We start from the raw sequence: 94,358 nt of genomic DNA on the forward strand, positions 1-94,358 counted from the left end.
CGTAATCCCCCTACCTGCAATTCCTCCCACAGTAGCTCTCTTATTTTACTCAATCGCTGTTGCTGTAATAACCGCCGCGATGATAGTTCCTCCTGTTGCTGGGGCGTCAAATATTCAATTTGCCAAGGAGCCAGCCATCCTAATTGGTGTCTATGTAGCTGTTGTATCAATTCGGGCCGTAGTAACTGACTCACTACCTTCGATGATTTTAGATGGGGTATCTGTTGGGGATTCAATTGATTGATTTGCCAAGGGGTCAACCATTCCTGTTGTTGTGGGGTAAAGTAACCGATTGAATGTTCGAGTTGTCGTAATCGTTGACTCATTACGTTCCCAAACTGTCGTAATTCCTGTATCTGCTGTATTGATGTCCCTAGTAGCTGGTTTTCTCCGCTGGACTGCGATGACGACGCCTGCGGGGGTTTTCCCGCCGCAACAGGAAACAACGCAGCATACATACAACCCCCTAGAAAAAATAACGAAAAGGATAAATAGTTCTTTCTCGTAGCTTTTTTACAAAGTACCATTTACATCAAAATCCTCCCTAGCATAAGTAATTTAAATAAATTTTAATTCATTTATGAATCAGGAACGGACAAGACCGGCCTCACACGTAATTGTTAGAATTAAGAAATTGGGAATTAGGGAAATTAAAATAAAAAAATAAATTTTACCTACCTTATTTTATGATTATACAACAAATTCTATTATATAATTAAATAATTGAATTAAATATAAAATAGTATAAAAAACAATTCCTATCCAAAATTCATATCTATATGTATATTAATCAATATATTTAATTTTAAATTTTTTTAATGTACATTAGGGGAGTAAAATTTGAACCAATACCCTAACCGCTACATATATATTGAACATAGGATGTTGATATCGATGACCCATCATACACACTCTACCCCACCCGATCCCCTTTGGGAAGGGAAATTTGGATCTTGAACGCACATCGAATCTGTGAGAATTCAGTTCTGGGAATCGAAGTATCCCGTGATAGGGTTCTGTGTTTACCATTTACCTAGATTGAAATTACTTCCTATTGTATTCCGAGATATTCTAGGGAGAGTATAGTAGTGGTGCTACCGCGAAAAAGGTATCAAACTTGTTAGAATATTTTTATATATTAAATGATGTTTTCGGTAAATGTTTATATTGTTAATGATTATAAAAATAGTTTGTTTGAGTATTTCCGGCGTAGGTGCTTAGGGGTGGAAAGGTACCCCCTTCCTGGGGAATTGCACCTGAAGATTTAATACGATCGGTTATTTTTTGTTGAACCACCGAAATCACCGTGGGATCATAGGAACCGGTTCCTATCTCGCCCCTTTTGCGCACACCAAAGAAACCGACATGAAGTCGAATTTTATTTTTTATTTAAATATTATATATATTAAATTCTATGTAGTTATGGGTTGTCTTATCCTCCTTTCCCTGATCTTCTTTTGAAGATAATGAACGACCTGGGTTCAATGATAAGCAGATCCATTAGTGTACATACGTTATTTTTATAGGTAAACGTTCCCATCAACAGCAAGCCCACCTCCAGCGGCGAAGACGGCAAGATTCGGTGGGGGCAGGTTCGTGGTGACAACATGTTGTCCAGGTATCTAAATAGCACAACATTGCTGTTAGCACAAGGAAGGATACCAGACTGATATTGGCGATGATGAGTCCCCACAAATTCAGGTGGGGTTAGGACGTCTAAGCTATGGATTCCCAAGGTATCGATGTAAGGGCCTAGTAAAAAGAAAGTTCTTGCAACGTACAAAACCTGTTCGAATTATGTAGACAACACGGTTTGAAGGTATCAGCTGGATAAAATAAGCGAACAGCTAAAACACCGGACTCCATCACAAATCCACTGCGAAAAAAGGATTTTTACCGATTACAAACAAAGGGATACAATAATTTGATGGAAAACGTTCCTAAGAGGAACACGATTCAACAATTCTAAAGCAGGCAATGAGGATAGAAAAACATAAAAAACGTCATACAGTCAGGAATTCATGCCCATTGTTTCACATAGGACGACTATATGCTTTAGTAGGGTTATTCGGAAAGGGAATAACACAAAAAATCCCTGGATAGACGTTTTTACCAGTAGGTTCCCTGGGGGACGTTCATCCAACATAGGCCAAAAGTGGTTCGTATGCACCATAAAAAAGCAAAGGAAAGGGGGAGACATCCCCGGACATGCCTTGTGAAGAGAGCAGGGGAAAAAAATAAGTGATCAACAAGTCATGGATATTGTAATCCCCACACTTGGAGGAAAATAAGTTTGATGACTACAGTGATCGAAAACTCGCATGCAAACTGAGAAAAAGGGAGGGCATTATGGTCCACCACAGAAAGATGTATCGTCTCCGTAGGCAGGGAAGGACTTCTCCGCGCTATCGGGGAAGGGGGCATCATTCCCTCTCGCCTTCCCCCAGGGCCTACGAACAGAAAATAACAACCCAACTCTGGAAGATGGACATCCAGCATGAGCTTCATGAATTCATGGGAGCGAGAGGAATCCATCAAGAACAAATACACCTGTTCGATCACCCAACCACAATGCATACATCGAATCCTATCATAAATACTACAAAAGTACATTTTTTTAATATTTTTGTTATTTAAAATAATTATACATGAAATATGTTGTATTCATAGGACATTATAATAGGGAATATTGTCATGGAAGTTGGGGAAACCTAACACCCCCCAAGCACAGGAGAATTTATGAAACGAGTCCCAGCTGAAGACCTAAACAGGATTATGGAAGTGGTCTGAATCATGTAGATGGTAAAGATGGAGGAATGCACAGATAGGAAAAACAGGGGCGAAACAACCCTTTGAACGTCCCCCGGTATTCCCAAAATAGATTTCCCCATTGGTATGATTGTAGCCGCCAACACTCTGCGGGGTGGGGAGAGATTATGGCACCGGTTGATGAATTGGGATACAGGGGGAAAGGGATCGTCACGGGCCTAAGAAAACGAACCGATTATGAAACATGAACGTGGTGGGGATTACTATACAAAAAATGGAGATGGATCCTGCTCTGTACCCCCACAGGACAGATTTTGAAATGGTGAACCAAAAACCGGAGGTTGAACCGCTCGCAATGGAAGAACATACGGAAAATGTAAATGGACCGGGCAATATGCTACCAAATCTCTGAAGAGGGGGGCAAGAATTATGAACACCACGGATGAGGTCTATTCAATGGCGAAACATACAGAACAAATCGGGACACCCGGAGTACTAAAAAAAAGAGGACACCGTACGGCTGTGGAGGATGGTTGTTCTTCTATAAAAAATTATGTCCGGACCCATTATTTCCGTACCGCCAAGATGAAAATACGTGGTAAGATAAGGGTGACACGGGCCATGATGGTAAAGGGGTTAGCTTATCATTGATCCTAGGTCGTCCGTTATCCTCCAAAAAAGATCAGGGAGAGAAGGAAGGAAGTACCAATAACTGAAACTACATAAAATTTAAGTAAAAAATAAAATCCGACTTTGTGTCGACTCGTTTGGCATACGCAAAAGGAGCGAAATAGAAACCAATCGCCATTACCCCCTATGATTTTGGGGGTTCAACAGAAAATAACTGTCAGCACTAAATTTTCATATTTACTCTTACAGAGGGTTGTGATTTTTGACTACAAATTACCATAATAAGATTACTTTTTAATTTTATTAATATTATTATTAATTTTATTTTATTTACCATAGAATAATCATAATATTATTTACTTAAAAATAAAAGTTTCCCCAAAATGGATTTATTCAGTAAATATTTATGCTATGACTGTGGAATAGCAAAGATAAAAACCAGGATGGGTATGCATGGATGATCACCCAGTATGATTCCATTTCGTACCCTTTACCCAACACCCTAACAACCGACAAAATGGATGGAAGGCTAGGCCACCTTCACAACAGTAACGATAATTGTGATGACACCAATGGAACTAACACCGTAGTTGATAGCGCAAAGTTCATTAACCCCAGGACCAGAATTTACAATAAAGGAATTGGAAACTGCCGCCACATCCGTTGTCGCAGAATAAAAAACGCTCTGCGGAATTGGATTGTCATCCAATCGGAAAGCGAAGGACATGAGTTGACCCTCAGGGGAAGTTGCGTTGATATACGCCGTCACCAAATATTGTTGGCTAGGGGCTAGGAGAATGCAAGGGGAAGATAGGGAGACAGCAGTACCGTTGGTAATGTTTGCTACCTCAATGGGGATGGTACAATTTACCGGTACGATGATACCGGGCCTATCAGCTGACAATCGAAAGGTTCCATTATTGGCCGTTTCCAGGGGGCCCGGGGGTCCTGTAGGGCCAGGGGGCCCCATGCATCCCATGCATCCCATTGGCCCTTTCCTCCCCGTTGCCCCTGTCGTCCCCGTCGTCCCTGTCACACCCGTCGCCCCCGTCGTTCCCATCACCCCTGTCGCCCCCGTGGCACCAGTCGTTCCCATGAGACCTGTTACACCCATCGTCCCCGTCACACCTGTCGCCCCCGTCGTTCCCATCACCCCTGTCGCCCCCGTGGCACCAGTCGTTCCCATGAGACCTGTCACACCTGTCACACCTGTCACACCTGTCACACCTGTCACACCTGTCACACCCGTCGTCCCCGTCACACCTGTCACACCTGTCACACCTGTCACACCTGTCACACCTGTCACACCTGTCACACCTGTCACACCTGTCACACCTGTTGCACCTGTTGCACCTGTCACACCTGTTGCACCTGTTATACCTGTTGCACCTGTCGTCCCTGTCACACCCGTCGTCCCCGTCACACCTGTCACACCTGTCACACCTGTCACACCCGTCGTCCCCGTCACACCTGTCACACCTGTCACACCTGTCACACCTGTCACACCTGTCACACCTGTCACACCTGTCACACCTGTCACACCTGTCACACCTGTCACACCTGTCACACCTGTCACACCTGTCACACCTGTCACACCTGTCACACCTGTCACACCTGTCACACCTGTCACACCTGTTGCACCTGTTGATCCCGTAGGACCAGACGAGCAACAGCAAAGACCCGTTGCACCTGTTGCGCCTGTTGCACCTGTTGGTCCCCTAGAACCAGGAGAGCAACAACAGGGACCCGTTGCACCTGTTGCGCCTGTTGCACCTGTTGGTCCCCTAGAACCAGGAGAGCAACAACAGGGACCCGTTGCACCTGTTGCACCCGTGCCGCGGCAAATTTTTACAACAGGATAAGTAATACTGACAGTTTTACTGGCACGGGCGCAGCAATAACCTACCATGCATTTAGGTTTGGATGCTGGAGAACAATTACGCCGTTGTTTAGGTTTACAATTCGGTTTATATCTTTTCGCTCTCATCGTAAACTGCTATCCCCCTGTCCCTTAGCACCCAATTCGTTCACAATCTCAATACCTCCCCAGGTATGGTAACGGGCCAACAACATTGTAATTGGGGTATATATCACAATGTTATACACATCATCTATATTCAAATGTTATATGAATGGTGCCACTACCGGGGGAAATAACCTATGGATCCATAAACCAAATTGCTTAGTAGGCTTTTACACAAAATGAAGGAGAACAGCAAAAAATTGAATATAAAAATCATATTCATATATGGTGATACTACAAAATAGTATAAAACTTATCAGGATATTTTGCTATAATTAGAGAAAATGAACCCCATCTATGATCACACGAATAGGTGATATCCCACTTTCCGCTGTAAAATTCAAGAGTGGATAGTTTGTAGTCCCTAAAAATCCTCTATTTGCGCCTTTTCGATTAAAAATTGTTTTTATATTGTTAATAAATATATAGAAATTTATTGTTAAATCAGATTGTAAATAGCACAAAGGGCGTTATAGGGGTGTTTTTTCACGGATCGCGGTTAGATATATCTTCAGGATAATTTTATTTTAATCAGGGGGTTCCCTATGGAGGAATCCATAGGTCAGCAAAACGTCCCCCCTACACGAAACGGGAATCTCAGTAGAAACTAAATCTCTCCCCCCTCCCTGTTTTTGGTCTCCGTTTTTGCCTTTAGTCCCTTGATCTTTTGTTTTGATTCCCTTGTGTTTTTGTTCCTTTCCCCCTTCCTCCCCCCCAACTCATCGCTGTTGTTTGTGTTGGCCCGGCTCATTGTGTAATGGTACCTGGCTTCCCCATCGTGGGGTCTCCAGAATGGAGCCGCTGCATGGCTTTCCTTTATCCCCCCCTCCCTGTGGGGAGGAGGTTCTATTACTGTCGTTGCCCTTATGTAGCCCTATGCGATCCTATAGTCCTTCTCACTTTTACATACGCAATTCCGATTGCCCTTAGGAAACAGTCGATCCTTTACTCAAAAACTCTGTTCCGTGATCCTTTCTGGATCCTCCATGATATGCATGATGATCAATGGGGTTAGGTGAGATAGAAAAGGGAAATACAAGACAAGAGTGGGAAAATGTATAGAGGACAACCGCTTGGTTTTTTGAAATGAAAAGCTTAATATAGGAAAGGTTGGTTTTATGATTCCAATTGACTTGGATATAGACAGAATGGAAAAAAGGATGGAAGAACGTATACAACATTATGAACAGAAGGGATTATAGCTACAGGAATCCATCCCCCATGTAGTGGAAGAGATCGAGGGAGATTCCGAATGGGCTCCTGGTTCCATGGGAAGGTCTTATACTTTTATAGCCAATTATCAGTTTAAAAAACAAATTTTAGGTGGCCGGGAGAAACACCAAAGGGGTCCCGATTTCCCAAAAGTAGCCCGAAATGGTTATAAAAAACGTAAAAAACGCACCAGCAAAGGAATTGTGGTTTACTATGACCCCCAGCCAAGAAAAGGGCATTTCCGATCTGCGGTTACTAAACCCTACAAAAAATGTACAAAGTCGTGTACAGATATTCTTTCCTCCTTACGTAAGGCTGATATGTCCATAAAAAAATATCCAAATTGTCGAACGATATTCTGTGATCAAAAATCCCATACTCCACTGTGTCAAGATTACTTATGGGACATCTAAAGGAAGGGAATAGGGGATTCAATAAGGAACCCGTAAGAAACTCGCATGAAATTAGGACCGTAAAGGCGGATGCCTACTACAAACCCGTTCACAGATTCGGGATAGCAGCTGTCTATATCATAAAAGCAAGTAGGAAAAATACATCAGGGATAAAAACAGATGGGGTTTTATCAAGTTTGGTAAATCTCCCCGAAACAGCTGAAACTTGGCATGAGGCCCTCTAAAATGTTTACGACCGTGGTTTACGGATGGGTCCTGATACCCTTTTTATTGCTGATGGTCATAAGGGAATTAGAAAGGCGCTGAGCCAGGTATATCCCAAAGCAGGTTTTCAAGGGTGTCAGTTCCACAAAATGGTGAATCTTTACCAGACCTTCAGAAAGGATAGACAGAGAAAAAAGAGAGTAAAGTGGAAACCCATACGAGGCCGGATTTATCAAGACGTTTTTCATGTTCTTGACAAAAAAGAGGCTCTTCACGGCTTGATACGCTCTAGTGATGATTATCAATCCAATTTGCCGAAGCTCGTTGAAGGTCTATGAGCTTCCTTTGATGATGTAACAACGTATCCTGATTACGACCTAGCGGATGCTGTTCAGAATCGTACAGCGGGTTCCTTAGAAAGAAATCACAGAGAGGCTAGACGTTATACGAATGGAGTGAGCTGTTATCCTACCCTTGATTCATTCCAAAGGGTGATTGATTCCGTGTATCAAAATTTCAACCCAGAGCAGGCAAAAAAACTCAGTGGGGTGGACAGTCACTCTGTGTCCGCGTGGGGGAATTCGCTATCCCTGCCACGTATCTCCTATCTTCACACTAAAAAAAGAATATTCTTACATTTATTTTCAGGGAAACCAAACTACCCTGAGTATGGGTATGACTTTCATTTTTTTACATGATTGCCATTTACAGTAATTTTTTATGTTTTATTATAATTTTTAAATTATTTTGTAATTTTAACTCTTATTATGTATGTCATATAGTTATAATTCACTACGATGATATGATTTCCGGACGATGGGAAACCCAAGAAAATCAACCAGGGGGAAGATTACAACCAAAAAAGCGGTATCACTCACGAATATTACCTTTTTCCCTGTAATATTGGTTGCTCCATTTTGTCCCTCTGTTTTGCTGTTGAATAAAGACTTATCCGTGGTGCGCAGGGTCCCTTCTCTTCCTTCAGGGGTTTGGCAGCACATTGCTTAGCAAATGTACACCCCCCCACAGGACCCCTTCATTGAAGTAGGCCACCACTCTTACCCTTGCTATTTTTTTCGGTAAGATCACAATCTTTTAATTTTTTTCATGAAATTTTTATAATTAGAAACGTATTGATTGCATATCCTGACACTTGCCCTCTATTGTGAATGCATTATGTATTTTATAGTTAATGGTTAAATTTATTTATTTTTACAGGAGAGGATATCCTCTATGGGATCCCCCACAAGAACAGAGAACTCATTATCCTCATTTTGCTAATATATTCGTAAAAAAGTATTTTTTTCATAAACAGAAACATGCGTTGAGCTGGGTATGAGGGAACCTCCTAATATCCAATGGAATTGGGTTGATTGAATATCAGGGAAGGGTTCCGGAATGGACCCAGTACAGCGTCTATACTCAATGTAGTAGTAGAAACAATTATGCATACTACAGTAAGTACCATATTATTAGATCCTCACAGTTAATCCTATATTTTAATTTATTTTTAAATTCAATAATTTAAAGAAATAATTAAATATGTAAAATTTACACTATTTTTTCATAATAAAATAAAAAATAAATTAATGCAGTATTATCTGCGGAAGCATTCGTTGATGATTTATAAAGCCTTACGTTTTCCCCTGCCCCGTTTGCAAAGATTCCGATTACATCGTACAAACACGAAATTTTTAGCGTAATATAGACTTAATCGCACAATTTTTTCTCCCCCATAAAACCGTTATCAATCCTATGAAGGTAATAGTTACTGAAACCCACTATAAGAAACTTCTTGTCCCTCTCCGCGGGATTACCCCCCACAGGAACATTTGGTTTCGGGTGAGAGGGTTTTTCAACAACAGATTTAAATACAAATCCGATGGTTCTCATACTCCTGTATCCTGATTCCATTTCCTTCAAACCAATCAGTTCCACTTCATTTATTTTAGAAGGGGGGCGTGGTAAATTAGGGTCCATCTTCTCATTCGTTTTGGTTACCACGGGTGGTCCCCCCTAAGCCCTCCTGGTCTCGTAACCATTAAGGTCCGAAGACCCCCCTTTATAAGGAATCGTTTTTCAAGCCCTCAAGATAAGGAATGCACAGTAAAATCAAGAGTAGCACGGGCAATGAAGGCAAAAAAATAGATTACAATAAAAATTTTTAATTTAAATAAAATATCAAAATATATTTTATATTGTTTTCATTAATACCACCCATGCATTGTTTGCAAAATACATGTACATCAGCACCATTTATGCAAAAGAATCACATCCCTCACGAGTTTGAAGATAAAAAGATGAGTTGAATATTAAAAATAAAATATAAAATATTACACCTCAAACAACAACCCCAAAATAGTGGAAAACTAAGATATTTTTACAACGGTGATAATGGCCGAGACAATGCCAATGGGACTAGAACCATTATTGATAGCGCAAAGTCTATTGACCCCAGAACCAGAATTTACGATAAAGGAATTAGAAATCGCCGCTACGCCCATCATTGTAGAAAAAATACTCTGGGGTAGTGAATTACCATCCAGTTGAAAAGCAAATGACAAAAAAGGAGACTCGAGAGAAACCGCGTTCATATGCGCCTCCACCAAATATTGCTGGGAGGGGGCCAAAAGAATACAGGGTGGAGATAGGGAAATAGCAGTTCCATTAACGATATCTGTCGTATTGATGGGAATGGTACGATTTACAAAAATAACATCACCGGAACAGCGAGAACACAACCGGAAAGTCCCGCTGTCGGTCGTTTGCAGGGATTCCACAGATTCCATGGTAGAACCCGTGGTTCCCAGAATGGATTGCCCTGAAGGTTCTGTTGGCCCCACAAATCCCGTAACACCAAGCGCCCCACACATATGTGATGTTTCTGGTTCTCGTATTCTCCGTTTTCTTTTGTCATTGACCTTCACAATAGGAAAAAATATATTAAATATATTATTCCCTCCATAACCCCTACGTCGACGTCGTTTGAATTCGTAATTCAATTTATACCTCCCAATTTTAATTAAAAATATTTTTTTATATCGATAATCTATTATACCAAATAATAAATAATGGAATTACCCCAAAAATATTCTGATGACAACCGAATATATAAATTAAATCGTCCAATATTATTAAAAAAATATTCAGTTGAATTTGTCTTTAAACCCGATCTGGTGGTCCCTATACACAGTCCCCGTACTACTAATTATACCCATAGACCCTGTGTTATCTGCTGCACCCGATACATCCATTGCATTCGTTGGTCTCGTTATACCACAAACAAAAGAAAGATCCACAATTATTTCTTGTGGGCAGAGGCACGAGCGCAAAGGAAATGTTATATATTCAATATAAAAACCTTAAATTTTATTTTTTATGTCACAAATGACTATATATAGAATTTATGATTCACTTATATTTATATTCAAATATCCTACCAAGGGTGTCGGATCCAAAGTATGGATGTACATACTGATCATCCAGGTACAACGATCCTAGCTTTCGTGCTTTAAATAAATTATTATATACTATTTACTAATAAATAAATGTGATAATGCTAAGTGCAGTGGACAGGGTTCACAATTGTTTCCTGGGGATGAGACGGCATCCCGTTGTAGGTGTGAATTCCTAGACAAAGCTCTCAAGAAGGATTCCCATCATCCCCGGTATTTCCTTCATAGATTCTTATGTACAATATTTTATTTTATTAAAAAATAAAATATATATTTGGATCCTGACCCTATCCCCTTCTTTTCTATATATTTACTAACTATTGATCCTACCTTGATTTGTAAAAAATAATAATAAATTACTGTCATTTTTTTCTTATCCTTATGTTATATCATTCTATACTTACACTACTCCACCAACTCCCATTTTGCGAGAAAAAAGATGAATATATAGGGCAAAAAAACGATCAGGGGAACGACGGGAAATGCCACAAAATCATCAGGAATGGCTATAGAAAGCGTATCTTAGATACCCACGGAAGCCCTCTACTACTACCTTCTTGATTCCACAGTTACAGAATACCAATTCCCAGTTTGTTCTGGAAGATCCCTGCTTCCGTTAGGACCTCCTTCTATTGAAAGAACTCGTTTCCTTACAAACAAACGATGTATCATTGGGGACTTCGGCAAAGCAAACGAAGTGGGAATACCCGGCCTTAGGGGGATTCCCACTTCCTAATCATCTTATGTTCCAATAGGATATATTGCCTGGACTCATGAATCTTCGCCTCCTACACAGAACCCACCATTCAGACAAATACCACCTATCTGGGGATTCGTAGCGGCAAAGGAAAAAAGTATCCATTTACATAGTTGATAGAACAAGGATAGCGTGCGTAGCGCCTGGGAGATTCTTTATGTTGAACACGGTACCCTATAATGTTGGGCATCTGGAATCAGGTTTCCAAAAATTTTCGCTCATAGGATCTACCATCGGTGTCCCTGATCGTCATCAACACCCATCCTTGTTCCGAAAACCATAAAAAATAATATGAAAAATCCTATGCAGGATCACCCTTCATCCAATCTCACCCAGAAAATTGAAAAAGGGGCCAGATAACAGCTCTTTTCTATCCTCATCGTCACCAACAACAGCGAAAAAAGGGGGGATCGGGGGACATCATGAATCATGGAGATTGGAAAGAGAGCAGAAATAATATTGAATCATATGCAATATGAAAATTTTCCATATTTTTTTATATTTGTTACTTGGGAATCTAGTGTTGAACACCGAGATGAAAATAAGAATATCTTTTCTTTACAATACACATATTATTTATATTTAAAATTAATGAGGAAAGGATGAAAAACAAGGCTGTTGGTTATAAAAAAACACTCCGATGATGAGCGATCTAGAAAAAGAAAGGACTATAACACCCCATCCGATGGAACTTAGGAAGCTCAACAAGAATGAGCCGTTCGATAATGCATCGAATGGGACCATTCACAGCAAAACCAAGGGATAGCGACAACACATCAGGGGGGAAGTCACAGGGGACAACCTACCTACGATATCGGGGCAGCAATGCGGTGTAACAAGACGTTGGGGGTGGGGGGGAAGGAACCCCCCCACCATCCGTGATCTTATACGAAACCTGAGGGGGGGGGGTCCGTACATGGGGGGGGACAAAGACCGTACCCCCTATCAAGCGTACTAAAAACCAAAGTATAACTTGGGAGGAACCGTGCACGGAGTAGAACCAACCCATAGTAGCCTTATGAAACCCCTTATGATGGGGAGGGCCTCGGGGCAGGGGAGCTGACTCTCATCCTGACGGAGGGCAGTAAAACGACAACTTTAGTAGAAAATCCACTTGAGGGGATTACTGGAACCCCAATTCCCATGATCGGAATAGGGACCTAAACGATCGTGGAAACTGGAATGGGGTGAGAAGGGCCAACACAACAGAGAAGGATTTCCCAGGGAACCAACACCAAATCGAGCCATTATCCCTAATGGAATTAACAATCGATCTTAACTAAGGGCTATGCATGAAATTCATGGTATCATAGCCGTCGGGGGAATGGACCCAATTACCTCAAATATAAATTTAATAACATTCCACCTAGACTGAACAGCCTCTGCATTCCTCAGATCCCCCTCTGCTTGTGCAACTTCCCAATCGAGTCGGATCTTCCGATTTTCCATATCCTCCCGTATCCTATTGTCCTCCCTGTCTCCCTGTACGGTCTTCCCCAACCATTCGATTTCCCCATCCCTTATTTTCTTTATATCTCTTCTCAATATTTCGATAATTTCCATTCTAGAATCTATACCCTGATCAATATACTTTATATATTCTGTAATTTTACCATTATCATCTAGCATTCTAATCCTCGCTTCCCCTATGCTAATTTCCTGATCAATATCGGGTCTCTCTATCAACTCCGATGAGGAGGGGGGAGAATTACCTATGATCATCTCACTTGCACTACCCAATTCCCCGTCTGCTCGCGGGGCATCCCCTGAAACAGGGGTACTATCTACTTCCCTCTCCTGATACACACCATCCCCCTGCGCTATTACCCCCTCTCTTACCCTATCTCCATTAACCTCCCCCTTATATTGACCAAGCATCCCAAGCCTCGTCCTTAGGGCTTCTATTTCCTGATTTATGTAGAATCTTTTCCCTAGGAAATCCTTTTCCCTATTCAGATCCCTAATCTCGAATTCCCTTGCCAATATTTCCCTCTCCTTAGCCTCGATTTCCCTATCCATATCGGCCTTTCCCGTACCCCCCAAACCCTGTGTCACTTTAGTTGCTTCCGTCTTCTCCCCAATGGACTCCCTTTCCCTATTCAGCATCCCAATCCTTGCTTTCTCTGCTTGTATTTCCAGTTTGATTCCCGGGTACCTCCCGACCTCATTGCTCACCAACTCATACAACTGGTATAGAATGAACCCGGCCCCTACAAATCCCAACCCGGCTCCGATAACTCCCCTCTTTTCCCTCCTAGAACTATCACTATCAATAAGAGGAATCCCCTCCCGGGTCGACACCATACTTTGGTTCGTGTCCCGATCTATACGAACACGATTCCCTGGAGATCCATGTCCCACATCGGCCGTATTATCAACAGATCCCTGCCCTTGCTTCTCCCCACCGGAATGGGAATCATACCTATCCAACTGTTCCGGCCATGCCGCTGTTTGTAGTGTCCCTTGTTGGATCCGTCCAGGTTCCCCCATATCCGAATTCCCCACCATCTCCGTCCCCAATGCCTCCCCCTGAAAGGGAATAGCCAACAGAAAAATCACACAAAACGAGCCCCCAAACCATCTAGAACCTCTATTCATATCCAATAAACCTCCCTTATTCCACCCCGCACATGCAGAATGGATCGTATGCGGAATTCAATTCATAATGATAAAATTTTATTTGAAGGAAACCAACCTAAAAAACAATCTTCAACCTACCACCCCCCTATCAATAATGATGACAGTTGTATATTATTGTAACTTTTCATTTTAATATCAACTACCACAGTTGAAACAAGCCCCCACCAATATCATTAGTGTTGTAATATTAAAAAAGTTGTAATTATTTATACCTAAACCCCTCCTATTCTTTCTACCCCTTTTACTTCAGATTGCTTTCAAAATACGATACTACTTCCAGGAACTGGACAATTCTAAGCTCCTTGAACCACTCATGAATCACCCCCGGAGGTGACTTTCCAATTACCGACATTATTTCACATAAGATATAAAAAAACAAGATCTACGAGGCGTTACGGTTTCGTTGATCGATGAGTATCCCCCAGAAGGGAAAAGGAAACCAGAATAAAAAAAACACCAGAGAAACCCGAAAATCGGACCGTTGTGAAATCCCCAGTGTCAACGGTATCCCGATCCGAAAAAGAAGGAAGTTACGTAACCGCCAAATACAGCATCACTTCCCCAAAATAGGTAGTCCTTAGGGTTCCTTGTACTTCGTACTGCCTGTACAACGCCCCCGGGAGCGTTTTCTGATCCATGATACTGTGTCATAGTAGATATAAAAAATCCATGAAAAATTACATTTTTTATGGATTTATTTTAATATTTTAACATTGTAAAATTACACTAAGATAACTACCCTACTACCCTTTTTCAACACAATCAAAGGAAAGTAAATATATATAAAAAATAAAATATTAATAAATGGTATTAAAAACACGATCGTTTTACAATCCGGGTCTACGCTGTTCATAGCGGATAGATGAACGACGACTCTTTAGCATGGATTTTTGGGACCGTGCAATTTCTTATGGGGAATGCTCCATCTATAAATCTAGTCTCACCTTTTGATAAAACAATTGGTAACATAATAACATTTCATTATGACACCGTTTCTGTTTTGTATCTTCGGATGGATATACCTTATATTTATAAAGTTTACTTCATTTTTTACCTCAGAATAGACCAGACATGAGAAAATGAGAGGGGAACACGCCAGGTATGGATGGATTTGGGATAGCCATTGTCGAACAGGGCGGGCATCTCAGCCAACCCCTTACCGTCCTCATCAGAATGAATCAGCCCCCCTTGCTCTACCTCTATTACAAGGTTTCATCGTTACTACTATGGCCTAATTCCACTGCGCGCACGGAAACCCCAGTTATCCTTTCATCACTAATTTATTGTAAATTCAGAAAAATAATGGGATAGATAGGATGCTACCACTGCAGGGTTTAGGGGAAATGTTCCCCCAAAAATTGAAAACAAGGAGGCATCAACAAGAAAGAGAGAAACCCCCTAAAATATGCTGCAACAAGACAGACAGCTCCCTAGGGATATACCGTCTGCCCTGTATTTCTTTCATTCATCAGCAGGAGACCTATCCAACGGGCAAAGCCTTCTTTTCCAAAAGAGGGAATTGATCCCATAGATCCCCCCAGGCAATTTCTCCCCTCTCCCCCGTACGACGAATCTTATATTCTATTTTTCCATCCTTTGCCCCGGAACCAATGACAATTTGTAAAGGCATACCCAATAAATCTGCATCATTGAATTTCACACCCGCCCGTTCCCAACGATCATCCAATAGGGCCGAAATACCCCGTTCACGCAAACCCGCATAAATGGTCTCCCCGAGATCAGCCTGTATTTCCTGCCTGGAATTGACAACAACTATATGAATACGATATGGAGCTATGGGGGGCGGCCAACATATACCCTTCTCATCGTGATGCTGCTCCACCACAGCCGCCAGGAGACGGGATACACCAATGCCGTAACACCCCATCCAAAAGGGGCGTTTTTTACCTTCCACATCCAAAAATGTAGCCTGCATCGGCTCACTATAACGTGTCTCTAACTGAAAAATATGTCCAATCTCGATCCCACGTTCCAACTGTAGGGGATTCCCACACTGTGGACAGGCATCCCCCTCCTCTACCATCCTCAAATCCGCAACCTCATACCGACCAGCGGGAAGATCACGCCCTACATAAACAAAACAAAAGTGCACCCCCTCCACATTAGCACCCACGATCCAGCTGGGGAAAGCTAATAGTTCCTGATCAATGACGATGGATATATTCTCCGGTAATCCCACAGGACCAATCGAACCGGGAGATACACCTACCAGGCTCTGAAGGGTAGCTTTATCTACCATCTCACATGTATTGGATTGACAATGTTTCTGCAATTTCAAAGGATTCAACGAACGATCCCCACGCAAAACAGCAAGAACAGGCTTATCATCTGCCATAAACAATAAACTTTTCACCAAACGACAGGTTGGCATTTTCAACCACCGAGAAAGATCTTCAATCGTCTGGCAACCTGGTGTAGGAAAACTATCCCTGGGAGGGAGAGGAGAAGGAGATCTATCTCCCTCCCCTTCCTCAGGAACAATCGGCTTTACGGATGCCTGTTCTATGTTGGCAGCGTAGGCGCACTGAGAACAGATCACCATGCTATCCTCCCCTGCCGTGGAAGGCACCAAAAATTCATGTGTTTGATTGCCCCCAATAGAACCTGCATCGGCCTCTACCACCCGAACATCGAGACAACAGCGCGAGAACATACGTTGATAGGCAGATAATACATCATTATAGGTCACCAGGAGAGAATCAGCATCTGCGTGAAAAGAGTAGGCATCCTTCATCCAAAATTCACGACCACGAAGAAGGCCTGAACGGGGTCGCGCTTCATCACGAAATTTGGTTTGCAACTGGTACAACAACAAGGGCAACCTCTTATAGGAAGAGACAGCATCCCTCACTAAACTGGTGATGATTTCCTCATGGGTAGGACCAAGAACAAAAGGGCGATGATGACGATCTGTATAACGCATCAATTCCGGACCATAAGCCTCGTAACGACCCGTCTCTTGCCACAGAGAAGCGGGATGTAACACCGGTAGACCGAGTTCCTGACCACCGATCTCGTCCATTTCCTCCCTGATCACCTCAGAAATAGACCGCAAAACCCTCTGTGCCAAGGGTAGATAAGCATAAATTCCCGCCGCAATTTGACGAATGTACCCAGCCTGTAACAGGAGGCGATGACTGGCCATACTGGCGTCGCCCACAGTGCGCAGGGTGGGTACAAAAGATTGGCGCATACGCATTTTTTACTAAGACCTTCCTCTCATTATACCCCCAGAAAATTCTCCCTCTCTACCTCGTCTCTAGAATACCTGCCCTCGTTAGAAAAATCCATAGGGGTCCTGCATAGGGTCGATCCCTACCGAGATCAAACGGGAAACGAAATACCCCCTTATGTATATAGGCCCTGACCCTGGATGGATACGGCGGCCCAACATCCCAATCCCAAATCCCCCAAAACCCCAGAAATATCTGACCCCAGGATCCTCCCCTACCATGATAAAACACAATGGATCACGGAAAAAAAAGCCCACCATCCCCCCACAACCATTGGACGAGATTGTAACCACTCACTGCCCTGTACACTTGGAATTGTCGAGAAAACCAAACTTGGACAAAGGCCAGAGTTGCAAGTCCACACGACCCTCTACATTTTCTATGGGTATGGGCCCTAAGTGGCGACTATCCTCACTATTGTCACGATGATCACCCATAACGAATATGTGATTCGGGGGAACCTCCGTCCCTACACGTTCAGCATAACGGTAAGGATCAGGGGGGGTAACAAAATTCTCTATACGACGCTTTCCGTTCACATAAACATTACTACTTTCATCAACAACCACCTTATTATTTTCAGTAGCAATTACTCTCTTTATAAAATAACGGTCGTCATTGAAAATGGATACGATGCGATGAAAAAAATTCAGTTTCATCCTATCCTGTTTGGTGAGTTTTCCTTCTTTTCCAGGTGGACGAAATACCACTACGTCACAATGCTCAGGGGAACCTAATCTGTAGGCCATATGATTGACAACTACCTGTTCACTACCATCCCCCCTGGGAAAGGTGGGCTGCATGGACTCACCTGTAACCGAAGACACCGAAAACACAAAAGTACGAATTAAAATATGGAATAGGATAACAAAAAAGAGCATCACTACTACAGAAAGAACAAACGATCCTCGATGGTTCCCTTTCATTCCATCCCCCCTACCATACTTACCCCCTTACTCTGCACAACCCTAAAACATTTCGTGCCAGGTAAAGCTTGGAACATTCGCCTGCCCATACGCATGCAACGGTGGGAATGACTGGGATAGGGAATTAGAAAATCACCTAGTACGTGCAAGAATAATCCGGAGAAACCAGAGAACACAAACGAAAACTCAAGAATAATCCGGAAAAACCAGAGAACCCAAACGAAGACTAAGGAAGAATCAAACGCACACGTCCCTAGAACACACCCTCCTACGTCTGCAAAGGGAATCATCCGGGGATGGTGATCCCACTATCGTGGCATCGTCCACAATCTATGAACAACGATACACAAGGTGCCCATATATCAATTGCACTATTCCGAATTTATATCCTGTATGGATAAAATAATACATAGAAATTATAAAAATATAATAATACAATGAAAACCACAGACACAGTCCTACCGTGCCCCTAAACATTACAATCACGTCCTCGAACCCACGCTGACATCCCCCACTGAATTCATCCTATTGAATGAGTAACATATATATTTACAAGTAAAATAATAACCCTATAATGTAATCAACAATCAAAAACAAACAAGACATACAACGGACGACAAATTTACAACCAAAATATAGACAATACCGGGGAGGTATGCTCGCCATGAAAAACAAAAATATCACAGGATACATGTATAAAACCATAGCCAGTCTTGCCCTCGCCGGGGTGTCAATCTTCATTCCCTCCTCGACACCTGAATCGCATGCCTCCTGTCCTGGTATGATGATGATGCCTCTGGGACAAGGCATCAATTCCGTAACAACGGGATCATGCCCCGGATCTCTCGGATCCCCCGGATCTCTCGGATCCCCCGGATCTCCCGGATCTCCCGGATCCCCCGGATCTCCCGGATCTCCCGGATCCCCCGGACCCCCCGGATCCCCCGGATCATACCCTGGAGGAAACTACCAAGACTATTCAAATAACATAAGCATACAAAAGATCTTACAAATTTTGCAGCGGTACCTCCCAACTATGATGCAACAGTAACAAAAATTAATACCACAATGGGTCCCCGTACACCATTAGGACGGGGACCCACCCCAAAAATGATACACCTACAATGGGACCTACGGAGGCTACTGGAGGACAAGAAATCAAATGATGATCCAACAGTGATCCCCCCTATTCAACCCGGTATGTTCAATAAAATGCCCAGCGCAAATCATATCCCCCTTCGCCGTTTTTCTGAAGCTAATAAAAACGACGACTCCGGTATCAGCTCAAACAAAAATTTTCCCCTCATCACACCAACCCCCACGGAAAGAGATCTCCCCCGCCTAACCATCGAGCACCTATATCCATTGTATCGGGGGCCTATTCAATTTTACAGGGGGAGTACAAAATATGACTCCCTATGATGTAATGCCTAACCATACATACAATATCAATTTTATTATAAAATAATATTTTAATTTAACTCATGAACTGATTTACGAGGTGTATAATATCACCAATGGACACATAAACAAAAAACAAAATCATAAGGAAGAAACCCAAAGCCGCAAGAACCATCTCAACCCTGGGGGTGTTTGGTTTCCTCCGTATAGCCTCGATCAATAGAAGAAATATCCTCCCCCCATCCAGTACGGGAATAAACGGAATGAGATTGAAAAAGGCCAAAACAAAACTCAGGTTCGCCAAAATATAGAGAAAAGCGTTCAGGCTCTTCGTACTATCAACCAACATTTTTATAACCAAAAGGGGTCCTCCACCCTTACGTTCAGGACCATACAAGGGAATACCCTTCGTGAAAATTCCAACGATACTATCCCACGTACTCTCGGCCATCCAAGCAGCATGCGCAAAACTGATCCGGGGTATATCCAACCATCTAATGGTTTGCGGCCGAAAATCATACGTAACCCCAATTTCCGACATCATCCCCGAGAAGGAAGAAATTTTCCTGCCCTCTTGCAATGGTTTAGGAATGAGCTCTACATCACGTCTCTGATCATCAGCACCCCTGACCGTCAGAATCATGGGCTCATTTTTTCCCAGAGCCTTTACATAGGCATTTTGGGAAAAACGTCTCCCCATAACCTCAAAATTGCTTACCTTCTCCAGGGCATCACCCGGCTGAATCCCTGCCCTCATCGCCGGACTGCTGTCCAATACATCATCAAAAAACAACCGATCCTTGTCTGATACACCCGTATAGAAAAAAAGCAAAGGAATCGCAAGCAAAATATTGAACAGGGGACCTGCAAAAGAGACCAGAACCCTCTTGCCCCTGCCCTTTGCATCATATCGGAGGTGGGGGGGCACGACACGTACCAACGTTTTATCAGATCCTGAGCCGGAATATACCCCCGCCCCGACGAGAACGGGAAAGGACCTGGGGGATGAAGTCCCCTTCTCCTGAACATCCAAAGAAATCGTCATGGAATCCTTAAAATCAACAGCTCGTACCATCCCTTCATACCACGTAAAGGACCCCTTACCTAATTCCCTTTTTTCCGTTTCCCCTGGATCATAGAGATAAAGGGTGTCTACCCTACCCTCATCATCAACCCGTATGTATATCCTACTGCCTACAGAAATAGAGGGCTGTGTATCCTCCGCCTCCATCGAACCCAACATGCGGACAAAACCACCAAGGGGGATAGCACGGAAACTCCAAATTGTACCACTCTTACGATTACGCCTAGACCAAACCCGCGGACCAAAACCGACTGCAAACTCATACACGAAAACACCACAACGACGAGCAAATAAATAGTGCCCCATTTCATGTATGAACACAAGAAAGGACAAACCCACGAGGGCCAGAAATAAACCCCATACAACACCCACGGTGTTCAAAAACCACTCCATCATCTTCTCCCCTTGACTCTTCCATAATCCTCCTACGATTGTACCATAAACACACAACCCAGATTCCCCGATGGACTAAATCCACCAACGAATCAATCACAACAGGGAGATACAAAACATTGCATGCCTCGGATGCAAAAATGACCCCCCAATTCATACCCTCCTTATAAATTATTTTATATTTATAATATTTTTATAAGGTAAACATCACAAGGTTGACCCTTATGAACAAGAGGCAGGGGAACCACATTACACTACATAAAATATGTGCCACAACTCTTTAAATCCATCCTGAATGAAATGGAAGACAACAACGACCCCCGCAATCATACGCTACTCCATCCCCATAAGTTGTTACACCTAGCACCTTGCCCGTAAGGTTTGCAGAGCCTGCTTGGCATCCGCCACTATCTTTTCCTCATCCATTACCTGAAACACACCATTTTCCAGCAAACAACGTCCCGCTACATAAACGGAATGCACATCAGATCGGCCAGCGGAATATACAAGCTGGGTCACGGGATCTTCCCCTGGGGCGTGGCATACACCCTCCAGATTCCAGGCCACTACATCAGCCTGCTTGCCTACCTCCAATGTACCTATTCTGTCCGACAAGCCCAAGGCATAGGCCCCATACTCCGTACCCATTCGTAACGCCTGCCCAGCCGATAAGGCCATGGGATCTTCATAAACCCCCTTATGAAGTAAACAAGCCATTTGTACCTCGGACAACATATCCAGGCTGTTGTTGCTAGCAGAACTATCCGTTCCCAAAGCAGGACACAAACCCGAACGTAGCATAGGCACTACAGGGGCAATTCCGCTACCCAACTTCAAATTACTGCGAGGATTATGCACTACATGGGCTCTACCCTCTGCGAGTTGTTCAATTTCTTCTTCACCAACGTGGACAACATGGGCCAAAATGCAAGGACGCTGCAAAATACCTATCTCCTGCAGATGGGTTACCGGATGCAGCTGATATCTTTCCTTGTGCTCCTCCACCTCACGTCGTGTCTCCGCAATATGAATATGTATGGGAAGATCCAACCGTTGGGACAATTCAGCAGCCTGCCGCAACTGATCGGGCCGGCAAGTATAAGGGGCATGTGGGGCTATTGCCGTTGTGATACGTCCCTGACCCTTACCATACCAATACCTACAAAACTGTTCTGACTCACGAAGCTTCTCCAGAAAATCCTCCTCACTACAGTCACCCATAAAGCTACTGCATAAACAAGCACGAAAACCTGTCTCCTCCACAACACCGGCCACCTCATGCATGTGGAAGTACATGTCCAAACAACAGGTTGTCCCCGTCCGTATCATCTCAGCAATAGCCAACCGGGTACCGACCGCAATTACAGCCCCATCCATCTGATCCTCCAGGGGGAATATCTTCTCGTGCAGCCACCTGGCCAGGGGCAAATCCTCCGCATAACCACGAAGGAGAGAGAGTCCCATGTGAGTATGGGCATTGATAAACCCTGGCATCAGAAAGCAATCCCTGAGATCAACAATCCTATCATAGGTAGCCGCCCGTTCAGGATCATCAGGTCCCACGTAGATAATCTCTTTCCCACAAATTCCTACAGCGGCCGATTTCAACACCTGCGGAATTTCCTCACCTGATGCTTTCCCCTTTGTCCATACTGAACCCGCCCGCAACCACTGACGCATAAACTAGGACCCCCTGACTCATAACGTATAGTTTCCACGGTCCCATGGTAGGACAATCCAAACATCATAATTTCCACAATCATTGCATAGGACAAACCCCTGAGGTTACCAACCGTGCAATCCCAACCCTACCTCATTCGCGCAAACGATGCCGCGCCGAAAAAGGAAAAATATTGCACCTCCGAATTGTCACGTACAGGAAAACAAAACCAATCCATATCATCAATAGGGTAGCCACATTGGCCGCAGCACCATGGGAACCTTGCACCGATGTCATTGTAACACGTTCCCCCTGGGGTTGGAAAACTTCCCCCAAAACCTGGAGCCAACGCCTTAATCCCGAAATCGTTTGCTGGGGGGTATGATATTGCTGGAGATAAATAAGCAGGGAATCAAGTTCACCAACCATCTCCTCTGTACGGTCCAGAAAGATTGCAGGACGAATGATTCGATACGCCTGTTGGAGATGGAGGAGTAAACCCTGGCCCTCCTTGGGAGATGCTCCTCCAGAAAGGAGTCTCCACCATTGCAGAGCAGGTACCCGTAAGGAGTCATAATTCCGTTGCCACAAGGGTTGGTGCCGACGGGCAAGTGCATCACACGCTAGCAAGAGTTGATGTGCTATGACCTGTACACGCATGGGATCAACCGCCGCCCGATTGAGCTCTGTTTCCAAAGAAAGCAACAAACTCGACAAAATATGAATGCCGTGCAAACGTAAACGCCTTCCTAGATGAAGGGAATTTGCAAACTGTTCCGTCAAATGTACCAATTGTACGCGTGCTTCTCCATAGGAAGCCCTATCCACCTCCCGGTGAACCCGTAGGGCCATATCGGCCAGGACCCCCGCCTCCTCTTCCTCCCCGACACAGATGGCCGAAACCGCAAAACTAAACCCAATGGAAAGGATACCTATTGTTACCCACGTCCTGACAACTGCCATTCTCGTTTCCCCTCCATCCGGTACAACCTATGGTGGATCCATACTATTCATGCTTGTGTAAAACTATAGAATAACCATGCTCCCCCTTCCCCTTTGCTAGTATAAATTAATTTTTTACACAGTTAAAATAATTTAAAAATAAAAACCCTCCGGAAAACCGAAGGGTTTTTATTTAAAACAATTCTATAATAGAGGTATTTATAGAGAACAATTTCACAGTCGATAAACCTGAATTGATAGCGCATAGGCTCCCCTGCGTTTCACCTGTACGGACAAAGAAACTGCTGGAGAGATGTTGTGTATCCGTATCCGAAAGGGAAACAGATGAGGTTACAACACTGCCCGGTACTGTCTCACCATTCAACTGGTAAGAGAAAACGGATTGAGGACCACTAACCACTATATGACTACTAACAAAATAATGGTGATTAGGGGCCAATTTTACACACGGTGAGGAAAGGTCAATACCCGTTCCACCAAGGGAAAGGCTGACATCCCTACCGCTGGAGGAAACAACGGTATCCATCATCATGAAAGAACCCCTAGACAATAGAACCCCTGCCGCAGACACCCCACTGAATTGAGCATGATTTGCCATAACCGCTGTCGCCGAGGGCCCTGTTGGACCTATTGGACCAGTGGGTCCCGTTGGACCAGTGGGTCCCGTCGGACCTGTTGGCCCCGTTGGACCGGTTGGTCCCGTTGGACCGGTTGGTCCCGTTGGACCGGTTGGTCCCGTTGGACCGGTTGGTCCCGTTGGTCCCGTGGGTCCTGTGGGTCCCGTGGGTCCTGTGGGTCCCGTGGGTCCTGTGGGTCCCGTGGGTCCTGTGGGTCCCGTGGGTCCTGTGGGTCCCGTTGGACCGGTTGGTCCCGTGGGTCCTGTGGGTCCCGTTTCACCAGTGGGTCCCGTTGGACCGGTTGGTCCCGTGGGTCCTGTGGGTCCCGTTGGACCGGTTGGTCCCGTTTCACCAGTGGGTCCCGTTGGACCGGTTGGTCCCGTTTCACCAGTGGGTCCCGTTGGACCGGTTGGTCCCGTGGGTCCTGTGGGTCCCGTTGGACCGGTTGGTCCCGTTTCACCAGTGGGTCCCGTTGGACCGGTTGGTCCCGTAGGTCCCGTTGGACCGGTTGGTCCCGTTTCACCAGTGGGTCCCGTTGGGCCTGTTGGTCCCGTTTCACCAGTAGGTCCCGTGGGTCCTGTAGCCCCTGGATCACCCGTAGGGCCCGTTGGACCGGTTGGGCCCGTTGAACCGGTTGGTCCTGTTGGACCGGTTGGTCCCGTTGGACCGGTTGGTCCCGTTGGACCTATTGGACCGGTTGGGCCCGTGCAACATGGACCTGTCGGACCGGTTGGGCCCTGTAAACCCGTTGGACCTATTGGACCGGTTGGGCCTGTGCAGCATGGACCTGTCGGACCGGTTGGGCCCCGTAAACCCATTGGACCTATTGGACCTATTGGACCTATTGGACCTATTGGACCGGTTGGGCCCGTGCAGCATGGACCTGTCGGACCGGTTGGTCCCTGTGAACCCGTTGGACCTATTGGACCGGTTGGGCCCGTGCAGCATGGACCTGTCGGACCGGTTGGTCCCTGTGAACCCGTTGGACCTATTGGACCGGTTGGGCCCGTGCAGCATGGACCTGTCGGACCGGTTGGTCCCTGTGAACCCGTTGGTCCCGTAATACCTAGACAACAGGGACCCGTTGGGCCAGTAGGTCCTGTAACCCCTGGACAACACGGACCTGTGGGCCCTGTAATACCCAGGCAGCAGGGACCTGTGGGTCCCGTGGGCCCTGTAACACAACAGACCGGGGGAGGAGGAGGGGGACAACACCAACATTGGCAGTGGCGACGAGGCTGACCACACCTCTTGCACGAATGATCCGAACCATCATTGTCATTGTTGTAATAATCATAATAGTAATTATAATAATTATCATAATAATCTTTCATTTTATCATTACTATCCGCTCTTCGTTTCATGAAATATCTGCGTTCCTCTCCTGAATATTTTTATAATAAATATTCTGTTTTTCTAATTAAATAGTAATTTATATAAGGATCGAATTATATAAGGATCGAAATAAGACAACAAGAATTCTGTATTCTGAACTACAATATGCAAAATTCCGCTAGCATGGGATGGAGACATATGCCTAAAATTACATGTAGTAATTTATAGTACTGATGCCAAAACAGGACCACCACCACTACTGATTCATATCTCATTATAAATTATTCTATTTTTAAAAAATGTTTAATGGATGTTGGAAAATAAAAAATGATGTGGCTAGGACGATGACTATTTCTGTCACCATGATTTGCACTCATACCCCTTATCAAATGAAAAGGGTACCCTCCCCTTGGAAAGCATTATGAATGATCTTTTTACGCAGAAAAACCATTATGTAGGGGAACATACACACCCTATTCCCCCCTCGTACCATAACCCAATCTTTATCTACAAAAAAACAAAAACGGCCCCGGCACATCTGTACCGGGGCCATCCTATTCCTTACCCCCAAGCAACCTTGAGGAAGAACCACAAAATCAGGGCCGTCATAACAAAAAACTTCACCAAAATACCCGCTAAAAAACCAGTGATAGTACCAGCGGCAACTTTGGCGGCACCCGCCCAATCTTGATCACCTAGCCAACGCTCTACCATCATCACAGCCAAAAAAGGACCCACCAAAAGTGCCAAGGGATTGTAAATAGCAAACATAGAAGACAAAATCAATCCCCCCACAGAGGCCCAGACAGCATAACCGGAACCGCCGCGTTTATGAACGGTCCAACTACTCATTACCCAGTCCACAACAAATGTCAACAAAACGATGACAATCGAAAGAATCCAAAAAGAAATGCCCAAGGACACCTTACCAATGAAAAGAGAATAGGCCAAGAAACCCACCAGTAAAAACGGCATGGAGGGCAGAAGAGGGACGATCAAACCAATATAGGCTAGTAAAAAATTGAGAATGACAAGGGACCACCCCAAAAAATCCAACACCTTATTCATTCCCCCCTTCACAGGATGCGAAAAGTTGCCTCCATCAACGCGTGCTTCACATGCGCATAGGTAAGACCCCCCTGCAAATAAAGTACATAAGGAAAACGAAGGGGCGCATCCGCGGAAAGTTCCAAACTGGAGCCCTGCACAAAGGTTCCACCTGCCATAATAATCTCATCATCATACCCAGGCATAGGAGAGGCCTCAGGGATCACGTGCGAATCGATGGGGGAGAAGGCCTGAATACCTCGACAGAAGTTTAACAAACGATCCTTGGTCCCCAAATGAAGCTTCTGCACCAAATCAAAGCGAGGGGCATCCCAAACCGGATCCACAGCATATCCTAGGTCCGATAGCAGGGAGGCAGCCAACACCGCACCCTTCAGTGCCTCTCCAACTGCATGCGGAGCCAGAAAGAGACCCTGGTAACAATCCCGTAACCAACCATAAGTGGCCCCAATTTCTGTACCCAGGCCCGGGGCCATCAAACGCCCCGCCACCTGATTCACCAGCTTCCGACTCCCCACCACATAGCCCCCACCCTTTGCTAGCCCACCGCCGGGGTTTTTAATCAGCGAACCCGCCATCAAATCAGCACCACCGGAATGCGTAGGCTCACGGGACTCCACGAACTCCCCATAACAATTGTCGACGAAAAATACACAATCGGGAAGTTGGGTACGAAGCTCGGCAATGGCACTACGCAACACCCTCACCGATAGGGCAGACCTCGTAGAATCGTAGCCACAGGAACGCTGCAGGGCAATCAACCGTGTGCGGGGACTGGCCCGATTCAAAATACCCGATACATCGATTCCTCCATCAGGCAACAGGGGAACGAAATGGCAATCGATACCCTGTTGGATCAACGACCCGTCCGAACCCCCACACAAAACAGGGCGCAACGTATCATAGGGAACACCCGTTCCATAAATCATTTCCTGGCCTGGACGCAACACAGCAAACAAACAAGCCGCTATCGCGTGTGTACCCGACACAAAATGCGGTCGTACCAATCCAGCCTCCGCTCCCATTAAATCTGCCATCAGGGCATCGAACGCACGTCTACCCCCATCCCCATAACCGTACCCCATAGAACCTACCATATGAAGATCGGTAATCCTATGGCGACGGAAACAGAACAAAACCCTCGCCTGATGGCGCTCCGCACGGCGGGAAATAGCATGACACACGGGAGCCAAACGGGCTTCACACCGAGCCAACGACGCACGCAACCGGGCCCTTTTCTCCGCCTGTCGACGCCCACACATTCCTAAACTATCAACCAATGAAAACGCACACCCTCACCTCTCCTTTTTGCCCTCGAGCTGAACAGGACACGATGGCACAAAGGTAGAAATGGCGTGCTTATATACCATTTGCTGTTTCTGCTGTCCTCTATCCTGTTGTCTCTGTTGACCCTTGTCCGTGACGACAATCAAAATCGTAAAATTATCGAAACTTTCTACCAAACCATGCAATTGAACACCATTTACCAAATAGATAGTTACAGGAATGGATTCTTTTCGAATATGATTGAGAAAAGCATCCTGAACATTGATAGATAACTTCACATATGCACCTCCTGATTCCTTCCAACCTCTCTCTCACGGGACCAATTCCCGTATCGCTTCTCTGAACCTACCCCAAACGATCCATCCACAATCATTCACAACCCCCTGGCCGTCCGTCGCTTACTATTACCCACTGTCTTCTATTGTACGTTCTCCCCAGCAAGGATTCAACGTCATTTCCAAACAAACCACCAACAGACACCCTAGGGGGGGACGAATTCCCCCGCAAAACCATTTGTCATCCAAACCACCGGGCCTCACTATACCCCAACACCTTTTCCACGGTCCCCTCACCCAATGGATTGACACTAAGCCAATCAGACCAACGACGCCACCAAGTTCTCTGCTTTTTCACAAAACGTTGTGTTGTTTGCAGAACAGACCCCATGGTATGGGAAAAGGTATGCCTTCCATCGAGATATAACAACCACTCCCGGTAGCCAATGGCCTGCATAGCGGGCCATTCAACAGAGGCACCCTGCGCCCGTAACCAACGCATCTCCGCCAGCCACCCCTTATGGATCATGGATTGTAAACGGTCCTGTAAACGAACCCTCAAAATCTCCATAGGTACATCCAGCTTCACCCCCGCCACGCAATACGCAGGTTTTTCCCTCTGACCTATCCCCTGCTCCGAATACAGTGCCAACTCCAGCGCCCTTATGACACGACGTACATTGTGGGGATGAATCCCTGCCGCCCTCTCGCTGTGCCGTCGTTGCAATACTCTGTGCAACGCCAGAGTACCCCACCGTTCTACATATCTCATACAAGCAGAACGAAAGAGGGGCTGAGGGGGAACCTGGGGGATACGATATCCCTCTAACAAACTCATTATGTACAGGCCTGTCCCACCCGCCACAATGGGCATCCGGCCCCGTTTATGAATGGAAGCAATAGCCCTACACGCTAAACGTTGATAATGAAAAAGGGGAAAAACATCCCAAGGATCACATAAATCCAACATATGATGAGAAATACCCTGTTGTTCTGCTAATGTGGGCTTGGCCGTACCTACCTGCAACCCCCGATACACCTGAAACGCATCGGCAGAAACAACTTCTCCATTCAAACGCTGGGCTAGGGATACCGCAAGGGCCGTTTTCCCCACACCAGTTGGACCCACAATGACTAGAACCCTCATACACCTACACATTCTTCCGTTGGTAAAACCCCATAAAAATGATAACCTGCCTTCTTAACAAGGGAAAAACCAAAATCATAAAAGGGAAAGGAGGCATCCGCCTTCAAAATCACCGCACGACGAGCCACCCGCTGGGCCATACCCACCATCTCCTTTTCCAGGGGGGAACAATTGGCGAAGGAACGCAGGGCCTGAATAGAGGGGGACCGCGATCCCGGGTGTAGAAACATCGGATCCAGGTACACAATATCAAAACAACGTTCAGGGAGACGCCTCAGATCCCGCCGGTGATCACGCCAATGGATCACAACATTGCGCATGGCCTGCATCAACGCCCTATCGGGGGATACATACGTTTGCAAACCATGTTTTGCCAACAAAAAAATGGATAGTTGGCTCTCCCAACCCTCCACCCTTCCCGACGATCCTCCCCACTGAGTAATATAGGAAGCCACCGTAGCATCTGCCCCCAACCCCATGGTTGCATCCAATAGCGCATCCCCCGGTCGCATCCGCAAATAACGGAAAAAAGGATCCGAGAGACCCTTACGCAGTTGTCGAACCCGTAGACGGGAGCTGCCAGGATGAAACGAAAGGGAAGAGCCACCCTTGTGAACAAGACGCCAGGTATCCTTTCCCAAAACCAGCACCTCGCTCTCTTCATGGGCAGACAACAACCTCATCAGGGATGGGAAACACTGCCGGGAAACATAGACAACCCCATATTGCTGAGCAATTCTCATAGCCTCCCCCTGACAAAACGACATACACTGCAGGGATGTTGTTACTAACATCTCCCCTCACCGTCCCCTCCGAAACAATTGAGCCAGTTCATCGCTGGCCATGCGCACCACCACGGGACGACCATGGGGACAGGTAGCGGGTTGTTGGCAATTCATCCACTGCTGCAATAATGACTCCATCTCAGCGGTGCTAAGCCGATGTTGGGCCTTGATGGAAGCCCGACAGGACCAACGACTTGCCAACTCCGCCAACCAGCGGGTTGGCTTCGATTTACCCAAACGGGCCACCTCAGTCAGCCAATCGGGGAGGATAGCGGTTGCTTCTTGAACGGACCATACGGCAGGATAGGAACGGATCAAAAAGGTCGACTCGCCAAAGAAATCTACCTCTATACCAATCTCTGCCAGGGAGGGTAGTAGAGACTCTAGGGCATAGGCCTCGTCGCGTGGCAATTCCACAGATATGGGGAGGAGGAGAACCTGGGACGACCCCTGATCCGCCCCTTGTAAGGAAGTACACAAGCGCTCATAATGGACGCGTTCGTGAGCAGCATGCTGATCGATGAGATACATACCATCCTCTGCCTCAGCCACAATGTAAGTCGCATGAATTTGGCCTACTGGTTGCAAACGAGGCCACTTCGTAGCGGGGATAGAGGACAACGACCCTGGGGATATTCCCATCCCCCCGATATTTTCCGTCCCATCGGGGATCGATAAATTCTGCTGTGCAGGACGGGATTCCCCTCCTGCAGAATGGGTTTCCCAATCCCTGCGGCGATAGGGAATCGTCTGTACCCCATGTTCCTTTCCAGCCCGTCTCCCATCTGCCCTTGTGGACGGTGATATCCCCGGTTTAGAACGGGAACACAAAGCATGAGCCCTTGTCTCCACAGGAATCCCACCCCCATCAGGAACCCCATCCCCGTCACGCACTACCGGCGATGTGGACGGCGTCACCGCGGGCTCCGGTGCAGGTACCAATGCGACCGGGGGGATCAATAATCCTCCTGCCTCCCTCCACGTCCGCCTTACTAATTGTGTAACCGATTCACCCAGCTCCGTTTCACAACGCAAACGAACGACTTGCTTGGCAGGGTGGACATTGGCATCCACCCGCTGCGGATCCAACCGAACATGAAGAACCGCTACGGGATAACGACCACGCTGTAAAAGGGTTTCATATCCCCTCAGGAGAGCTTGGGATAGTGCATCCGAACGTACACACCGTCCATTGATCACCCAAACGATACCACGACGATCGGAACGCGTATGGGTAGGTCGTACTACAAGACCCTCAATGGACCACTCTGGAGTACTCACCGCCGTGGGTAGAGCCGCCTGCGCCACCTTACCGCCAAAAACGGCATGGAGAGCGTGCCGGAGCTCCCCATCCCCCGGCGCATCCAGTAGGAAACGTTTGTTCTGCATCAATGTAATTTTCACCTTGGGATTGGCCAAAACGAGTCTCTGCACGGTATGGATCACATGGCTTGTTTCCGTCGATGTCGCGCCCAAATGATGGAGACGGGCTGGTGCGTTATAAAACAAATGCGCAACACGTATTCGGGTGCCCTGTGGCCAAGCCACTTTCCCCGTAGCATCAACATTTCCATCCCGAATCGTATAACTACGACCTGCGTTCTCCCCCTCCTGACAAGTTACCAAGTCAACCTGGGAAACAGAAGCAATACTGGCCAGGGCCTCCCCCCGAAAACCGAGGGCCATATGGTTTTGCAAATCCCGATCACTACGGATTTTGCTCGTTGCATGACGCACGAATGCAAGTCCCACATCCCCATCATCAAGACCTTCCCCATCGTCCTGCACGGTAAGGGAACCAACCCCTCCCTCCTCCATTTGGACAGAAACCACACCAGCACCCGCATCCAGGGAATTCTCTATCAACTCTTTTACCATGGATGCAGGTCGCTCTATGATTTCCCCTGCGGCGATACGCACCGCTACTTCCGGCGATAAAACCTGGATCTTTCCCACGGTTCCCCGATCCCCCCCCGGATTTTTTATGAAGGCAAAGCAAAAGCATACCCCATCACACAACCCGCGCAATGGAAATTGATATGCAACACTCACCTGTCGTTGTGTTGATCCATGGGTCATTGATCCATGGAAAATCTGGTTATGTACCGCTTTGCACCGTAGGATCCAAAAGGCAGGAATTTCATGGTCCCTAGAACCCCGCCCCTAACTTTACATCCCTCCGGAATGAACAATTGCCTTATCTTGTTTATCAATAAATACAAAATTATAATTGAATAGATATAATAAATCCTGCGAAACAGGGTCAGGAACGATCCGGGACATTCTCATTTTTTAAAGGAGGGGATCCCCCTCCAGTGGGCATCCGAAAAATAGGAAGACGCCTCTCCTGTAGGAAATTATGATTTTTGGCAGAAACAACGGACTCTCGCCACTAGTTTCTTTTCCTTGTCCCTCTATCTTTACTTCCTTGTCTTAGGCTCCTTTCCCAAAGACCCCTAAATACCCTATTGCGAATGTGATATCCTAACACCCCTTTCGTTGCCGGATGATCATGGATAAATTCAGAAGAGCACTGGGTACAGCATACCCTATCGGGAGCACAAATTTCCAAAGATGTCAGTTCCGTAGGATGATGAAATCCCCCAGCGGGTTTCCTAGAAAAGATAAACCGAAAAAAAGGAATGAAGTGAAAACCCATCCAAAATCCATATCATCAGGACACTCTTCACGTCCTTGACGCAAGGTAAGCCCTTTCCTTAATGGTTTGATACGTTTTTAGTGATAGGGCCCCATCGATCCAATCTACCCAAAACCCTTGGAAACCCATCGGCTCCCTCCGGCAACACATACGCAACATATCCCGATGGTAACCTGGCGAATACGGTCTAGAATCATGCCATGGATCCCTTGAAAAAAATTGCGGAAACGTCAAATGAACTGCAATCCGAATCATGGATCCGACCCAAGAGATATTCCAACAACCGTAACCAGAGCTTCCATGCAAGGCGGGCAAAGGAAATCAGTAGAGCAGACAACCCCTTTGTGTCCGCAAAAAGATCACAAGGATCTGCTACTCCCGCCCCCCCTGCATCTCCAATCTTCAGACTAAAAAACACCCCTACTATATATATTTTCTATTTTTTTCAAAAACTACATAACCTTCAGGGTGAGACCTATAGATTACAGCTTTCGATGCTGATGCAAAAACACACTCCCCACAATCCGTTCTGCTTGACCCTATTATTTCACAATATTAATTCATGGTTTGAATCGATAGTTTGGAAAGTAAAAAAATGACGAAAGATGACATGACTGGTTAGGATGGTGACTGCCGCCATTCCATGATCCGCGCCCGCGCTATATTCTAAGACAGCTATCCCTTCATAAAATATCTTTATTTTTTATGTATTCTTGTTCTATTTTTTAAAATTTTACCCGCAACTAGCAATTACAATCTATTATACGACGATACAACCTCTGGGGGATGTAGAGAAACCCCCCATAAAACAAACTGTGAACGAGATGATCGTCGAGAAGACGATAGGACCGTTGAACTCCAATGCAGGGCAAGTTCAATACTTCGAACAAACTCCCACGAAAACGCGCATGATCGTCTTCCCTTCTACGCACACCATCCCTCGGATAGTTCTAAATCCGTGTGCCACAGCAACAGATACCCCTACATTCATTCCAGTTCCCTGGAGCCCCATTTCAAGACAAACCTATACCCTCTGAGGGTAGGATTTTGCTATCCTGAGGTCCGGTCCAGCGTAACAAAGCATGGAATTCAAAAGTAAAGTGGCAACAACCCCAGCCGGCATCAGACACATACCACCATTATTTTCCCTATTCCCCCATATAATAATATAAAAAATATGCAATCACATAAATTTTATCATGACCACCTCTAGAACAACCAGAAAGAGCCAAACAACCACATTTAGAGCAAACAACAACGAAACTCAAGACCACTTACTTTATGTTGGTATGGGGGAACCCTGTGGAACCGTAATCCGATGGGAATCACAACCCCAATTCCTGTAGAAAGTCAAACTCCAGGTACCCCCCGATAAAAACCCTCTCGCTCGGCTTCCGTCCTATGCCCCGGATGAAGAACACACCCTAATAGCCAGACAATCGTCACGCATGCGATGGTAACGTATGTATGTATATTTTGTCAACAGTACAGGACCAGAAGATAGTGTAGAATAATAACACCATTTTAAAACATGATAATGACAATGATGTGGAGGGGAGTAGATCTCCATCCAATCCATCCTTACCATTCAAAATTAGGAAAAATACACCCAATGAATATCCCAAACCCAAAGTTCAACCAAAGACTGTTCACCCATGTCATTACAATTATTGGGCAATACCCCGCTCCCCTCGTCCGTATGCCCTCCTGGAAATACATAAATCCTATATTTCTCAATGAATGATTTATTCAGATTATTATGTAATAAATTTACAATATCTGCGTCTCATTGGTTGAAAAATAATGGAAAATCCATCTGTCATTGTTATATAATGTTACTTATTTAAGAATGAAAACATCACAAGGAGGATAGATGACAGATGACCCCCCAGCATTGCGGCACAACATCTAACCATCGCGAAGTAGAAGAGGCAGAAAAGAAAGCAATTTCCCTGCAGAATCGTTTGTTATCCATGATAGGCTCGGACAACCTTTCTGATATGGAATTGGCTTACATCATCTTTGGCCTGTTTTTCACTGAATATGCACCCTCATATATGGAGAGATACGGTAATTACCATAATACAATAGGGAGACCATGCACGCATATACTCATTTCATTGATCATAGATATGATTAAGGAGTTTTTGAAGTGTAGCGATCGCATACTGATAGATCAACTTCCGCGTGAGGGTCCTCTCTTTGAGGCGTTAGATGGTAAAAAAGGTAGACCTCTTATGGGTGAAAGAACACTATATGAAGGCCGAAATCGTCTCGGCGCATACGAAGAAACCACGGGCTGCAAGGTCAGGGATCAATTCTACTTTGACTTCACCCAGTTTCTGATGGAGATAGTTAGCATGTACCCCAGTCTTCATCGAATGGATGCATCTCTCATTGAGAGCTGCATCAGAAAACTGAGCCGCAACACATTGGCTCTCCTGGTTATCAAGATTGCGGTTCGTCAGATGGCCAAACTTTCCCTCCCCATTCCACCTGAATGGGAAATCTTCCTGCAACCCAATTGCGGAATGGCGGATATCAACGGAACCCAGGCCTTTTCTTGCGAATCCCTTCTCTTTCTTCCCATGGATGACCCGACGGACAAGGTCAAACAAAGGACAACGCTACTGGAGATTTGTCTAGCCCTTGAATGCTTTGGAAATAAGTATGAGAGGTTTCAATCCACCCCAGCCTACATACTGTTGCAAAGGATGGTAGGAGAACAAACGGAAGAAATTGAGCAGGGGGGTCAGAAGAGATTCACGGTACGTTCCGAGTGGCTACCTGGCAGTTTACAAGACCCCCTTGATCCAGATGCCCAGGACCGTATCAAGGGTAAGCAATTGTGTAGGGAATACGTCTGTAGCCTTGTCAGAGCCTGTGATGAGAAAAAAGAACACGATCAACCATATAAACATAATTTCTAGGTAAGATATAACTGTCATGGAATAAGGAAAAATTACAGTAAGAAGGAAGAGTAAGTTGGTTCAAGGGTAAAGGGAATGAGGGGAGGTTTGCATTCCCAATTTGGTGTTTGGAGGGCCCTAAAGGGGCTCTTTCTTTGTCCTTCCTGTGTCGTTGGATGACCGGTTCCAAGAGCTGTTTGTTATTTATTATTTTATCTAAAATATAATAAATATAAATTGACTCTAACTATCCCAGATATCCATTATATTATTTTCTATCATAGTTCATCCTTCATTCGGATACCCATAATTTCCCATCAGACTCCTAGGACTCTTTTCAAGTTCATACTGGCCGCCCCTTTTTCCCCGTCCTAAATTTGCCACCCCTTTGATTAAGCCCGCCCCTGAGGTCATCCCACGTCGGGTAGAGCTCTGGCTGGTATCTCAGACAACCCTAGCGTTATGCGACTCTTTTATTTGCCCTATCTTGACCTATTCCCCGCTCCTGGACGGGTTACGGAACCCCACGTCGCCTGATTCCAGCTTGCGATGATCTCCTCTGATTCTATTAGGCTCCCTGGTACAATTGACCCTGATCGGTACAATAGGGGTACTTTCCCGTGGGGGTAAACATGAAAACAATTCGAAAAAAATGCTCGTTGGAATTCAAACAAAAGGCGGGTGAACAAGTCAAGAATGGACAACATATTGCCCAGATATCTAGGCAGTGTGACGTTGCTGTCAGTACAATCAGGAGGTGGGTAAAAGAGGACAGAGAGGGCGTGCTGTCTGTTTCATTTCCTCCATCCAGGAGCCGATATCCGATGGATTTACTATCCCCTCGATCTCTACAGGGAGAAATTGATGATTTGAAAAGGCTTCTAGGCAATAGAAAATTGAAAATTAGTCGATTGAGGGAAAAGACGGGGGGAAATGAAAAAAAACGCTACACCATGGAGCTAAAGAAGAAAATAGTGAAAAAAGCTCTACATAACGGTACTGTGTATGAAGTTGATCGTAACTATGGGCTCATCCCCAGAACGGGGACGGTCAGATCTTTCTGTACGGAACCTCCATACGTCAAAAAACCCGCTCCAGTAAGGAGAAGGGTTTTATTTGTTTAAAAATGTTAATTGGGAATCCAACCCGAACCCTTGTATCTATCTTTCTCTATACCTTTCAGGCCTCATTGGGTATGATTTAATATATATTCATAAATGCATTTATATTGTTATTTTTATTTGATAATTATGAATATGATACAAGGATTGCCCCTATCGTGTCAGATTCAGATGATGATGATCCCCATAATGTGTACTTGTGAGGCCTGTAAAATCTTGTTGGGGGTTCCCAAAGGCCTGGTAACACTTGCACACTTGCATTGCAGTGTTAGGGATTCCGTCCCTTCCATTAGACCCAGGGGATTGGGAAGTTCCACTGGCACCCATATCATACCCCGGTGGTGTGTATCAGACCTTGTGGAACCTAGGGAGAGACCAGCGGGAAGTCGCTAACAGCTGCGGTATTCGGATCAGGACTGGGCCTAAATTGTACAGACCCTTGCGCAGGGAATCCGAAACCCAGGGAGGCAGTGGCACCTGTTTTCGGAGATCCTTGTATACTCATGGGACCTTGATAAACCGGGGGACCAACAGGGGTACCCACAGTGACGCCCCCAGAATCTAATCGAACCTACATTCAGGAATTCCGTATATCACCTACGGGATCCCCTAGATTCTTCCCCCGAGGGGATCAGGAATGTGGGCTAAGAGGACACCGGGGAATCTGGTACGGTGGTAAGCCGGATACCACCAGGACGTATCAAACCATTGTAGCCATTTTCTATAACAAAAGCTGATTATGCCGTATCCATAATAGACCATTGCAACATTCAATAGTTTGTTTTGCCAACGAGGCAAGGATGTTCCCCAATTCTTGGCAATCTCCTTTCCATCCCTTTATACATATCTCCATAAGACTCCGACAGTTTTTCTCGACACGCCCTATTCTAAACTCAAAACATTTTTCCTTATCAGAAATTTCTTCATCAAGGATTAGATCCCCTTCCTTGAATGGGAAAATAAGGGGGGATTTTTCCATCCTCAGTCCAGCTATGTGGGCTGCTCTCTCTTGTTCCTCTGTGCTGCGAAATCCACCTTTCCAATCAGCCCAGCGGCTTATGAGCCTATTCATACTCTCAATCCTATTAGTATTCAATAAAACCCTAATAATTTCTGGATTACTAAAAAACTTGACAACATTCGTATGTGATTCTATATTTACACATAAGTATTCTATAGCGTCTTTCATTTCACCACCGTAGGTGGACTCGAGGGCGGACTTGAGAAGCCCAAATCTTTCCCAAACCTCTTCCTTGGTGGTGCCTTTTAAGACCCAGTAAGCTGCCTTCAAAAACACCGATCCCAATGGTCCTTTCAAACATTTCGGGATCTTTTTTCCTAGGTTACGAGTGAGGTGGACACCGCAGTAATGCAGCTCGGCTTGCGGAAATATCTTATCTCGTAAACCGGCGAACGACCGATGACGGTCGCTCAACATTAACTCCACATTCTTTGTAGAGAAACCCCGCTTCACCAGTTCCCCAACAAGCAGGGCATAATTGTCGGTAGATTCACTGTCCACGCTCTTACAACCCAAATATACCAGCTTGATGCCCTCGTCATCTATGAAGATCCCGAGGGCTGTAAGTACGGGTTTTCCCCGTTTACGCTTCTTTTTCCTCTTACCCTTATGGGTGATGATGTCAGTGTGATCATAGGAGGCATCCAACATGATGCCAAAACATTTGTAACCGCTCAAATCCTGGTTACCAAAAGAATCTAGCCTGTTATAAAGAGGTTGGATATGGGATTTTAGAGTGGATGGTGAGATCTCGATACCCCTTGCCTCATACAAGAGTTCGGATATACTCTGAAATGATATGCCTCTTATCCAAGAACCTTCCACTAATTTGAGATCACGATATCCCAAAATACCCGAATCGCCAATCATTTGAGTGGTAACGGCCTCACGCAATTGAGGAATGCGTATTTTCAACCCGTTTCGTTCACGAAGGGTGAACCCATTACGAGAGTTTCCAGGCATCATTTCATGGTTATACCATTGCTCAAAGCACAAACCTAGCTCTATAGCGTGCTTTAAACCGTTTGTACAAAACTCCTCTTCAATATCATCCACCCTATGATTCGCTAGTGGGGTTCTGATGAACGTAGAGAGAAACATCCTTGTTGATTGTTTGGGATATGTAGTAATAAACTGGTGCATTCGAACAGCCATGTCGTTATCCCCTAAACAAATTTTAGCGGCTTTTGCCAGGTGGGAAGCTATCTCACGTTCCTCCTTAGACACTGTTATGTCGTCTGATCCGTAGATTGCATCTGTAGATAATATCCTTAAGAGCTTTTGGTCTCTCTTCCATAGTACCGCTGCTCTCTCCCCCTCTTAGCGTTGTTTTCCTCCTTTTGTTCTTTCAATGACTCATTGTTGGGCTTTGGACACCATTTTTCAGCAATAGGGTCCTCCCCCTCTTTCGACTGTTGCTGTTCAAAACCCTGTTTACGATCATTGGGCCGGGAGGGGGGTGCTCCCTCACGTTCGAATTCCTCTGACAACGCGCAGAGGGATTCTCTTACTTTCCTAACCCTATCCCTTTGTTCAACAGGAGTAAGCGGGGAATTCTCTATTTCTCTTGCCTCTTCAACAATATATTTCAATTGCGTTGGATCCCCGCTGGCTATGAAGTCCCCATAGCTGTACTGCAGAGGTGAAACATGAAAAAGGGGCTGGCTTGACGGGTTGTCTTTTCGGGAAATTGTGGTACAATGACGTGGAGTGCTCATTTCTTCCTCCCCTTTCGAAAGTATGTTTAGACTTTGGTGGGTTTGAATATCTTAGACAATAGGGTGTGAAGTATTTGGGCACTCTTTTGTGTGCGATTTCTTGCGAACCATGTTTTTTCCCATTCCCTTTACCATCATTTCGGTAATAACAGCGAACATTTGCTACAATATACACTGTAAGATTATATTTTGCAAGACGTATTTCTATATGAATTTGGCCTCACGGATAATTGCAAAGATCTACCTTGACAAGGGTTGAATATTATGGTTTTCGTAATTCGATGTTATTTATACAAAAAAATTCTGAACTTTTACAACAAACAAACAATATCATCGTTTAATATAGATATAAAATTACTATAAACAGGTCCTGAATAGATAGATACAGGATTCGGGTTGGATTCCCAATTAACATTTTTAAACAAATAAAACCCTGCTCCTTGCTGGAGCAGGGTTTTTGACGTACAGAGGTTCCGTACAGAAAGATCTGACCGTCCCCCCCAGAACCGTCCGAAGTTGGGTGAAGCAGTATTAAGATGAAAGGGGATCTTTGGGAAAAGACAGGGGATAAGGAGAAAAGGGAACATTCCTGGGTATACCTTAGGTGGAAAGAGAAGAAAGATAAGTGATAAAAGGGTCATGGATATTGTGTCATCACAAATAACAGAAAATAAATTTGATACCCATGGTTATCGAAAACTAGCATCATACAAAATAAGGGGAAGAAATGATATTATTGTTAATCATAATAAAACGTACCGTCTCTGCAGAGAGTCAGGACTTCTCCATCGTCGAGGAAAGAAGCGTTGCTCCCCCCTACCCACTAATAGGGCCTATGAACGGGAAGTAACGGCCTCCAATCGGCTCTGGGAAATGGATATTCAGCATAAACGGCTTGCGGACCTGCGGACCACACTTTGGTAACCTGCTACCTACTAGCCGGTTACGAAGCGCCAAGCAACCTTCATCTCCTGAACGACTTCTTGACACACAACCCCCCGATGGATTAGATAGTCTTCTTCCCACCCCACTTTCTCACGATGTAATCAGGTATATCAGCAAAGGATTTGAATCCGAAAATGCCTCTAGAATCAACCTGTTTCATCATTTCTCTCTTATACTCTGTATCCTCTCCAAAATCAGCAAACCCCCGGTATGCGTTGTTGAAAATACTTATGGGTCCATCCATAAGTACACCAAAAAGAGTCCCACCAGGATCCTTGTTTATACCCTTCTTCAATTTCTCCCATGCCCCCTCTTCAAAAGGGTTGCTTAACCATCTTACAATGGCATTGTTCGAATTACCGCTATGTTCCGGTTCTGATTCCTTCCCCCCGTTGATATCACCACTATTTAAACTGAACAACATGCTAAAACTATTATTATGAGTCGGGAACCATACCTCTGCTACTCCCTTATCCCCAACTGGGCTCAGCCTAACCCTTCTAACTTCATAATCCTTCCCCGGCCCTTCCTCCTTTAGCCTAGGATCCTTTTCAACAATGGCATTCCTAATCTGATCTGTAACCTCCCTATGGGACCGTATCCACTCCCCTGTTTTAGTTACCGGGTATTCTCCCTCATACTTTGTATCCCAATCTTGATTTTGTACCCTGGGGGGAGGAGATGGTCCACTTGCACCCGATGATATGGAAACAAGAAATAACGGGAAAATAAAAAATATTAATGTTATTTTTCTGAAAATTATAGTATTCATTCTTATATACTATCCCTTCAAAAGCATAATCTACGTATACTATTACTATATCACATGATTCTAACCCCTGCCATAACGAGGTCGATGATTTATCGTTATCAAATGAAGAATCAGAAAAAGTTCTCATGATAAAGATCATTCCGAAAACTGAATACGATTCTGAAAACTAAATATTAAATATAATCTAATGACGAAAAATATTTTAATATAATTAAGAATGTTATTATAATTAGGATACAACAGGCCTGTGCTATCATTACACAAAATTACCATCATATAAAAAAGGAATTACGATATGAATTCTAGGAGTGAAAAAATAACTCCAATATTATTCATAGTTTCCCTATTTATGACCCCTATACAATGCAACCATGGATGATTCTTAATTTTACAGTCATCAGATAGGTGCCCTCTAGCAAGCATCTTATTCGTTTTCTAATACGTCACCCCATAAACATATTTACCCACCCGATTCCTATAAAAAAATTCATGCTAAAGAGTCGTCGTCCATCTACCCGCTATGAACAGCGGAGACCCAGTAATACTTATAGACATGAGTAGGAGAGGGCTGTTCGCACCCCTCCTATCGTATCCATCCATAGGGATGAAATCTATAAGTCTCGTGCACCCTATGTGGAAAACATGGGGGGATCACATTATAAAAACTGCACGTCCCCAATTCCTTGAAAAAATGGGAAGTATAAAGGAATCACCCTCTTTGTCCTTATCCATCATTGGGAACGCACGGGAAAATCCGAGGTTCCCTGAATCATTGATTCCAGAACGGAAAAGTGTGGACCCAACGCAGCCTGCCACCTTGCAATAGCCGCTAGGATCTCCGCTGGTGTAGAATGCAAACTATCCCAATTCTGCAACTCAACGAGAAGCTCAAACACGGCCGCTGGCAAGGAAGGGGTAGCGTTCGTTTCTCCCCCTTTTCCTGAGGGAAACTCCCCTTTCGGTGAGGAATTTCCTTGAACCCCCTGCCCCTCCAATGCAGAAAGAATGTCCTGGGCTCTCTGTAAAACTACTCCAGGCAACCCCGCTCTGGCAGCTACCTGTAACCCATAACTACGATCTGCTGACCCCGGCAACATGCGATAGAGGAACACGAGCTCACCTTCCTGTTCCACACACCCTGCCTGTAGAAGTTGCACACCTGGGAGCCTAACGGCCTCCTCCGCCAGCTCATGGTAATGGGTGGAAAACAGAACCTTAGCTCTCACGGTATCATGCATGTATTCTAGAATCGATTGAGCCAATGCCAACCCATCATAGGTAGCCGTACCACGCCCAATCTCATCCAACAAAACTAGACTGCTGGGAGTAGCATATTGCAAAGCCTTTTGGGTCTCCAACATTTCCACCATAAAGGTACTATGTCCACCTACAAGATCATCGGATGCGCCAATCCGGGCAAAAATTCGATCCACCAAGGACCACTGCATTCCCTGAGCCGGTACGAAACTACCCACCTGGGCCATAAGAACCAGAAGTGCTACTTGACGCATGTAGGTACTCTTTCCCGCCATATTAGGGCCCGTGACAAGTACTAAGGTTTGTTGATCCGTCAGTTGTATATCATTGGGAACGATCCTATCCTCCGTAAAAATTTCCAATATGGGGTGACGGCCCGCCTCAATATGAAGACTTTCACCTTCCCCTACCAATGTAGGACATACATATCCATATTGCCCAGCCACATACGCCAACGATTGGATGACATCCAATTGCGCCAAATGAGCCGCTAGACGCTGTAAACGTCCAATCGATGACAACAGCTGCGTACGGAAATCTAAAAAGTGTTCGTGCTCCCACTGAAGAGCGCGTTGCTCGGCCTCAACGATCGATCGCTCCTTATCCTGGAGTTCTAACGTTACAAACCTCTCCGCATTCGCCAACGTCTGCTTCCGACGATAGCGATCCTTGGGGACATGGGAAAGATTGGCCTTTGTAACCTCCAGATAGTAACCAAAAACGCGGTTGTACCCAACTTTTAAAGAACGAATACCCGTTGTTTCCCGTTCCCGTTGCTCTAAATCCTGAATCCACTGTCGACCTGCTCGCTGTGTGGAACGCAACTCATCTAGGGTTGGATGATATCCCGAACGAAATATACCCCCCTCCTGTAGAGTCACGGGGGGCTGTTCCACCAAGGCCGCACGTATATGTTTCGCTATCCCCTCACAAGGATCCACATCCGCAAGCACTCTCGTTAGGGTGGGTATGGAGGAAAGCAACTCATTCAGACCCGGAACACGAGAAATAGACTGGGATAGAAGGAGAAGGTCTCGTGCATGAGCACGCTCATGGGCAAGACGTGCTACCAATCGTTCCATATCATGAATACCCCGTAAAGCCACGCGTACATTCTCTAAAACGATCGGTTGGGCTACCAAATCGGCCACCATCTCCTGGCGGCATAGGATAGCTGCACGATCACATAGGGGCCGATTCAACCAGGCACGCAAAGTCCGACTCCCCATAGCGGTGATGGTTTTATCCAATACACCCCAGAGGGACCCTTGCTTTCGCCCATCCTCCGGGTTACAGGTAATAGCCAAATGACGTCTAACGGACGTATCCATCTGTACAATAGCAGCAGAACTCTGATATTGCCATCGCATCAGGTGAATCAAGGATCTTTGTTGGGTCTGTAAGATGTAATGATACAAACAATGGGCTGCCTCACGAAGCAAAGGTTTCTCTTGAACAATCTCCTCTACATCAGAGGGTAACTCACAAACAGATACATTTTCCAGATTGGTAAAGGTAAGATTAGCGGGTATGCTATGTAAAAAAGCATTGGGGAAAGTAGTACAATCACCGACCAATTCACGGGGTTGGTAACGACTTAACTCATCCCACACCGCTAGGTAGGATCCCATCACCTCTGAAAAATACCCTTCGCCTGTCGAAAGATCCACCGCTGCTAGAGCCCACTGGGATTGACGATGTACCAGACTCACTAGAAAACGATTGTCAACATTATTCGTCAATTCCTCCTCTAGCAAAGTACCGGGGGTGACAATTCTTACTACCCTGCGTTCTACCAATTTACGCGCTGTTAGGGAACCAGTGGTATCCTCTATTTGCTCGCAAATGGCTACCTTGTACCCTTGCCCCACTAGCGTACGAATATAACCCGAAGCGGAATGGTGAGGGACACCACACATGGGCACCTTTACGGCCCCACCACCCTCTCGCGACGTCAATGTCAATTCCAACAACTGGGCCGCCTTTTCAGCATCCTCAAAGAAGAGTTCATAGAAATCGCCCAGCCGAAAAAAAAGAAAGGCATCTTCATGATCCCGTTTAATCCTCTGGTATTGCTGAATCATTGGCGTATAACGGGCCATTATCATTCCCCCATACGATCATCATGGAGTTCATTCTATCATAAATGGATAAGGAAATAGGGGGGAATCGACCTCGGGACACGTATTCCCTATTCTCTATTCATTTAATTCAGGAATTTAATAAAATAATGTTATAAAATCCCTACAGACCCCATTCGGGCGGGTATGTGCATTCTCCCAAGGGAAATTTCATCCCTATTTTTTAGAGCCCTCCGGGGGACATTCCCTCGAAATTTTTTTAAAATAATTTTACATTATATAGAAAATTTGTTATTTTTCTTCCTTCCTCACCCTCTTCAATTTTCAATATAAATACTATGGGGATTGGTAAGAAAGTAGATTCTTACTTTATACCGGTATTCCCCATTGTCAGGTAGGTCTGACATCTCAGCCAACCCTCCCAAAGAACCACACGTACTACTCCCGCATTATGCAGCTCTTATGGTCCCATAGGATTTTTGTCCATTCAGTACCCCAGTCTGGTGTTGCATTCCCTGTACCTCTCTCTGTTGCATTGTTCAATCTGGATTTCAATCCGATGTTACTTGATCCAACCTACGATCATCCCCTTATTTCAGATTGTACGTTGGCTGGTTCAGGTTGGACCCTTCAAATCCCTTCGCTCTACTCTCATTAATAAGGGTTCCCTCACCACTATAAGTAGATCCAACTCTGTTCACAGAAGCCTTTGTTTGGTATACCCTTGGTCCCCTTTATACCACCCGGCTTAAGACCAGGTACCCGTGCGACAGTCCCCGTGGTTTCCTATGAGGGCCTAAAATCAGAGTCCTTCCTCTGTGCACCGGATACCGCCAAGACCGTAGATGGGTTTGCCTTACGAATCTCCCTGACTCCCATCAGACCGGGAATCTTTCGTCCTGCCTTTTCCCGGAATGCCCACTACCATTGCTCCTTAAACAGGGGCTCCAGGCGGTTTGAAACCTGCACCCCACCTGACTGACGGCCTTCGGGAAGACTCCCATCCCTCATAAGACACGACACATGTTGAATAGAGCTAGCTTCTATCTCCGACCAACCCTTCCATAGAACCACATGTACTACTCTCGCATTAGGTAGTCCTTGTGGTCCCATAGGGTTTTACCCATTCAGAACCAGTATGGTGTTACATTCCCCGTATCCCTCTCTGTTATATTCAGTCCGGATTTCAATCCGATGTTACCTGGTCCAACCTATAATCATTTCTCATTCATGCTGGGTATATTGTTTCTTTCCCACAAAACATATATCATGAGATTGTCGTAAAAGAAATATCATAAAAAGATCATCGGTGTATATCCTAGAAAATTTCCATGGTTGAGTGTATGCAAATGTTTGACAGAAGATGGTATGGTGAGAAATTGTACGCATTACCTCTATAATACATACTCCACAATTATAAATAATTGGAGGATATCATGTTCAATCGTTTTTACAAAAATATATCATATATTATTAAAAAAATTTCACCAAAACACATAGCCATTCTATGTACTGCCTTTGGAATCATTCCGGTTATAGTGGGTTTTGCCCCTCATATCCTCTACCCCAGGAATACTCCGGAATCCAGACAAGTCCAGGGAGCTAACCCCAGTCATACTCCCCCCTACCAAGCAACAACAGAGGGAAACATGGAATACTCTAACCAGTTCCCCAGTCAAAACTATTGCCATGTCGCCCTTACCTTTGACGATGGTCCATCCTTAAAAAATACCCCAGGGATTCTCGTAACCCTCCGGAAGTATGAAGTTCCAGCTACCTTCTTCGTCAACGGAAATAAGGTTGAGAATTTGGAGAGCATCGCCGCCGATGGAATAACCCCAGAGGCCTCTACGGCCCAACATATCATCACTGAAATCAGGGCTAACCATGAAGTGGGAAATCACAGCTGGGATCATCCCGATTTAGCCAAATTAGGAAAAAAAATAGGCAATCAAGCAGTGATAGAAAAACAAATCACCCCCACACAAGAGGTAATACGAAGGGTTTACGGAGAACACACAACGAGAAGTCTACTCTTCCGCCCCCCATTCGGGAACTTATCACTCGGACAGGCCAATGAGATTAAGAGAAAAACGGGTATGACAACGATTCTCTGGGATATCGACACCGAGGACTACAACAAGGAAAAGGGAGCATCCGCCGCTACCATTACGGAAAAAGTCAACCGTTACCTTACATCCCATTCTCAAATCCAAGGACAACAGGGCCGGGATATTGTCATCCTCATGCATGACGGTGTTACTAACAGTCCAGAAACGGTCCAAGCTCTACCAAAAATCATTAGAGCCATAAGAAACAAGGGATGTCAAATCGTACCCTTGGGAAAAATAAAACTAAATTCCCATAATTCCTAATCAGGAACCCCAAACGGAGGGGTTCTTTCCCTATTTCTAAGGGTCCGAAAGAGATAAACATAGGAACTTAGAAAACATAAAAAATAAATAAACTTTGGTAAAATTTAATATACTATCCTCCTATTAGGAATACAGTCCAAAATCCAAACCTAAAAACATTTTCTGTCCTTGGGAAGTATGGTAAGTGGGAAATCTTGGGATCCACTGGTTTGGGAAGGCAAACAAGCATTGGAGAAACCCAAAATGGAGAGCCCCCTTCGGGGAATAGTCATCCCCCTATTTCGTGGGGGATGAGAAACCGGGACACCCAGAAAAAAGGATCCCCCAGGGGTCAAGGGGTTGACTGAAAGGACCCCAACACCCCTCTCACACGGACCACTACCCGCATTATGCGACTCTATGGACCCCATCTTAGCGTCTAATGGACGGCCGCCGCCCCATAGGCAGCAGGGAGAATAGATTTCCCGTACCTCCCTCGTATATACTGGATCCACCTACGGTTCCTTCGCATACTATTGGGCTTCCTGTACTCCTTTTTGGACCATCATGCCAAAACATTGTCATCGAGACTGCTGCGTAAAGCTTTTTCCAGTTATGAGGAATCAAAGACACCATAGTAGTTCACCCAGCCCTTCCCTACGGGATGGGACCTTTCCGCCACCTCTCGTGTAGTTCCATACCTAGCCCCACACGTCCCCTTGCTTCCCTTCCCCCGCTTAGCCATCTTCTTCCCCGATTTCCGGCTGATGGCTTTATAACCTAGAGACCTTCTCTTCCCTACACGGGTTACGGGCCTGATGCGGACAAAACATAAACCCCAGGAAGTCAAAGGATGTTCCCTTATGCTTTCCCTTCCTACGAATGGGGAGATTGCGTCTCCCCCACATACCCCTCAAACTCAACACCTGGATGCGGGCCAACCCCCTATTCTTATTCCACCATAACGAAATAGCCCAACCATTCCCCTGTGCGGAACAAAATAGGCCCATTCCTGATTTTTATTTGTGATTATACCTAAATTTATAAGGTATCTTCACTTGCCTCCTTCATGACCATCACTTAGTACGATCCGCTGTGGCCCATTCTATCTATGTCGTGGGGACCCCCATAGGAACTTATCTTGCCAGGATTTATGTCCTACGCTCATGAATTGGATCCGCAGTCCTCTCACTGGACACACCCCCCCAGAGGAATATCAACCCCTCCATACACATATTTATCCTATCGGTTCCCCCCTTCCCCCTGTTTGCCCTGCAGGGGAGGAGAAGAGGAGATGGAGGAAACACCGGGATACGGTCCACCCATTTCGTATAATTTTTATAAAATGAAAATATAGTAAAAATAACCACAACCAAAACAACCCCGCGGTAAAGATAGTGTGGAAACCTATTTTGATTCATCATCGGTAGGTTCACTCCCTCGATCCTTATCCAACCGGGTATCATGTCCTGCCCTTTCCTTAACCAGCCTACTACCGAATACACCTTACCCACCGGTAAAGGCTAAAGTGATTGGAAACCCATTACTCACCGGCCGGTTCCCAAAAACCCTCCTCCATCTCCCTTGTACTTAGCTTGGCACACGTTCCCTATCTATATTTTAAATAATATATTTTTTATTATAAATTAAAATTATACCCCATGATATCCATAGCACCACCACATCCATCACCACAAGGAAGGGGTACCATGCTCCGCGATTTTTTCAAGAATATTCGGTTCTACACACGTAATTTCACACTAAAAAGAAAGTATCTATATATGATTTCCTTACTGGTTGCAACCGCCATAGGCCCCTCCTACTGGATTTTCCACTCTAACACCTTCCCTTTAAGCTCCGAGGAAGGGCGGATAGAAGGAGAAAAACATAATTCCTGGAAACCCAGCAGTTGCCGGGTTTCCCTCACCTTTGATGACGGTCCCACAATAAGATGGACACCCCATATTCTCAAAATTCTAAGAGATTTCGACGCCCCTGCTACCTTCTTCATGACGGGTGAAGAGGTGAACAACATAGAAAAAATTACATACCAAGGAACAGAGAGGGCACAACGGGCCCAGGATATGATCAACGAAATCAAAACAAGGCACACTATAGGAAACCACACATGGGATCACCCCTATCTGGTAAAAAATAGATTAACATGGGAAACCATCGTAACCAAACAAATCAACCCCACAACGGAAATCATTCAGCGTGTTTTCGGCCAAATCCCAAAATATTTTCGACCCCCTTATGGAGTTTTATCACCCCAAATTAAAGATCTCATACTCCAAACCACACACATGCACACGGTTTTCTGGGACATCGATACGCGGGACTGGGAGGAGAAGAAAATGAATGCCCCTTCTATCATCGATAAGGTGAGCCGTCATTTTACCCGTGACCCCGGCCTGACCAGAGATCCCCATCATGATGCCATCGTTCTCATGCACGACGGGCATAATGGAAAAAACCGCATCGAAACCATCAAGGCCCTACCCACCATAATCGATGTGATAAGAAAAAATCATTGTGAAATCGTACCCCTTAAAAACGTAAGCATAGAAACAATTTTTCCATAAAAAACAAGGAATCTCTTACTGATGAAAATCCCCCCACCTGTGGTACCCGGAAAATTCACATACACTCCTATTCTACTTTCCAAGAGGGGGGGAAGGATTGGGAACTACCTTCTTTCCATAAGAGCCCCCCTTTAGATATCGCCCTGACCCCGAGAAAATCGGGGGAAAGGAAAGCCAAGAACATAATTGTAGGGTTGTCCTTACCCTCGGGACAACGAAACCACAATGGATCCAATATCCCACAAGTTTCGGATCCTATCAGGTCCTCCACCACCCTCCTTGCTTACAGGGGAAGGAATTGCCCCATGTAGGGGAAATAGCGGGAAGGAAAACAAAAAAATGGCTGGCCCAACATATGATCAAGGAAATGGGTACCCAATACAAGGTAGGGGATCACATATGGGATCATTGAACCCTAGATGATGACAAGCTGACATGAACCTGGGAAACACTCGACAGGAAATCATCCGACGGATTCTCAACCAAAACCCAGAATATTTTCGCCCCCTGGTGGGGGTACCACCAATCAAGCCCAGGGAGGGGGACCTCATCCTACAAATGATCCCCGTATATACCCCCTTTTTTAGAGTGGTGAACCTGGAAACGAATTTTTCACAAAAATACCCCCCCAAAAGAAGGGAGGTTATTTCTCATCCCCCCTATACTTATCAGATAATAAATACACAACCTTAAAAAGATCCCCTGCCAAAACGGGGGGACGTCTAGGATCCCTTTCGAATCCCTGGGGTGCCCCCTTCATGAACATCCCCCCCTGTACCTCCTGGAGAATTTGCGAACGTATCCTTCCATTCTTGCACCGGAAATTCAAATGCAATTCGAACGTTGTTAGCCTCTTGAGATCTACACTACACAAGGACACCTGGGAATCATCCCCCAAGGTATATAAGATATCATAGCCGCAATCATCCCCCACGTTGTAAGAGGTAAACTCCCCTCGAATACGGACCACATCCCCCACCTCGATTACGGGAAGGGGTTCCATACGAAGGCAAATATCATAACCAGGTCTACCAATCACGCTGGGCGGAGGAAATGTGTAGCTCAGGAGAAAAGAAGAGTAACAGCCACAATTTCTTATGATTTGGACATCCAATCATCCCCCTCCTTTCCCTTCGTTATGAAATTATATTATCCTTCATTTGATTACAAACACACGATAACCCAAGCATACGCATAGTGAGAGGGACGAACACCCCCACATCTCATAAACGAGAAAACATACATGGGTGATCCTATGTCCTACACAAAATACCCCCTCACTCCAGAAGATACCTAAAGAATACCCTGCAATATCATACATACAACCATGAAAGAAAGATATGAATGAATCCCCCATTCGAATTCCCCTGCAAGGGTCACGAACATGCTGATGGAATAGGAATCCTAAGCAATCGCAGGGCATTGAGGGAAACGCAAAGGGTACTAACAGCCATAGCCGCTGCGGCTACCCAGGGGGGGAGTTGGCCAAAGGCTGCCCATAGAACACCAATGCTATTGTAGGCAAACACCCAAATCACATTTTGGCGTATATTCCGCACAACAAATTTGGCAATCATATAAACCGATAAAAAACCCTGTACCGAGGTACACCGCAATAATACAACATCTGCCACCTCACGAGCCGCAGCCGTCCCTCCCCCCACAGCCACTCCCACATCGGCTGCTGTGAGGGCGATGGTGTCATTGATGCCATCCCCGATCATGGCCACACAACACCCCTTTTCCTGCAATGTACCAATGAAGCGCGCCTTTCCCTCCGGCGATTGCTGAGATAACGCCATTGAGATACCTAACTCCTTACCAACGGACTGTACTGTTTTTTCATGGTCCCCACTGAGAAGGACAACCTGCAAACCCTGTTGTTGCCAAGCCAGAATCATCCGCTTCGCCCCAGTATCCAGCGGGTCCTCAATGACAAAACAACCAGCATATTGCGAATCTACCGACAAAAAAACTACCGTGCCACCAGACGCGCGCGCCTCCTCAGCTGTTTCCTCAGTTGGTACCACAACTTCCTGCAATTGCAAGAGCTCCCGCGTGCCTATCACGATGGAGTGGCCTTCGACCGTAGCCTCTACACCCATGCCGGGATGGGTAAGAGACCGATCCGCCTCTACTACAGAGTCCTCCCCCTCCGCCCAGGTAACCAAGGCCCGCGCTAAGGGATGGGAGGTGGCCTTTTCGGTGGCGTATACCCATCGCTTAAGATCCCGCTCGGTGAACAACCCCCCCGCGAGATGGGCTGCCACTACAGTAGGACGATTGGAGGTCAACGTGCCCGTTTTATCCACCACCACTGTATCCACCTTCGCCAACGTTTCACAAACCGCCCCCTCACGTATGAGTAAACCCTGTTCCGCCGCTCGACGCACACCACATACAGTAGCTAATGGAGCTGCCAGTCCTAAAGCACAAGGGCATGCTACCACGAAAACGGCAGCCACGATATAACAGGCCTTCATGATATCCCCGGGATTAGAAAATACATAACTAAAAGCAGCTGCCACTATCGCCATCAAAAACAGAACCGGTGCAAAGCCAGAAACCATACGATCCACCAATCGTTGCAGGGGGGGTCGATTGGATCGCAAAGTGGTAATCGCCTGGATCAGTCGTCCCAATGAAGTGTTCCGGCCTATTTTTTCCGTGCGGACCTCAATACGCCCTGTGAGATTGGACATGGCCTCGCCTACATGATCACCTACACAAACGAGACGGGGGAGACTCTCACCCGTAAGCACAGAGGTATCAAGCATAGTTTCTCCACGGAGAACCACACCATCAACAGGCACTCTTTCCCCCGGGAGAACGATTACACGATCACCCACATTCACCTGATCCAGAGGAGTTTCCACCTCCTCCCCATTCGAACGTACCAATCTGGCTGTGGGTGCCTGTAGGGATAACAACCCATGCAAAGAAGGCCGCGAATAACCCCGAATGTGGGACTCCATTGCCTTACCCAACCAAATGAAGGACAACAGGAGCGCTCCCTCTTCATAGTGAACAGGCGCACCGGGAACATAAAATTGATGATAAATACTCAACCCATAGGCAATGGTGGAACTAAGAGCTACCAACACACCCGTGGTAAACATCCCCCGACGTAGGGAACGATAAGCCCCGAGATACAAAACTGAACCCAGGCCCATCTGAAGAACAGTAGCCAGCAAGAATTGTAACCACGGATTTCGAAGAAAAGTATAAAAATAGGAGGACCGAAAACCCTCGGGTACCACCATCCCTAGCATTCCCAGGCAAAGTGGTGCAGAAAGCAAAAAGGCCACTCCCACTATCCACCATGAATAGTGGGAACGGGATGAATCTCCGGAGGAGGGGGAATGAACAGGATCATCCATAGCATCATTCACCACTTGCGCCATGTAACCCCAAACCCGGAGTCGAGATACAATCTCTGAGGGATCACAACTACCCCGCACATAAAGATGATGAGTCACTGTATTGATAGAAGCTTCCTTTACTCCCTCTAGGGTACGCAATCTTCTCTCTAGGGGACCTATACAACTCAGGCAGGATATACCATCCACAACAAACACGTGTTCCCGTTCCATCGTTCTATCGATCCCCCTATTTTGACTGACAAGGATCTCCGAATACAACCATATACCTGGTCCACCTCAGTTTTATAATACCACAGGGGAAAGGCAAAATCCCACGGTTCTTCCATCACCCTATCCTCGCCTTCCCTATGCATGGGCCCCCTAGTTAGGATCCTATGATGAAACCCCTGCGGAACAACCACAGAAAAAAAATGGCTCCTTTCCGAACATGAGGGAAATAAAAAGCCCCAGCTTTTGCTAGGGGCCCATTTCATGGTCTCAGGAAACCTATAACTGTTTATAATTATTTGAACAACCATTTTTTCAAAAAGTGCTTGGTGGTTTCAAGATTCATGTAGGCAATCGCGTCCGTTAGAGGAACCCCCTTTGGACAGGCCAATACGCAATTTTGCGCATTTCCACACTCCTGCAGACCACCCGGTCCCATCAAAGCCTCGATCCGATCCCCCTTCTGTTCCTTTCCCACGGGGTGGGCGTTTTGTAACGCAACCTGACCTGCGACAAAGGGGCCCATGAAGTTAGAACTATCATTGACATTAGGGCATGCTTCCAAGCAAACCCCACACGTCATACATTTGGATAAAGCATAACGCCACTGCTGCCCCTCTTCTGACTGCCGAGAACCCGGACCCAAAGCGTGCGTCCCGTCTATCTCCACCCAAGACTTGACTCGTTTGAGGGCGTCAAACATCCCACCCCTATCGACAATCAGATCACGGAGAACAGGAAAGGAAGACATAGGCTCGATCCGAACAGGCTGTGAAAGCTTGGCAATAAGAGCTGTGCAAGCTTGCCGGGGCTTACCGTTGATCACCATCGAACAGGCACCACAGACTTCTTCCAGACAGCTGGCTTCCCAAACCACCGGGGCTACCCGTTCCCCTTTTCCATTGACAGGGTTTTTTTGGATTTCCATAAGAGCCGATATGACGTTCATATTGGGTCGATGGGGGATCAAAAACTCCTCCGTATAGGATCGCTGCTCAGGACCATCCTGGCGCACAATCGACAAACGCACCTGCCCCAAACCATGTTGTGTAGTCGGGGTTTTCAACTTTGCCGCTTCCATGTCTCCCGTCACCTCTCCTTCTTAAGAACATCATATCGACGGGGTCGCGGCGGGATCAAGGATGTATCCACATCCTCATAGGTCAGGATGGGGGCACGATCATCCGCTGAAAACTGGGCCTTCGTCGTCTTCAACCATTCTTCATCGTTACGATCGGGGAATTCAGGCTTATAGTGGGACCCCCGGCTTTCATTTCGTTGCAACGCCCCCAAAGTAATGACCCGCGCCAACTGCAACATATCCCACAACTGTCGTGTAAAAAATAGAGCCTGGTTACTGCATTTCGAGGTGTCCAACATATCGATTTGTTCGTACCGCTCCATCAATTCCTGAATCTTAGCATCCGTATCCATCAACCGTTGATTGTAGCGAACCACGGTCACATGATCCGTCATCCATTCACCTAACTCCTGATGCAAACGATAGGCATTTTCATTACCGCGCATGGATTCGAGCCGTTGATGTTGTTCCTCACGCCTACGCTTCTCCTCTTCCGCCGCACGGATACCATCGTTTTCATTCAACTCAGCTTCTACCTGACGCGCATAGGATGCCGCATTAGGGCCAGCCATACCCCCCCCGTAGATACACGAAAGAAGTGAATTAGCCCCCAAACGATTGGCACCATGATACTGATACTCACATTCCCCCGCTGCAAACAGACCGGGGATATTGGTCATCTGATCAAAATCAACCCATAGCCCCCCCATAGAGTAGTGAACAGCCGGGAAGATCTTCATTGGAATCTTACGGGGATCATCCCCCATGAATTTTTCATATATTTCCAGGATACCACCCAGCTTGACATCCAATTCCTTTGGATCCTTATGACTCAAATCCAAATAAACCATATTCTGACCATCAACGCCCAATTTCATATCTACACATACCTTGAAGATGGCCCTTGTTGCAATGTCCCGTGGCACCAGATTCCCATAGGCAGGATACATTTCCTCCAGGAAATACCAGGGCTTACCATCCTTGTAGGTCCAAACACGACCACCTTCACCCCGTGCTGACTCCGACATAAGACGCAACTTATCGTCCCCAGGGATGGCTGTTGGATGCACCTGAATGAATTCCCCGTTGGCATAGCAGGCACCCTGCTGATATACGGACGAGACAGCAGCCCCTGTATTGATCATGGAATTGGTCGTTTTTCCAAAGATAATTCCAGGACCCCCAGTAGCAAGAAGGACGCTGGAAGAGAGAAAGGATTCAATTTTCCTCGTACGCATCTCCTGTGCTATGATCCCCCGACAACGACCCTGATCGTCCAAAATGATGGATAAAAAGTCCCAAAATTCAAATTTACTCACAACCCCCTCCGCTTCGTAACGACGAACCTGCTCGTCCAAAGCATACAGAAGTTGTTGTCCGGTCGTCGCACCCGCATAGGCCGTACGATGATGCTGTGTCCCACCAAAACGACGAAAATCAATCAAACCCTCCGGGGTTCGGTTGAAGGGTACCCCCATACGATCCATCAGATAAATGATCTCCGGGGCTGCAGCGCACATCGCCTTCACAGGCGGCTGATTGGCTAAAAAATCACCACCATAAACAGTATCATCAAAATGAACCAGAGGGGAATCACCCTCCCCCTTGGTATTCACGGCCCCGTTGATGCCCCCTTGGGCACAAACAGAATGGGATCTCCGCACAGGCACCAGGGAAAAGAGATCTACGTGAACACCTGCTTCAGCAGCCCGCAAGGCCGCCATCAGGCCTGCCAGACCCCCACCCACTACAATGATCCTCGACATTACCGTCTCACCCTCCCTCCTCAATTTTCCATGGGCTGAACTACGTACACATATACCCCCACCTAGCCCAATGACTTGGTATAGAAGTCCGCAGCCCTAAAACCAAACAGGGACCCGATTCCCAAATAGGTGAGCAAGGCGAAGGCAACCGCACAGGCTACCATGGAAAAGAGCTGGGCTCTGGGCCCCACAGTGACACCCCAGGTAACCAAGAACGACCACATACCATTGCTGAAATGGAAGGTAGCAGCTAGGATACCCAGTGCATAAAAAACGAATTTCCAATCACTAGACAAAATCTCCACCATCATCGGGGCCATATCAGATGGTTTCAACTTCTCCAGCCACACCTGCAAACGGGTCTCCCAAAGGTGCCAAAGAATGAAAGCAAATGTGATCACGCCGGTCACGCGCTGCAAGAAAAACAACACATTACGAAAAGTACCATACCGATCGAGATTATTTCTCGCGGTAAAAGCCACATACAACCCGTACACGCCATGGTACATGAGCGGCAGGAAAATGAATAAAAACTCCATCAACCACAAGAGCGGAAGACCATGAATCCATTCCACCTGGTCGATAAACGCCTTCGCCCCGAGTGCAGATTTGTGATTTGTGAGCAGATGATTGATTAAAAAAAAGCCCACGGGTATAACACCGAGCAGAGAATGCAACCGCCGGCTAAAAAAACTCGAGTAATCGTTCTGTCGTTTCGCTACCTGCTCCATTTCCCACCCTCCTATTCCCGCCATGCGGGAGAAATGCAAAAGCAACAACAAAATCTTTCCATATTATGTAGGGATATGTAGGGATATCATAAACGGATAACCAATCAGATCCAGATCCAAACGCTCCCCCACGGATTCACTGAGACTCCAACCGGTGGGTCTCAACCTGGAAACAAGAGGAAACACCACCGCTGACCTTCACCCTTACTCATGATAAGGGATTCAGGGTCCATTTGCCAATATCCAAAAAACAAACCCAAATCAAGAACCCACCGGAATCACAAGAGCACCCATCGAACCATGCCTCCATGGTATCACAGACAGGAAACAAAAAAACATCCTCAACCCTGATATGCACACGTCCTCTACTACTACCCTGTCACCCCACCATCATCTTGACTCACTCACTCATGAAGGGCAACAGCTAGCGACAAGGGGATGTTCCTTTTGTTTTTATAAAATTTTATAATATTTTGTAAACGCAGGGGATCACGGAATAGTACCATTCACTCCAACATGACCCTGATTACCGCATACAAAATCGCTCGCTAAATCGATTGAAATGGAAACATTCCGACGGCGAGCGGTTTAAGGAAAAAGCGGGACCAGAATTCTCATCAGGTGGGGGATTAAGGACCTCAGCGGGAGTGAACCGCTCGATAACGAAGCAAAAAGGACCATTCACATCCAAACCGAGGGGTGTGTTCCCACGTCCGGAGGAGCTACAGGAGATGACCCACTATCCGAGCGGCATACGGTTGTACAGGCGGAAGAAATCAAATCTAAGGCGCGCTTATACGGAACTTGATAGGGTCCCCCCAACCACGGACGCCTGGCCGTTGCCAGGCGGGGCAAGGCAAGGAAGGCCAGGAATAACGGAGGAGGGACCCATACATGGGGTCAGATCAAGCCCATAGTAGCGATGAAACCTTGTAGTGAAGGTGGGGCGAAGGGGCCGACTCATCCTGATGAAAACAGTAAAACGATAACTTTAGTGGGAAACCCGCTCGAGGAGATCACCAGAACCCCGAAGAAAACACCTCTGTAATCGAAGTAGGACCTAAACGGTCTGAAGATTGGGCTGAGAAAAGCCGCGTAATGGAAGACTATTACATATCAGTTCTGTGAAAGGGCCGGCTGAAATGCCAGCCCTATCCATCATACCCAACCACGTGATTTCGTGGAAAGGAACCCCTGTAATGCCCCTTATACTATGTAAGGATCCCTAGGGGGGACCACAAACCACCCACTCCTGAACTCTACAGCACAAAATAGGATAAAATCTAATCTAGGAAAGAGAATGGTAATAAAACTGGAGGCCTGTCCATATCGTTCTTTCTTACAACCGTTTCTGCAAATCATTCTACCGAAAAACCGCCTGGATTCCCCCTCCTGAAACTCCTGCTATCAATAAGAATCACACCCATGATCAACTAATCATTCAAAAGACCTGAAAAAACAGACCAAGATTGGAATCCTGGGATAAACCTCACTCCAAAATGAGCATACCGTTGCGAATCTAAACCCAATCCCAACACAATGAGGGACCGTAACGTCGGCCATGCCCAAAGGAAACACAGCAAAAACAGAGAGAGGAGGAAACCGGAAAAAACTAACCATTCAGGCGTCGATTTGGGCAACGAAAAAAGTACACCCAATAACCCCCCTTTCCACTTTGAATGTGGGATCCACCATTCCCACAAGATAGATATTATTAAAAATTAAAAAATAAAGGGATACAAGTGGAAGTAATACGTTGGCCACCCTACCCCAATTCTGAAATGCCCCCCGACGGGGGGCTGTTCTCCAACACCACTACATGGCGATAAGAAAAGTCCATGAAAAAACCATAACATTATAAAGGGCATGGCCCCACATGGATAACCACAATGAGTACCGGCGCGCCACCCAACCCAGCAACAAGGATCCCATGAATAGGAATAGGAATTCAAACCAACTATAACCGTTAGCAAAATGAAACAAGGAAAACGCGACACTGGAAACCAGAATCCCCACACGCGGTTGGAGAGCCCCCCTGAACAGTAGCTCCTCACCGACACCTGGACATATCCCTAAAAGGGGAACCGTAACCCAAGCCAACGGAGGAACAACAGGAGCCGGGGGTGGTATGTGAAAAAAATCATCTCCTATCAGCCCCACCACCAACCCCTCCACGATGAAGTTGGCAACAATAAGGAGACAAACCAGGAAAAAACCCTTCCATGTCGGCCTCTTATTCAACCCTAACCGCTCCCATATACCTCGCCAACTTCTGCGACCAGTACCCCATCCTACAACCAATAAAGCAAGGACACCATTCATTAATAGAATGTTAATCAGCAAAGTCCCAATCAATGATGAGGAGGATCCCTTACCAATGTGTTCCATAAGGTTAGGGGGATTCAGGAATACCCACACAAACACAGTCACAATGAAAAGGGAAAACACCCAGCAAACCATACAACGGTGAGCGTACCGTTGTGGATCTAAACCCAATCCCGACACAATGAAGGAACGAAACGTCGGCCATATCCAAAAGAGACACAGCAAAAACGGGGAGAGGAGGAAACCGGAAAAAACTAACCATTCAGGCACCGATTCGGGTAACGAAAAAAGTGCACCCAATAACCCTCCTTTCAACTTTGCCTTAAATGTGGGATCCATCGTTCCCACAAGGTAGATATTATTAAAAATTAAAAAATAAAGGGATGCAAGTGGAAGTAATACATTGGCCACCCTACCCCAGTTCTGAAATGCCCCCCGACGAGAACTGTTCTCCAACACCACTATATGACGATAATAGGATTGATCAAATTTCATTAAGGTCCATACCATACACAGGGTAAAAAACAAAGACAACAAGGAGGAAACCATAATCACCGGATCCTTCCCATATCAATAGTATGAAACCAAATGAAAAAATACTATCTTCACCGCAGCCACCACATAGACATAACAAAACCACGTCAAAACTTTTATCCTAAATCCTACAATAACCTGATATAGAACTTGGGATTCAACAAAACCAGCGATGACATATCAAAACTGAAGCCAAAAAACCAACCGTATCAGCCAACAAGCCGACAATGAGAGCATAGCGAGCCTTACGGATCCCAATAGACCCGAAGTAGACAGCCAGTATATAGAGTGTTGTATCTGTGCTACCCTGAATCGTCGAAGCAAGATTACCAATGAAAGAATCCGGACCGTGGTGCCGCAAGAGATCCTCCACAAAGGCCAATGATCCCGTTCCACTGAGGGAGCGCAAAAATCCTAGGGGAAATACTTCCTTGGGAATGGAAACAAACTCCAACAACGGTACAAAAAAATCCACAAGTAGCGTAAGTGCACCACTCTCCCGAAAAACAGCAATCGCTACCATCATCGCCACCAGATGGGGTAAAAGGGAAAGAACCATAGGAAAGGCTTGCTCAGCCCCCTCCACAAAAACCGTCATCAAAGGGATACGACGGAGATAAGCTATGATAGGAATGAACAATAGTAAAAAGGGCACAAAAATCCTACTAAGATTGGATAACACCTCGAAAAACACAGAAACCACCACACCCCTCTATGGCTTACGGGAACGATTGGGAAGGTAACGAAAGACATAGTAACGAAATACTCGATCAAAAAATAACGCCGCTATAGTTGCTGCCGTAGTAGCCAGTAGGGTAGGAACAATAATGGATGTGGGGTCCTTGGAATGGTACTGCATTCTCAAACCCAATAGAAGGGTGGGTACCAAAGTAAGCCCCGAAGTATTGAGTGCCAGTAACGTACACATAGCCGGGGTAGCTACAGTCTTGTCAAAACTCAACTCCTGCAGTTGTTGCATAGCCTTGATACCGCTTGGCGTAGCCGCATTCCCCAATCCAAATAAGTTCGCTACGATGTTCGATACAATGTAACCATGGGCTGGATGATCCACAGGTACATCGGGGAAAAGGCGCCTGACAACGGGCCGCAACCAACGGGCCAATACTCCCAACACCCCGGCTACCTCTGCTAGCCGCATCATCCCCATCCAAAGGACCATCACACCCAACAAGCCAATACATACCTGAATAGCTCCCTGTGCCCCATTCAAAGCCGCCATACTCACCTCTTCCAGGCGTCCCGTCCAAACGGACGCTACTACACCCGTAACCAACAACAACCCCCAGAGGACATGAATCAAGGAACACCCCTCCCGTAAGAGTAGCCGTAGGACATCACCACATACCTACACACCCCAAAACGCTGCCATATAACAAAATGGGGGGACACCAAACCCGCGATGATCGTTGTCCCAATGATACGTACACGGCCTATTGAGGTTTTAGTACCCTGCAAACACAAAAAAGGATTAGGAACTTACCACCGCTGATTGATGTCCTATGCTCATTGGTTAGGTTCGCAGTCCTCCGGGGCAATCCGAACAAGAAAGAAGTTGCCTACCGGAATTGTGAACAAAATGCAGTTCTAATCTGTAGCGGGGGACCCCGATCCAACCCTTCGGAATCATACACAGAGAAAAAAACTCTAGAAGAGTAGAGAGTGCCAGGAAACTGGAGATCGGGTGGGGGAAGCTCCTCCCCTTCCCTAGGGATGTCCCAGAGTACATCCCTAGGCCCCATAACGAATGAATCATGTTCGATTGAACCGGTACTTACGTGGCGGGGACAGGTGCACAGAACACTATTCATACAAGATTTAGATTGGGAATGATAGGGATGGCCCCTACCCCAAAACATTTGTATTTGAATAGTAAGGCTTTTAAAATAAATTAAAAGACAGATTCAATAAAAGCCTACATATAGCATAAAGGGATTAATATATAGAATGTTATGAGTACATAGAAGCAAAAACGGAGAGTAAGGTAGGGAGTACCTGAATAGCCAACTCGTGCCGTCCATACTTTGGACCCTTACACCCAGAGGAAGACACGGAAAACGTAACACCAGACTAGGCAAAATCCTATGGAACCATAAGAGCCACATAATGCAAGAGTAGTACGTATGGTTCTGTGAGGGGGTTGGCTGAGATGCCATCCCTACCCGACGTGTTTACATCTGCCCGGATTTGAATTTCCCCCTTCGATACGTTGCCGGCCGGTTCGCTTGCGCTCATCTTCCTCAACGTTCACCAAGCAAAGTCATGCCTCGCCTTTTCCCTAGCCGCTCACGACCCATGCCTTTACCATAAGACGCGCTAGGGAGGTTTGGAACCTACTATCTATCGATCGGTTCCAAAAAGGGTCTGCTCCTTTCATCTTTTTTGCACCTAGCTCGGCGCACGACCTCCCAAGTTCCGTATAAGCGCCTAGATTAGGTTCCATCCGGTCTATACGCCGCATGCCGCCCGGATCGTAAGTAGGTCATCCTCCGTAGATTCTCCCGACGTGGAACCACACACCTCGGTTTGGACATGAACCGTTCCTTTCGATGCTGCGTCCTCGAATGGTTCACTTTCCTAAACCGCTCACCCACCGGAGTATCTCCACACCAGCATTGTTAGATGGTTGGAAGCCTGCTCCTACCAACCAGCTCCGCCAATTACAACCTCCACCACTCATACGGCTTTCTCGATACACTTGTTCGGAAATTTCCACCCCCAACGGAATGCTCTGCCACGGACGCTATACACCCGTAACTAGCAACAAATTCCCGGGGGATTATAAATCAATAATCAGGGAACATCCCTCCCCCGTACAACGGCCCGGGACACCACCTCATGCCAACAGGACGCCAAGGAACGCTGCCGCATAACAGAATGAAGGGGCACCGAACCCAATGATTGTTGCCCCAATGCAATACGTACACGACCTATTGGATTCTTAGTACCTTGCAACCGGGAGAAAGGATAGGCGATCACCGGCCTGATTTCAACATGATTCTCCTCCTCCGAGGACAGAGGATAGGAAAATTCACCCCCCACAGCAATCCCCACATCTGTTGGCCATTTCCGATCTTTCGATCCAAACGACGGTAGGATCTGACCTGAACGCACCAAAGTCCGCAGACGATACTGTAAAAAACCGTATTCAAACATATTAATGGCATCACGCCAATCATTTCCATCATTAAGAGTGACAGCTACCAACTGCATACCATTCTTAGTAGCAGAGGAAACTAGAGTGCGGCCGGACCGCTTTGTATACCCCGTTTTAACACCGTCCGCCCAGGGATACAAACGCAACAACTTATTCTTATTATAGAATTTTCGTCCATTGGGCATATCAGGCCAAGGTACAATGGCCACCTGAGAACTCACAATTTTACGAAAATTGTTATTATGTAGTGCATAAGCCGCAATCTTGGCAAAGTCATAGGCAGAACCATAATGCCCGGGTGTGTTCAACCCATGTGGATTCTGAAACTGGGTATTACAAAGTCCGAGGTGCTGTAATTTTTCATTCATTAAATAAACAAATCCATGTATAGATTGACCTATATGATCTGCAATAGCAATGGCAGCATCATTACCAGAGCGAAACAAAAGCCCGTACAACAAACTCCCCAGGGGAACCTTCTCCCCCGCGCGCAAATAAATAGAAGACCCCTCCGCTCCTACCGCATAGGGAGGAACGGTAACGATGTCATCCCAATGACCATGTTCTAAGGCAATAATAGCCGTCATAATTTTTGTAATACTTGCCACCAACCGTGGTTCGTGGGGACGCTTGGCGTACAAAACGCGTCCCGAAGAACGCTCCATCAAAACAGCGGCATACGCGGTGGGGGCCAAATCGGGCGTGGGTGTTGTTACAGCATCCTTCTCCCCTTGGGAAGGGGGTAACAGGGCAGGCTGTTGATCCCCCTCTTCTTCCTCATCCTTCCCCCACGCACTCTCCATAGCCGCCGCTCGGAATGAATTCTCTGTAATGAACCACCCCCCCCCCATTACCCACAAGAAGATCCCATTCCATAAAAGACACCATACCTGTGTCTTGAGCACCCGCACTGTCCCTGCCCCCTATCCTCTAAAATTTATAAAAAATGTTCTAAGATGGGAACTAGGCCAACTGTCACCCCTGTTATGCTTTATGATATACTGGATCCCTCAGTTTCTTGCCTGCAACATGGTATGGGTTCAAGGAATTTGGTACCCCCAATTTACTGATATTTTGACATAAAAATATAATTTTTGTAAAAATAAAAATTAGGAAGGCCGGTGTGTTGTACATGGCAAACCTTGAACTTTTGCGGGGTGGGAAGAGAATCAGTGTACAACCCGCCACCGACCGATTTTTTGTAGTTCCCAACCGTACGAAGGCAATGACCGATTTAGCCTCTCTACCCGGTGTCCAGTCCGTCCAACGTTTATCCCAGGACGCCTGTCTTGTGGACACTGTAGAGGGGGGAGATTCTGCAACACTCTCACGGATCGGGAAAGAAGCAATCCACGTTCAGCCCACCTATCAATCCGTCATGGATCCCGCCTCATCCTACGATGTCACCCGTTGCATCCTACTTTCCTTCACCAACCAAACTACCGTAGTAGAAAGAGAGAGAATTGTAGAAAAGTTCCGTCTCAAGGTTTTGCGGGAAGAGATCCATCATCTGGTAGTTGAGGTTGAAACGGACAGGGATGTCGTGGAACTTTCCTGCGAATTGAAGGAATCACCTGAAGTGTCCTATGCTGAACCCAATATCTACGAAAATCTCACCACCCATCATCAACACATCCCAACCGATTCCCTTTTCCCCCGACAATGGCATCTGCACTCCCCTGAACGTCGCGTCCAACTCGTACCTGAGGCCGGTGTATACGCCCCCGATGCCTGGTACATCACACGGGGATCCCGTTCTATCGTTGTTTCGACCATTGACGATGGCTTCGATTTGCAACATCCAGATCTAGTGGGTGAAGGAAAAATCATTCATCCCCTTGATTATGCAGATCATACCAATGATCCGAGCGCCAAACGGGCTAGTGAAAGACACGGTACCGCCTGTGCCGGTGTAGCTATCGCGGAGGAAAATGGAAGGGGAACAGTAGGGGTAGCCCCCGGATGTGCCTGGATGCCCGTACGCATGCCCCTCCGCATCGATGATGCCACCCTATACTCACTCTTTCAAACCGTAGGCAGGTATGCCCGCGTTCTGTCCTGCAGCTGGGGACCCATTATGCCTTCCTACCGACCCATACCCACCTCATTAGCGGAATTATTTGGACAATTAGAACAATCAGGGGGACCGGACGGCAAGGGCTGCATCGTTTGCGTAGCCGCCGGTAATGATAACCTGCCCCTGAGTGGGGATCATTACTACTACCTCAAGAACAAGGAAATTGTTAGGATAGAACGTCCTATCCTAAACGGATTCGCCGCCCACCCCGCCAATTTCACCGTAGCAGCCACTACCAGCCTCGGTACACGCGCCGCCTACTCCTCCTGGGGAAAAGAAATCAATTGCTGCGCACCCAGCAACAATGCCAACCCCTACAATCGGGACTATGTTCCTGGGTTGGGGATCTGGACCACGGATCGTGAACCCGGTGGATACGCTACATCCTCCCATTACACAGGCACATTTGGTGGAACCTCAAGTGCCACACCCTTGGTAGCAGGCATAGCAGCCCTTGTTCTATCGACAAATCCCCACCTCTCGGCACGGGAAGCAAAAAAGATTCTCCATGAGACGGCGGATAAAATTAAGGACACCTCCCCTGATCTATGCGGAAAATATCGTGGCGATTACGATTCCGAGGGGCATAGTCTCTGGTTTGGTTATGGGAAGATCAATGCAAAACGCGCAGTGGAAACGGCCTATGCCCGTAAACCGGTAATCGCAAAATCTATTCCACTGCAACCCATACGATAAAATTTCCTTCCCCATCACCATTCTCACAAACTATAGATATAAGCAAACGATATATGTCCCCTTCCCCGCTGTTACCAGAAAAAAATCATGGTGTAGGATGGGGACCGGGGGGATTCTATCTCCCTTTTTTGTGGTTTTTTGCAGTGTAAAAGGCACCCCCAGTGATCCTCATTCACCCCCCTGAGTATTCCGCCTTTCATATTCTCTCTGTAACCATCGTTTTAGCATAAGGTATCCCTATTGTGAAAGGCAAAATGTATGATGCAAGCAGGAAAAAATATGCTCCATACCTATCCCTGATTCGTAACTCTTCAGAACAACAGTCACTATGTACCAGAAATGCCCCACCAACCAGAACTTTCTGCCCAAGACACGGTAACAAATCTCCCCACAAAGGGTTACGGGGTCACCGGGAACTCTCAGAACATACAAGGGGGCCCCACGAGAATTTACACGACACTCCGGGATGCGGTTGAAAGGTCCCCCCAGTTACAGGGGAATCAACGCAGGGTACATCGGTACCCCTTTCGCTGTTGCACTATCCATATTTCCCTATGAAATCCATATCCCTCTTCAGAATCGGGAAGGGGATTCGTAACAATATCCGAAAGGCAAACTTCACTCATCATCCGAACGACGGCGATGAGTTGGGTTGTTGCTACCCACCATTATTGCTCTGCGTCCCTCCATCTGCTGACTCACTACCATTTTTTTGCATCGCGTTCTTTACTTTATCGAGCAGAGAAGGTGTCATTTCGATCAGTCGGTCATAGAGATGATGACCCCCCTTAAGGTTTAAGAGTTGCACCTGACCACCACTGTTCACCACAAGAAAGGCCACCGGGGTGATGGAAACCCCACCCCCACTCCCCCCACCAAAGGGATAATCCTTAGGAACATCACCATGGGTGGGGATTCCCCCATCTCCACCCTTACGGACCATAGCTCCTTTAGCATCTTGCATAGAACAGGCGGAAAACTCACTTCCCCCAGCGGCAAAACCAAAACCTACACGTGAAACGGGAATGATAGTTTGCCCATCAGGTGTTTCAACAGAATCACCAATGATCGTATTGACGTCAACCATCTCTCGGATGCTCTCCATGGCTGTTTCCATCAATCCCTGAATCGGATGTTGGCCCATCACATGAGCTCCTCCCTGGTTCGTATTCCCCCAACGTATACCCATTCCCAATTGGGGTTACCCCCGCTGGTGATAAAGGGATTCACGCATGATGTCCCGTAACCTATTTAAAAACAAGGACTTCACAGCAAGGATAGCATGTCCAATCTGAAAATGAATGATACCATGAATCTCAACCACAAAACGTTTCTGGGTAAAACAGGGCTGAACTCCCAATTGGGGCGGGGCTAGAAATTGTACATTGCGTACCAACCACTGGATCGTCCATGTTTTACCCATCCATACGAGGGCTGTGATCCACCCCGAATCGGCAGCATCCCCAGTACCAATCTCGGTCCTCCAAACAAGGTGTTCACAACGGACAACCCCCAAAAAAGCCCCCATAAGGGATCGTACGAAAGGTAAATAAAGTATGAGTTGTTGGAGGAACTTTATAGATTTGCGTATTATTTTATCATCTATCCTTACACTCTTCTCCTCCTTCCTCTTCGTCCTCTTCATATGATCCAATTGAAATGTCTCCCTTATCCTTGCATACCATAGAAATCCTTTTTTTTTATTAATAAATCCAATTTCATCTAATTTAATCTGATACCTAATAAGGCCATACATAGCCCGAATCGATACCGTACCTCTTTCCGCCTTAGGACCTTTATATAAATCTGCTTCAATACGAACAGAACTGAACCAAATACAGAACAGAACAATGAGGATAAGGGCAATAATGACTAAAGTTATGGTCACAACACACACCTTTTCGCATTCATGGGAATGAAACCATACCCCCACCCTTTTTGTGTATTGTAACCATTTTTAAAATCGTACATTCGTTTGGCACATATGGCATATATAACATATATAATTAAAACATTTAATAAATTCGCAAAGGATAGAATAATAGCCGCTCTGACCCCCTAAGTTTCCCATAATATATAAAAAATAAGGTAAGAAAAATAAATTAGGATTTGTTTTCTGGATGAATAAACTCCCCATGATTCATCAACGTTGGCCAAGAAAGGTTGTAAAAGACCCCCCTAATTATTTTGTAAGGGAAGCCCCCTATGAATCCAATCAGGCCCCCGGTCAAAATCCTGACTCAAAGGGCACCAAACGTTTTCCTCCGGACCGGGCTCCCCTTATCGGAAAATGGAGTTCCCACCACGGAAATAGAATCAGCAACCCAATAGAAAAATCCTTCAAGTAGGGAATGGAGTAACAACCAGGCTGGAATTTTCAACCAGACACGGGCCTTTAACCACAGATCTTCCCAGGTGGATCGATCGACCTAGTATTTTGATCCCAGTTCATGGCCAAAAAGACCCCAACGACCATAGAATCATAGAGGTAAACCCTCTTCACCCCTTCACCGGTGGAATTTGCTGTTTACGTGGAGGAACATGCAAATAACGCAAAGATTCTGCCAAAATATCCCTACACAGTGGGGCTGCGATCGTACCACCTCGGGATTCAACACCCCGGGGTCTATCCACTGCCACATACACCAGTAATTGTGGGTCATCGGAGGGTGCTATTCCAATAAAGGAAACAATGGAATTTTTATTTTTCAGATAGCGTCCCTCTTTCCCCACCTGCTGTGCTGTTCCCGTCTTGCCCCCTACCCTAAAACCCTCCAAAAAAGCACGTCGCCCTGTACCGCGTGCCACCACACTTTCAAGTACATAACGAATTTGTTGTGAAGTGGAGGCGGAAACAACGCGTATAGGGTGCTTGTATGGTACAGAAGACGTCTGGTGAACATCCCTTCTAGGATTACGCCAACCCTGTAACAAACGGGGTGTCACTTTCCAACCCCCGTTGGTCATACTGGCAATCGCCGCAGCATGTTGCAAGGATGTTACGGAAATGCCTTGCCCATAAGAAGTGGTTGCGAATCTCACATCTTCCATACGATCCGCTGGAAAAGTAATGCCATTGGCCTCACCTGGAAGGTCTATCCCTGTTTTTTTGCCAAATCCCAACCGCTGAATATAAGTCGACAACACATTCTTACCCAATCGTTCCCCTAGCGCAATGGAGCCTGGATTGCAGGAATTTTCCATTACCTCCAGGAATGTTTGCCATCCATGGCCTCCTTCCTTCCAACAATGCAAATGAGTTTTTCCTACCCGGGTGAATCCCGGATCGAAAAAACCCTCCTTCAGGTTTACCCTCCCCTCCTCTAAAGCAGCAGCCAAGGTGACAATTTTGAATGTAGAGCCTGGTTCATAGGTTTTCCAAATGGGTAAATTCCGGAATAATACCTCCCCCTTTTCCTGATGATATTGTTCGGGGTCAAAGGTAGGCCGATTTCCCATAGCCAATACCGCCCCATCACGAGGATTCATAACGAGTACCCAGGCGGAAACCGGCCGATACTGGACCATGGCCCGGTCCAGAACCTTTTCAACCGTTTGTTGAATAACCAGGTCCAAGGTGGTTATCAAATCATCCCCATCACGGGGGGGATAAAAGCGATCTGATCCCCTATCTGGGGAAACCCCATATCGAAATGGAGGAGCGAATTGGACAGAACCATCTCTACCCCGGAGATGATGCTCATAAGTGTGTTCTAAACCAGCCAAACCCTGATGATTCTTGCCTATAAAGCCAAGAATATGCGCTGCCAGATGCTTGTAGGGATAAATACGCCGGGTATCATCCAAGAGGACAATCCCAGGCAGATGAACAGAACGTAGTTTCTTTTCCTGCTCGGGTCGGATATGCCTCCCCCAGGGGAACAAATACACCAAAGGTCTTCGTTGAGTTAGCTGTTCCTTTATTCTCCCCACGGGAGCCCGCAAGATAGATGCTAGCGTATGGGCGGTTACCCCCGGTCGACTTACTTGTACAGGCATAGCAACCACATTGTAGGTACGTACATTATCCACCAAAGGAAATCCCCTACGATCCAGGATACGTCCCCTCTTGGCACTAAGGGGAATTTCACGACCCCAAGCTTTCGTCTGTGGTACAGACTCTTTCTGCCCCCATGTCCTATGGGGAAATAATGCAATCACAAGAGCCACGACAATTATAAGGAAGATGCGGGAAATCCACCCATACCCTGTCCTTCCCCCACGTTGCCACAAAAGAAATATGATCCCCATAAGATTGGATCCCCTTTATCGTCCATTCGCGATATGATGTCTGCAATCAATCTATTCCCACGGGGGCCTGACTATGTACATAGGGAAAAACGGCTCTTGGCCAAACTTCGGACCTGAAATATCCTTGGGTGGTTTTTTCCTAATTCTGGATTGTAAGGATGAGTTAGGTGGGGCCCCAGGTTTCCCGAATCCTCACAGGAATACCTGATTCCCGGGAATGGACGGTTGACAATGGACTCTAGAATATAACTCATTTTATCTGATTTTGTGGTTCCCAATTTCCCTATTTTCACGATTTTCACTTCGTCCGAAAAAGGGGGGGCCCCGGGAAATTTAGTTCTGTCTTCATATCAACAACCCCTTATTACCTGATAGGGGGTGAGTTGCCTATCCCCACTCCCGAGACTGAACCCCCAGGTCCGATATGCGGCCAAGATCCCCATTTTAACGAATCGGGATGGTCCAGGCACTAATAGTGAATGGGTAAAAAAAGAGAGGACAAAGTTAGAAAACCAAAACATACGTTTCCTAATTTTAATATAATAAATGTATTTTATATAGTAATCCATGGAGGAAGCACCCAGAATGGGGGGAAATCCCCCCCAAAAACCCTGTTCAGAAATTCACACCCCCAACGGAATACTGCCCTTTTGGCCCTACCGTCCATAGAACAAAATAATTATTGCCAAGATGCCTATAACTTAGGAGGACCAAACCTACTCCTATAAAAAGCATACCAAGGTTCCCCCTTCAGCAGTTCGATAGAACTACGAGAATGGGGGACACCTGACGACATACAGAGAAGAATAAACACATAAACAGGTTTAATTTTTATATATATTAATATTATATATAAAATACCTATAGAACGTAATGACTAATATTCTGATCCCCTGCAACATCCGCCAACCGTTCCCGTACATAATCAGCCGTAATCTCTATTTCCTTGTCCCCCAATTCAGGGGCTTCGAAGGAATAATCCTCCAAGAGACGTTCCAACAGGGTAGACAAACGTCGCGCCCCTATATTTTCCGTATTGCGGTTGACCTGTTCAGCCAAATCAGCTAACTCACAAATGGCCCCCTCTGTAAAATGGATCGATACGCGTTCCGTTTCCAACAACACAGTATATTGCTTTATCAATGCATTTTGTGGTTCCGTAAGGATACGAACAAAATCATCGGCACGTAAATCATGCAATTCCACCCGTATAGGAAATCTACCCTGCAATTCAGGAATTAAATCAGAAGGTTTGACAACGTGAAACGCACCCGCAGCGATAAACAGAATGTGATCTGTTTTGACGGGACCATATTTTGTCATCACTGTGGATCCTTCCACAATAGGCAAAATATCACGCTGTACACCATCACGCGATACGTCAGGACCCTGACGATCCTTGCCTGCAATCTTATCAATCTCATCAAGAAAGATCATACCCAATTGCTCTGTATGATGTAAGGCTTCCCGAACCGTTTGTTCATTGTCAATTAGCTTTTGTCCCTCCTGCTGAATCAGTACCTCACGTGCCTCTCTCACAGGAAGACGCAATTTTTTCGTCCGACGCGGCAAAAAGGTTTGCAACATATCGTACATTTGCGTACCCCAGAGGTCCCCACTAAAACCGGCCAACAGATCGGGCATGGGTACCACAGGGGAAGTATCCTCTACATCAATTTCCACAATCTCCCCCTCCAATTCCCCAGCCAACAAGGGTTTTTTCTTTTGTTCCCTGGCCTCTCGTATTTCCTCTTCCTGTATCTGCTTTTCATCATCATCCACCGATTCAGAGGGGGAACCCCCAAAAAACAAGGACGCAAAGGGATTTGTACCCTCCTTGGGCGACTTATCAGGAACCAATAAGGTTAGAAGCTTATCCTCCACAAGTTTGCTAGCCTCCTCCCTCACAGCCTTCATTCTCTCCACCCTTATCATCCGGATGGAAATCTCCACCAAATCACGGATCATCGACTCCACATCACGTCCTACATAACCTACCTCGGTGAACTTTGTTGCCTCGACCTTAAGGAAGGGTGCTCGAACAAGATGTGCCAAACGACGCGCAATTTCCGTTTTTCCTACCCCAGTAGGTCCAATCATCAAAATATTTTTAGGAGTCACCTCCTCCTGCCATTCCGTTTGCAATTGCGAACGGCGATATCGATTCCTTAAGGCAATAGCCACCGATCTCTTCGCAGCCGCCTGCCCTACAATATACTGATCCAACTGATTTACGATTTCCCGTGGCGTCCAAGTATCAGCGCTCGATAGTTCCCTTGTTGCCATTGTCAACCTCCTCTACCACAATCGAATCATTGGTATAAACGCAAATAGAACTGGCAAGCAGTAATGCTTCCTTTGCCATAACGGATGCCTCCAATTGCCCTGCATATCGTTTCAAGGCCCGTGCTGCCACCATTGCGTATCCACCACCCGAACCAATCGCCAATACGTCATCATCAGGTTTAATTACCTCCCCACCCCCGGAAACCAGAAGCATATCCTCACTATCCATCGCAATCAACATGGCCTCCAAACGACGCAACGCACGATCAGAACGCCATTTTTTTGCTAAATGAACAGCGGAGCGGAGTAGGTGCCCCTGATGCTGTTCCAACTGCACCTCAAATGTTTCAAATAAAGTGAACGCATCAGCTACCGAACCAGCAAATCCAGCCACCACACGATTCTTATGCAACCTACGTACCTTGTTAGCCTGATGCTTTAGAATTAGCTGCTCACTAAAGGTGACCTGGCCATCCCCCGCCATCGCCCCGCGGCCTTTATGACGCACCGCGCAGATTGTTGTCCCCCTCATACGAAGTTCCTTACCCCCCATCTAGTTATATTTATTTATGTAAAAATAAACTACATAACAATTCCCTATGTACATAAATCCTAAACCCCATATCCTGTACCCCAATTCTCTAACTGATTTTATTATAAAAATTACCTGTATTCTGATTCTAAGATATTATTGCTGTCGGGGAGGTCTGACATCTCAACCAACCCTCCCACAGAACCACATGCACTATTCTCACATTATGCGGCCCCCAATTGGTTCCATAGGATTTGGCCCATTCGGAACCCACCAGTCCAGTGTTACGTTTCCTGTATCCCCCCGCTTGTGTTCTGTATTGTGCGTGGGCTAACCCCGGCTGGACCATTCAACCCCTTCGCCCCGTCCATATCACAAGGGTTTCATCACTACTATGGATTGATTCGACCCTGTTCTCAGGGTTATTTTCCTCTGTACACCGGATGCTGCCAGAACGATAGATGATTCGCATTCCCCATGGCTTCACCCCAAGGATAGGTCCCTTGTTCCGACATCGACTGAGCTTTTCGATGCTTCCCCCACTAATTCGCCTCACAAATCCCCCTAACTTACAACGAACAGGAATCCTTCACCCCGCCTTTTCCCAGGATGATCACCACCATTACTCTTTACAACAGCAGCTCGGGTCGATCCAAAACCTGAGTACCACCTGCCGATTTTTGGGGGACTCCCCCATCCCTTAATTAGAAAACGACACGACACTTGGTGATAGGAATGTCCCTTTGGGAATCCGATAATCCTCCAAAATCTGTCCCCTGAATCCTATTCTCATTACAAGGATCCCCCCGTTACTACAGACAAATCCGCCCCTGTGCGCGGCAACAGACACTGGGTTGCCCACAGCGGAAGGATCCGTTCCTACCAATTCCCCCGCTGGAATGCCCTGACATCATCCATCATACTATCCTGCCCAGCAGCTCAGGTCCCATGTCCCCACACAATTCCCTGCTTCGAACACTGACTCTAATCAATGACATTCAGCTACCTGTTCCACACGACAGGTTCTTTTGTTCCATTGCCATACGTAGAACTTGCACGGGACCCACGCTAGAGGGAGCGGACCCTCCCATCATCATTTTTGACATCAACTATGATTTAGGTTTTCCTCCGTCACTTCCCCCACCGTGCCATGCTACACCACGGTTCTGTCATGAACTATTCTTTTCAATATGAAATCGACCCGTTCACTCCCGATTTCCCTCAACCACCATCAGACGAAGCTATGGTCCCGCTTCTTTCTAAACCACCCACCACCAGGATGTTTCCAGCCCAGCAGCATCCAGCCTTTTACCTACCATCCAGTTCCTGAGAAACCCATCACAACCCTCATCGCTTATACAGCTTACGGAACAGCCATAGATAGTGCAAAAACGAGGCTATCCTCCCCCCGTATTTACCTATTTTTATTTTTATAATTTATATGATTATGTATGGTAAAATGCAAAACGTTATAGTTGACAAGGGTGATTCACTATTATAATCTGCACCAGCACAATTCCGTAAAAAATACTTTATTACTAATCATTTATTATATATAAATTACAAAAAAATATATCGGTATATGATAGAACCAATAGGAATATCCACGAACAATCCTATCCGGGCGAGAAAAGACCTCGACACAATCAATCCGATAATTCTAACCAATAATTCTAAAAATTACACCCAAAGGAATGTGCAGCGGTAATACGGAAGGGACCTGGGAATCGAGGTTTCATCAACATATGCCAACAATGGAGGGAAGGTACTATCCCACATAATAGGGAGAAATCAGATGCCATCCCCCATACTGTACTCGCGAAACTACCCGCGGTTACTCCCATAACAGACCAGGATCTCGAGGGTTGTTATGTGGGCCCCAGATCTAGTGTGCTATCCCACCCAGGGCTTTGGACCAGATTCAGGGTTCAAAACATCATCAAATGACCTCTTTCCCAATTCTGAATTCTCAAGATGGATTGGGTAAAAACCCACTTTCTTTCCGTAATGGATCTCCGGACCTTAATGATTACAGAATAGGGGAAACCAGAGGGAGTCCTATTTTTTTATGATTCATAATCAAAAGGGAAATCGAATCCGCATACCTGTATTGCAATATTTGGGCAACCCCTCTGTCCTGGATGTGAATTCTGGAACAAAGTTTTTAGGGGGGATTTCCTCCCCCATCTTTAGAAATTCCTTCATTGATTCATATTAACAATATTTTTATTATATTACAAAATAAAAATACATTTGGGCCCTGACCTTATCCCACCTCGGTTGCATCCCAAATACGGTGTCATCCTCAAAAATAGGTAATTTTAGGTTCCTTATCCTTGCCCACGAATCACACCCCGAGGGTATTTTCTAACCAATGATATTTTTAATGAAGAATATAAATTATAAAATTCACGATAACTACAATCGCATATAATTAGGTAAAAAGGAAAATACAAACCGGATATATAGCATTATTATTAATTATATTATTATATAATTAGCCAGCCATTCGCATGGTTTTCTCCTGTTGCTTTTCGCCTATGTTTTAAAACCCAGGGTTGGATGACAGCGAACCCTTTCGGTGAAACAATTGATTTCCCCATTCCATTACTCCGTAATGTGGGTGGTACGATGAGCCACGCAATCGTTCCCATTTTTGGCAAAGGTGAATCATAATTGGGTCCTCCCGGGACATCCCCATTGAAACTGCATAGGACTTTCCTTAGACGTGAGGGACCAAAGGCACCATAGTAGTCAGCCCAGCCCCTTACTATTGGATGGGACCTTTCCGTCATCTCATGCAATTCCCTACCTCACATGCTCCTTTATTTCCTTCCCCCGCTTAGCCATCCCTCTTCTTCGATTTGCAGAGTTTCCTACCCAACCCACCACATCCAAGGAAGACTTCCACAAGCGGCATCCGCGGGAATCAGAGACAAAGCGGGAACGAGTTGGTTACCTTACGAACTATCCCCCATTGTGGATATTCTGGGGGTCGTCCCTTCCCCCACCTGGTTTCGGGATTTCCACCCTCCTAACCCTAGGCAAAAAATAAAACTCTGCATCCACTCGGTCCCACCATTACGCTCAACCCAGAACCATGCATCCAATATTCCCCGATATTTCCCCTGGACGGATTACAATCCGATATTGCTTAATCCAACCTACAATCATCCCCTTATTTCAAATTATTTCAAATGGTGCGTTAGCTGAACCGGGATGGACATTCAACCCCTCTGCTCCACCCCCATGACAAGGGTTTCAACACTACTTGGGTTTTGATTCGACCCCATTCACAGGTTCCCCTTGAAGGGTACTCTCTTCCTAGCCCTTTTTTACACCTGGGCGGTTAGATCAAATATCCGAATCCCCCGTGGTTCCCTATGGGGTCCCCCCTATGCGCCGGATACCGCCAGACGCCAGAACAGTAGGTAGTATAGTTCACCCCCCACTCCGTTCCTAAGGATAGGTTTCCCTATTTCGACATCGACTACGCCTCTCGACGCCTTCCCCAATGGGTTTGCCTTACTGATCTTCCTGACTCATACCGGACAGGAATCTTTCGTCCTGCTCTTTCCCGGAACGCTCACCGTCTTTGCTCCTTACAACGATAACCCTGGGCCCCGTTTGAAACCTGCGACGGTTTTCAGGAGGCCCCCTATATCCCTCATAGGGCGCGACGTGACACACAAAACTACAAGTGGGTTGTGCTCCCTAACGCTATCCTACAGTCCTCGTTAGGATGGATCCTCCCCTCGCCCCGCCCCCATGACAAGGGTTTCATCAGTGCCACTATGGAATGATCCAATTTCGTACCCGGAGAGCCCTCGGTTAGCTTTGGCTTTTATCACCGCCTTGGCCATGCCAGGCATCTGTGCGACATCGAGTAGATCCAGTATTTCAACCGCGAACCCCTCTCACGGAACCGGACCCAACACTCTCGTGTGATCCGGCCCCTTCTCTCACCCCGCAAAATCAACGGTGCACAACGTGTGTCCACTATGATGGTTGTGTGGACTGCAGGATCGGTGTGATTCCTCGTTTTCCACTTGATCTTTCCAGACCCAGTCCGGTCAACCCCTTGGCCCATTACGGAGCTTCCCTAGCTACTGCGAATCAATCCGCCCCCGTGTGCAGGGCTCCCCACCGATATCCCTTGGCTTTTACGTCCTGGCAACAATCAGCCACTAGGCGTCTATATGCACGACAGGTTCCCAAGTTGCACGGAAAAGCCTGGGTTGAGTTCATTTCATCTGTACACCGCACGTTGCTAGGGAAGGAAAATAGGTTCCCCGACTTGGTCCCAGGATAGGAATCCTTTTACCCTCTGGTTTCGACATGAATGGCCCGTTTCGATGCATCATCGACCGGTTCGCTTATGCTAATCGCCCATCGGACAAAGTCATGCCCCGCCTTTTCCTAAACCGTTCACTACCGGGATTTTTCCACACCAGCAGCGTTAGATGATGAAAAATCTGCCTACCTACCAGCCGGGCCCCGAAAGACCCATTTCATCGCTTATACACTTGCCGAACGCACATCGGGGCGGGGAACCTTGTCCTCCTTTTTCCCGAATCGGCCACAAACCAAGGCATTCCACCCCGATAACACAAACCAAATGGTTTGTAACCCACCACCTGGCACCCGATTACAAAGAACCAAACAACTCCGTCCCTTGAACAATTTTTTGGCACACCGTCCCGCAACCGGACCCCTTTATCATCCATATTCCCGTTTACAACTATGGGGAGATAGGGAACAACAAAACGGTTCCATCCCCCCAAAAAGGAGGATTACCCTAGTGGAATCCTCCTTAGTGGTGAACAAACTTGTACATTTGATGAATAGCCGCCTTTTCCAAACGAGAAACTTGGGCTTGGGATATTCCAATTTCTTCCGCTACTTCCATCTGGGTTTTGCCCTCAAAGAAACGCATCGACAGAATGGTTTGTTCACGCCCATTGAGCTGCCGCATAGCTTCTTTCAACGCCAACGTTTCCACCCACTGAACGTCTTTGATTTTATCATCACTCAATTGATCCAACACAAAGATGGGATCACCCCCATCTTGATAGACCGGTTCAAAGAGAGAAATGGGATCCTGGATAGCATCAAGAGCAAAAACAACCTCCTCCTTTCCCACCTCTAGTGCAACCGAAATTTCCGCTACTGTCGGCTCACGCCCATGGAGATTCATCAATGTATCCCTCATCTGCAGGGCCTTATAGGCAATATCCCGCAGGGAGCGGGAAACCCGAATGGGATTATTATCCCGTAAATAACGACGTATCTCCCCAATGATCATCGGCACGGCATAGGTAGAAAAGCGGACATTCTGGCTCAAATCAAAATTATCAATGGCCTTCATAAGCCCTATACAACCCACCTGAAATAAATCATCTACAGACTCACCCCGATTGTGAAAACGTTGAATCACACTGAGAACAAGCCGCAGATTTCCGTGCACCAATTTTTGCCGGGCCCAAATCTCCCCTGACTGCAGTTGAGTGAAGAGAAGCCGCATTTCCTGGTTCTTGAGCACTGGCAGCATGGAGGTATCCACACCACAGATCTCAACCTTATTTCGCACGATAACCTCTTCGCCCCCGCAAACAAAAATTTGATACCGCACAGTATACCCAGGGGGAGCAAACATCATAATGTAATTTCAAATGAAAATGCATGGTAACAATAAATAAATATTTTTTTAATTTATTATTATAAATAACTACCCTTTGCTCCAGGAGGACCGAAAATCCCTTTCTTCATTAACTGTGAAAGAACTACCCCTATCCGGGATTCGTGGAATGGACCCGATATCACACCCGATTCCCCCACAGAACTATACGTAATACCCCCGCATCATATGGTTCTTCTCATTCATGGTTTGTGTGCGGGAAACAGGTTGTCTGTACATGTTTGTTATGGGCGGCTTCGGTATATGGTTTATTTTCCTGGTAGCGTAAGCGAGGATTGCCTATCCCTTTCCCTGGAGCCGCTCAGGTTGGGTTGTTATTGTATGCACAGAGAGCGGGTGCTATCGATGGTCCTATTGACTTGGAAAGTACCAACCATGAGGTTGGGTTCATGTTGCGGGTGTAAGCCCATAGCATCGGGAAATTCCTGCAGGAGGATCACTAGTTTATTTTCGTATGTAAGAAACGTCCTTTTTATCATCATCTTTCACCATATCCCCTAATAACGTTGGTCTATAGCTGCTGTGAATTCCCTGTTGCCCAAGCTTGTCGTAAGGAAGGGGGAAGGGCGTGTGATCTCTCATGTTTTGAATGATGTGAAAGTGATCGAAGACAGGGGGTTATGCTGTCCCAAATATCTCTTTCACGATATTTTCGTATGCCGAAGCGCGATCCATGTACACTGCCTCTACTCCTGATGTCAACGCAGGTAATCTAGTGATAATTCCCCCTTAAGTTCTCTTCAACTCCCTTCTATTCCCCTAATATGACCCCTTGGTATAATGAACCTTGGAGAATACCTAAAATCATCTATTTTTTTGGGGATACTGTGTTTAGAACGCAACCATCCTTACATATCATAGTATTTGAAAAATTTAATATGAAATAGTATAATAAATGCATGGTATTGAAGATAAAACCTGTAACCTACGCCTGTTGAACCTGGATCAGAGTTAATAAAATCCAGAGTTTACCTTTGGATTGGGGTACGTAGTAAAGGGAATTTTGATCGCAGGCCTATAGAATGTTTCATAAGGAATTCGTTAACATCTTTATCCACCCCCAATACGACACTAATTAGGAGGAACGATGTGTTTATTAAAAAATTTAAAAAAATATCATCCATATTTTTTATCAGCTCTTTACCCCTGTTTTCTGTAATATTATTAAATAATAATGTGTGTTCCATGAGAAAATCTAATCATTCTAGCCCATCCCATAAAGATAGCGATGACTCTAGCCCTGCCAGCCCATCCCATAAAGATAGCGATGACTCTAGCCCTGCCAGCCCATACTATGAAGATCTCAGTGACCCTGATATTCCAGGACCATCTAATGAAAGTAGGGAGGAACGGATAAAGAGACAAAAAAGGGAACATGATAAGCAATACAGAGAGAAAAATAAGGAACGTAATAAGCAATACAGAGAGAAAAATAAGGAACGCAAGAGGGAATATGATAAGCTATACTACGGTAAAAATAAAGAACGCATAGGGGAGTATAAGAAGGAATATTGCGATAAAAATAAGGAACGCAAGAAGGAATATGATAAGCAATACTACGATAAAAATAAGGAACACATAGGGGAATATAAGAAGAAACACAAGGGGAGGGAGAAAGGAAAGATCAAAATGAACACCGGGGCCGGAACGTTCTATCAAAAAGAACGGTTACAACCCAACATCCCACCAATGCAGCAGCAGGCACGCCCTAACATCCCACCAATGCAGCAGCAGGCACGCCCCAACATCTCACCAATGCAGCAGCAGGCACGTCCCAACATCCCACCAATGCAGCAACAGGCACGCCCTAACATCCCACCAATACAGCAGCAGGCACGCCCTAACATCCCACCAATACAGCAGCAGGCACGCCCCAACATCCCACCAATGCAGCAGCAGGTACGTCCCAACATCCCACCAATGCAGCAGCAGGCACGTCCCAACATCCCACCAATGCAGCAGCAGGCACGTCCCAACATCCCACCAATACAGCAGCAGGCACGCCCCAACATCCCACCAATGCAGCAGCAGGCACGTCCCAACATCCCACCAATACAGCAGCAGGCACGCCCCAACATCCCACCAATGCAGCAACCACTCGCAGAACGAGTAAATAGGGAACTAGATGCATATATAGCACGGGATCGCCAACGACATCAGCAACCACCAACTTCCACCGCCTCCGCCGGAATACAACATCAGCAGCAACCATCAACTTCCTCCCATAATGGTCGTCTTATGTTGCCACAACGACGACAAATGTTGCCACCCATTGAAATTCGGGAACTCCTAGGCAATCTAGGTGGTAACCAAGGTAGTCATCAGCCATCATCGCTGAGGACACCACCGCCGCCGCCCCATAGTCACAGTCATCATCGCTAAGATCACATCGTTTTGGGCCGTGGTTCTAATGTACTCATACGTGATGGTAGGTGGCGTGGTGTTGTAATCCAGTTGGGTGCCCACCTCGCTAAAATTTCCGTAGAGGGATCCCACATAAGGGTAGGTACTGGCTTGTTCCCTCGTTCGTTTGGCTCTGACCACGGCCCGATAAGGTTGGACGGGCATTGTCTACCTCTGGGAAATCGCCTTGGGCAAGTGATCTCTGCCGACCTAAGCGGATCAACCACCAGCCACCCTTTACTACCCTAGTCACAGGGATTCTCATCGCTACTACGACCCGTTCCCCCATGCACACAGGATGTATTGTTCCCTGCCCTCTCTTAACGGAACACTAACTTAAGGTGTTCCGTTGGGTTCCTAATCTGCTCTGGAGGACCTATAAATCGAATTCGTTCCCCCTGTGTCCATCGGCATTTACCCTCCTTTCACATATCAACCAAGCAGTAGGATGGGGACCCTATCTCCTATAGCTCTGTCCCTGAGAGGTGGTGAACCCTCATCCCCTGATTGGACAACATGAACTGCACCTCTTCGATAGGTCCTACAGTGGATTCCCCTGCATTGATATCCTCGATTCTCATCCTACGGATACTATATCCTCTCCATTCCTTAACTGCTTCACTACCTAAACATCACAGCAACACTAGAGTGGTTGGGAAGCCCATGTCCACTTACCAGCTAGTTCCAGATCATCCTCCACCATCCCCTTTTGCACCCAGCCTAGTGTACACCCTCAGGGACATAACCCCAAAGGTAAACCCCCACAATGGATGCTCAATCTGTTCCCCCCTTCCCCCTGTGACGATGAATCGGAAGGGGACGTATGGCAGAGTGATCCACACCAGCCACCGAATCCCCTCGATCAGGATCCAAACGAACCAAGATTACATCCGAGCCCACCTGCTCGATCTGCTGCCATGGGATCACCAGGGGTGAACCCGCCATCCGCAAACCAAACCAACGCATAGCACCCGGTACTACCAAAGCCTGCACACGACCACTGGGTAAAAGCAACTCCACGTCACACACCTGCCCCAAAATGCTTCCATCCGCCACATTGACTACATCTTTGGTCTGCAGGTCAGAAACTCGCATTGCTTTCTCCCCATTCAATCCCATAAATTCAACCCCAATTGTTCTCCATCATCCATTCCCCACCCAGAATAAACCCCTCCTTTACCATTCCCCTGTCCCTTATAAACCCCTCCAAGGAAGGAGCACCCCCATCGCGAACAGGGGGGTTATCACCCTTGTGTCTCCGTCTGGCCCCACATACTGAATTTACGGCTGTCCCTATCCCTATGTATCCGTATATGTTGATATTATTATTTCAATACTTATTTTATTTAAACTATTCATAACCAATCATCCCGTCTCCCTAATGCAGACCGCCCATCTTATTGAATTCCTTACGCAAACGTCGAATGATCTTCTTTTCTAGACGAGAAATGTAGGACTGAGAAATCCCCAACAGATCCGCTACGTCCTTCTGTGTTTTCTCCTCCCCCCCTCCCAAACCAAAACGGAGGATCACAATCTTGCGTTCGCGATCAGAAAGTGTATTAAGGGCCATGCGCAACACCTGCTTATCCACCTGGTCCTCGATATCTCGATAGATCGTATCATTCTCCGTACCCAAGACATCAGAAAGCAACAACTCATTACCATCCCAATCAATGTTTAAGGGTTCATCGAAGGAAACCTCGGAACGAATTTTGTTATTACGACGCAGAAACATCAGAATCTCGTTCTCAATACATCTCGAAGCATACGTGGCTAGCTTTATTTTCTTACTAGGGTCAAAGGTATTGACGGCCTTGATCAGCCCAATCGTACCTGTTGAAACGAGATCCTCAATATGGATACCCGTATTTTCAAATTTACGCGCTATATACACAACCAACCGCAGATTCCGTTCAATCAAAAGCGACCGCACCAGGGAAACCCCAGAAGGCAATTGGGCTAGTAATTCCTCTTCTTCCTCGCGTTTGAGGGGCGGTGGGAGGGTCTCACTACCTCCAATATAATGCACCTCGCGAACCGTGCCCCGCGCGTACACAAGCCACCTCAAGAGAACAACCTGGAAAAACCTTCGCCACTTTTCCACCATGCAATATCGTCCCCCTATGCGGAAGATTAATCCCGTTCCATCAATACAGATGGTGGGAGAATTGCCTGGTACGTACCATCCGAAGCTAGGTGCGTCCTATCCATTCCTATGAGCACATTCGACACATTATACCAACGACCATCCTTCTGGATCCCCACACTCTCGGGCACCACGGCAACCATCCACTGTATCCCATGCCCAACGGTACGATAGGGGATCCAACGAAGAGAACCGTTCCCTAGATCACCTGTACCCGACCAAGGACGGGAATCCACCGGACTATCAATAGCAGATCGCAATGTAGCCGGCAAATGATCCCTCCACAAATGAGCCTCCATAATCAAAACAGGAACGCGAGAAAGGGGATCCAAGAGACGGTTACCGGTATCAAGAAAACCCGTACAATGAACCGTACAACCCAAAATTCGGACACGCAGGGGAAACAACCATGTCCGCAAACTTTGCACCTCACGTAGGGAGGAAAGAAAACGACGACCATACCATCCAACAAGGGGAAAAAGGATTAGTATCGCCAACCAAGCCCCAAACGATCCATACGGGGAAGTTGTTTCCGCATCGGTTACCTGTGGGAGGGAAGCATAATGGATAGCCATCCCTATTCCAAAAATAACAAAACAAATCAAATAAAAAAGAGCCAGAGCAAAACCATACCCAACCCATGACATCCGTCCAAATGCCAAACAAACCATGCCTAAGGAGACCAATACCTTCCCTGTTAAACTGTAGGAACCGGAAATCCCCAACCCAAAACAGGGGATCGTATACACTCCCCCCAGCAAAGCTGCCCCCAGTAGACGATAGCAACTCCATTGGCCCGGCCGTGGTGACAGGGTTACAATAATCCATAGGAGACCCATATCGAAAACCATGTTCATGAAAAACACCAAATCGGCATAAACGACCAAACGATACGCCCCCCCACCTGCGTTATCATCCATCGTATTGCCGCAACTATACTCATTGATTATATTATTAATATTAATTTAATTATATTTTCAATACAAATATTTGTAATTTAACAATAAATATTTTAATAAATACAGTACCTTTATAAATATTTAGCATATAATAAACTCACCATAGAGGAACCCTACAGGATTCCCCTATGGTGGAATGTGAAGAAAAACATGCACCATATTCAGTCCATATCGGCATAAACGACCGAACGATACGCCCCCACCTGCGTTACCATCCATCGTTATTGCCGCAACTATACTCATTAATTATATTATTAATATTAATTTAATTATATTTTCAATACAAATATTTGTAATTTAACAATAAATATTTTAATAAATACAGTACCTTTATAAATATTTAGCATATAATAACAATTCCCCATGGAAGACCTTGCGTATTCCCCTACGGGGAATTGTGAAGAAAACACGCGCTATACCCAAGTCCGCGGTTCCGAATCCCATCCCTGTCGGGAAGAGAGGCCGCACCATGAAAAAAAAAATCTACGAAGGACACAAACAGCCGATTACTCTTTATCATCCTAGGTTTCCTACTAGCCAATGTATTTTATTTGTCATCCAAAAACCATAACGAACCACCACAAATTCCACCACCAAAACCTATCACCGAAAGCTACCCACCCTCCCGAATGATAGCATACGAACAAGTAAGGGAATACGCACGCAGGAACCCCTGTTGCACAAGGGAAACGGATATCCCCCCCGCTATCCCCAAGAAACCATCCCCGCAGCTTCCACAAAGAATCACCCCTATTGGTTCCCTATGCTTACCAGATTCGCCCCCCATTCATTGTACCTCTTCACTTCCTCATAAATGGGGGGAGGGAATAATGAAGGGGGACCGATGAACCCACCTCCTTGGGGAATCCGGAAAGGGATCCGCCTATCCAGAAAAATGGATAGGCGGATTCATCTATTTCTGTTGCCATATTTGTTTCGCAAAAAAGTGGGTACTTCAAGTACCTTACTATCATAGTCAGGATAATCACGTTGTGACGAAGACAAGGACTCCGCTGTAGCCACACGTTCCGTTGGCCGGCCACTGGGATTGAAATCATCACCTGTCGTCGAACGCAATTCGCGTTGGAAAAGGGGCTTTGTCTTTGATTTTGATAGGTTACCTTCCTGATGTTTCTGGTCAAAACCCGTGGCGATAACCGTAACGGAGATTTCATCCTTAAGATCCTCATCAATAACGGCACCAAAAATCATATTCACCTCAGGTGCTGCCGCCGCAGAAACCACCTCAGCTGCCTCGTGAACCTCGTAAAGGCTCGTATTGGGACCGCCACGTATATTCATCAAAACACCCCGTGCACCATTGATCGAGGTCTCTAGGAGCGGGCTGCAAGTAGCCTTCTTTGCCGCCTCAACCGCACGATTTTCCCCTGACGCAGAACCTATACCCATCAGAGCCGAGCCACGCTCTGTCATGATGGTGCGCACATCAGCGAAATCGAGATTGATGAGCCCCTTCTCCGTAATCAAATCCGAGATCCCCTGTACCGCCTGGCATAAAACATTATCGGCCTCGCAAAAAGCTTCTACCATAGGAGTATTCTTATCAATGATTTCTAATAATCGATCATTGCGAATCACAATCAGTGTATCCACATTATCCTTTAGTTGGGATACACCCTGATCAGCCTGCGCAGAACGCTTCTTCCCCTCGAAGGTAAAGGGTTTCGTCACAACGCCTACCGTTAAAATACCCAGCTCACGAGCCAGGGTAGCTATTTCCGGCGCCGCACCCGTTCCTGTCCCCCCTCCCATACCTGCAGTTACAAAAACCATATCGGCACCCTGCAACACGCTCTGCAACTGCTCCCGGCTTTCCTCCGCAGCCTTCTTACCAACCTCGGGTTTTGCGCCGGCACCCAAACCCTTGGTCAATTTTTCACCAATCTGAACACGATGGGTGGCCTTCGAGGCATTGAGTGCCTGAGCATCCGTGTTGGTACAAATGAACTCTACACCCTGCACACCGCTTTCAATCATCCGATCAACTGCATTGCTCCCTCCGCCGCCCACGCCAATCACCTTGATACATGCAATCCGCTCTGGGTCTAGCATAAGATTGAGCATCCCTAGGTTCCCCCCTTGTTTTCATGAGTTGTCCTGTTGCGAAAAGGACAAAACGGGTTGGATACGGGTTACATGAACTCGCTCAACCAATTGCGTACACGCCGTAATGGTGAATTACGCTGCTGTTTATTAGGTTCTGTATATTTTGTCAATAGAGACTTCTGCGAACCCCCAACCGCCACGACCGGATCCTGGCGAATATCTGTCCACAGCTCGGGGTATCTCTGCAACCAATACACCATGCTGACACAACCTAAACGGGACGAATTCTGCGAGCCCGCCCCCGGTGGCACGGCAATCCGTACTGTAGTCCCCAACTGCCGTTGGGCCGTATGGGCAACATGAGACAGGGCAGCCCCCCCGCCCGTGATCACGCAACCCCCAGGTGGATTCGGACAAAAACCTAGCCCCTGCACGTGCTCCCGAATCAGCTGAAAGGTTTCCTCCATCCGAGGCTCCACAATACGGGCCAGATCCTGCAGTGTCACCTTTTGATCTTCCTCTGCCCCCTCAGACCTAACAAAAAAGAAATCCTTATGGGAAGCATACTCACGACTAGAGACAGCATACTTACGTTTGATTTCCTCCGCCACCCCAGAGGATACCCGCAGACCAATCGCTATATCATTGGTTACGTACTCTGCCCCCAAGGGTAACACAGCCACGGCCGCCAAGTGACCCCGTTCAAAAATCGTAACAGTTGTCACCCCACCACCCAAATTGATCAGGAGCACCCCCTGGAAACGCTCCTCCTCCGTCAGACAAAACGCCCCCTCCGCTAAGGGGAAAAAAATTCCACCCCGCACCCTAAGGCCGGCCCTTTCTACACACCGAAATAAATTCTGCATTTTTTGTTTGGAAGCGGTTACCAATAAAGCATCGACCTCTAAACGAACACCCATCATACCATGGGGCGACTCTATCTCATCCAATCCATCCACAATGAATTGCTTCGGCTGCACACTAAGAATAGTTCGCTCCGGAGGGAGGGCGACAACCTCGGCTGCCCTGAGAACACGATCCACATCGTCCGCTGTAATCTCCTGACCCTCGTTGCCAACCCCTACCACACCATGACTATCCAACAATGTGATTTGAGCGGTATGAACTCCTACATAAACGCTCTGTGGGCGAATCCCGATTTGGGCCGATACATCATCGCAAGCCCTTCCGATAGAATCAACCACCTGATCTACATTCACAATCGCACCACGTTTTACGCCCTGCGCTGGCACTGCACCTACACCCAAAATTCTTTCTACCCGGTTTTCCACTGTCTCCGCCACTATAACCCGAACTTGCGAGGATCCAATGTCCAGGCCTGCTAACACATCTGTCGAGCCCACACCTGTAGACACCTCCCTGTTACCAACAACCCACTAGTGATACACCATGAACAGATTTTCTTCCCCACACTATCCCACTTACGGATTTATTTCCCTCCATAACAATCAACCCAACAATGCAAAGAAAACGCCCTCAAATGCCCTATTTCAACCCTTCCCGCAAATGGCCCATGAACAGGGCAACCATTCCTCCCCCCAGTAGCTCACAATTTCCAAACTAGGTGGGTTTAACCCCTTAGGAGCGGGGGGAAAACCAGATAGCATCCAATAAATAAATAGTACCTGGTGGATGTTGACGAAAATGGGCATAATACCAGGGCAGTCTGATAGCCAAATCCGATAAGCGCACGATTACCTTATGGGGGGGAATGACAAGCTTGACCCCCCCGAGCCAACGAGTGGATGTAACCCTCGCCACCCTCTCTCGTAGGACAGTCGGCAATTTTGCTAACTGTTGGGCAATGTCCCTAGGAAGAAGAGATGATTCCTGTTCTTTTGGTTCCCAAATAGGGCCCGGGGGTTTATCCATCCGATGCGGAAGCCAACGTCCTCCCGATGTCAGAGGGATAAACCCACCCTCCACATAGCGCGAGGCCACAATAGGTCTTTCTCGAACCCATATGTACAGCCGGCCCAACCAACGCCACTCAAGCCGAGCGTCCGCAATCTCATCATGCCGTAAAAGACGCTGTTTCGCCTGTTCTTCGTCGATCTCCCATACCATCATACCCGGCGATACCCCAGCCTGTGTAAGAATGGCCCCCTTCGATATGTTCTCGGCCCCCTCTACATCCACCTCCCCCACATAAAGGAGAGGCGATCGGATTGCCAACGCCATCACCATGGCTAATAATCCAGCCGCAAGCACCAATTTTGCCTGTAAGGACAATAACCGTTGCTCCCTTTGGGGGGTAGGAAAAACGGGGATCCTCCCTGCCAAGACCGATCCGTCCCTTCTCTACTACAAACCAGACCCATACACCTTCTGTACCCATGATTCGAGAATCTATTACCCTACAGCAATTTTCTCAAAGTCCACCACTACCTCCATAGTACCATAAAATTCACTCCACAAGGGCGCATTAGGCCGCAATTTAACCATTATCAATCCAGAAACCTCCCCATCCATCGTTTCCATTTTGTAGATACCATGAAACGAGTTACCCTCTGGGGTCTAAAAAATGAGAGCAATCCTTCTTCCCAATCCTCCTTTGAACCCCCACAAATCCCACTGAACCACCCTATTGTCGTGGAAAACACAAAAAAACAATCGGTAGGAACACATCTCTTAAGAAAAATATAATTATTATTTTTTAAAATAAATCAAAACATTATCATGATCACTGAAAATAATTATAGATCGATATTAAAAAAATGATTCCTATACATCGCTTGGAATTCCCTATCACTCACCCTGTCCTTCAACGTAGGGACTCTATAAAGCCACACATAATTTCTTCCAGCACCCTTTTTTGTTGGAAAAACGGAATATCATCCTAACGGAATGGGCCATACTGGGTGATAGATGGGGGATGCCTTACCAAGAGGAAATGGGGCGAGGACGGGTAGGGAAAGTCATCTTACCCACCCGATAGAAACAGAATAAAATGAGAATTTTTACATTACAATACAGGAACCGTTTCCGCGAGGAAAAAATTCCTGTCCACACCCTATCCCTGAAAGAACCCCACCCCGAGAGGAGAGAAACTGCAAAGTCAATGATAAAAAGGAAAATCACCCTATGGATAGGTTTTTTTATAACCATCTTCTCTTGCTTGTTCTCTAGATATCAAAATCTTTGGGCTAACCATCCCGAAAAACCCATTTGCATACAAATTCTGGCCCATAGCAACAGTGAAAGAGATCAATGGGTCAAACAACAAGTAAAGAACCATTTATTAACTAAGCTGGGGCAACTCCCCCTACATACCACAGCAAAAACGCATTGGATCCTCTACCGACATCTGGGCCTGTGGAAATTAGAAATCGAAGAATTGCTTAGAAAATATGGATTTATCTACCCTATACAAATCACATTAGGACCGATATCCCAGCCGGCAAAACAACTCGGAAATCTGCAGTACCCGGCCGGAATTCGTGAAACCCTGTTGATAAGATTGGGTTCGGGGAAGGGGGAGAATTTCTTCTGTGTTCTTTTTCCCCCTTTATGTGGCCTCAACCCTCAAGTCTATCGCGAACCCGAAAAAGTAGAATGTCGTTGCTGGATCTGCGAAAAATTTAATAAATTATGGGATCAGTGGAGAAATGGAACAGAATCTTCATTCAAACCCTTCGCTACAATCCGAAATAGGCATTATAATACGGATAAAATATACAAAAAACTATAATTTAATTAAATTTGTGTATTGTAAATATATAAAATGGTGTTAGTGCTGGAATTAAAAACCAGTTGATTTGGTTTTTTCCAAGTATTAACTGTATTTAAAAATAAAATGTATTGATTTCTAATAATAATGAATAGTGTGGGTGCTCATTGTTTACCTCCCCCTGAATTTATTGTTTTATGCTGATCAATATTCCTCCGGAGGTAGGGGGCATGAGTCATCCCCTTTTTACATAATAACAATAACCTTCATTCCCTTTCACTGTAGATAGTGTAATCGTGCCTTATTTGTTGATCGGATCGCTTTGTTTGTGGTAAGAGAATAGGGTTCCGCCCTGTCCGTAATGTTGACAAAATTACGGATTTTTGTTGCTTTTGTACCTCCCATGAACAGAGTGGATCTTATGCAGTGGAACACATAATGTTCGTCCTCCGCACAGGGTTATAGTAAAAATTTTATAAAAATTCATATTAAATAAGGTACATCCCCCCGAAGATACAAAAGCAGGAACAGTAACATAATAAAATGTCATTATGTTACTAATTACTTTATTCAAAGGCGAGACTAGATTCATAGATAGGACATTACTCACAAGAAATTACACGGTCCCATATAGTACACGCATAGATCCCGGGGGAGTAAAATTTAGGCAGTGCACAGAGATTTGGGATCGTCTATTGAGTAGGAATACTGATAAATAAAAAATGCTTTAATAAAAAAATATTTATAAATATATAAATAAAATTAGGGGATTACATAAATAAATTCAAAACGATTTATTGATAATATGAAAACAGATATGTTATTATAAATATAAATAATAAATAAAGAAGATTGAAATGTAATTTTATATCCCCATTCAAAAATATACTCTAAAGTCTTTACTAATTATTTTTTGTGAATATGAATGGCAAAGCAGAATGGATCAAGGGTATGGAATAATACTGTCCGATCGTCTTGACATGCCCCCAAGTTGTTATATTTTCCGTAATGAAATCCTATTTACTAATCAATACATGCGATAAAGACTCTTGTTTAGTAAATTGGGTATGTTCAATTTCAAAAAACAGAATTAAAAATAAGTTTATTATATTATAAGACTATGGGGGTAAAAACAGATGAGATAAGAGGGGGTTTTTCATTATGAATTATAAACGACAACACTTTATTATTGCCTTAACCGCAAACCTTTCATTTTTCATGGCAGCCCTCCCCCCAGTAACGGCACAGGAAAACAAGGGGGGATCAGTAAATAACCCTGTAGGTAAGGACAACCCTACGAACCTAGGGGAAAAAAATACCCAGAACAAGAAGAATAGTACCAAGGATAGTACCAAGAATAGTACTAAGAATAGTACCAAGGATAGTACTAAGGATAGTACTAAGGACAGTGCTAAGGATAGTACCAAGGATAGTACCATAAAAGATCAGCAAACCAGCGAAAAAACTGTTCGTAGCATAATATATGTTGATGATGATTACCGTAAGGAGAACCCAAACTGGAAACAGACGGCCCAAGAGGATATTCATGCTGGTGCAGATGTCACTCTCGGAAAAATAGGGAAAAAACTTGAAATTCTGGATGTTAAACCCTATGACGGAATTTTTGTATCTATACCAGGATCTGCTCCGAAGGAGAATCAGAAAAAAGATGCTCTCACTAGACTATGGAGCATTTCCCCCAGCGCTAGGGATTCCAACAAACCCAACCATAATCCCGAAAACATAACAATCAAGTATGGTCTCGGGACGTTGAAGAAAGATGCGAATACTAAGGGTTTTATCCGTGGGGGACGCACCGACCAACATGAACTAGGGGCAGCCGCCCCCCTTAACTCCATCATTTGGGATACAAAGGAACCTAGAATTGTGGCACATGAAACAGGTCATGCCTTCGGTCTAAGTCACGATGAAAAAAATAATAAAAATATCATGTATCCTTATATTAGTGAATCCGAAATCACCAACTTTGACAAAACCCAAATTGAAACAATGAAGAAGCATGCGGAGGAAACTGTGGACCATCCAAACTCTCCTGACACCAGGTCACAAAAAAACAACAAGTCCACTAAGCAAAACCGATATTAGATCACAAATCCGACTCAGAGCGCACATGTGAAGGGACTATGAATCTGATGGTGCTGGTGCGTGAATTAAAAATCAGTTGGTTTGGTTTTTTCTATATTAATTATATTTAAAAAATAATATGTATTGATTTATAATAATTAATTAATGGTGTGGGTGCTCATGGTTTCCTTCCTTTGGGATTATTATTTGTTGCTGATCAATATTCTACCAAAGGTAAGGGGCATGAGTCATCCCCTTTTTACATAATAATGCTTCATTCCTTTTCACTGTAGATAGTGTAATCGTGCCTTATTTGTTGATCGGATCGCTTTGTTTATGGTAAGGGAATAAGGTTCCGCCCTATCCGTAATGTTGACAACATTACGGATTTTTGTTGTTTTTGTACTTCCCGTGAACAGAATGGATCTTATGCAGTGGAGCACATAATGTTCGTCCTCCACACAGGGTTACAGTAAATTTTATAAAAATTAATATTAAATAAGGTACATACCCCCGAAGATACAAAAGCAGGAACAGTAACATAATAAAATGTCATTATGTTACTAATTACTTTACTAAAAGGCGAGACTAGATTCATAGATAGAACATTCCTCATAATAAATTGCACGGTACCATATAATACGCGCATAGATACCGGAGGAATAAAATTTAGGCAGTGCACAGAGATTTGGGATCGTCTATTGAGTGGGAATACTGATGAATAACAAATGCTTTAATAAAAAAATATTTATAAATATATAAATAAAATGAAAATATTACAGGAATAAATTCAAAACGATTTATTGATAATACGGGAATGAATATGGTATTATAAATATAAATAATAAATATAGGATATTAAGAGGTAATTTTATATCCCCTTTCAAAAATATACTCTAAAGTCTTTACTAATATTTTTTATGAATATGAATGGCAATGCGGAATGGGTCAAGGGTATGGAATAATACTGGCCGATCGTCTTGACATACCCCCAAGTTGTTATATTTTCCGTAATGAAATCCTATTTACTAATCAATACATGGTGCTGGTGTGCGAATTAAAAATCAGTTGATTTGGTTTTTTCTGATATTAATTGTATTTAAAAATAGTATGTATTTATTTCTAATAGTAAATTAATTGATTCTGTATAATATGTATAGACGATTTTTAATGTAAATAATAAATTGAATAGTATGAATGATTTGGGCCGGATACAATGAAACGTAACGCTTATGGTTAGATTTCTACTATAACCATGGGAACTTGGTTTTTGAATCCATATTTGTGGAAAGGAATGCCCTATTCCGTACATCTTAGCACGACAAATAGACCAGCCTATAGTGCCGGTTATTTTATGAATATTTTTAATTATGAGGTATATTAATCACTATATTGCATCCCTCCTTCTTATTCTTATAAATTTTACTATATATTCGGAGACTTGGGATGTGTTATACGCTACACACTTTGCGAACATTGTCAACCTAGCTCTCCGTTCACCACGCACCTTAAGTCGGCGGGCGCCATAGGCATTTTTGAGTGCGGAGCAAACGCCCTCAATGGCCGCACGACGATTCCCTGCTTCTCTGTATTTGGGTTGCTCCAATTGATCCCTTTGCTTTGCCGCTGAGTACGTTCGGTCGGTCAATCTTACGGTTCTTCCCCCCGTTTTGTTGGGTTTGCCAATGCACTGATCCGCAAAGGGGCACTTCTTGCAATCCTCCCTGTTGAAATAAGCCACACTGGTCCCGCTCCCTGGTTTTCCCCCTGGTTTGTACCGGCTGTTCTCGGGTTCCTTGTTTGCCGCGCATCGTGTAATTTCCTTTGTTCTTTTGTCTCGCACAAACGTGCTTGCCCTCAATTGATTGGGGTTCTCCCTTTGGCCCGTCATATTGGTGAAACATAGGGAAATACCCTTTGATTGGGCCAGCTCGCTGATCTCATGGCCTGTAGTACCCTCCATCGGCACACAACTGCATTCCATCATGGGGAACCCATGTTTCTATGTACTCCTTCGCAAAGGTCGTATCTGGATGCAGGGAACCTCTCAGATCAAAGAAGGAAATCAGGCTTATTCCCTTCTCTCCATCACGATCCTCTACGATCTAGCCGGAATATCCCCAACATTCCTGTTTGTTCCTCTTCCTGTACTGAGCATCAGGATCATAAGGGCTTTGTAGACTACCAGAACGCACCTTGGGGAGCATCCTGAGATTTCCTTGTTCATCCTCCTCCGTCTGTTCCCAGATCACCCTTTCCAGCAATGCATACTCCTTGGTTGATCTGATTTCGTCATATTCGGAGGTGTAGTTCCTTATAGCCAAGCAAACTCCAACTAGCTCCGCAGTCCTATGATCCCTTGCTGTTACTCCTTTTTTGGGGGGAGAGGAGGCTGATGGCCCAATGATTGCTGACAATCGATGTCTGTTTGTTTGCATCCCTTTTCCAAAAAGACCCCCCACTCCGCGGGGAGGGGAATTTGAAGTTCAGCCGAGATACAAACCACATTTTTTGCCACCAGATCGATCACTTCATTACGGGT

Annotated in this window: 70 protein-coding genes and 2 pseudogenes (1 of these 72 only partly in view); 16 read left to right on the forward strand and 56 right to left on the reverse strand. The window is 45.9% G+C overall.

What is annotated here, in order from left to right:
* Both PPRES148_RS09110 and PPRES148_RS09115 read right to left on the reverse strand, forming a co-directional pair.
* On the reverse strand, positions 1-527 hold the 5' portion of the coding sequence (locus PPRES148_RS09110) for a hypothetical protein (RefSeq protein WP_149454336.1). It extends 3,019 nt beyond the left edge of the window; 527 of the gene's 3,546 nt are visible here — the first part of the coding sequence; its start codon is at positions 525-527; its stop codon lies beyond the left edge, outside the window.
* A gap of 1,726 nt (positions 528-2,253) precedes the next feature.
* Positions 2,254-2,550: a hypothetical protein gene (locus tag PPRES148_RS09115; RefSeq protein WP_223128028.1), complete on the reverse strand. Its 297-nt coding sequence runs from the start codon at positions 2,548-2,550 to the stop codon at positions 2,254-2,256.
* Positions 2,551-3,198: 648 nt separating this feature from the next.
* On the opposite strand from PPRES148_RS09115, the gene PPRES148_RS09120 reads away from it, so the two are divergent.
* Entirely contained in the window at positions 3,199-3,420 is a 222-nt protein-coding gene (locus PPRES148_RS09120; RefSeq protein ID WP_149454338.1) for a hypothetical protein, read from the forward strand.
* Between the two features lie 913 nt (positions 3,421-4,333).
* On the opposite strand, the pseudogene PPRES148_RS13080 reads toward PPRES148_RS09120, so the two are convergent.
* Positions 4,334-5,386: pseudogene (locus tag PPRES148_RS13080) on the reverse strand (collagen-like exosporium glycoprotein BclA1); the annotation flags it as partial.
* 1,262 nt (positions 5,387-6,648) lie between these two features.
* Between PPRES148_RS13080 and PPRES148_RS09130 the strand changes: the two are divergent.
* The 3 genes from PPRES148_RS09130 to PPRES148_RS09140 are packed head-to-tail and all read left to right on the forward strand — an operon-like array spanning position 6,649 to position 7,589.
* On the forward strand, positions 6,649-7,047 hold the full coding sequence (locus tag PPRES148_RS09130; protein WP_149454340.1) for a transposase: 399 nt from the start codon (positions 6,649-6,651) through the stop codon (positions 7,045-7,047).
* Positions 7,035-7,271: a hypothetical protein gene (locus tag PPRES148_RS09135; protein WP_149454341.1), complete on the forward strand. Its 237-nt coding sequence runs from the start codon at positions 7,035-7,037 to the stop codon at positions 7,269-7,271. The genes PPRES148_RS09130 and PPRES148_RS09135 overlap by 13 nt, the downstream gene beginning before the upstream one ends.
* 24 nt (positions 7,272-7,295) lie before the next feature.
* Positions 7,296-7,589 carry a transposase gene (locus PPRES148_RS09140; RefSeq protein ID WP_149454342.1) on the forward strand — a complete coding sequence of 98 codons (294 nt, stop codon included), beginning with the start codon at positions 7,296-7,298 and terminating at the stop codon, positions 7,587-7,589.
* A gap of 1,372 nt (positions 7,590-8,961) precedes the next feature.
* On the opposite strand, the gene PPRES148_RS09145 is transcribed toward PPRES148_RS09140, so the two are convergent.
* The 3 genes from PPRES148_RS09145 to PPRES148_RS09155 form a co-directional block, all read right to left on the reverse strand.
* Positions 8,962-9,255: a hypothetical protein gene (locus tag PPRES148_RS09145; RefSeq protein WP_149454343.1), complete on the reverse strand. Its 294-nt coding sequence runs from the start codon at positions 9,253-9,255 to the stop codon at positions 8,962-8,964.
* Between the two features lie 365 nt (positions 9,256-9,620).
* Complete coding sequence (locus tag PPRES148_RS09150; RefSeq protein WP_149454344.1) at positions 9,621-10,253, reverse strand: hypothetical protein; 633 nt, start codon at positions 10,251-10,253, stop codon at positions 9,621-9,623.
* A gap of 2,509 nt (positions 10,254-12,762) precedes the next feature.
* Positions 12,763-14,061 carry a hypothetical protein gene (locus tag PPRES148_RS09155; protein ID WP_149454345.1) on the reverse strand — a complete coding sequence of 433 codons (1,299 nt, stop codon included), beginning with the start codon at positions 14,059-14,061 and terminating at the stop codon, positions 12,763-12,765.
* 1,143 nt (positions 14,062-15,204) lie between these two features.
* On the opposite strand from PPRES148_RS09155, the gene PPRES148_RS09160 reads away from it, so the two are divergent.
* Positions 15,205-15,414 (forward strand): hypothetical protein, encoded by a 210-nt coding sequence (locus PPRES148_RS09160; protein ID WP_149454346.1) that lies wholly within the window; start codon positions 15,205-15,207, stop codon positions 15,412-15,414.
* A 169-nt stretch (positions 15,415-15,583) separates the two neighbouring features.
* Here PPRES148_RS09160 and PPRES148_RS09165 read toward each other — a convergent pair whose 3' ends face one another.
* The 15 genes and pseudogenes from PPRES148_RS09165 to PPRES148_RS09230 form a co-directional block, all read right to left on the reverse strand.
* The gene (locus PPRES148_RS09165; RefSeq protein WP_149454347.1) at positions 15,584-17,323 is read right to left on the reverse strand and encodes a proline--tRNA ligase; all 1,740 of its coding nucleotides are present in this window, start codon (positions 17,321-17,323) and stop codon (positions 15,584-15,586) included.
* A 327-nt stretch (positions 17,324-17,650) separates the two neighbouring features.
* The gene (gene lepB / locus PPRES148_RS09170; protein WP_149454348.1) at positions 17,651-18,283 is read right to left on the reverse strand and encodes a signal peptidase I; all 633 of its coding nucleotides are present in this window, start codon (positions 18,281-18,283) and stop codon (positions 17,651-17,653) included.
* 1,477 nt (positions 18,284-19,760) lie between these two features.
* Entirely contained in the window at positions 19,761-21,164 is a 1,404-nt protein-coding gene (locus PPRES148_RS09175; RefSeq protein ID WP_149454349.1) for a M50 family metallopeptidase, read from the reverse strand.
* A 357-nt stretch (positions 21,165-21,521) separates the two neighbouring features.
* A complete protein-coding gene (locus tag PPRES148_RS09180) occupies positions 21,522-22,841 on the reverse strand; it encodes an amidohydrolase family protein (RefSeq protein ID WP_149454350.1) in 1,320 nt (439 codons plus the stop codon).
* Positions 22,842-22,974: 133 nt separating this feature from the next.
* On the reverse strand, positions 22,975-23,784 hold the full coding sequence (locus PPRES148_RS09185) for a sporulation protein YpjB (RefSeq protein ID WP_149454351.1): 810 nt from the start codon (positions 23,782-23,784) through the stop codon (positions 22,975-22,977).
* A gap of 610 nt (positions 23,785-24,394) precedes the next feature.
* Positions 24,395-24,817: pseudogene (locus PPRES148_RS13405) on the reverse strand (hypothetical protein); the annotation flags it as partial.
* A gap of 1,480 nt (positions 24,818-26,297) precedes the next feature.
* Positions 26,298-26,795, reverse strand: a complete 498-nt coding sequence (locus PPRES148_RS09195) for a DUF456 domain-containing protein (protein ID WP_187820922.1) — start codon at positions 26,793-26,795, stop codon at positions 26,298-26,300.
* Positions 26,796-26,812: 17 nt separating this feature from the next.
* Positions 26,813-28,084, reverse strand: coding sequence for a methionine gamma-lyase family protein (locus tag PPRES148_RS09200; protein WP_246142982.1), 1,272 nt, complete (start codon positions 28,082-28,084; stop codon positions 26,813-26,815).
* A 15-nt stretch (positions 28,085-28,099) separates the two neighbouring features.
* Entirely contained in the window at positions 28,100-28,369 is a 270-nt protein-coding gene (gene hfq, locus PPRES148_RS09205) for an RNA chaperone Hfq (RefSeq protein WP_149454353.1), read from the reverse strand.
* Between the two features lie 91 nt (positions 28,370-28,460).
* Positions 28,461-28,598: a hypothetical protein gene (locus tag PPRES148_RS11950; RefSeq protein WP_187820923.1), complete on the reverse strand. Its 138-nt coding sequence runs from the start codon at positions 28,596-28,598 to the stop codon at positions 28,461-28,463.
* 9 nt (positions 28,599-28,607) lie between these two features.
* Positions 28,608-29,513 carry a tRNA (adenosine(37)-N6)-dimethylallyltransferase MiaA gene (gene miaA, locus PPRES148_RS09210; RefSeq protein ID WP_223128029.1) on the reverse strand — a complete coding sequence of 302 codons (906 nt, stop codon included), beginning with the start codon at positions 29,511-29,513 and terminating at the stop codon, positions 28,608-28,610.
* Positions 29,510-30,307, reverse strand: coding sequence for a class I SAM-dependent methyltransferase (locus PPRES148_RS09215; protein WP_149454355.1), 798 nt, complete (start codon positions 30,305-30,307; stop codon positions 29,510-29,512). The genes miaA and PPRES148_RS09215 overlap by 4 nt, the downstream gene beginning before the upstream one ends.
* Positions 30,308-30,313: 6 nt before the next feature.
* On the reverse strand, positions 30,314-32,254 hold the full coding sequence (gene mutL / locus PPRES148_RS09220; RefSeq protein ID WP_187820925.1) for a DNA mismatch repair endonuclease MutL: 1,941 nt from the start codon (positions 32,252-32,254) through the stop codon (positions 30,314-30,316).
* 896 nt (positions 32,255-33,150) lie between these two features.
* Entirely contained in the window at positions 33,151-33,375 is a 225-nt protein-coding gene (locus PPRES148_RS09225) for a hypothetical protein (protein WP_149454357.1), read from the reverse strand.
* 325 nt (positions 33,376-33,700) lie between these two features.
* Positions 33,701-33,889: a hypothetical protein gene (locus PPRES148_RS09230; RefSeq protein WP_149454358.1), complete on the reverse strand. Its 189-nt coding sequence runs from the start codon at positions 33,887-33,889 to the stop codon at positions 33,701-33,703.
* A 948-nt stretch (positions 33,890-34,837) separates the two neighbouring features.
* Here PPRES148_RS09230 and PPRES148_RS09235 point away from each other — a divergent pair.
* Both PPRES148_RS09235 and PPRES148_RS09240 read left to right on the forward strand, forming a co-directional pair.
* Positions 34,838-35,887 (forward strand): hypothetical protein, encoded by a 1,050-nt coding sequence (locus PPRES148_RS09235; protein WP_149454359.1) that lies wholly within the window; start codon positions 34,838-34,840, stop codon positions 35,885-35,887.
* A gap of 611 nt (positions 35,888-36,498) precedes the next feature.
* Positions 36,499-36,990 carry a transposase gene (locus tag PPRES148_RS09240; protein WP_149454360.1) on the forward strand — a complete coding sequence of 164 codons (492 nt, stop codon included), beginning with the start codon at positions 36,499-36,501 and terminating at the stop codon, positions 36,988-36,990.
* Positions 36,991-37,708: 718 nt separating this feature from the next.
* Here PPRES148_RS09240 and PPRES148_RS09245 read toward each other — a convergent pair.
* Together PPRES148_RS09245 and PPRES148_RS09250 are read right to left on the reverse strand one after the other, a co-directional pair.
* Complete coding sequence (locus tag PPRES148_RS09245; protein WP_149454361.1) at positions 37,709-39,163, reverse strand: transposase; 1,455 nt, start codon at positions 39,161-39,163, stop codon at positions 37,709-37,711.
* Between the two features lie 116 nt (positions 39,164-39,279).
* Positions 39,280-39,726 carry a hypothetical protein gene (locus PPRES148_RS09250; RefSeq protein ID WP_149454362.1) on the reverse strand — a complete coding sequence of 149 codons (447 nt, stop codon included), beginning with the start codon at positions 39,724-39,726 and terminating at the stop codon, positions 39,280-39,282.
* 648 nt (positions 39,727-40,374) lie between these two features.
* On the opposite strand from PPRES148_RS09250, the gene PPRES148_RS12435 reads away from it, so the two are divergent.
* The gene (locus PPRES148_RS12435) at positions 40,375-40,650 is read left to right on the forward strand and encodes a hypothetical protein (RefSeq protein ID WP_223128030.1); all 276 of its coding nucleotides are present in this window, start codon (positions 40,375-40,377) and stop codon (positions 40,648-40,650) included.
* Positions 40,651-40,732: 82 nt separating this feature from the next.
* On the opposite strand, the gene PPRES148_RS09255 is transcribed toward PPRES148_RS12435, so the two are convergent.
* On the reverse strand, positions 40,733-41,443 hold the full coding sequence (locus tag PPRES148_RS09255) for a hypothetical protein (protein ID WP_149454363.1): 711 nt from the start codon (positions 41,441-41,443) through the stop codon (positions 40,733-40,735).
* 731 nt (positions 41,444-42,174) lie between these two features.
* Positions 42,175-44,802 (reverse strand): DNA mismatch repair protein MutS, encoded by a 2,628-nt coding sequence (gene mutS, locus PPRES148_RS09260; RefSeq protein ID WP_246142983.1) that lies wholly within the window; start codon positions 44,800-44,802, stop codon positions 42,175-42,177.
* A 1,628-nt stretch (positions 44,803-46,430) separates the two neighbouring features.
* On the opposite strand from mutS, the gene PPRES148_RS09270 reads away from it, so the two are divergent.
* Entirely contained in the window at positions 46,431-47,156 is a 726-nt protein-coding gene (locus PPRES148_RS09270; RefSeq protein ID WP_187820928.1) for a polysaccharide deacetylase family protein, read from the forward strand.
* A gap of 592 nt (positions 47,157-47,748) precedes the next feature.
* Here the strand turns inward: PPRES148_RS09270 and PPRES148_RS09275 are convergent.
* Positions 47,749-47,985 carry a hypothetical protein gene (locus PPRES148_RS09275; protein ID WP_149454367.1) on the reverse strand — a complete coding sequence of 79 codons (237 nt, stop codon included), beginning with the start codon at positions 47,983-47,985 and terminating at the stop codon, positions 47,749-47,751.
* An 859-nt stretch (positions 47,986-48,844) separates the two neighbouring features.
* On the opposite strand from PPRES148_RS09275, the gene PPRES148_RS09280 reads away from it, so the two are divergent.
* Positions 48,845-49,720, forward strand: a complete 876-nt coding sequence (locus PPRES148_RS09280; RefSeq protein ID WP_187820929.1) for a polysaccharide deacetylase family protein — start codon at positions 48,845-48,847, stop codon at positions 49,718-49,720.
* 643 nt (positions 49,721-50,363) lie between these two features.
* Here PPRES148_RS09280 and PPRES148_RS09285 read toward each other — a convergent pair.
* The 5 genes from PPRES148_RS09285 to PPRES148_RS09305 form a co-directional block, all read right to left on the reverse strand.
* Positions 50,364-50,834: a hypothetical protein gene (locus PPRES148_RS09285; RefSeq protein WP_149454369.1), complete on the reverse strand. Its 471-nt coding sequence runs from the start codon at positions 50,832-50,834 to the stop codon at positions 50,364-50,366.
* 262 nt (positions 50,835-51,096) lie between these two features.
* Positions 51,097-53,313, reverse strand: coding sequence for a heavy metal translocating P-type ATPase (locus tag PPRES148_RS09290; protein WP_149454370.1), 2,217 nt, complete (start codon positions 53,311-53,313; stop codon positions 51,097-51,099).
* Between the two features lie 292 nt (positions 53,314-53,605).
* Entirely contained in the window at positions 53,606-54,391 is a 786-nt protein-coding gene (gene sdhB, locus PPRES148_RS09295; RefSeq protein WP_149454371.1) for a succinate dehydrogenase iron-sulfur subunit, read from the reverse strand.
* Positions 54,392-54,399: 8 nt separating this feature from the next.
* Positions 54,400-56,157 carry a succinate dehydrogenase flavoprotein subunit gene (sdhA, locus tag PPRES148_RS09300; protein ID WP_149454372.1) on the reverse strand — a complete coding sequence of 586 codons (1,758 nt, stop codon included), beginning with the start codon at positions 56,155-56,157 and terminating at the stop codon, positions 54,400-54,402.
* A 62-nt stretch (positions 56,158-56,219) separates the two neighbouring features.
* The gene (locus PPRES148_RS09305) at positions 56,220-56,888 is read right to left on the reverse strand and encodes a succinate dehydrogenase cytochrome b558 subunit (RefSeq protein WP_149454373.1); all 669 of its coding nucleotides are present in this window, start codon (positions 56,886-56,888) and stop codon (positions 56,220-56,222) included.
* A 701-nt stretch (positions 56,889-57,589) separates the two neighbouring features.
* Here PPRES148_RS09305 and PPRES148_RS09310 point away from each other — a divergent pair.
* Positions 57,590-57,805, forward strand: coding sequence for a hypothetical protein (locus PPRES148_RS09310; protein ID WP_149454374.1), 216 nt, complete (start codon positions 57,590-57,592; stop codon positions 57,803-57,805).
* Between the two features lie 516 nt (positions 57,806-58,321).
* Here PPRES148_RS09310 and PPRES148_RS09315 read toward each other — a convergent pair.
* The 6 genes from PPRES148_RS09315 to PPRES148_RS09335 form a co-directional block, all read right to left on the reverse strand.
* Positions 58,322-58,546: a hypothetical protein gene (locus PPRES148_RS09315; RefSeq protein WP_149454375.1), complete on the reverse strand. Its 225-nt coding sequence runs from the start codon at positions 58,544-58,546 to the stop codon at positions 58,322-58,324.
* Between the two features lie 157 nt (positions 58,547-58,703).
* On the reverse strand, positions 58,704-59,762 hold the full coding sequence (locus tag PPRES148_RS09320; protein ID WP_246142985.1) for a CPBP family intramembrane glutamic endopeptidase: 1,059 nt from the start codon (positions 59,760-59,762) through the stop codon (positions 58,704-58,706).
* Positions 59,763-59,904: 142 nt separating this feature from the next.
* Complete coding sequence (locus PPRES148_RS09325) at positions 59,905-60,441, reverse strand: spore maturation protein (protein ID WP_149454377.1); 537 nt, start codon at positions 60,439-60,441, stop codon at positions 59,905-59,907.
* Positions 60,442-60,459: 18 nt separating this feature from the next.
* Positions 60,460-61,068 carry a nucleoside recognition domain-containing protein gene (locus PPRES148_RS09330; RefSeq protein ID WP_149454378.1) on the reverse strand — a complete coding sequence of 203 codons (609 nt, stop codon included), beginning with the start codon at positions 61,066-61,068 and terminating at the stop codon, positions 60,460-60,462.
* A 1,129-nt stretch (positions 61,069-62,197) separates the two neighbouring features.
* Positions 62,198-62,359, reverse strand: coding sequence for a hypothetical protein (locus PPRES148_RS12440; RefSeq protein ID WP_223128031.1), 162 nt, complete (start codon positions 62,357-62,359; stop codon positions 62,198-62,200).
* Between the two features lie 199 nt (positions 62,360-62,558).
* Positions 62,559-63,827 (reverse strand): D-alanyl-D-alanine carboxypeptidase family protein, encoded by a 1,269-nt coding sequence (locus PPRES148_RS09335; RefSeq protein WP_187820932.1) that lies wholly within the window; start codon positions 63,825-63,827, stop codon positions 62,559-62,561.
* A gap of 227 nt (positions 63,828-64,054) precedes the next feature.
* On the opposite strand from PPRES148_RS09335, the gene PPRES148_RS09340 reads away from it, so the two are divergent.
* Entirely contained in the window at positions 64,055-65,695 is a 1,641-nt protein-coding gene (locus tag PPRES148_RS09340) for a S8 family serine peptidase (protein ID WP_149454380.1), read from the forward strand.
* A 658-nt stretch (positions 65,696-66,353) separates the two neighbouring features.
* Here the strand turns inward: PPRES148_RS09340 and ytfJ are convergent.
* The 8 genes from ytfJ to sigG all read right to left on the reverse strand — a co-directional run bounded on the left by ytfJ (position 66,354) and on the right by sigG (position 78,357).
* Positions 66,354-66,839: a GerW family sporulation protein gene (gene ytfJ, locus PPRES148_RS09345; RefSeq protein WP_149454406.1), complete on the reverse strand. Its 486-nt coding sequence runs from the start codon at positions 66,837-66,839 to the stop codon at positions 66,354-66,356.
* A gap of 57 nt (positions 66,840-66,896) precedes the next feature.
* On the reverse strand, positions 66,897-67,583 hold the full coding sequence (locus PPRES148_RS09350; RefSeq protein WP_149454381.1) for a DUF2953 domain-containing protein: 687 nt from the start codon (positions 67,581-67,583) through the stop codon (positions 66,897-66,899).
* Positions 67,584-68,194: 611 nt separating this feature from the next.
* Positions 68,195-69,946 (reverse strand): peptidoglycan D,D-transpeptidase FtsI family protein, encoded by a 1,752-nt coding sequence (locus PPRES148_RS09355; protein WP_149454382.1) that lies wholly within the window; start codon positions 69,944-69,946, stop codon positions 68,195-68,197.
* Between the two features lie 861 nt (positions 69,947-70,807).
* Entirely contained in the window at positions 70,808-72,232 is a 1,425-nt protein-coding gene (gene hslU, locus PPRES148_RS09360) for an ATP-dependent protease ATPase subunit HslU (RefSeq protein WP_149454383.1), read from the reverse strand.
* Complete coding sequence (hslV, locus tag PPRES148_RS09365; RefSeq protein WP_149454384.1) at positions 72,204-72,764, reverse strand: ATP-dependent protease subunit HslV; 561 nt, start codon at positions 72,762-72,764, stop codon at positions 72,204-72,206. Before hslV ends, hslU begins: the two co-directional genes overlap by 29 nt.
* Before the next feature lie 349 nt (positions 72,765-73,113).
* The gene (locus tag PPRES148_RS09370) at positions 73,114-73,320 is read right to left on the reverse strand and encodes a hypothetical protein (protein WP_149454385.1); all 207 of its coding nucleotides are present in this window, start codon (positions 73,318-73,320) and stop codon (positions 73,114-73,116) included.
* A 1,933-nt stretch (positions 73,321-75,253) separates the two neighbouring features.
* Positions 75,254-75,559, reverse strand: a complete 306-nt coding sequence (locus tag PPRES148_RS09375; RefSeq protein ID WP_149454386.1) for a hypothetical protein — start codon at positions 75,557-75,559, stop codon at positions 75,254-75,256.
* A 2,018-nt stretch (positions 75,560-77,577) separates the two neighbouring features.
* Positions 77,578-78,357, reverse strand: coding sequence for an RNA polymerase sporulation sigma factor SigG (gene sigG, locus PPRES148_RS09380; RefSeq protein ID WP_149454407.1), 780 nt, complete (start codon positions 78,355-78,357; stop codon positions 77,578-77,580).
* A 380-nt stretch (positions 78,358-78,737) separates the two neighbouring features.
* Between sigG and PPRES148_RS13090 the strand changes: the two genes are divergently transcribed.
* Both PPRES148_RS13090 and PPRES148_RS09385 read left to right on the forward strand, forming a co-directional pair.
* Positions 78,738-78,866 (forward strand): hypothetical protein, encoded by a 129-nt coding sequence (locus PPRES148_RS13090; protein ID WP_281290005.1) that lies wholly within the window; start codon positions 78,738-78,740, stop codon positions 78,864-78,866.
* 781 nt (positions 78,867-79,647) lie between these two features.
* Complete coding sequence (locus tag PPRES148_RS09385; protein ID WP_149454387.1) at positions 79,648-80,844, forward strand: hypothetical protein; 1,197 nt, start codon at positions 79,648-79,650, stop codon at positions 80,842-80,844.
* A gap of 88 nt (positions 80,845-80,932) precedes the next feature.
* On the opposite strand, the gene PPRES148_RS09390 is transcribed toward PPRES148_RS09385, so the two are convergent.
* The 8 genes from PPRES148_RS09390 to PPRES148_RS09420 all read right to left on the reverse strand — a co-directional run bounded on the left by PPRES148_RS09390 (position 80,933) and on the right by PPRES148_RS09420 (position 88,344).
* Positions 80,933-81,160, reverse strand: coding sequence for a hypothetical protein (locus PPRES148_RS09390; protein WP_149454388.1), 228 nt, complete (start codon positions 81,158-81,160; stop codon positions 80,933-80,935).
* A 479-nt stretch (positions 81,161-81,639) separates the two neighbouring features.
* A complete protein-coding gene (locus PPRES148_RS09395; RefSeq protein WP_149454389.1) occupies positions 81,640-81,960 on the reverse strand; it encodes a YlmC/YmxH family sporulation protein in 321 nt (106 codons plus the stop codon).
* Between the two features lie 283 nt (positions 81,961-82,243).
* Positions 82,244-82,975 (reverse strand): RNA polymerase sporulation sigma factor SigE, encoded by a 732-nt coding sequence (gene sigE, locus PPRES148_RS09400; RefSeq protein WP_149454390.1) that lies wholly within the window; start codon positions 82,973-82,975, stop codon positions 82,244-82,246.
* Between the two features lie 26 nt (positions 82,976-83,001).
* A complete protein-coding gene (locus tag PPRES148_RS09405) occupies positions 83,002-83,901 on the reverse strand; it encodes a sigma-E processing peptidase SpoIIGA (RefSeq protein WP_223128032.1) in 900 nt (299 codons plus the stop codon).
* Positions 83,902-84,586: 685 nt separating this feature from the next.
* A complete protein-coding gene (locus PPRES148_RS11995; RefSeq protein ID WP_187820938.1) occupies positions 84,587-84,760 on the reverse strand; it encodes a hypothetical protein in 174 nt (57 codons plus the stop codon).
* A 122-nt stretch (positions 84,761-84,882) separates the two neighbouring features.
* Entirely contained in the window at positions 84,883-86,058 is a 1,176-nt protein-coding gene (ftsZ, locus tag PPRES148_RS09410) for a cell division protein FtsZ (protein ID WP_149454392.1), read from the reverse strand.
* A 68-nt stretch (positions 86,059-86,126) separates the two neighbouring features.
* Positions 86,127-87,416 (reverse strand): cell division protein FtsA, encoded by a 1,290-nt coding sequence (ftsA, locus tag PPRES148_RS09415; RefSeq protein WP_149454393.1) that lies wholly within the window; start codon positions 87,414-87,416, stop codon positions 86,127-86,129.
* 223 nt (positions 87,417-87,639) lie between these two features.
* Positions 87,640-88,344, reverse strand: coding sequence for a cell division protein FtsQ/DivIB (locus tag PPRES148_RS09420; RefSeq protein ID WP_149454394.1), 705 nt, complete (start codon positions 88,342-88,344; stop codon positions 87,640-87,642).
* Between the two features lie 778 nt (positions 88,345-89,122).
* Here PPRES148_RS09420 and PPRES148_RS13410 point away from each other — a divergent pair.
* Together PPRES148_RS13410 and PPRES148_RS09430 are read left to right on the forward strand one after the other, a co-directional pair.
* Entirely contained in the window at positions 89,123-89,752 is a 630-nt protein-coding gene (locus PPRES148_RS13410; RefSeq protein ID WP_223128033.1) for a stage II sporulation protein R, read from the forward strand.
* A gap of 1,140 nt (positions 89,753-90,892) precedes the next feature.
* Positions 90,893-91,837: a matrixin family metalloprotease gene (locus tag PPRES148_RS09430; protein WP_149454396.1), complete on the forward strand. Its 945-nt coding sequence runs from the start codon at positions 90,893-90,895 to the stop codon at positions 91,835-91,837.
* A gap of 263 nt (positions 91,838-92,100) precedes the next feature.
* On the opposite strand, the gene PPRES148_RS12005 is transcribed toward PPRES148_RS09430, so the two are convergent.
* From PPRES148_RS12005 to PPRES148_RS09440, 3 genes are all read right to left on the reverse strand, one after another.
* Positions 92,101-92,259: a hypothetical protein gene (locus tag PPRES148_RS12005; protein ID WP_187820940.1), complete on the reverse strand. Its 159-nt coding sequence runs from the start codon at positions 92,257-92,259 to the stop codon at positions 92,101-92,103.
* Positions 92,260-93,203: 944 nt separating this feature from the next.
* Positions 93,204-93,803 (reverse strand): transposase, encoded by a 600-nt coding sequence (locus PPRES148_RS09435; RefSeq protein ID WP_149454397.1) that lies wholly within the window; start codon positions 93,801-93,803, stop codon positions 93,204-93,206.
* Between the two features lie 118 nt (positions 93,804-93,921).
* Positions 93,922-94,254, reverse strand: a complete 333-nt coding sequence (locus PPRES148_RS09440) for a hypothetical protein (protein ID WP_149454398.1) — start codon at positions 94,252-94,254, stop codon at positions 93,922-93,924.
* Positions 94,255-94,358: the final 104 nt, after the last annotated feature.

The sequence above is a fragment of the Pasteuria penetrans genome (genome assembly GCF_900538055.1).
GTDB classification, from domain to species: domain Bacteria; phylum Bacillota; class Bacilli; order Thermoactinomycetales; family Thermoactinomycetaceae; genus Pasteuria; species Pasteuria penetrans.

What these genes read in the sequence shown, in the direction of transcription:
- PPRES148_RS09120 (WP_149454338.1), top strand. Translation starts at nt 3,199, where the DNA reads ATGAACACCACGGATGAGGTCTATTCAATGGCGAAACATACAGAACAA.
- PPRES148_RS09135 (WP_149454341.1), top strand. Translation starts at nt 7,035, where the DNA reads ATGGGACATCTAAAGGAAGGGAATAGGGGATTCAATAAGGAACCCGTA.
- PPRES148_RS09140 (WP_149454342.1), top strand. Translation starts at nt 7,296, where the DNA reads ATGGGTCCTGATACCCTTTTTATTGCTGATGGTCATAAGGGAATTAGA.
- PPRES148_RS09155 (WP_149454345.1), bottom strand. Translation starts at nt 14,061, where the DNA reads ATGAATAGAGGTTCTAGATGGTTTGGGGGCTCGTTTTGTGTGATTTTT.
- PPRES148_RS09160 (WP_149454346.1), top strand. Translation starts at nt 15,205, where the DNA reads ATGGATGGATTTGGGATAGCCATTGTCGAACAGGGCGGGCATCTCAGC.
- PPRES148_RS09165 (WP_149454347.1), bottom strand. Translation starts at nt 17,323, where the DNA reads ATGCGTATGCGCCAATCTTTTGTACCCACCCTGCGCACTGTGGGCGAC.
- lepB (WP_149454348.1), bottom strand. Translation starts at nt 18,283, where the DNA reads ATGAAAGGGAACCATCGAGGATCGTTTGTTCTTTCTGTAGTAGTGATG.
- PPRES148_RS09175 (WP_149454349.1), bottom strand. Translation starts at nt 21,164, where the DNA reads ATGATGGAGTGGTTTTTGAACACCGTGGGTGTTGTATGGGGTTTATTT.
- PPRES148_RS09180 (WP_149454350.1), bottom strand. Translation starts at nt 22,841, where the DNA reads ATGCGTCAGTGGTTGCGGGCGGGTTCAGTATGGACAAAGGGGAAAGCA.
- PPRES148_RS09185 (WP_149454351.1), bottom strand. Translation starts at nt 23,784, where the DNA reads ATGGCAGTTGTCAGGACGTGGGTAACAATAGGTATCCTTTCCATTGGG.
- miaA (WP_223128029.1), bottom strand. Translation starts at nt 29,513, where the DNA reads ATGAGGGTTCTAGTCATTGTGGGTCCAACTGGTGTGGGGAAAACGGCC.
- PPRES148_RS09215 (WP_149454355.1), bottom strand. Translation starts at nt 30,307, where the DNA reads ATGTTAGTAACAACATCCCTGCAGTGTATGTCGTTTTGTCAGGGGGAG.
- PPRES148_RS09235 (WP_149454359.1), top strand. Translation starts at nt 34,838, where the DNA reads ATGACCCCCCAGCATTGCGGCACAACATCTAACCATCGCGAAGTAGAA.
- PPRES148_RS09240 (WP_149454360.1), top strand. Translation starts at nt 36,499, where the DNA reads ATGAAAACAATTCGAAAAAAATGCTCGTTGGAATTCAAACAAAAGGCG.
- PPRES148_RS09245 (WP_149454361.1), bottom strand. Translation starts at nt 39,163, where the DNA reads ATGGCTGTTCGAATGCACCAGTTTATTACTACATATCCCAAACAATCA.
- PPRES148_RS09250 (WP_149454362.1), bottom strand. Translation starts at nt 39,726, where the DNA reads ATGAGCACTCCACGTCATTGTACCACAATTTCCCGAAAAGACAACCCG.
- PPRES148_RS09255 (WP_149454363.1), bottom strand. Translation starts at nt 41,443, where the DNA reads ATGAATACTATAATTTTCAGAAAAATAACATTAATATTTTTTATTTTC.
- mutS (WP_246142983.1), bottom strand. Translation starts at nt 44,802, where the DNA reads ATGGCCCGTTATACGCCAATGATTCAGCAATACCAGAGGATTAAACGG.
- PPRES148_RS09270 (WP_187820928.1), top strand. Translation starts at nt 46,431, where the DNA reads ATGGAATACTCTAACCAGTTCCCCAGTCAAAACTATTGCCATGTCGCC.
- PPRES148_RS09280 (WP_187820929.1), top strand. Translation starts at nt 48,845, where the DNA reads ATGCTCCGCGATTTTTTCAAGAATATTCGGTTCTACACACGTAATTTC.
- PPRES148_RS09290 (WP_149454370.1), bottom strand. Translation starts at nt 53,313, where the DNA reads ATGGAACGGGAACACGTGTTTGTTGTGGATGGTATATCCTGCCTGAGT.
- sdhB (WP_149454371.1), bottom strand. Translation starts at nt 54,391, where the DNA reads ATGGAAGCGGCAAAGTTGAAAACCCCGACTACACAACATGGTTTGGGG.
- sdhA (WP_149454372.1), bottom strand. Translation starts at nt 56,157, where the DNA reads ATGTCGAGGATCATTGTAGTGGGTGGGGGTCTGGCAGGCCTGATGGCG.
- PPRES148_RS09305 (WP_149454373.1), bottom strand. Translation starts at nt 56,888, where the DNA reads ATGGAGCAGGTAGCGAAACGACAGAACGATTACTCGAGTTTTTTTAGC.
- PPRES148_RS09320 (WP_246142985.1), bottom strand. Translation starts at nt 59,762, where the DNA reads ATGGTTTCCTCCTTGTTGTCTTTGTTTTTTACCCTGTGTATGGTATGG.
- PPRES148_RS09340 (WP_149454380.1), top strand. Translation starts at nt 64,055, where the DNA reads ATGGCAAACCTTGAACTTTTGCGGGGTGGGAAGAGAATCAGTGTACAA.
- ytfJ (WP_149454406.1), bottom strand. Translation starts at nt 66,839, where the DNA reads ATGGGCCAACATCCGATTCAGGGATTGATGGAAACAGCCATGGAGAGC.
- PPRES148_RS09355 (WP_149454382.1), bottom strand. Translation starts at nt 69,946, where the DNA reads ATGGGGATCATATTTCTTTTGTGGCAACGTGGGGGAAGGACAGGGTAT.
- hslU (WP_149454383.1), bottom strand. Translation starts at nt 72,232, where the DNA reads ATGGCAACAAGGGAACTATCGAGCGCTGATACTTGGACGCCACGGGAA.
- hslV (WP_149454384.1), bottom strand. Translation starts at nt 72,764, where the DNA reads ATGAGGGGGACAACAATCTGCGCGGTGCGTCATAAAGGCCGCGGGGCG.
- PPRES148_RS09375 (WP_149454386.1), bottom strand. Translation starts at nt 75,559, where the DNA reads ATGACGGAAAGGTCCCATCCAATAGTAAGGGGCTGGGCTGACTACTAT.
- PPRES148_RS09385 (WP_149454387.1), top strand. Translation starts at nt 79,648, where the DNA reads ATGAGAAAATCTAATCATTCTAGCCCATCCCATAAAGATAGCGATGAC.
- PPRES148_RS09395 (WP_149454389.1), bottom strand. Translation starts at nt 81,960, where the DNA reads ATGCGAGTTTCTGACCTGCAGACCAAAGATGTAGTCAATGTGGCGGAT.
- sigE (WP_149454390.1), bottom strand. Translation starts at nt 82,975, where the DNA reads ATGGTGGAAAAGTGGCGAAGGTTTTTCCAGGTTGTTCTCTTGAGGTGG.
- PPRES148_RS11995 (WP_187820938.1), bottom strand. Translation starts at nt 84,760, where the DNA reads ATGGGGGGCGAATCTGGTAAGCATAGGGAACCAATAGGGGTGATTCTT.
- ftsZ (WP_149454392.1), bottom strand. Translation starts at nt 86,058, where the DNA reads ATGCTCAATCTTATGCTAGACCCAGAGCGGATTGCATGTATCAAGGTG.
- PPRES148_RS13410 (WP_223128033.1), top strand. Translation starts at nt 89,123, where the DNA reads ATGATAAAAAGGAAAATCACCCTATGGATAGGTTTTTTTATAACCATC.
- PPRES148_RS09430 (WP_149454396.1), top strand. Translation starts at nt 90,893, where the DNA reads ATGAATTATAAACGACAACACTTTATTATTGCCTTAACCGCAAACCTT.
- PPRES148_RS09435 (WP_149454397.1), bottom strand. Translation starts at nt 93,803, where the DNA reads ATGATGGAATGCAGTTGTGTGCCGATGGAGGGTACTACAGGCCATGAG.
- PPRES148_RS09440 (WP_149454398.1), bottom strand. Translation starts at nt 94,254, where the DNA reads ATGCAAACAAACAGACATCGATTGTCAGCAATCATTGGGCCATCAGCC.